The 80,873-nt window shown below is 42.6% G+C and carries 81 protein-coding genes and 3 riboswitches (1 of these 84 only partly in view); of the genes, 11 read left to right on the top strand and 70 right to left on the bottom strand.

The window, feature by feature from the left end; genetic code table 11:
- Positions 1 to 540: 540 nt before the first annotated feature.
- From JZO70_RS10675 to rpsB, 30 genes are all read right to left on the bottom strand, one after another.
- A complete protein-coding gene (locus JZO70_RS10675; protein ID WP_207673555.1) occupies positions 541 to 2,796 on the bottom strand; it encodes an ATP-binding cassette domain-containing protein in 2,256 nt (751 codons plus the stop codon).
- Positions 2,797 to 2,935: 139 nt separating this feature from the next.
- Entirely contained in the window at positions 2,936 to 3,760 is an 825-nt protein-coding gene (locus JZO70_RS10670; RefSeq protein ID WP_207673554.1) for a CPBP family intramembrane glutamic endopeptidase, read from the bottom strand.
- A 244-nt stretch (positions 3,761 to 4,004) separates the two neighbouring features.
- A complete protein-coding gene (gene grdD / locus JZO70_RS10665) occupies positions 4,005 to 5,171 on the bottom strand; it encodes a glycine/sarcosine/betaine reductase complex component C subunit alpha (protein ID WP_207673553.1) in 1,167 nt (388 codons plus the stop codon).
- A gap of 12 nt (positions 5,172 to 5,183) precedes the next feature.
- Positions 5,184 to 6,719, bottom strand: coding sequence for a glycine/sarcosine/betaine reductase complex component C subunit beta (gene grdC, locus JZO70_RS10660; RefSeq protein ID WP_207673552.1), 1,536 nt, complete (start codon positions 6,717 to 6,719; stop codon positions 5,184 to 5,186).
- A gap of 49 nt (positions 6,720 to 6,768) precedes the next feature.
- The gene (trxA, locus tag JZO70_RS10655) at positions 6,769 to 7,092 is read right to left on the bottom strand and encodes a thioredoxin TrxA (protein WP_207673551.1); all 324 of its coding nucleotides are present in this window, start codon (positions 7,090 to 7,092) and stop codon (positions 6,769 to 6,771) included.
- The gene (locus JZO70_RS10650) at positions 7,093 to 8,055 is read right to left on the bottom strand and encodes an NAD(P)/FAD-dependent oxidoreductase (RefSeq protein ID WP_207673550.1); all 963 of its coding nucleotides are present in this window, start codon (positions 8,053 to 8,055) and stop codon (positions 7,093 to 7,095) included. It abuts the gene before it with no gap.
- Positions 8,056 to 8,111: 56 nt separating this feature from the next.
- Positions 8,112 to 9,413 (bottom strand): glycine reductase complex selenoprotein B, encoded by a 1,302-nt coding sequence (gene grdB, locus JZO70_RS10640; protein ID WP_242703893.1) that lies wholly within the window; start codon positions 9,411 to 9,413, stop codon positions 8,112 to 8,114.
- A gap of 19 nt (positions 9,414 to 9,432) precedes the next feature.
- Positions 9,433 to 9,909 carry a glycine/sarcosine/betaine reductase complex selenoprotein A gene (gene grdA, locus JZO70_RS10635; protein WP_242703892.1) on the bottom strand — a complete coding sequence of 159 codons (477 nt, stop codon included), beginning with the start codon at positions 9,907 to 9,909 and terminating at the stop codon, positions 9,433 to 9,435.
- Positions 9,910 to 9,932: 23 nt separating this feature from the next.
- Positions 9,933 to 11,219, bottom strand: a complete 1,287-nt coding sequence (locus tag JZO70_RS10625; protein ID WP_207673545.1) for a glycine/sarcosine/betaine reductase component B subunit — start codon at positions 11,217 to 11,219, stop codon at positions 9,933 to 9,935.
- Positions 11,220 to 11,264: 45 nt separating this feature from the next.
- The gene (locus JZO70_RS10620) at positions 11,265 to 11,648 is read right to left on the bottom strand and encodes a GrdX family protein (RefSeq protein ID WP_207673544.1); all 384 of its coding nucleotides are present in this window, start codon (positions 11,646 to 11,648) and stop codon (positions 11,265 to 11,267) included.
- Positions 11,649 to 11,737: 89 nt separating this feature from the next.
- Positions 11,738 to 11,808: riboswitch (glycine riboswitch) on the bottom strand.
- A 3-nt stretch (positions 11,809 to 11,811) separates the two neighbouring features.
- Positions 11,812 to 11,924: riboswitch (glycine riboswitch) on the bottom strand.
- A 468-nt stretch (positions 11,925 to 12,392) separates the two neighbouring features.
- Positions 12,393 to 13,238: a DUF2922 domain-containing protein gene (locus JZO70_RS10615; RefSeq protein ID WP_207673543.1), complete on the bottom strand. Its 846-nt coding sequence runs from the start codon at positions 13,236 to 13,238 to the stop codon at positions 12,393 to 12,395.
- A gap of 76 nt (positions 13,239 to 13,314) precedes the next feature.
- Positions 13,315 to 13,698, bottom strand: a complete 384-nt coding sequence (locus tag JZO70_RS10610; protein ID WP_207673542.1) for a hypothetical protein — start codon at positions 13,696 to 13,698, stop codon at positions 13,315 to 13,317.
- A gap of 697 nt (positions 13,699 to 14,395) precedes the next feature.
- The gene (ribF, locus tag JZO70_RS10605; protein WP_207673541.1) at positions 14,396 to 15,331 is read right to left on the bottom strand and encodes a riboflavin biosynthesis protein RibF; all 936 of its coding nucleotides are present in this window, start codon (positions 15,329 to 15,331) and stop codon (positions 14,396 to 14,398) included.
- 42 nt (positions 15,332 to 15,373) lie between these two features.
- Entirely contained in the window at positions 15,374 to 16,294 is a 921-nt protein-coding gene (truB, locus tag JZO70_RS10600) for a tRNA pseudouridine(55) synthase TruB (protein WP_207673540.1), read from the bottom strand.
- Between the two features lie 185 nt (positions 16,295 to 16,479).
- A complete protein-coding gene (locus JZO70_RS10595) occupies positions 16,480 to 18,558 on the bottom strand; it encodes a cation:proton antiporter (protein WP_207673539.1) in 2,079 nt (692 codons plus the stop codon).
- On the bottom strand, positions 18,555 to 18,851 hold the full coding sequence (locus JZO70_RS10590) for a hypothetical protein (RefSeq protein WP_207673538.1): 297 nt from the start codon (positions 18,849 to 18,851) through the stop codon (positions 18,555 to 18,557). The genes JZO70_RS10595 and JZO70_RS10590 overlap by 4 nt, the downstream gene beginning before the upstream one ends.
- A gap of 110 nt (positions 18,852 to 18,961) precedes the next feature.
- Positions 18,962 to 19,309: a 30S ribosome-binding factor RbfA gene (rbfA, locus tag JZO70_RS10585; protein ID WP_207673537.1), complete on the bottom strand. Its 348-nt coding sequence runs from the start codon at positions 19,307 to 19,309 to the stop codon at positions 18,962 to 18,964.
- A gap of 18 nt (positions 19,310 to 19,327) precedes the next feature.
- Complete coding sequence (infB, locus tag JZO70_RS10580; protein ID WP_207673536.1) at positions 19,328 to 22,105, bottom strand: translation initiation factor IF-2; 2,778 nt, start codon at positions 22,103 to 22,105, stop codon at positions 19,328 to 19,330.
- 12 nt (positions 22,106 to 22,117) lie between these two features.
- Positions 22,118 to 22,420: a YlxQ-related RNA-binding protein gene (locus JZO70_RS10575; protein WP_207673535.1), complete on the bottom strand. Its 303-nt coding sequence runs from the start codon at positions 22,418 to 22,420 to the stop codon at positions 22,118 to 22,120.
- A complete protein-coding gene (rnpM, locus tag JZO70_RS10570) occupies positions 22,413 to 22,709 on the bottom strand; it encodes an RNase P modulator RnpM (protein ID WP_207673534.1) in 297 nt (98 codons plus the stop codon). The genes JZO70_RS10575 and rnpM overlap by 8 nt, the downstream gene beginning before the upstream one ends.
- Positions 22,710 to 22,727: 18 nt before the next feature.
- Positions 22,728 to 24,017, bottom strand: a complete 1,290-nt coding sequence (gene nusA, locus JZO70_RS10565) for a transcription termination factor NusA (protein ID WP_207673533.1) — start codon at positions 24,015 to 24,017, stop codon at positions 22,728 to 22,730.
- Positions 24,018 to 24,028: 11 nt separating this feature from the next.
- On the bottom strand, positions 24,029 to 24,502 hold the full coding sequence (gene rimP / locus JZO70_RS10560) for a ribosome maturation factor RimP (protein ID WP_207673532.1): 474 nt from the start codon (positions 24,500 to 24,502) through the stop codon (positions 24,029 to 24,031).
- 175 nt (positions 24,503 to 24,677) lie between these two features.
- On the bottom strand, positions 24,678 to 29,015 hold the full coding sequence (locus JZO70_RS10555; protein WP_207673531.1) for a PolC-type DNA polymerase III: 4,338 nt from the start codon (positions 29,013 to 29,015) through the stop codon (positions 24,678 to 24,680).
- 205 nt (positions 29,016 to 29,220) lie between these two features.
- Positions 29,221 to 30,492, bottom strand: a complete 1,272-nt coding sequence (gene rseP, locus JZO70_RS10550) for an RIP metalloprotease RseP (RefSeq protein WP_207673530.1) — start codon at positions 30,490 to 30,492, stop codon at positions 29,221 to 29,223.
- A gap of 78 nt (positions 30,493 to 30,570) precedes the next feature.
- Positions 30,571 to 31,365, bottom strand: coding sequence for a phosphatidate cytidylyltransferase (locus tag JZO70_RS10545; protein ID WP_207673529.1), 795 nt, complete (start codon positions 31,363 to 31,365; stop codon positions 30,571 to 30,573).
- On the bottom strand, positions 31,362 to 32,162 hold the full coding sequence (gene uppS / locus JZO70_RS10540) for an undecaprenyl pyrophosphate synthase (RefSeq protein WP_207673528.1): 801 nt from the start codon (positions 32,160 to 32,162) through the stop codon (positions 31,362 to 31,364). Before uppS ends, JZO70_RS10545 begins: the two co-directional genes overlap by 4 nt.
- Positions 32,163 to 33,029: 867 nt before the next feature.
- Entirely contained in the window at positions 33,030 to 33,587 is a 558-nt protein-coding gene (frr, locus tag JZO70_RS10535; protein ID WP_207673527.1) for a ribosome recycling factor, read from the bottom strand.
- Position 33,588: 1 nt separating this feature from the next.
- Positions 33,589 to 34,311 carry a UMP kinase gene (gene pyrH, locus JZO70_RS10530; protein ID WP_207673526.1) on the bottom strand — a complete coding sequence of 241 codons (723 nt, stop codon included), beginning with the start codon at positions 34,309 to 34,311 and terminating at the stop codon, positions 33,589 to 33,591.
- A 129-nt stretch (positions 34,312 to 34,440) separates the two neighbouring features.
- The gene (tsf, locus tag JZO70_RS10525) at positions 34,441 to 35,322 is read right to left on the bottom strand and encodes a translation elongation factor Ts (protein ID WP_207673525.1); all 882 of its coding nucleotides are present in this window, start codon (positions 35,320 to 35,322) and stop codon (positions 34,441 to 34,443) included.
- Between the two features lie 80 nt (positions 35,323 to 35,402).
- A complete protein-coding gene (gene rpsB, locus JZO70_RS10520; RefSeq protein ID WP_207673524.1) occupies positions 35,403 to 36,200 on the bottom strand; it encodes a 30S ribosomal protein S2 in 798 nt (265 codons plus the stop codon).
- Positions 36,201 to 36,481: 281 nt separating this feature from the next.
- On the opposite strand from rpsB, the gene JZO70_RS10515 reads away from it, so the two are divergent.
- The 6 genes from JZO70_RS10515 to phnX all read left to right on the top strand — a co-directional run bounded on the left by JZO70_RS10515 (position 36,482) and on the right by phnX (position 42,585).
- On the top strand, positions 36,482 to 36,958 hold the full coding sequence (locus JZO70_RS10515) for an arginine repressor (RefSeq protein ID WP_207673523.1): 477 nt from the start codon (positions 36,482 to 36,484) through the stop codon (positions 36,956 to 36,958).
- A gap of 369 nt (positions 36,959 to 37,327) precedes the next feature.
- Positions 37,328 to 38,092 (top strand): ABC transporter ATP-binding protein, encoded by a 765-nt coding sequence (locus tag JZO70_RS10510; RefSeq protein WP_207673522.1) that lies wholly within the window; start codon positions 37,328 to 37,330, stop codon positions 38,090 to 38,092.
- Positions 38,089 to 39,774 (top strand): ABC transporter permease subunit, encoded by a 1,686-nt coding sequence (locus JZO70_RS10505; RefSeq protein WP_207673521.1) that lies wholly within the window; start codon positions 38,089 to 38,091, stop codon positions 39,772 to 39,774. Before JZO70_RS10510 ends, JZO70_RS10505 begins: the two co-directional genes overlap by 4 nt.
- On the top strand, positions 39,701 to 40,672 hold the full coding sequence (locus JZO70_RS10500; RefSeq protein ID WP_207673520.1) for an extracellular solute-binding protein: 972 nt from the start codon (positions 39,701 to 39,703) through the stop codon (positions 40,670 to 40,672). Before JZO70_RS10505 ends, JZO70_RS10500 begins: the two co-directional genes overlap by 74 nt.
- 10 nt (positions 40,673 to 40,682) lie before the next feature.
- A complete protein-coding gene (gene phnW / locus JZO70_RS10495; protein ID WP_207673519.1) occupies positions 40,683 to 41,777 on the top strand; it encodes a 2-aminoethylphosphonate--pyruvate transaminase in 1,095 nt (364 codons plus the stop codon).
- A complete protein-coding gene (phnX, locus tag JZO70_RS10490) occupies positions 41,767 to 42,585 on the top strand; it encodes a phosphonoacetaldehyde hydrolase (RefSeq protein ID WP_207673518.1) in 819 nt (272 codons plus the stop codon). Before phnW ends, phnX begins: the two co-directional genes overlap by 11 nt.
- A 44-nt stretch (positions 42,586 to 42,629) precedes the next feature.
- On the opposite strand, the gene dagF is transcribed toward phnX, so the two are convergent.
- The 12 genes from dagF to argF form a co-directional block, all read right to left on the bottom strand.
- Positions 42,630 to 43,370 (bottom strand): 2-dehydro-3-deoxy-phosphogluconate aldolase, encoded by a 741-nt coding sequence (gene dagF / locus JZO70_RS10485; protein ID WP_207673517.1) that lies wholly within the window; start codon positions 43,368 to 43,370, stop codon positions 42,630 to 42,632.
- 3 nt (positions 43,371 to 43,373) lie between these two features.
- Positions 43,374 to 44,474 (bottom strand): DgaE family pyridoxal phosphate-dependent ammonia lyase, encoded by a 1,101-nt coding sequence (locus JZO70_RS10480; protein ID WP_207673516.1) that lies wholly within the window; start codon positions 44,472 to 44,474, stop codon positions 43,374 to 43,376.
- Positions 44,458 to 45,567 (bottom strand): amidohydrolase/deacetylase family metallohydrolase, encoded by a 1,110-nt coding sequence (locus JZO70_RS10475; RefSeq protein ID WP_207673515.1) that lies wholly within the window; start codon positions 45,565 to 45,567, stop codon positions 44,458 to 44,460. Before JZO70_RS10475 ends, JZO70_RS10480 begins: the two co-directional genes overlap by 17 nt.
- A 16-nt stretch (positions 45,568 to 45,583) precedes the next feature.
- On the bottom strand, positions 45,584 to 46,255 hold the full coding sequence (locus tag JZO70_RS10470; RefSeq protein WP_207673514.1) for a DUF4310 family protein: 672 nt from the start codon (positions 46,253 to 46,255) through the stop codon (positions 45,584 to 45,586).
- Between the two features lie 14 nt (positions 46,256 to 46,269).
- Positions 46,270 to 47,049 (bottom strand): DUF4311 domain-containing protein, encoded by a 780-nt coding sequence (locus JZO70_RS10465; protein ID WP_207673513.1) that lies wholly within the window; start codon positions 47,047 to 47,049, stop codon positions 46,270 to 46,272.
- A gap of 14 nt (positions 47,050 to 47,063) precedes the next feature.
- A complete protein-coding gene (locus JZO70_RS10460; protein WP_207673512.1) occupies positions 47,064 to 47,417 on the bottom strand; it encodes a DUF4312 family protein in 354 nt (117 codons plus the stop codon).
- 16 nt (positions 47,418 to 47,433) lie between these two features.
- Complete coding sequence (locus JZO70_RS10455) at positions 47,434 to 47,790, bottom strand: glycine-rich SFCGS family protein (RefSeq protein ID WP_207673511.1); 357 nt, start codon at positions 47,788 to 47,790, stop codon at positions 47,434 to 47,436.
- On the bottom strand, positions 47,787 to 48,134 hold the full coding sequence (locus JZO70_RS10450; RefSeq protein WP_207673510.1) for a PRD domain-containing protein: 348 nt from the start codon (positions 48,132 to 48,134) through the stop codon (positions 47,787 to 47,789). The genes JZO70_RS10455 and JZO70_RS10450 overlap by 4 nt, the downstream gene beginning before the upstream one ends.
- Positions 48,135 to 48,148: 14 nt before the next feature.
- Positions 48,149 to 49,993 carry a BglG family transcription antiterminator gene (locus JZO70_RS10445; protein WP_207673509.1) on the bottom strand — a complete coding sequence of 615 codons (1,845 nt, stop codon included), beginning with the start codon at positions 49,991 to 49,993 and terminating at the stop codon, positions 48,149 to 48,151.
- 319 nt (positions 49,994 to 50,312) lie between these two features.
- Positions 50,313 to 51,269, bottom strand: a complete 957-nt coding sequence (locus JZO70_RS10440) for a nucleoside hydrolase (protein WP_207673508.1) — start codon at positions 51,267 to 51,269, stop codon at positions 50,313 to 50,315.
- A gap of 62 nt (positions 51,270 to 51,331) precedes the next feature.
- A complete protein-coding gene (argS, locus tag JZO70_RS10435; protein WP_207673507.1) occupies positions 51,332 to 53,023 on the bottom strand; it encodes an arginine--tRNA ligase in 1,692 nt (563 codons plus the stop codon).
- A 272-nt stretch (positions 53,024 to 53,295) separates the two neighbouring features.
- Positions 53,296 to 54,309 (bottom strand): ornithine carbamoyltransferase, encoded by a 1,014-nt coding sequence (argF, locus tag JZO70_RS10430; RefSeq protein ID WP_207673506.1) that lies wholly within the window; start codon positions 54,307 to 54,309, stop codon positions 53,296 to 53,298.
- Positions 54,310 to 54,458: 149 nt separating this feature from the next.
- Positions 54,459 to 54,503: riboswitch (PreQ1 riboswitch) on the top strand.
- A 21-nt stretch (positions 54,504 to 54,524) separates the two neighbouring features.
- Between argF and JZO70_RS10425 the strand changes: the two genes are divergently transcribed.
- A complete protein-coding gene (locus JZO70_RS10425) occupies positions 54,525 to 55,499 on the top strand; it encodes a nucleoside hydrolase (protein WP_207673505.1) in 975 nt (324 codons plus the stop codon).
- Between the two features lie 5 nt (positions 55,500 to 55,504).
- Positions 55,505 to 56,047 carry an ECF transporter S component gene (locus tag JZO70_RS10420; protein ID WP_207673504.1) on the top strand — a complete coding sequence of 181 codons (543 nt, stop codon included), beginning with the start codon at positions 55,505 to 55,507 and terminating at the stop codon, positions 56,045 to 56,047.
- A gap of 73 nt (positions 56,048 to 56,120) precedes the next feature.
- On the opposite strand, the gene tsaD is transcribed toward JZO70_RS10420, so the two are convergent.
- From tsaD to JZO70_RS10380, 8 genes are all read right to left on the bottom strand, one after another.
- A complete protein-coding gene (tsaD, locus tag JZO70_RS10415; RefSeq protein WP_207673560.1) occupies positions 56,121 to 57,125 on the bottom strand; it encodes a tRNA (adenosine(37)-N6)-threonylcarbamoyltransferase complex transferase subunit TsaD in 1,005 nt (334 codons plus the stop codon).
- A 4-nt stretch (positions 57,126 to 57,129) separates the two neighbouring features.
- On the bottom strand, positions 57,130 to 57,588 hold the full coding sequence (gene rimI / locus JZO70_RS10410) for a ribosomal protein S18-alanine N-acetyltransferase (protein ID WP_207673503.1): 459 nt from the start codon (positions 57,586 to 57,588) through the stop codon (positions 57,130 to 57,132).
- A complete protein-coding gene (gene rimI, locus JZO70_RS10405; RefSeq protein ID WP_207673502.1) occupies positions 57,585 to 58,133 on the bottom strand; it encodes a ribosomal protein S18-alanine N-acetyltransferase in 549 nt (182 codons plus the stop codon). The genes rimI (JZO70_RS10410) and rimI (JZO70_RS10405) overlap by 4 nt, the downstream gene beginning before the upstream one ends.
- A complete protein-coding gene (gene tsaB / locus JZO70_RS10400) occupies positions 58,117 to 58,824 on the bottom strand; it encodes a tRNA (adenosine(37)-N6)-threonylcarbamoyltransferase complex dimerization subunit type 1 TsaB (RefSeq protein WP_207673501.1) in 708 nt (235 codons plus the stop codon). Before tsaB ends, rimI (JZO70_RS10405) begins: the two co-directional genes overlap by 17 nt.
- A 366-nt stretch (positions 58,825 to 59,190) precedes the next feature.
- On the bottom strand, positions 59,191 to 60,174 hold the full coding sequence (locus tag JZO70_RS10395; RefSeq protein ID WP_207673500.1) for a substrate-binding domain-containing protein: 984 nt from the start codon (positions 60,172 to 60,174) through the stop codon (positions 59,191 to 59,193).
- 17 nt (positions 60,175 to 60,191) lie between these two features.
- Positions 60,192 to 61,673, bottom strand: a complete 1,482-nt coding sequence (gene galT, locus JZO70_RS10390; RefSeq protein ID WP_207673499.1) for a UDP-glucose--hexose-1-phosphate uridylyltransferase — start codon at positions 61,671 to 61,673, stop codon at positions 60,192 to 60,194.
- 12 nt (positions 61,674 to 61,685) lie between these two features.
- Complete coding sequence (galE, locus tag JZO70_RS10385; protein WP_207673498.1) at positions 61,686 to 62,675, bottom strand: UDP-glucose 4-epimerase GalE; 990 nt, start codon at positions 62,673 to 62,675, stop codon at positions 61,686 to 61,688.
- 111 nt (positions 62,676 to 62,786) lie between these two features.
- A complete protein-coding gene (locus JZO70_RS10380; protein ID WP_207673497.1) occupies positions 62,787 to 63,164 on the bottom strand; it encodes a RidA family protein in 378 nt (125 codons plus the stop codon).
- Between the two features lie 161 nt (positions 63,165 to 63,325).
- Here JZO70_RS10380 and JZO70_RS10375 point away from each other — a divergent pair, with 161 nt between their 5' ends.
- Positions 63,326 to 63,493 carry a DUF3042 family protein gene (locus tag JZO70_RS10375; RefSeq protein WP_207673496.1) on the top strand — a complete coding sequence of 56 codons (168 nt, stop codon included), beginning with the start codon at positions 63,326 to 63,328 and terminating at the stop codon, positions 63,491 to 63,493.
- Positions 63,494 to 63,685: 192 nt separating this feature from the next.
- Here JZO70_RS10375 and JZO70_RS10370 read toward each other — a convergent pair whose 3' ends face one another.
- From JZO70_RS10370 to JZO70_RS10325, 10 genes are all read right to left on the bottom strand, one after another.
- Positions 63,686 to 65,485 (bottom strand): FAD/NAD(P)-binding protein, encoded by a 1,800-nt coding sequence (locus tag JZO70_RS10370; protein WP_207673495.1) that lies wholly within the window; start codon positions 65,483 to 65,485, stop codon positions 63,686 to 63,688.
- Positions 65,478 to 65,837, bottom strand: coding sequence for a DUF488 domain-containing protein (locus JZO70_RS10365; protein ID WP_207673494.1), 360 nt, complete (start codon positions 65,835 to 65,837; stop codon positions 65,478 to 65,480). Before JZO70_RS10365 ends, JZO70_RS10370 begins: the two co-directional genes overlap by 8 nt.
- Before the next feature lie 127 nt (positions 65,838 to 65,964).
- Complete coding sequence (locus JZO70_RS10360) at positions 65,965 to 66,366, bottom strand: rhodanese-like domain-containing protein (RefSeq protein ID WP_207673493.1); 402 nt, start codon at positions 66,364 to 66,366, stop codon at positions 65,965 to 65,967.
- Between the two features lie 26 nt (positions 66,367 to 66,392).
- Positions 66,393 to 67,346: an ROK family glucokinase gene (locus JZO70_RS10355; protein ID WP_207673559.1), complete on the bottom strand. Its 954-nt coding sequence runs from the start codon at positions 67,344 to 67,346 to the stop codon at positions 66,393 to 66,395.
- Positions 67,347 to 67,348: 2 nt separating this feature from the next.
- Positions 67,349 to 67,555, bottom strand: coding sequence for a YqgQ family protein (locus JZO70_RS10350; protein WP_207673492.1), 207 nt, complete (start codon positions 67,553 to 67,555; stop codon positions 67,349 to 67,351).
- Between the two features lie 185 nt (positions 67,556 to 67,740).
- Entirely contained in the window at positions 67,741 to 68,412 is a 672-nt protein-coding gene (locus tag JZO70_RS10345; protein WP_207673491.1) for a rhomboid family intramembrane serine protease, read from the bottom strand.
- Positions 68,412 to 68,960, bottom strand: a complete 549-nt coding sequence (locus JZO70_RS10340) for a 5-formyltetrahydrofolate cyclo-ligase (protein ID WP_207673490.1) — start codon at positions 68,958 to 68,960, stop codon at positions 68,412 to 68,414. The genes JZO70_RS10345 and JZO70_RS10340 overlap by 1 nt, the downstream gene beginning before the upstream one ends.
- A 166-nt stretch (positions 68,961 to 69,126) precedes the next feature.
- Complete coding sequence (locus JZO70_RS10335; RefSeq protein WP_207673489.1) at positions 69,127 to 70,110, bottom strand: FecCD family ABC transporter permease; 984 nt, start codon at positions 70,108 to 70,110, stop codon at positions 69,127 to 69,129.
- The gene (locus tag JZO70_RS10330) at positions 70,107 to 71,090 is read right to left on the bottom strand and encodes a FecCD family ABC transporter permease (RefSeq protein WP_207673488.1); all 984 of its coding nucleotides are present in this window, start codon (positions 71,088 to 71,090) and stop codon (positions 70,107 to 70,109) included. The genes JZO70_RS10335 and JZO70_RS10330 overlap by 4 nt, the downstream gene beginning before the upstream one ends.
- Positions 71,080 to 71,883, bottom strand: a complete 804-nt coding sequence (locus JZO70_RS10325; RefSeq protein WP_207673487.1) for an ABC transporter ATP-binding protein — start codon at positions 71,881 to 71,883, stop codon at positions 71,080 to 71,082. Before JZO70_RS10325 ends, JZO70_RS10330 begins: the two co-directional genes overlap by 11 nt.
- 157 nt (positions 71,884 to 72,040) lie before the next feature.
- Here JZO70_RS10325 and JZO70_RS10320 point away from each other — a divergent pair, with 157 nt between their 5' ends.
- On the top strand, positions 72,041 to 72,985 hold the full coding sequence (locus JZO70_RS10320) for an ABC transporter substrate-binding protein (protein WP_207673486.1): 945 nt from the start codon (positions 72,041 to 72,043) through the stop codon (positions 72,983 to 72,985).
- 93 nt (positions 72,986 to 73,078) lie between these two features.
- On the opposite strand, the gene JZO70_RS10315 is transcribed toward JZO70_RS10320, so the two are convergent.
- A complete protein-coding gene (locus JZO70_RS10315; RefSeq protein ID WP_207673485.1) occupies positions 73,079 to 73,822 on the bottom strand; it encodes a DUF6681 family protein in 744 nt (247 codons plus the stop codon).
- Complete coding sequence (locus JZO70_RS10310) at positions 73,819 to 74,232, bottom strand: hypothetical protein (RefSeq protein WP_207673484.1); 414 nt, start codon at positions 74,230 to 74,232, stop codon at positions 73,819 to 73,821. Before JZO70_RS10310 ends, JZO70_RS10315 begins: the two co-directional genes overlap by 4 nt.
- Before the next feature lie 415 nt (positions 74,233 to 74,647).
- On the opposite strand from JZO70_RS10310, the gene JZO70_RS10305 reads away from it, so the two are divergent.
- Positions 74,648 to 76,087, top strand: coding sequence for an amino acid permease (locus tag JZO70_RS10305; RefSeq protein ID WP_207673483.1), 1,440 nt, complete (start codon positions 74,648 to 74,650; stop codon positions 76,085 to 76,087).
- Between the two features lie 294 nt (positions 76,088 to 76,381).
- Here JZO70_RS10305 and JZO70_RS10300 read toward each other — a convergent pair whose 3' ends face one another.
- The 8 genes from JZO70_RS10300 to JZO70_RS10265 all read right to left on the bottom strand — a co-directional run.
- The gene (locus JZO70_RS10300) at positions 76,382 to 77,125 is read right to left on the bottom strand and encodes a hypothetical protein (protein ID WP_207673482.1); all 744 of its coding nucleotides are present in this window, start codon (positions 77,123 to 77,125) and stop codon (positions 76,382 to 76,384) included.
- A 144-nt stretch (positions 77,126 to 77,269) separates the two neighbouring features.
- A complete protein-coding gene (locus tag JZO70_RS10295; protein WP_207673481.1) occupies positions 77,270 to 77,632 on the bottom strand; it encodes a hypothetical protein in 363 nt (120 codons plus the stop codon).
- Between the two features lie 15 nt (positions 77,633 to 77,647).
- Complete coding sequence (locus JZO70_RS10290) at positions 77,648 to 78,535, bottom strand: hypothetical protein (RefSeq protein ID WP_207673480.1); 888 nt, start codon at positions 78,533 to 78,535, stop codon at positions 77,648 to 77,650.
- 54 nt (positions 78,536 to 78,589) lie between these two features.
- Entirely contained in the window at positions 78,590 to 78,826 is a 237-nt protein-coding gene (locus JZO70_RS10285; protein WP_207673479.1) for an Acb2/Tad1 domain-containing protein, read from the bottom strand.
- Between the two features lie 256 nt (positions 78,827 to 79,082).
- A complete protein-coding gene (locus JZO70_RS10280; protein ID WP_207673478.1) occupies positions 79,083 to 79,268 on the bottom strand; it encodes a 4-hydroxy-3-methylbut-2-enyl diphosphate reductase in 186 nt (61 codons plus the stop codon).
- A gap of 50 nt (positions 79,269 to 79,318) precedes the next feature.
- Positions 79,319 to 80,062, bottom strand: coding sequence for a hypothetical protein (locus JZO70_RS10275; RefSeq protein ID WP_207673477.1), 744 nt, complete (start codon positions 80,060 to 80,062; stop codon positions 79,319 to 79,321).
- Positions 80,063 to 80,315: 253 nt separating this feature from the next.
- Entirely contained in the window at positions 80,316 to 80,786 is a 471-nt protein-coding gene (locus tag JZO70_RS10270) for a hypothetical protein (RefSeq protein WP_207673476.1), read from the bottom strand.
- Between the two features lie 62 nt (positions 80,787 to 80,848).
- A protein-coding gene (locus JZO70_RS10265) for a hypothetical protein (protein ID WP_207673475.1) crosses the window boundary here: on the bottom strand, positions 80,849 to 80,873 show its 3' end. The gene runs 4,589 nt beyond the window's last position; 25 of the gene's 4,614 nt are visible here — the last part of the coding sequence; its start codon lies off the right edge, out of view — the gene reads right to left on this strand; it ends in the stop codon at positions 80,849 to 80,851.

Here is an 80,873-nt window from a genome sequence, read left to right as displayed (position 1 = left end):
AAGACCATCCCCACTACTTTTCCCATAAATGGTTACGTTCCACTGAGCTAGGGTATCCTCGTTTTCGGACTACTTGAACATTTGCTTATAGTGATTCGCACTATACAAACATTAAGTCCTTCATTATCTAGGCAAGATAACTACTATGACCTCAGCTGACTTCCTGCGATAAACCTTTTTCGACCGGCCTTAACGATTGCTGATTTTAAAGCTTCTCGTACTTATCCGTCCGCAGGATCTCCCAGGGTAAGACACTTATCTTTCTCTTTACAACCTCTTGATTTACTGTCTTGGTTTTACGTTTACCTTTTGGACTTCGGTTTGTCTAGCAACCTCATCCACCATTTAGCCTCATCAAGTTTCTGTTCGTAGGCTCAAAGATTCGCTACACCACTTCCTTCACCCCATCATTACTGATTTCGGCTTGTGGTTCACTACGCTTGGCGGTAACTACCCGCGACTGGACTTTCACCAGCTAGATAAGTGCCATGCCTGGCACACTAGGAAAAGTGCTCCTGCAGATTTTGCAGAAGCACTTTTTTATTTCCCATTAGCCAGACTTTTCTTCAAATACTCGCCAGTGGTTGTTCCACTCGCCAGCAAGTCCTCCGGCGTGCCGCTGAAAACCACTTCCCCGCCTTTGATGCCGCCATCGGGTCCGATATCAATGATCCAATCGGCTTGCTTGATGATTTCGCTATGGTGTTCAATGATGATCAAGGTATTCCCTTTGTTGACCATCCGCTGAAACAGTTCATTCAGGCTGCGAATGTCTGAAAGATGGAGGCCGGTGGTGGGCTCATCCAACACGAAAATCGCTTCCTTTTGATTGATGGCCTTCGCCAGCTTCAGACGCTGCCGCTCCCCTCCAGATAAAGTGGTAAGGGACCGTCCTATCGGTAAATAGGTCAAGCCGGTATCAATCAGCGACTGCAATTTTTCTCGCATCCGTTTACTGCCCCGTTTTTGGAAGAAGTCTTGAGCTTCCACCGGTGTCATTTCCAGTACGTCCAAAATTGTCTGGTCATGGTATGTGTAGCTGACCGCTTCCGCCGAAAATCGTTTGCCCTTGCACAGCTCGCATTCGTTCACCACTGGGTCCATGAAGACCAGCTCCACTGTGGTTTCTCCTTTTCCCTGGCAATTTGGGCAAGCCCCTTTGGAATTAAAGCTGAACATGCCCACATCTACCTGGTTTTCCCGAGCAAACAAGCGCCGGATTTCATCATAAATGCCCATGAAAGTGGCCGGTGTTGCCCGCGGCGTGGCGTTAATCGGTGACTGATTAATCAGTGACAGTTCTTCCGGGAATTGCTGCGGCAGGACTTTAGTGATTAAGGTAGATTTCCCTGATCCGGCGACTCCGGTTACCACTGTTAAAATGTGCTTAGGAATATCTACCGTCACATTTTTCAAATTGTGGAGGCTGGCATTCTTGATGGTTAATTTTTCCTGCCAGGGTCTAGGCTGTTGATTGATGGGCGGCGCTTGTAAAATCTCCTGACCAGTCAGGCTGTCAGAGGCTAACAGTCCTTGATAGCTGCCGCGAAAAACGACTTCCCCTCCCCCTTTGCCGGCCAAAGGTCCGATATCGATAATTTCGTCCGCCACGGCAATCACATCCGGATCATGCTCCACCACAAAAACCGTGTTCTCCTTATCCCGCAAGTCCAGCAGCAGCTGATTGATTCGGGAAACATCCCGGGCATGCATCCCGGTACTGGGCTCATCGAAAATATAAAACATTCCATTTAGCGAGCTGCCCATGTGCTTCACCAGCTTCACCCGCTGGGCCTCACCACCAGATAGCGTCGGTGTCTGGCGATCCAGATGCAGATAGTCTAGGCCGATATCAATCAAGCGCTGAACCTGACGCCGCAGCTCCTCAATCACATCAGAAATCTCTGGAAACTCCAGGCTCAGCAAATAGTCCAGCAACTGCCCCATATCCATCTGCACACAATCGGCAATCGAGCGCTCCGCCACCTTGACGGACAAAGATTCTGGATTCAACCGCTTCCCCTGACAGTCAGGGCACAGACCTTGAATCAGCAAATCCTGCTGCCGCTTTTCATAGTGTTTTCCGTAAGCTGACAAATCCCGCTTCATCAAGATTCGTTCGTAGTTGCGATAGATGCCTTCCAGCTTGGGGTTGACTGGCTCCGCCGCTTTCTCAGGATGACCATACATCAGCTGATTCCACTGAGCCTCCGTCAAATCCTTCAAAGGAATTCTGCTGTCAAAAAAGTCTGCTTGATTATATTGCTTCCAGTACCAGCTGCCGATGGCATACTTAGTATCCAGCATCGCCCCTTCCTGCCAGGACTTTTCCACGTCGACGATCTTGTCAAAATCCACCTGGTTCACGTAGCCTAGCCCCGAGCACTTCGGGCACATCCCCTGCGGATTATTAAAGGAAAAATGTCCCGCTGACGGCATCCGCGGCGTCCCTACCCGCGAGAACAACAGCCGCAGCAGGGAATAAATTTCGGTGATAGTGCCTACCGTTGAGCGCTGATTGCCCCCTAAAGGCGTCTGATCGATCACAATAGCCGGGTTCAAATTCTCGATGCGGGAAACTTTCGGCTTGCGGTATTTCGGCATCCGGTTGCGGACAAAAGCGGGATAGTTGGCATTCATTTGCCGCTGGGCTTCGGCGGCAATCGTATCAAAAACTAGGCTGGACTTGCCTGAGCCGGACACCCCGGTAAACACCACCAGCTGATTTTTGGTAATTTCCAGGCTGATATCTTTCAAATTATTGTGGGCGACTTCTTTTAAGATTAATGGTTTCATGTACAACCTTCCTTTCCCCTTTAGTCTAAAGTCTGACGTAAGGGGAGAGTCAAGGAGCAGATCCAAAAACAAAACGACCTAACCGAAGCTACGCCGTTTCACAACTAAACATTCTGATGTTTTATTAAATTACCTTCTGCTAAAAAGCTGCAGCCTCCTTTAAATGAAGAAGCAGCGTCTTTTGGGGATTTTCCTTTTTCACTTGATACAGAAGCACTAGCCAAATAATTAACAATACACCAATGTTCAGCACTTGAAATAAATAAGGGTTGCTGAAGGAGGTGTTGATTACTAAGTTGAAAAGAATTGGCGAAAATAGGCCCTCTAGACAATGCGCCAGGATCGAATAAAATAAGTTGCCGGTGAAGAAATAGATGGCTCCATACAACAGGCCGCAAGCAAGTCCTTTGATTAATTGAGAGAAACTGCTGAAATGGATCAGCGCAAAACCGATGGCCACCATCAAGTAGACCGAGTTTTTGGGGATTTTCCTGCTTAACAAATATTCAGTCAGCAGCTTTCTAAAAAGGATTTCTTCTGTGATCGGCGTCAGCAATCCGATGAATATAATAGTAGAAATCGGGATCGGATTCATCGTCAGTTCCCCTTGAATCCGTGAACAATCCACCAGAAACCACTGAACACCGGCAGCTTGGCTAAAGAGGTTCATCAAGATAATCGATAGTTTTCCCATCAGCAAGGCTGAAAATACCAGCAGAAAATTCGTGGAAGTCGTCCGGCTGCTTCGTTTAAGAGTCTGGGCATGAAAATCTCTAAACTCCAAGATATAGACGAGATAGGCAGCCAACGCCACCGATAATGCAACAACGCTATGGACCAGCACTTCACTCCCTCTGATTTCGCCGTATAGCAGCTGAGAAAGTTGCAAAGTGAGATACTCAAAAATGAAATAGAGACCGACAATCAGCACAGAGCTGCCAAGGAGCCTAACAGCCTTCTTCATTTCCCCCTCCTCCAATCTAATTGTTACTGCGAAAAAGCGAATGATGTTTTGACCTCCACAAATTAGCAAATGCTTTCTGACTGGACCTGTTACTTTAATCATAAAATGCCGTTAACCTCAGCACAAATCTAAGTATTACCGCTTCGTAAACAAATTGGATTAGTTTAGTGATTGTAAAATTGCTGAATTTTTAGCGAAAAAAAACTGCAGACAGAAACTAATTTTCCATCTGCAGCTGAAAGATTTATAAATAGTTGGCTTCCGTCAAGGCTTGCTTAGCTGATTGATCATTATCATCGTTGACTAGAATAACTGGTCCAGTACAGCCCATGCCGCTTTCGGCATAGATGTTTTTTTGCCACAATAGCTGAACCGCCTCTTCTAGCTCCATAATCTCAATCCCGGCAATTTCACTCGTTACGATTTCCTTTTCAGGGGGCGTCACCGGTGCCAAAGCGGCTGAGGCAGGAGCGCCTTGCTTAGTTAGCTCTTGGCAAATCTCCTGCAAACCTGCTGCTTCGGCTTTGCCATATTCCTCGCGGCTGATTTTGGCTAGTTGACCTTTGGCTAATTGATAAGCGTATTCCAGGGCATTGGCGATGACTGGTGCACCGCTGGCCCGGGAAATGATACAAATGTTCCGCTCATAATTTTTCCCGATTCCGGGACCATAACCTGAACCTGAAACCTCGTAATTCCCACCGCTGTTGTATGCGGAGAACAGCTTCATGAGAATATTTCCGGTTAAGCTGTCGCAAACCACGACATCCACACTGCCCATTAATAAATCGTTTCCTCTAAGCACTAAACCACCATCAGCCCGTTGACTTGCGCCAAAATTGACTTCATAGCCGCCTTTTTGCAGCGTAAGCACTGCCCGTTCAACGGCCTTGGCGCCTTCAATATTCAAAATACCCACTGATGGATTAGCAATTCCGCTGGCCTTGGCTGCCGCAATGCCGTGTACCGTGTTTAACACCATGGCTTCATTTCTGGCAGCACTAGCGGTTCCGGTCGTCGTCGCAATAAATAGTTCCCGACCCAAAGCCGGCGTAACCACTTTCCCGACGGTTGAAACCCCGATAGGAAAATTGTAATGCAGCGTCACACAGCCCGCCAGTTCGCCGCTATCCAACAACTCAGTCATCAGCTCATGAGCTTCCTTTTGACAATCCGTTGTGGAAATATGCTCAAAATCCTGCGTCCAATCCGTTTCGCTGCCGATCACGACTACATCAAACAAGTTTTTCCTTTTGATTTGATAGGCAGCTTCCTTCATGACTTCTGTTCCCAGTTCACTTCCGTCAATTGTCAGACCGATTTTCAGCCGTTTACCCATTTGACCGGTTTCCAGACTGTCAGCTAACTCTTCAAAGACCTTTTTTACCGTTTCCTTCACTTGATCAGACATGTCCATCCACCTCTAATCCGTCGAGAAGCTGGCGGCGAATTGGCGTAACGCCTGCGCAACTTCCTTTTTCACTAATTCTTCCAGATCAGCCTGCTGCTGATCCTCGATTTTTCCGCTGTTTCTTTCGATCATCATTGAAACACCATCAAACAAATTGGTCATCCGCCCCAGGAACAACGAACCTTTGCCCACAATCATAGCCCGCTTTTTAGCCCCCGTCGTCAAATCCTCAGTGGCGAACCCGAGATAAGGCACACCGCTTGGGATATGTCCTTGAGTTGGCGCCCAGCCGACCAAAGCCTTCTCGTTAACGAAATTCATCAGGTCCTTTTTCTCTATGTCTTTATGCAGCACGCCGATGGCTCCGATCATTTTCAGATTGGCCAGCGGAACATCGCCGGCCCCCGCCGGTTTGGTAATGTCTGGATTTTGCATTTCTACAGAATACACATCTACGTCCTTAATGGTGATACCCGCTTTTTCCAAGACGTTCCCCACTAAAGCGGTGGTGACTGCCTGCGGACTAGAGCCGCTACCGACTTCGTGCTTGCCGTTCAGGTCATGACGCAAAACCGGGTGCACGCCGTCATTTTCACTAATTAAGGCCGCAAAGCCCCCTAACACATCCTCTAAAATCGGCAAACCTTTGTTGACATGGGATTTACCGTTCATCCCCAGCTTGGCTGCCGCACCGCCAGCCACAATCACCACATTTTTGTGGGTGCCGGCTGCTACTAAAGAGGCTGCCGTGATCAAGGCATGAGTAGGTCCCGCACAAAAGCTGCGAATGTCGCTGCCGGTGGCGTGTTCACAGCCGCACAGCTCAGCGATGGATTTGGCAAAATTGCCGCCGCCCCGCTGATTCATATCGCCGCAGGCTTCTTCGCTGCATTCGATCACATAATCAATCGTCTTCGGATCCAGCTGATGCTTGGCAATCAAATGGCGCAGGGCTAACACACCGCTGGCCTTCACCACCAAGTTTTCCAGCATCACATGCGCGTTCAAATTCACATCAATTTGGTGAGCCGGACTAACACAGCCGACTAATTTTTGATTATAATACAGGCCTTCTGCCGCATTTTCTGCCAATTCATTTTCAATCCAAGCCAGGTCCTTTTCACCCTTCAGCTTCTCCAAATCCGCAGCAAACAAGGGATGTTTTTCCAAGGCAGCCCGGACTTCTTTGGCAAAGTTTTCTTCAAGATGCACCAGCTCAAAGACATCGGCGATTTGCAGCAGGCCGTAAAATTCCAGCTCCGGCATAATTTCTCCGAAGCGGCCGTCCCGCTGCCCCTCCACCGCCTGGTTGGTCCACGGTTGGGGAATTTCTTTTAACTGCTCATACCCCATATTGCCAATAAAAGTTTGGTTGGGGGCATAATTTACCACCTCTTCAAACGAGCGCATATGCTCATAAAGATGCTTCAAGTAGTCGCTGTCAGGGGTGGTGATTTTTTCAGTGGTTTGCGTAGTGCCGTTATGCTCAATCATATCCGGTGTGTGCACCAGAACATAACTAGCTCCCCGTAATGTCGAATAATTCATAGACTCTCTCCTTATTATTCGTCGTAGTTGCGATTGTCCGTCAAAAGCCTTAAATATATTTCTTAATCAGCGCTTCAACGTTTTCCTTGGTGCAGTCTTCTTGGCTGACTTCATCCACCTTTTCGCCATCTTTGTAAATCGCGACAACTGGCAGCCCCATAATCCGATGCTTGATGCAGAAACGGCGTACCTTTTTTTGAGAGGTATTAAATTTGGTAAAACGAATTTTATCCCCGTATGCCTCATGCAGTTCTTCAATCGCCGGCATCAAGGCCAGGCAGTTTTCACAGGTTTCTCCCCACCAATCCACTAGAACCGGCTGGGCTTGCTCCGTTACTTCCGTATCAAAATTATCTACCGTTAATTCAATCATTTAAGTCGCCTCCCGTTTCATTCTTTCCACATATTTTTGGGCCGAAAAGGCCGCAATCGCGCCATCACCAGTCGCCGTTACCACTTGCCGCAGCACTTTCGGCCGAATATCTCCCGCCGCAAAGACACCTGGCACTTCCGTACACATGGCTTCATCTGTCAGCAAATAACCATACTCGTTTAACGGCAGTACGCCTTCGTACAGATTGGTATTTGGCACAGTACCGATAAAGACAAAAATCCCAAATAGACCGTCCTCTTCGTCGGCTTCAAAGCGCGTGGTTTCACCGGTTTCGGTATTTTTTATGGTCATGGCTTCCACCATGCCGTCGCCTTCAATACTTTCCACCACTGAATTGAAAATATAATCAATCTTATCGTTGGACCTGGCTTGTTCAACGGCAATCGCATCCGCCGTCAAATCGCTCAAGTTTTGAATAATTGTGACTTTGCGGGCGAAGCTGGTGATAAACATCGCTTCCTCCACCGCCGAATTGCCGCCGCCAATTACAAAGACCTCTAAATCTTCAAAAAAGGCGCCGTCACAGGTGGCACAATAGGAAACCCCTTTGCCTCGCAGCTCTCTTTCACCGGCACAGCCGATTTCCCGCGGATAGGCGCCGTTAGCACATATCAACGCATGGGTTTCATAAGTCGTTCCATCCTTGCAGGTAATCTTTTTAACTTTTCCCGCCAAATCCAGCTGGGTTACTTCCTTGCCGATTTCAATCTCTGCCCCAAATTCACGAACCTGATCCGCCATCCGGACGATCAGCTCCGGTCCTGAGGTTTCCTTGTCAGTTCCTTTAATCGAACCAGGAAAGTTGGCAATTTCGTGGGTGGAAACAATTTGTCCCCCCAATTTGGTTTTCTCTAAAACTAAGACCTTCAGTCGGGCCCGGGCGTTATATAAAGCAGCGGTTAACCCAGCCGGGCCACCGCCAATAATAACAACATCGTACATTGCCATGCTCCTCTCAATGAACTGCCCGAGTGATCCAATCACTCAGGCAGACAAGCTTATTCAAAAACAGTTTGTTCATCAACTGGCGTAGTGAGTGCTTCCAGCGCTTTTTCAACGATTCCGCGGCGAAGCTTTTTCTCCTCCTGTTGACTTAAGCTTGGATTCCCCAATGGATGAGGAATCGCTACTGCCGGAACAATTCGATTTGCCCCGACTGTTTGTGAGATGGGAACCACTGTACAAATGTGAACCACCGGGAGACCGGTTTTTTCAATTTCTTTTACCATCGTTGCACCGCAACGCGTACAGGTTCCTCAGGTGGAGGTTAAAATAACAGCCTCGACACCATCTGCTAATAATGCTTGCGCAATCTCTGCGGCATATTTTTTAGCGTTGGCAACCGCCGTTCCATTTCCTACGGTTGTGTAGAAATAATTATGCAGGCTGCCGATCACGCCTTCATTTTCCATATCTCTTAATATATCTAATGGCACTACTCGGTTAGGATCTTGGTTTGCATACACAGGGTCATACCCGCCGTGAGCCGTTTCGTAGTTCGCTTCACTCAGCGTCTCCACGTTTTCAATCGAATAGCTGCCAAATTTTGATGCACTGCTGGATTCAATGCGGTCTGGATTGCCCTTAGGAACAATCCCGCCGGAAGTGACAATCCCTATTCTGGCTTTCGTTATGTCAGTAATAGCTGCTGCCGGAGCAACATTGTCAAATTCAGGCATAGGATATTCAGTGGTAAATTCTTCGTCCTTTAATTTACGCACCAGCATTTCCACCGCACGTTGCGATCCCCGCTTTTCATCTTGGAAATTCTTACGATAACGAACAAAATAATTGTCAGCCTCTGGAGAGACAGCTTCCTGCTTCACTAATTTCAAAGCCAAGGCTGCCATCACCGGCACCACCTTGCGCATTCCAGCCGCACTTTTTTTGGCAGGCACGATATAGGCGCCTTTTTTGTACATCTCCACCCCAGGATTTTCTTCATACATCCCGGTGACTGCTGGAATTTTCAGCTCCTCCATCACTGCTTGGGCAACTTCTCCGCAGGCAATGCCGTATCTGCCGGCATTAAAAGCAGGCCCGGCAACAACCATGTCCGGCTCAAATTGTTTGATCATCTCAAGAACATCTTTTTTGGCACTATCCAAATGCTCATTAAAGAAACTGTCCCCGCACACAACGGTGCCGACGATTTCTGCTTCGTCACCAAATGAATTCATGAAAGCCAAGCCCGGTCCGACTACTTCACCTTTAGAGAATGGTTGGATATCCGCCTTTTCTTCACCGCCAATACCAGCGTAAAACTGGTTAATGTAGTGAACAACTTTATACTTAGTCATAAGACGCTCCTTTCAGTCCTTATTTGTACTTGGAGTATTGATTCCTCATGGTTGAGACCTCATCCACGATGTCATCAACATCTAACACCATTTCCATCATACCGATTTGCTCTTCAAAAACATCTGGGTCAACAATTTCTTTGAATTCAGGCTCGACAGCGTGATATACAGCTAAACCTAGCTGTTTATTGGTTAATGGACCAGCATACGTAGGGTCGCCGTTGGTTACCGTTTCAGCAGCTAAACCAGCTGCTTCTCCTTCTGCGGCACCAATCAAAATGACAACATTTTCCGCGCCGAAGTTTTCAGCGGCTTCATTTACTCTACGTTGATTCTCTAAGTCCATTGCACCAGCGGCCGTTCAGACGAAGCATTCAGTTGAAGAGAATACTACTTCGGCTCCGGTACCTGCGATACAAGCTTCAATTGCTTGTCCCGGGATACCGTCACGGTCGCCAATCACTAAGACTTTTTTATTTTTCAGTTCTAAAGTCATTAGTTATTCCTCCCTATTTTGTATTAAACGCCTTTTGCAGACATTTTATTAAAACCTAGTTCGTTTGTTGCACCGGTAATTGCCTGGATTTCAACTTCAATTGTGCCATCTTCTTTCAAGCTGCCGTCAAAGCCGCCTGCGATGACATCTACATAACCTGATTCTCCGATCAATCGATCCATTTTTGGCAACTGGATCACTTCATTGGCATTTCCGCCGGTCACGACTGCCGTGGCTAATTTATCTGCATCTGCCAACGACTGGCTCGCCCCGTCTCTGCCCGCGTACTCATCGGTTACAATCACCGTTTTGATGCCTTTTTCTTCGACTTTTTTACAATTCATAATTAAATCTGTATCAGGATTACCAAAGCCTTCTTGGGAAATAATTACCCCATCCAGCCCTAAATATTCGGTTAGCTTTGCCACAAAATCGCTAGAGCGATGCTTGTCTTTCAAGTAAACGGTTTCATTTGTAACGATTACTCCGACAAAATTGACTTCCTTGCCATGCTTTTGGTACAAATCCTCAATCACGGGATTGTTCAAATGATGGTAAGTGGTGTTCTTGTCACAGGCCGACACACAGTTTCCACTGATAATTGCCCCGTCCATCACTTCTGTCGGGTATAAAATCGTCGGCACAATATGCTTCGCATCAGTTCCATACACATAAGTATCATGCAAGAGCCCTTGAGTCTGAAGCATGTACACATAGCCCACCTTTGGCAAATCAGGAAATTCTTGAATTTGTTCCAGTAACGGTTTCGTTTCATAGGTAGTTACTTCGTCCGGTTCAACTTCCTCACCCAGACGTCCAATGTAGTCCGCCGCCTTCAAGCCAGCAAACCGGGCCGCTTCTTCATAAAGATGCGGGTCAAGCTCTTCTTGCGGTTTCAGCACCAAACAAATTTCCACTAGTTGAGAAAAAGGCGTCAATTCTGCTCCAGGACCTTGCATATCCACGATCCCTTCCTGGAAGCCGACAATTTTCCCTACCGTCATCACTGCACAGCCTTTTAACACATGGGTCCGGCCGCTTCCGACAACATCCACCTTGTTAATTACCCCTGGAAAAATCCCCCGCTCTGAATCAACCTTGCATCTCGGTTCAATGACATCCTTCACCGGTGTAATGCGGGTGCTCTCACCAGGACTGGCAATTTCCAATTCACAGGACAACAGCCGATCATCTGACAACACTAAATCAATAATCTTTTGCGGATTCAGATACAGCGTGTGGTTGTCGATTTTTTCCTGATCACCTAATACCACCTGCTGGATATCAATCCTTCCAACTTCTAACTTCATACGTTCACCTCAATTCTATTTTTTTGCTTCTTAGTCACTGATAGATCATTGGCATACCCCCATTCGCATTAACGTGCTTTTCACCAGATGGAAATCAACAAAAGCAAAGTCCTGCAAAACTTTGGCGGTCCAGTTAGGCGTCGCCTTCATTTTGATGAACTTTTCGTAGACCTCCAGCGCTGCTTCTATATATTCCAAGCTCTCCATGTCAATATACTGAGCCTTAGAATCGGAAACAAAAATACTCTTATAATAGGTTTCATTAGGCTTCAGACTGCCGCTTAAAGGATGAGTCAAAAGCTTCATGTGCTCCTCTATAATCAGCTGCTTTACCCTAGCCAACACTTCCCCATAAGAACCCTCCACAAAATCTAGTTCAGCCGGCAGAGCCATTTCCTGAACCATCGGGTTATTGGTTACAATTATCATAAAACCACCTGCCTTTTTGTGTTTTCGTTCACATACAAGGGTGTCTTTACACGTAAAAAAGAGGACAACAACACCCATGTGCAGTCGTCCTCTGTTAAAAGCCTGAGAGATTCACCTCTTGCGAGGGTTGCTCCTTCGGCGCATCCTATGCTCTCCAGAGTTTCATCAAATTACGGTCCGGTTACCTGAGATTTTCGCCGCGGCTATCTGCATAGCCTGCAGCTTATACCTTCGGTGGCAGTCGAAAAAAACGCTGCGCTCTCCCGCAATTGTCATTTAAATGTAAACGCTTTACCTAATTAGATGGTATCAATCTAAAGTTAAAAAAGCAACCTTTTTTATGTTGTTTGTGAACACTCTAACTAAACCCTTCATTACAACTCATACTAGGCGCCTATGGCTAAGCTGTGTAAGGAATTTTGTTTCTTTTCCTCGTTAGATAGTTCAAACTCAAATTGCTTATTATCCTCCACAAAACAAAAGAGCTGTTTCATTCTTGGCGCAACTAAGATGATTTTTCTGCTACCTGAAGGCACAGTGAAATAAAGGGTTGAGACCCATTTTCCAAAACTAGCAAGATCATTTGATGACAGAACCAGTGCTGTTGCTGCTAATTCTCGCTAAGGTCAAAGGAATCGATCGTATTTCCTTTGCTGCGATTAGCATAGACGTTATTCACTTAGCTGATAGCTGAAATTATCTTAATCCGGTAAAGCGGTTGAATTTCTACGTTACATCAATCTGCTATTTCGTTTTATTCTTTTCCCGTTTCCAACGATTGATGGCTTTTTTGTTTCGCCGTTTATCTGCGGAAAAACCGGCTAGCGGATTGGTGCCTTTTTTGCGTTTTGGGAACCAGCCTGAGCGTTTTTCTTCTACTGGTTCTTCCTCGGCTTCTTCAATCATTTCGACGGATTGCCCTATCGGTGCGTCGGTCGTTTGTTCTGTGAGGGGTGCGGGCGGCGTGGCCACTTCGCCTGGCTCCTCCAACGTCATGACTATATCATCCAGACTAAAGTCCTCTAATTTCGCCCCTTCTGGCAAACCGGTACTCAGCAGTGCTATCAGCTCGTCGTCTGACATCTGGTTCGGTTGATAATCCTGCGGGACAGTGATTCTTATGCATTGGGTTCCACCTTGGGATCTAGGCTTGTCCATTGCTGGTTCCACTGGTGCTGCCTGCATTAGTGCTGCTGCTGATTGTGATGCAATCAATCCGGGCTGAGGGATGTTGAATGATACAGGAGCTTCCTGCATTTGGGCAGACTCCGGCTGTACTTCGATTGTTGATGCTGCTTGTACTTCAATTGCTTGAACGGGTTCTGGTTGAACGTCCGCTACTGGCGTAGCAGGTTCAACCTCTTCCTCATTGCGAGTATCAAAAATCGGTGTTTCGAATGTTTCGACAAATTTAGCGCTGATGACTTTCGTGAACATGCTGATGCCGTCTTTTTCAAACAGATTCAGGTTGGCTAATTTTTCCAGACTGGCACGAATTTCTTCGGCAGGTTTATTGCGATCAGGGTCTTTTATATTAAAGCTGTGACGACGGCCAATGCCGTTTTCAAAGGTTGCATTTAAGCTTAACATTTATCCAATCATTCCTTTCGTTTTAGGGTATCTATGTCAATTTAGTCAGTTTGTTTCCGGTTTCACTTTTATCTCTTCAAGGTACAGCAAAAGCTTCGGGACGGACTTCTTCAATTAGGTCCATCAATTTGGTGATTTTTTCTGTGACAAAGCGTTTGACAGTAAACAGACGGGAAGTTAAGTGCTTCCATTCCTTGGCGGTAAAATAATCTAAAAATAAATAATAATAGCGGCGCAGGGCGCGGGTTGTCTTGGTTTTTAAGAAAATATGACGGACCAGCTCGCTTAAGACGAAGCTGAAATCCTCCGTGCTTAATTCATCGCGAATTTGCAGAGCGACTAAATATTTGATGGTAGTCTTTGCATCGCTCGTCTCGTCGTAATAGTCACCAATACGTTTTTCTAAAGTATTTCGCTGAAGCTGGAACAATTTCGCGGTGGGTAAAGTATTTCTTTGCAATTTGCAAACCTCCTTCTTTTTTTACATTTTTTATGAGTGTCGACGACTATAGGCTAAATCATAATATGAGAATTGTCAATAGTGATTTTAATTATTTTTTCACGTTCTTTTTCAAAAGACCATGAATACGGCATTTTTATTAGCATTTTTTTCGAAGCTAGTCCTGTCGATAGAACTCTAGATACTATCGAAGAATATAAAAATCCGACAGACAGCAAAAACTCCGTTATAACAACATTTACTAGCGGGAAGTAAAGTAATACGTAACTATCCAAATTATTATCGACTATGTTTTAAGATACCAACAACAAGCAAAAAATAACTATTTCATCAATGTTTTACATTCACCCAAGAAACAAAGTGACTACATTCGTTATCTCTTGTTAGTCACTTTGTTCTTAAAAGCGCTTTTTCCATTCTAATCCAACTCATTTACGCTATTTTTGTAACCGTTTCATATTATCACCGCTTATAGAATATGCAAAATAATCGACAATGTCAAATGCTCCAAAATAAGGATTTTTAACATAAAAAACACTACTTTTCCGCGTCATTAAAGGACCTCGATTTTAAAATTTCCATTTTATGCACCGAAAACGGTTAAAAAATGGAAATTTTTTTTTGCAAGTTACTGCACAACGAAAAAAAGAGAAGACCACCACACCCTTGGGCATAATGATCTTCTCTTCTGTGCAATTTAAGCAAAATAGTCTCTCGTCTCTTTTTCGTCGGCATCCAGCTGGGCAATTAGCTCTTCGGCTGAATTGAACTTCACTTGTCCGCGAATGAAATGCAGCCAGCGAACTCGAACCTCTTCACCGTAAATATCTTGATCGAAATCTATGATGTTCAACTCCACGGTTTTTCTGCGATGAGGGCCAAAGGTGTCGTTGTGTCCAATCGAACCCATCGCTGGATACCAGTGTCCGCCTACCAGAATTTCGTTAACGTAAACGCCCACTTTAGGCAGCACCATCTGATCATCCGATTGAATGTTGGCCGTTGGATAGCCTAATTCGCGACCCCGAGCATCACCATGGATCACGGTTCCGCTAGTTTCATAAGCATACCCTAACAAGCGATTCGCTTCTTCTAAATTGCCATCTGTCAACAGCTGACGAATTCGGGAAGAGCTGATTTTTTCATCCTGATCCACTTGTTTAGGCACCGTCACCACTTCAAAGCGTCCTTTGGCATACTCAGGCAAATGAGAAACCGCCGCTTTGGCGCCCTTGCCAAAAGTATAATCAAAGCCAGACACCGCAACTTTCGCGTGCAGACCAACAATATACTGATCCACAAATTCTTGAGGCGGCTGCGCGGCAAAGGCCGAGGTAAAGGCCACTTCATACAAGAAATCTACTCCCAAGCGAGCCATCAATTCTTCCTTTTGGGTCAAATTCGACAAATATTTCACCGGATTACGATCCACTTTTTGGAAAACCACCGCCGGATGCTGGTTGAAGGTCATTACCGCCAGCTTCAAATTCTTCTCGTCCGCAATTTTCCGTCCTGTTTCAATCACTTCCTGGTGGCCGCGATGAACGCCATCAAAAAAGCCTAAAACCAGCACCACATCAGCAGCCGGAATTTCCGCCGTCTGATAGGGGTGGCGTAATTTAATTATTTCCATCATATCCCCCTCATATTCATTATGCTAATTGACTAAAATATCTTATTCATTCCGAATGACTTTGCTGGGCTTCAGCCAGCCATTTCGCTGCGGGTGCTCAGCATATAAACTTACTAGTTTATCTTGATAAAATAACGCAACCAACTCGTCTGGCATAGCCGCCAAGCCCAATTCCTTCGTTGGCATCAGTTGACCATTTTTCACCTTTAGCCACAACGCATCCGACAAATCAATTCGCGGAAAGTCCTTCACCGCCGTCTCAATCGGCTGCAAAATCTCCGCCATCCGATCCTCTTCCATCAGCTGCTGCACCTGAGCCAAGGTCGTTGCTTGCCCGGCCGAAAAGCCGCCGCTGGCTAAGCGAGTCAAATCCGACATATGAGCCGGATAGCCTAAAGCCGCGCCTAAATCCACCGCTAATGTCCGCACATAGGTCCCCTTGCCGCAGGATACTTGAAAGCGCCAAGTCTGGGTACCCGCTTCTTGGTTAAAAGTCGGCTCACTCACACGCTGGAAAGAATAAATCTCCGCCTGACGTTTCGGCCGTTCAACTTCCTCACCAGCCCGCGCGTATTCATACAATCTTTTCCCATTCACCTTCACCGCTGAATACATCGGCGGAATTTGCGTAATCGTTCCAACAAATGCTGCCATCGCTTCATCGATCTGAGCTTCAGTCAAAGGTTCCGTCACAGTTTTCTGCTCAACCGTATCCCCGCTGGCATCTTCCGTCGTGGTAGAATAACCCAACGTAATCTCGCCCTCGTAGATCTTCCCGCTGTCCTGCAGGTATTCAATCACCTTGGTGCCTTTACCGACACAAATCGGCAGGACGCCATCTACATCCGGATCGAGGGTACCGCCATGACCAATTTTTTTCATTTTTAAAATCTTGCGCAGCTTAAACACGCAATCGTGACTAGTCATGCCACGTTCCTTCCATAAAGGTAAGATCCCGTCCATTTTATCGCTCCATTTTCTAAAAATTTCAACGTTGCCATTATACCATAGCTAAATGGATAAAAGACAAGAAAGGCCGCACAAACTCCCCGGCCTCAATAAATCCATCTAAACTTTACCTAAACTTTTGAAAAATGTCTCTAAAAAAGAAAATCCCCGCCCAGCATCAAGTGCTGGACAGGGACCGTTTATTCTTCTTTCGGTTTTTCTGGTTTTTTCTTCCGCATAATAAAACGAAACGGCGGATCAGCCGGCTGACGCATCGCGTAGGATTCCAGCATATTGACCCGATGCCGATAATCATTGGCTTCAAAGGTGGAAATTTCATCCCGACTCTCATGCTCGTCAATAATTTTCCGTTCCAAATAATAGCCCCGCAGCAATTCCTTGGTGTACATGGGATCCTGCTGAATCAAAATGGTGCCGAACAAGCCCCGCTTGTCCACCTGCTCCATTAAGTTTCTGCGCTCCTCCACGAAGAAATCAATCAAGTCTTCGTCATACACATCCCGCAAATTTTCCAAACTAGCCAAAATCGTCTGACTGTTTTTCAAGAAAACTTCTCGTACCGCCGAAACATCCTGACGGTCAATCACCCGGCGTAGACCTCGTGCCTGCCGCCGCTGCCAAAACAGCCTCGGATGCAAAATCACGCGAATAATTCGTTGAACCACAATGATCCAAAAGCTGAGAAAGGATAAAATTTGATGAGGAATCGAATTTTGAAAACGGGAAATAAACAGCGAATACAAACGATAAGAATCCATATTGATTTTCCGCTTGCGATAGCTCTCATCCAAACCATCCCGCTCAATCGACAGCATCAAAGCCTGTACCTCTTGAAACTCCTGCTGACTGCTGTCAGACATAGTATCGGTGAAGAGCTCTTGAATATGGTCCTGATAATTGGTAATCACCGCCTGAATCGCAAAATTTTCTTTTTCCGACAGCTCCCGCGTTTCCAGATCCTCTTCCAGACAAGCAATCACTTCCCGATAAATCTCCATTTGCCGTGGATTAGCCACCGGCGTGACTTCGCCATCGGAGAGAATCGGCAGTAAAATCATTCCCATAATCAAACTCAAAAACGTCACACAAGCCGTAATAAACAGCAGCAGCGAACGCTCAGGGAAATCTACCCCGCCAATCACCGCTGGTAAAATGAAAATCGTCGCAATACTGACGGTTCCTTTTACCCCGCCAACGGTCAACAACAAACGCTCATGCAAATGCCGATGGGTTTGCTTCAACCCTTTGGTAATTGTGTAAAACAAGGTAATAAATAAAAAGCGAATCAAGAAAAGCAGCGCCGTCAAAAGTACCACAATGAAAAACAAATGCAGGTTAGAATAGGTTTCGCTGTTCCAAATCGGTGAAAACACCTGGGATAATTCAATCCCTAAAAACAAAAACACCAGCGCATTCAAGGTAAAGCTGATGGTTTGCCAGCTAGTTTCCGTCACATTGGACAGCTCGGCATCAAACAGGCTGATTTTACGAAAGCCCCGCGACTCCAAAACACCACAAACCACTGCCGCAATAATCCCGGAAGAGTGGAAAATTTCCGCCACTAAATAGGCCAAAAAGGGCAAAGTCAGCTCAATCAATAAATAGCCGGTAATGTCGCGAGCGGAAATCCGTTCGATCAATTGAATCGATTGACGCTTCAGATAAACGACGACGACTCCGGCCAAAACGCCCCCTAAGGTAGAAAGCAGCAAAGTCAACGACGCCTCCGTTGCTGAAAAATGCCCAGTCATTAAGGCCGCCACGGCAAACTGAAAGGCCGTAACGCCAGATGCATCATTCAAAAGGCCTTCACCTTCCAAGATGTGCATCACCGAATCCGGCATCTTCAAACGTTTCGCCAGCGAATTCACCGCCACCGCATCAGTTGGACCTAACGCTGCCCCAAAAGCCAAACAAGCAGCTAGCGGAATCGTCGGCAGCAGGCCATGCAATGCAAAGCCGAGACTCACCAACGTCAGAATCACTCCGCCAAAGGCCAGAAACAAAATCGTCCCGCTATGCTTTAAAATAGCGGGAATGTCCGCCGTTTCTCCCTCGCGGAAAAGCAGCGGCGCAATAATCATTACTAAAAATACTTCTGGTTCAAAATTAATGGAACGACCAATTTCTGTCAGCCCCAACAAAATCCCCAGGACAATCTGAATCATAAACATCGGAATGGATGGGAATACCTTCGCTAAAACATTGGATAGCGTGATGGTAATGGCAAGAAAAATAATAATCTCAATTAAGATCATCGCTTAGCTAAAAACTGCTTCTCTCTAACCTTCGCTAAAATCTTCAAAAATTCCGTTTTCTTGTCAACAATCCGTTTTTCCAATTCCGTTAATTCCTTCGACTCGCCGTCTAAAGAAAGCTGCGCCCGCTTGGCTTCCATCCGCAAGAGGTCATGCTTCATACGCTCTGTTTTACGATACAAAAGTAAATTATTCTTCTTCATATATTGTTTGATGAATTTTCTTTCTTCAGGAGAACAATCTAGGTATTGAGCATGCAGACTGCGCATGCGTTCATCAAATTCTGTTGTCATTTTCTCCAACTTCCTCCTTAAGCTACCGCTTAAAACTTCCTACACTTTAACAGGAAATACTAAATTTTGCAAAAAAAACCTGAGTGAAACGTGCTCACTCAGGTCCTTCTTTACTCTTTATTTAGATCGCGAATCATCTGATCAATTTTTGAACCGTACTCGACGGATTCATCCAATTGAAAGATCAATTCAGGCGTCTTATAAATTGAAAGGGCCTGACCTAATTCTCGGCGAATTAAGCCTGTTGCCTTATCCAATCCAGCTTGCGCTTTTTGTTTGTCAGAAGCTTTGTCTGACAGCAGGCTGTAAAAAATGGTGGCCTGCTGCAAATCTCCTGTCACACGCACGTCAGTGATATTCACGTCTTGAACTCGTGGATCACGTACCCGTTTGCGCAGGATGTCATTGACTTCCTTCAAAATTTCTTGAGCGACGCGACGATCTCGATAGTTAGGCATAAAAACTGCCTCCTTTTTTTAGGCTTTCTTGATTTCTTGCATGATGAAGGCTTCGATCACATCATCAACCTTAAGGTCATTGAAGTTTTCAACCATGGCACCACATTCGTAGCCCATTTTGACTTCCTTCACATCATCCTTGAAGCGTTTCAAGCTAGCTAGCTTGCCTTCAAAAATAACGATGCTGTCGCGAATAACCCGCACTCCGCTGTCGCGAGAGATGCTGCCTTCATTAACATAACAGCCGGCAATTGTACCGATTTTAGAAACTTTGTAGGTTTCACGAACGGTCATTTGACCAGTAATTTTTTCTTCGTACTCAGGATCAAGCATACCATTCATCGCTGTTTCAATTTCATCGATGGCTTGGTAAATAATCCGGTGTAAACGAATATCTACTTCTTCACCGTCAGCTTGTTGTTTCGCTTGAGGTGTAGGTCGTACGTTAAAGCCGATAATGATCGCATTACTTGCCGCAGCAAGGGTTACGTCACTTTCATTGATGGCACCAACCGCTGAATGGACGATGTTTACTCGTACACCTTCAACGTCGATTTTTTTCAATGAGGCAGCCAATGCTTCCGCCGAACCTTGAACGTCCGCTTTAATAATCACGTTAACGTCCTTCAATTCGCCTTCTTTAAGTGATTCGAACAAGTTGTCCAAAGTTACCCGAGCATTTGAAGTACGGTGCTCTTGCAATGAACGTTTCGCCCGTTCTTCTCCGGCAGCCCGTGCAGTTTTTTCATCTGCAAAGACAGCAAAGCGGTCTCCGGCTTGAGGAACATCATTTAGACCAGTAATTTCCACTGGTGTTGCTGGTCCAGCGGTTTTATCACGACGACCAATATCATTGGTCATAACCCGAACCCGGCCGTAAGAATCACCAACCACGATTGGATCTCCTACTTTTAAGGTACCTTGTTGAACAAGCAATGTCGCAACTGGTCCTTTACCTTTGTCTAGGCGTGCTTCGATGACTGTACCGATCGCTGGTTGGGTAGGATCTGCTTTCAAATCTTCCACTTCAGCCACTAACAGAATCATTTCCAGCAATTCTTCAATGTTTTGATTGAATTTCGCGGAAATTTGTACAAAGATAGTGTCGCCGCCCCATGCTTCAGAAACTAATTGATGTTCACTTAGTTCTTGCATTACACGGTCAGGATTGGCACCTGGTTTGTCGATTTTGTTTACCGCTACGATAATCGGCACTTTCGCCGCTTTCGCATGGTTGATAGCTTCCACTGTTTGCGGCATAACACCGTCATCAGCAGCTACCACTAAAATCGTAATATCGGTGATACTTGCTCCCCGAGCACGCATGCTGGTGAAGGCCGCGTGTCCTGGTGTATCCAAGAAAGTGATTGGTTTGCCGTTAATATCGATTTGGTAAGCCCCGATATGCTGAGTGATTCCGCCGGCTTCACCGCTTGTAACGCGAGAATGACGTAAAGTATCCAGCAAGGTTGTTTTACCATGATCGACGTGTCCCATAATTGTAACAACTGGAGGACGCGGTACCAAGTTTTCTTCATTCACATCTTCTGCTTCAAAGAACCGGTCGATATCAGCAATATCAATCTGAACCTTTTCTTGCGCTTCGATGCCGTAGTCTGTTGCTAATAATTCAATCGTATCTTTATCCAACGGTTGGTTTTGGTTAACTGCAACCCCCATCAAGAATAATTTCTTAATGATTTCCGCTGGTTCACGATAAATTTTCTTAGCAATGTCTGCCACGTTCATGCCCACAGTATATTCTAGTACTTCAGGCAATTCACGGAATTTACGTGCTGGTACTGGCGGTTTTTGGCTTGGTTGATACTTGCCTTTTTTACCTTTTTTATTGAATTTGTTCTTATTGCGGTTGCCGCCAAAATTATTGTTGCGGTTTTGGTTGCCGTAGTTATTGTTACGGTTGCGGTTTTGGCTTGTTCCACCTTGTCCGCCGCCACCTTGAGCTGCTGGTCTTTGGCCTTGTCCGCCTTGAGCCGCTGGTCTTTGACCTTGGCTTTGTGCTGGGCGTTGGCCCTGTGTATTTGCTGGACGCTGTCCTTGGTTTTGGTTTGGACGATTTTGTCCGCCTTGACCTTGAGCTGGACGTTGGCCTTGGCTTTGATTTGGTCTTTGGCCTTGATTATTGGCCGGACGCTGTCCTTGGTTTTGGTTCGGGCGATTTTGTCCGCCTTGGCCTTGGTTTGGACGTTGACCTTGATTTTGGTTAGGGCGTTGTCCCTGGTTGTTAGCTGGACGCTGTTGTCCGCCTTGACCTTGTGGACGTTGTTGTCCCTGACCTTGAGCTGGACGCTGACCTTGTTGTTGATTTGGGCGTTGTCCTTGGTTGTTAGCTGGACGCTGCTGTCCGCCTTGACCTTGAGGGCGTTGTTGCTGACCCTGGCCTTGAGCTGGACGATTTTGTCCTTGGTTTGCCGGACGTTGACCTTGTTGGCCTTGTCCTTGGCGGTTGCCCTGATTCGGGCGATTTTGTGGTTTATCGTTTGAATTTCTCACGCTGTCTTGATTTCCTTTTCTATTTTGGAAATTTGGGTTATTTTTTGAGCTCTTAAATTTTGGTTTTTCGTGCTGGTTAGCTGCTGGTTTTGCTTGAGTATTTGCTGGTTTTGGTTGTTGTTCATTTCCAGTAAAAGCCTTCTTCAATTTTGACTCATCCTCATTCGATAACGCGCCCATGTGATTCGTCACATCGATTCCCATTGTGTTGGCCTTTTCTACAACATCCTTACTTGATTGATTAACTTCTTTGGCAAATTCGTATACTCGTTTTTTTCCCATGCAATCACCTTCCTAACCTTGTATTAACGACACCATCTTCTTAGCAAAGCCTTGGTCCATCACCCCGATTACTTTTCGCGGTTTGCCTATGGCATGTGCTAACTCACTCTCTGTGAATTCAACTAGACAGGTCGTTTGATAAAAATTGCTTTTATCTGTTACTTTTTTTCTTGTGTTTTCACTGGCGTCAGAAGCAACTAGCACCAACGAAACCTTTTGTTTACGGATTTCGTTAATCGTCAGTTCTTCCCCAGTAATCAGTTTGCCTGCACGCATTGCCAGGCCCAATAAGTTTAAGGCCTTTTGTCTATTCATTACTAAAGAGCTCTCTTCTTGCTTTTTGATGGGTCACATAGTCTAAAAGCTCTTGGTAAAAGTCATCCGTCAGTTCGGTTTCTAACACCCGATCCAAGATTTTTTTCTTCCAAGCTTTTTCTACTTCTTCCGGTTCAATGGCCACATAGGCTCCCCGACCTGGCTTTTTACCAGTGGGATCAATGGACACTTCCCCTTCTTTCGACTTTGCGATCCGAATCAATTCTTTTTTCGGTTTCATTTCGCCGGATACGACGGATTTACGTAAAGGGACTTTTCTCTTTTTCATAAAATGCCTCCTACGCGCCTATTCTTCTTCTTGATCGAACGCAACATTTTCAATATCGTCGTCTGTCATATCAGGAGTAATGGTCAATTCTTCTTCCGAAGCTTCATCTTCTGCAACAACTTCTTCTGCAGCTTCCGCTTCTTCGGCTGGCACTTCTTCAACAACTTCATCAGCGTCTACCGTAAATTCTGCTGGAACTTCCCCAAACAGATTGTCTTGCAGACCTTCTGGTGATTCGTCATAGTCGCCATCATCATACATCGCATAAAACTCTTCCATGTCAGACTCAGCTTTGATATCAATCTTGTGGCTGGTCAATTTCGCTGCTAAACGCGCGTTTTGACCACGTTTGCCGATCGCCAAAGATAATTGGTAATCAGGTACAACTACGGTACAAACTTTAGGATTTTCCGTGTCGAAAATAACATCTTCCACTTGGGCTGGATTTAAAGAGTTGGCGATAAAGACTGCCGGATCTTCATTCCATTCCACGATATCCATGTTTTCGCCTTTTAGTTCATTCACGATTGCTTGAACCCGTTGGCCTTTCGGTCCTACACAAGTTCCGACTGGGTCAATGTTGGGATCATTGGAACGAACAGCAACTTTCGCACGATCGCCGGCTTCTCTGGCAATGCTGACAATTTCAACGATTCCATCATAAACTTCAGGAACTTCTTGTTCAAACAGTCGGCGCAACAAATCCGGATGACTGCGGCTAACAAATACTTGTGGTCCTTTTGAGGTGTTTTCTACCCGGGAAACATAGACTTTGATGCGGTCATGAGGCTGATAAAACTCATTTGGCATTTGGTCTTGCTTAGAAAGAACAGCTTCAATTTTACCTAAGTTTACATAAATATAGCGATTGTCTTGACGTTCCACCACACCTTGCATGATGTCTTTTTCATAAGCACTATATTCATTATAAATGATATTGCGTTCCGCTTCACGAACCCGCTGCAAAATAACTTGCTTAGCTGTTTGAGCAGCAATCCGTCCGAAATCCTTCGGTGTAACTTCAAAGCGAATCGTATCGCCGATTTCGTAAGCGGGATTAATCGTCATTGCTTCTTTTAAAGAAACCTCTAACTGAGAATCCATTACCTCTTCAGTGACTTCTTTAACTGCGTAAACATGGATGTTGCCTTTTTTCTCGTCAAATTCAACTTCCACATTTTGTGCTTGGCCGTAATGACGTTTGTACGCAGAAACCAAAGCCGCTTCTAAGGCATCAATGACGATTTCTTTAGAAATGCCCTTCTCTGCTTCTAAAGTATTCAATGCATTCAGCATTTCTTTACTCATTATTCTTCCTCCTAAAACTCGATTGCAAGACGTGCTTTTGCAATATTGCTTCTGTCAAAAGTGATGTTTTTGGTGCGCGTCTTGATTTTGACTGTTAGTGTCAACTGTTCTTTGTCTAATTCTTTCAAGTGACCTTCATATTGTTTCTGCCCATCCACGTTTTGGTAAAGCGAGACATGCACATATTGCCCTAAAGCATTTTGATAGTCCTGCTCTTTTTTCAATGGACGTTCCGCTCCCGGTGAGGATACTTCAAGAAAGTATGCTTGAGGAATCGGATCCGGATCGATTTGATCCAGCTTTTCACTCAATTTTTCACTGACAAAGGCACATTCTTCAATATCAATGCCACCCTCTTTATCAATGAACACTCTCAAAAACCAATTTTTTCCTTCTTTTACAAATTCCACCTCTACCAATTCAAAGTGTTGCTCATCTAAGATCGGCATTACTAACTCAGTGATGGTTTCGACTACGCTGCTCAAGCTGTCAGCCTCCTTCTAGCTTTCAATCCATTAAAAAGAGTGAGCGAAAATTCCGCTCACTCACCTTCAGTGTCTGATTACTTTGTAATAATACCACAAATGCAATGAAAATTCAACCGGCCCATTTTCATATAGGCCGGCTGTAGACAACGTTTCACAGTCCTTATAAAAATCTTTACATGTCGAACAATGAAAGCTGATTTTCATCTGGTAAATCCTTCAAGACCCCTTGTGCATCCATGTACTCAATCAAGGTTTTCGATACTTTTCCGCGACTAGCTAAATCTTCTTTAGATAAGAAAATTCCGTTCTTACGAGCTTCACAAATTTGATTCGCCACGTTCATTCCTAGTCCCGGTACAGCTCTAAATGGTGCGATCAACGTATCGCCATCAATCACAAAATCCGTAGCATCCGATTTGTACAAATCAATCATGCCAAAGTTGTAGCCACGTTCCAGCATTTCATTACATAATTCCAATACGGTCAGCTGGTTCTTCTCTTTAGTAGAAGCATCCATTCCCTTGTCAGTGATGGCCTTCATTGATGCCTTCACAGCATCCTTGCCTTTAGCCATCGCCACCAAATCAAAATCATCCGCACGCACAGAGAAGTACGCACAGTAGTAAAGAACTGGGTAGTACACTTTAAAGTAAGCCACCCGCAGCGCCATCAATACGTAAGCTGCCGCATGGGCTTTCGGGAACATGTATTTAATCTTAGAACAAGAATCAATGTACCATTCCGGCACGTTGTTTTCCCGCATCGCTGCCAAGTAAGTTTCCCGCAGCTCCTCAGGAATCTTGTTCCATAATCCTTTACGCACGGTTTCCATAATCTTAAAGGCCATCCCGCTGTCTAAACCGGCATGCATTAAGTAAACCATGATATCATCCCGACAGCCGATAACGTTAGCCAGCGTAGCGTCACCGCGGCGAATCAACTCTTCCGCATTCCCCAGCCATACATCGGTACCGTGGGAAAGTCCGGAAATTTGCAGCAATTCCGCAAAGGTTGACGGATGGGTTTCTTCCAGCATCCCCCGTACAAAACGAGTCCCAAATTCGGGAATCCCCAGTGTTCCAGTTTTAGAATTAATTTGATCCGGCTCCACACCTAATACTTGCGGTCCAGCAAAAATCTTCATTACTTCTGGATCATCTGTCGGAATAGTTTTCGGATCAATCCCTGACAAATCCTGCAGCATCCGAATCACCGTCGGATCATCGTGTCCCAGAATATCCAGCTTCAACACGTTATCATGAATCGAGTGGAAATCAAAGTGAGTCGTTTTCCATTCAGAATTCTGATCGTCCGCCGGATATTGAATCGGCGTAAAGTCGTAAACATCCATGTAATCGGGGATAACAATAATCCCCCCCGGATGCTGACCAGTCGTCCGCTTCACTCCGGTTGAGCCCTTGGCCAAGCGATCAATTTCCGCCCCGCGAAAATGCAGGTTGTGATCCCGCTCGTAGCCCTTCACATACCCATAGGCAGTTTTATCCGCTACCGTACCGATTGTCCCCGCCCGGAAAACATAATCCTCACCGAACAACTGCTTCGTATAGTCATGAGCCTTGGCTTGATAATCCCCCGAGAAGTTCAAATCGATATCGGGTACTTTATCCCCGTGGAAGCCTAGGAAGGTTTCAAAGGGAATATCGTGTCCATCTTTATGCAAACGCGCGCCGCATTTCGGACAAGCCTTCTCTGGCATATCAAAGCCGGAACCGTAAGAACCGTCTTCGAAGAACTCCGAGTATTGACACTCTGGACAATAATAATGAGGCGGCAAAGGATTTACCTCGGTAATCCCCGTCATAGTCGCCACGAAACTCGATCCAACCGAACCCCGGGAACCAACTAAATAACCATCCGCATTACTCTTGTGTACCAATTTTTGCGAAATCAAGTAAATAACCGAGAAGCCGTTCCCGATAATTGAATCCAATTCCTTCTTCAAGCGCTTCTCAATGACTTCTGGTAATGGATCACCATACAATTCCTTGGCGCGACTGTAACTTAGCTGTTTAATCTCTTCTTCTGAACCAGGAATCTTCGGTGTATACAAATCATCCTTCACCGGTACAATTTCTTCACAGGTATCAGCAATCAAATTGGTATTATCCACTACGATTTCCTTAGCGACATCTTCCCCTAGGAAAGAAAAAGCCTGCAGCATTTCATCGGTGGCTCTAAAGTGCACATCCGGCAAGCTGTGACGGTTCAGCGGATTGGCGCCTCCCATTGAACTCACCAAAATCTTGCGGTAAATCGCATCTTCTTTATTCAAGTAATGAACATCACCGGTTGCAACCACTGGTTTGTTCAGCTCTTTGCCGATTTGAACCAGGTTGCGAATGATGTCTTCTAAATCAGACTCATTTTTTACCAGCTCTTGTTCCAGCAACGGCGCATAAACTGCTTTAGGCATGACTTCGATATAGTCATAAAAGGCCGCCCGATTTTTAGCTTCCTCTACCCCTTTTTGCATCATGGCTTCAAACATTTCACCCTGGGCACAGGCAGAGCCGACTAAAATATTTTCCCGCAGCTTTTTCAGCTGAGAACGCGGAATCCGTGGTACCCGTTCATAATAGTCCACGTTAGACATGGAAATTAATTTGAACAAGTCCTTCAAGCCATCCTGGTTTTTCGCCAGCAGCGTAGCATGAAACGGCCGCGCCCGCTTGTAGGAGTCTCCTTCACCCACATGATCGTTCAACTGATCATGGTAGAACATCTCATGTTTTTCCATCGCTTCTTTGACAAAAATCCATGCCAAATGCCCGGTAGCTTCCGCATCATAAACCGCCCGGTGATGCTGTTCCAAGCCAACGCCGAATTTCTTCGTTAGTACCCCTAAACCAAAACGTTTAAAGTCGGGATACAAGTAACGAGCCAACTCCAGCGTATCAATGACCGGATTTTTTGTTTCCGCAATCCCGTGACGGACATAACTGGTATTCAAGAAGCCAATATCGAAGGCCGCATTGTGAGCTACTAGAATCGTTCCTTCACTGAAAGCCTCGAACAATTCCAAAACTTCTTTTTCCGACTTCGAGCCTCGCACCATTTCGTCGGTAATCCCGGTCAAATTAATTGTGGTTTCCGACAACGGATGCCCCGGATTAATAAATTGTTCAAAGGTATCAATCACGTTTCCTTTATGCATCTTCACCGCTGCCAGCTCGATAATCGTATCGTAAACAGCTGACAATCCGGTGGTTTCCACGTCAAATACCACATAAGTCGCATCGGTTAACTCGATGTGCTGATCATTGTAGGCAACTAAGACGCCATCATCGACCACGTTGGCTTCCACGCCATAAAGAATCTTCACGCCCGCTTTTTTTCCTGCCGCATGGGCATCCGGAAAAGCCTGCGCCCCAGCATGATCGGTAATCGCGATGGCTTTATGCCCCCATTTACCAGCCTGAGCAACTAAATCACCGATATGATTGGTAGCATCCATGGTACTCATGTTGGAATGCAGATGCAGTTCCACCCGTTTTTCCTTGCCGTAATCCTTGCGATCAGGATGCTTCACTTCTTGAATATCCTGCGCGTTCATTACTAAGTCCCGCATGAAGGTATCTTCTTGAATACTTCCCCGCACACGAATCCAGCTTTTTTCGGCAATCGCATCAAAAATCTGTTCATCCTTCTCACCGTTAGAGAATTTCTTCACCACGAAAGAGGAAGTGTAGTCGGTCATCTTTAAAATCAAGATTTTCCGTTTTGAACGCAATTCGCGAACTTCTTTGGCAAAAATAAACCCTTCAATCGTTACGCGACGTTCTTCTTCCAGAATATTACCCATCGGCATGATTACTTCATCTGCGGGAATGTTGCGGCCCATTTGAATTGGACCATCAAAGCCAGCTTCCGCTTTTTCTTTTTTCTTCGCTTCATGCTGGGCCATCGTTTCAGCTGCTTTTTCTTGGAAAGCCGCATCCTGTTCCAGCTTCCGTTCTTCAAACAGCTTCAAAACCCGTTCCTGCTGCTCTTCGTCCACTTCTGGATCGATTCGCAAGCTAGGGAACCCGTAAGAAACTAATTTTTCTTCAATCAATGGCAAGTATTGCTGCTTCAGAAACGGAATCACCGTTTGATTATCAATTAACAACACAATCCGTTTGTCCTGCAAAACAGGCAACGGCTTGCTTAGCACCTGCTTCACTAAAGGCGTATCGCAATCTTGCTCAGTAAGCGCCAAACGCCAATAATGCTGCAGCAATTCTTCGTCAAACTGTCCATCCACTGCTTCAATATGTAATTTGATTTGCGCAATCGATTGGAAGGCCAGCACCAGCTTTTGGTGGAAGGCATAATAGAGTTTAGCCGGCAAAATTTGCGGTGTTTGGATAAAGAATTCCCAAACCCGTGATTTTTCATGAACCACCACTTGCTTGATTTCAGCTCCCTGAATCAATGAATGCTGCTGGTCCTCATCACTCAGCTCAATTTGACGCAATAAATTTTCGAATAATTCCCGATTTTGAGACAAAAGAACATCTCCTTCACTTTTTTTCAAGTATTATCTAGTATAACTGTTTTTTTTGCCGATTGCATTAAAATAATCCCATTATGCCACGAGCCGATTTCAAAGCAACCGCCTCTTGAAACGACCTTTTTTGCTTTTTCAGTAAAAAATTTGCCTGAAGTCGAAAATCCGGCAAATAAAAAACCCGCCGAAGCGAGTTTACTGTTTGTTAAAAGAAGAATCGTGAGATATCGTTCCACGTCACTAGAATCATCAATACCATAATGAACACAAAGCCGGCCATCGTAATCATGCCTTCTTTTTCTGGGTCCATTGGTTTGCCCCGTAACGCTTCAATAATGTTCAATAGAATCTTCCCACCATCGAAAGCCGGAATCGGCAACAGATTGACAATTCCTAGGTTGACTGACAGAAAGGCCATCAAATAAATGACGGTACGAATCCCTTGACTAGCCGCCTGAGAAGACATTTCATACATCATTACCGGTCCGCCTAATTTGTTTAAGCTGAAACCAGTGAATAACGAACCTAAAGCCTTAAAGATTTCTATTACCAAATCCCAAGCCTGAGTAAAGCCACCAACAACTTTATCCATAAAGCTAGTCTTCGTCATATACTGGCTGATACCGATCATTCCAATCTTTTGGCCGCCGTTCTCAGAAGTCTCTGGTGTTAGTTTGACTGTCTTTTCTTTGCCATCTTCAGCAATCCGCATGGTTACTTCTTTACCAGGATTGGCTTGGATTTCCGCTGTCAGATCATTCCAATCAGAAATCTCTTTGTCGTCAATTGCTAAAATACGAGCATTGTCCTTAATCCCTGCTTCTGCAGCTGGACCGCCTGGCTGCACCGTACCAATTTGATTGGTATCGAGAACTGGAACCCCGCCTTGCATGAAAGCCAAAACAATAAACAAAACAACTGTTAAAATAAAGTTATTCAATGGACCGGCAAAGTTAGTTAACATCCGGGCACCAATCTTCGCTGACTGGAATTGAACATCCCGCGGCGCAATTCGTACTTCTGTACCGTTGTCTTCAATTACTGTCGCATCATGGTTCACTGTATAAACGACTTCGCGACTTTCATCGCCGTTTTCATATCCCTTGATTGTCAGATCATCCACTAAATCAGCGGCGATCAGCTCTAAAGGAATACTATTAGGCAACTGAACCTTTTTACTAACGTTAATCCGCTGAACCTGCCCCTGCCCATCTAATTCCAATGACATCGGCATTCCCGGACTTAATTCAGTTTCTTCATCTTCCAACCCAGCCATCCGCACGTACCCGCCAATCGGCAGCAAGCGCAAGGTATAGGTGGTCCCGTCTTTTCCCATATGGGCGTAGACCTTGGGCCCCATCCCAATGGCAAATTCTCTAACTAAAATACCGGACCGTTTGGCAAAGAAAAAATGGCCAAATTCGTGAACGATAACTAATACCCCAAAAACAATTAAAAATGTAATGATTGTGCGCATGAGCTTACCTGCCTTTAGCTTTTTCTTAGAATTAGTGTAGCATAATTATTACGAAAAAAAGCTCTGGAAGCGAGCTTTTTAAAAAACACCTAATAAATGCATCATTGGAAAGACAAAAAGCATACTGTCAAAGCGATCCAAAATCCCGCCGTGACCAGGTAAAATAGTACCTGAGTCCTTCACATCGAAATGACGTTTGATGGCAGATTCCACCAAATCGCCAAATTGTCCCACCACCGAAAAGATAATGGTAAACAACAGCATCACTACTATATTATGTTGCGTCAAATTAGGCTGAACAATCAAGAATACCAACGCCACGACTAAAGCACTGGCAATTCCCCCTAAAGCACCTTCAATCGTCTTGTTAGGAGAAATTTCTGGCCACAGTTTGCGTTTCCCAAACTTGCGACCTACCATGTAAGCCCCAATATCAGTGGACCAGACAATAAAGAAAGCAAAAATAATCATAGCCATTCCTTCAGAACGAGCAACCACTAAATTTTGGAAGCCCACACCAGCATACAAACTGGCAATTACTGGAAAGCCTGCTTCATCAATCGTGTAAGTATTCTTAGATACCACCGAAAAGCCTAAAATGATCATCACTGTCAAATAAAACAATAAAAAATTGCCTGAAGCTTCATTTAAAAAAGGGAACCAGCGTTCAGCCGGCAGCACCAGGAAGACTGCTCCTAAAATAGAAAGAACTCCTTCAAAGCTTAAAATTGCTAGACCTTTCATACGGAACAGCTCATACACTCCAACACCGGCTAAAGCTGCCGCCGCTAGTTCAATCGCGATCCCGCCTACATATAAAATCGGCAAGAAGATGGCTAAAGCCACCGCTGCCGTAATTACTCGTTGTCTCATTTTTTGTCCTCCTTGTTCAATCCGCCAAATCGGCGATTACGACTTTGGAAAGAGGCAATGGCTGTTTCTAAATGGGCGCCATCGAAATCAGGCCATAAGGCTTTAGTAAAGAATAACTCGCTGTAGGCTAATTGCCACAATAGGAAATTACTAATCCGCTCTTCTCCACTGGTCCGAATCACCAATTCAGGATCTCGCAGCTCCTTAGGCAAAAAGCCGGTCATCAAATGGCTGGAAATCATTTCTTCATTAATATCCTCAGGCTCCAGCTCTTGATCCTTCACTTCTTTAGCAATGTCTTGAACCGCACTGACGATTTCCGCCCGACTGCCGTAGTTCAACGCAAAGTTCAACACCAAGCCATCGTTAGCTGCAGTTTGCTCAATCGCCCGCTTCACCGCATCTTGGGTATGAGCCGGCAGATATTGCTCATAGCCCATCACCTTCACTTGAACATTCTCTTCAATCAATTCAGGAACAAAAGTATCAAAAAAATCCACCGGCAGCTGCATCAGGAATTTCACTTCATCTTCCGGCCGTTTCCAATTCTCAGTCGAAAAAGCATACAAGGTCAATACTTTGATACCAAGTTTATTAGCATACTTAGTGATTTTTTTTACCGTTTCCATACCTTCTTTATGTCCAGCCACGCGCGGAAGCCGTCTGTTTTGCGCCCAGCGTCCGTTGCCGTCCATAATAATTGCCACATGTTTAGGAATAGCACCCTCTGTATCAAAAGTCAGCTGACTTTCTTCCGGTGTATATTTCTCTTTTTGTGGAAAAAAACGTAATACCATTAATTTTCCTCCTCAATTAATCAGGTTCCTATTTTATCAAAACGAATTTTTGCCAGATTCCCTGCCGCTAACTAGATTAATTAACATCAAATAGCAAGCCAGACTGGCAACTCAAATGCCATTATAGCAATAATCCTAGTAATTGCCTATGGATAACTGTAGGTATTTAGCTTTTTTCAAACATTTCAGTTGATACAATTTGCAAATTTTAAACAAATTGCCTATGATCTTTTTACTTATTTTAGCTGATGAAAAGTATAAGGAATTGATTTTCGTATGATACCGTTGCGCAAAACTGAGGTGTCTTTTATGTAGAGATAAAATCATCAATTACTGAGAAGTACGTCTGACAGCTAGCCCTTTTCAATGAATTCATTTTTCCAAGACCGGGAAAAATTAGTCTGATCGTCATACGCTTACCATTCCACTAGACAGCACGAATCATAGTTAACTGATTATTTGTTAAAACTTTCCTCACTATATACACTGCGAAAAGTGGAACTGGCAGCTAACTCGTCTTAATGAATTGATTTTTCCAAGACCGGGAAAAATCAGTTTTATTTTCGCGCGCATACCATCATGCTAAACTTCTCGTGTCTACTTGTAGAGGATTAAATATTATCTTTTCTTCTATCTTTATAAACTGCGAAAAGCATGAATGGCAGCTAACTCGTCTTAATGGATTGATTTTTCAAAGAACACGAAAAATCAGTCTGACCGTCGTACGCATATCATCCTACTAGACATTTCTTACTATTTTGTAGTCGGAATAATGGGGATTGTCTTCTGTCTTTATAAACTGCGAAAAGTAGGAGTGACAAAAAGACAGCTGCCGTAAAAAAATACGACAGCTGTCTTGTCTTCAGTTTAAACGTCTAATAGTTCTTTTTCTTTTTCGCTGACAATTTTGTCGATTTCTTTGACGCTGTTGTCAGTTAATTGTTGGATTTCTTTTTCCATGTTGCGTAGATCATCTTCAGTGATGTCGCCATTTTTTTGTTGTTTTTTGTAGTCGTCCATTGCATCACGACGTACATTACGTACAACAACTTTAGCGCCTTCAGCTTCTTTTTTCACTTCTTTAGCTAATTCCTTACGACGTTCTTCTGTCAATTGCGGAATTACCAAGCGAATCACATTGCCGTCATTGGCTGGGTTCAAGCCGATATCACTAGCTAAGATCGCTTTTTCTACATCTTCAATCGTGCTTTTATCAAAAGGTGTGATCATTAATACCCGTGCTTCTGGTACTGTGATAGAAGCTAATTGGTTAACTGGAGTTGGCGCACCATAATAATTTACGGTGATACGATCCAACAAGCTGGCATTCGCCCGTCCAGCACGAATTTGGCCAAGTTGACGCTGTAAAGCATCTTCAGCTTTTTTCATTTTTTGTTTTGCTTCGTTCATTACTGTATCTGCCATGTTATTTCCCCCTCACGGTTGTTCCAATGTTTTCACCTAAAACAACGCGTTTAATATTTCCTTGTTCGTTTAAATTGAAGACAACTAGCGGAATATCATTGTCCATACTTAGTGAACTTGCGGTTGAATCCATTACTTGTAATCCTTTAGAGATTACATCCAAATGCGTCAATTCGTCGAACTTAATTGCATTTTGATCCAATTTAGGATCGGCAGAGTACACGCCATCAACATTGTTTTTCGCCATCAAAATAACATCGGCATTAATTTCAGCTGCCCGTAATGCTGCTGTAGTGTCAGTTGAGAAGTATGGATTCCCTGTGCCACCGGCAAAAATTACGATACGGCCTTTTTCCAAATGACGCTCTGCTTTGCGGCGAATATAAGGCTCCGCAATTTGGCGCATTTCGATGGATGTTTGTACACGAGTCGGTACCTCGATGTTTTCTAAAGCATCTTGCAATGCCAAAGCATTCATCACAGTAGCCAGCATGCCCATGTAGTCAGCTTGCGCCCGCTCCATGCCCATTTGTGCACCGATTTGTCCGCGCCAGATGTTGCCGCCGCCGACGATGATTGCCATTTCGATCCCTAATTCATGTACTTCTTTGATTTCTTCAACAATGTCTTGAATAACTGGCGGGTTAATGCCAAACTTCTCTTCTCCGGCTAATGCTTCCCCGCTCAATTTAAGTACTACTCGTTTGTATTTTGGTTCTTTCATTTCGATTCCCCCACTGTCACTATATAGCTATTTTAGCATATTCTGCTTAGTATGAAGCTATTTTTATCTGGATTTGCTTAAAAAAAGGGAGCGCATCTGACATGCGTTCCCGACTGTTAAAAAACAGAATTATTTTTTCACTTGGTTCATAACTTCTTCAACAAAGTTATCTTCACGTTTTTCGATACCTTCGCCGACTTCGAAACGTACGAATCCTTCAACAGTAGCGCCTTTTGAAGAAACGTATTTTTCAACGGTCATATCAGGATCTTTAACGAATGGTTGGTCAACTAAAGCAATTTCTGCTTTGAATTTATTTAGGCGGCCTTCAACCATTTTAGCAACGATTTTTTCAGGTTTGCCTTCGTTTAAAGCTTGTTCAGTTAGAACAGTTCTTTCATGTTCTAATTCTTCTTGAGGAATTTGAGACTCATTTACATAACGAGGGTTGATAGCAGCAACGTGCATTGCAACGTCTTTAGCTACTTCTTCTTCAGTTGTGCCTTCTAAAAGAGTCAATACAGCGATACGTCCGCCCATATGCAAGTATCCGCCAAATGCAGCATTGTCGCCTTTTTCCAATACTTTGAAACGACGGAAGCTGATTTTTTCACCGATAACTTGTGTTGCTTCAACCAATTCTTCAGCAATTGTGCCTTTTGAAGTTTTGATTTCCATAGCTGCATCCATGTCAGCAGGTTTGTGTTCAGCAACTAAAGTAGCGATTTCTTTTACTAGGTTTTGGAACATTTCGTTTTTAGAAACAAAGTCAGTTTCTGAGTTTACTTCAACGATTGCTGCAGTGTTTCCGCTGATTGCAACTGAAGCTAAACCTTCAGCAGCGATACGGTCGTTTTTCTTAGCAGCCTTAGCCATACCTTTTTCACGTAAAAGATCAACAGCTTTTTCAATGTCGCCTTCTACTTCTACTAATGCTCTTTTCGCATCCATCATACCTACGCCAGTCATGTCGCGCAGTTCTTTTACTAATTTAGCTGTTACCTGTGCCATTCTTTATGGGCCTCCTCAAATTTTTTAAAAAAGCTGCTTCAAAGGCATATATTCTCTTTGAAGCAGCTTAAGCTACGAAATTATTCTGCTGATTCAGTAGAAGCGTTGCCGCCTTCTACAACATCAACGATTTCTTCGATTGAAGTTGCTTGTCCGCCATCTTCAGTTACGAAGTCGTCTTCAGCTACTTGGTCTTCACCTTGGTTTCCTTCGATGAATGCGTCAGCCATTTTAGCAGTGATTAATTTCACGGCACGGATAGCATCGTCATTTGAAGGGATTACTACGTCGATTTCATCAGGATCGCAGTTTGTATCAACCATAGCTACGATTGGAATGTTTAATTTATGTGCTTCTTGAACAGCAATACGTTCTTTACGAGGGTCCACGATGTACATTACATCTGGAATTCTAGGCATATCAGCGATACCGCCTAAGAATTTTTCTAAACGTTCACGTTCTTTGTTCAAACCAACAACTTCTTTTTTAGGAAGGACTTCGAAAGTTCCGTCAGCTTCCATAGCGTTGATGCTTTTCAGACGTGCAATACGTTTTTGGATTGTATCCCAGTTAGTCAAAGTTCCGCCTAACCAACGGTGGTTAACGTAAAATTGACCAGCGCGAGTTGCTTCTTCTTTAATTGCATCTTGTGCTTGTTTTTTAGTACCTACGAACAATGCAACGCCGCCGTCTTCAGCAACATTTTTCATGTAATCGTAAGCAACGTCTACTAATTTCACTGTTTTTTGCAAATCAATGATGTAGATACCGTTTCTTTCTGTGAAGATGTATTTCTTCATTTTTGGGTTCCAGCGACGAGTTTGGTGACCGAAATGTACGCCGGCTTCTAGTAATTGTTTCATAGACAATACTGACATGTTTGTTTCCTCCAATTTGGTTTTTTTGTTCCCTCTCCTAACCCTTTAAACTCAGCAGCAGACTTCCAATGAAGCACCCCGCAACTAATGGGATTAGAATGTGGATTTGTCTGTGGTCGCCCACACACAATTAGTAATTATACAGGAGGACCTAAAAGAAAGCAATGATTTTTCTCCACTTTACCTAGGAAAAGAATCTGATTAATATTTATTGAATCAACCTGCTAAATCCCCCTATATCTGTTATAATTATTGCATAAAAATCGATTAGGAGAATTTTTATGCGCAAAAAAGATCGGCACGAATTAATCAAACAAATCATAGCCAACCATTCAATTCGCAACCAAAGCGAGTTAATGACTTATTTAGAAGAACAAGGCGTTACTGCCACTCAAGCAACGATTTCTCGCGATATTCGAGATTTAAAAATTGTCAAAACCATCGATGAAGATGGCAGCCCCCGCTTTGAGTTGTTCCACGAGCCTAACCAGCCTTCCGATGATGAAGATGCAAAACGTTTGGTTCGCATGATCGAAGAAGTCATTGTCAAGGTAGAACGGGTTCAGTTTATGACCGTCATCCAAACCCTGCCAGACAATGCGAATCTCTTTGCTGCTGTATTGGATGACTTATCCTTCCAATCAATTGTGGCAACTATGGCCAGCTTCGATACCATTATCATCATCTCAAGAACGGATGAAGATGCTCAGCTAGTCGAAGCCTACTTGAAAGACCCTCATTCAAACACGATTATCTAAATAGTAAGCTGTGAACTTCGATGGAAGTTTCACAGCTTTTTTTCGTTACTAAATTCATGGCTTGTTTTTCTGATGAAACTAGCCTTGCTTTAACAGACATTTGCTTTACTTACTTTTTTATCCCCTCTATCCGAACGTTTATTCCTATACTAAATAGATAATTTTGCCGCATTTTTTAGCTCCTCACTTATTTTTGCTCTGCTAATCCTTTTCAGCCTTCCACTTATACTAAAATAATCCTTAACATTATTTACACAACCATAACAAACTTTATTTTATCTTTTCACAACCTTGGTCATACCTTTACAAAGCTTCGCTATACTTCAATCAACAGGAAAATAATTATTACAGTAAAAGGAGCGAATCAGCATGCTAAAGCTAGAAAATATCTCAAAGAATTTCAATCAAACAACTGTTTTAGAAGATGTTAGTTTGGAAATCCAAACCGGCGAGATTGTTTCCATCTTAGGACAGTCGGGATCAGGAAAAACGACTTTGCTAAATATTATCTTAGGCCTAGAAGAAGCCAGTGAAGGAACCATTTATTTCAGGGAAAAAGACATCACCCGCACTCCTATGGAAAAACGACCCTTCAATATTGTGTTTCAAGATTACGCACTGTTCCCTAATTTGACCGCGTATCAAAACTTAACCTATGGCCTGAAGAACAATAAAAACTGTTCTACTGATGAAGAAGTCCAGGAGCTGATTCATCTGCTAAATCTGGAAGCCCATTTGGACAGACCAATCCATCAATTATCCGGCGGACAAAAACAGCGGGTAGCTTTAGGTCGTACGCTGGTAATGAAGCCGGAGCTGCTGCTGTTAGATGAACCATTAAGTGCCTTGGACGGAGTAATTAAAGAATCGATTAAAGCGAAAATCCAAGAAATTGCTCAAAAGCTGTCATTAACGATTATCATCGTGACTCATGATCCGGAAGAGGCCCTAACCATGTCAGACAAAATTGTCGTTTTGGATAATGGAAAAATTGCTCAGTGCAGTTCACCGGTTGAGATCATGACCCAAGCTTCTTGCCATTTTGTTCAAGAGTTTATCATTAACCAATTGGCGATTAAGCAGCAAAACATCCAGCAAATTTTCCAACAAGCCCTGAGGCAAGTGGAAATATGAGAGACGTACTAACGCTAAAGCGGGTAACCAGTTGGACGATCCTACTCTTTTTCGCCTTATTCCTGGCGCTGCCTATCGGCAAAGTACTGCTTACTGCTTTAACGGTGGAAAATGGCGGATTTGCCAGCAACGTATTGCAGGTGCTGGATCAAAAATGGCAAATCTCATTTCTCAACAGTTTAAAATTTTCGCTGATTGCCGCCAGCTGTTCAACTTTATTGGGTTTTTTCCTAGCTTACGGCAATAATTTTACCAATCTTGGCCCACGGTTTTTAAAAGTGAATACCGGCATCTTACAATTCCCGATGCTTTTGCCTACCATTACGTACGGTTTCGTACTAATTTACGCTTTCGGTAAACAAGGGCTTTGGACGCGGATGCTGCAACAGGAATGGTTCAACATTTACGGCAAGATTGGCATTCTGTTAGGCTTCATCATTTATACCTTGCCGCCAATTTTTATTTTGATCAATAATTCTATGAACTATTTGGATAATCGCTTGTTTGTTGTTTCCCGTTTAATGGGAGATTCCTGGTGGCAGTCTTTGTATCGAACGATTATCAGCCCCCTTTATCGGGTATTGGCGGTAGCTTTTTTACAAGGTTTCTTCATGTCCTTCACTGATTTTGGGATTCCCAGCGCAGTGGGTGGACAGACGCCTTTTATTACGACACTGCTCTACGATGGATTCATGGGAACTATTCCTGATTTCCAATACGGTTCAGTAGTTGCTTTGACGATGCTGCTGCCTTCCATCATTAGCATTTTAGTCTTAAATTATTTGCAGAAAAAAGTGGTTCGTTACGAAAAACCACAAAACCTACTATTAAAGAATAACTCGGTTCGCGACTGGGCCTTTCGCTGCTTATTCATTTTGACTTCTGGTTTTATCCTTGGGGTCTTTCTAGTCCTATTGGTTATTCCTTTCTTAACCAACTGGCCCTTTAATTTGCAACCCACTCTGCAAAACTTTACCACCTTCCTGCAGGATGACAGTTTGCTGATGACCTTGAAGAATTCGCTGTTAATGGCTTTGTTGACTGCCCTAGTGGGAACGATTTTTGCTTACTTTGCCGCTATTATGACTTCCCGGGAGCGTAAGGTGTATAAAGTGAATCAACTGATCGATAGTGTTTCTACCATTACTAATTCAATCCCGGGAATGGTTTTAGGCGTGGCTTACCTGTTGATATTTACTAGCACTGGGTTGCATAATACCTTGATGATTTTAGTGATTGTAACTGTGGTTCACTATTTTGCCACACCATACCAAATGGCGAAAGAAGCCCTGCAGAAAATGAATTTGAATTGGGAGAACACCGCCAAATTAATGGGTGATCGCTGGATTGCGACCGTTTGGCGCATCCTGATCCCCAATTCCAAAGTGACCATTGTCGATATGTTTTCTTACTATTTTTTCAACTCAATGGTTACCATCAGCGCCGTAGTTTTCCTAACCAGCGCCAATACCATGGTTATTACCGCCAAATTAAAAGAGCTTCAGCATTTTGGCCGGTTTAACGATATATTCATGCTTTCCCTATTTTTACTATTGATCAACTTGGTCATGCAGCTGATTACCCACTTAATTAAAAGGAGACTAACAAATGAAAAAGAAAATACTCGCTTTACTGGGATGCACAGCCTTAACCCTATTATTCGGCGCCTGCAGCAGCGGTAGTGCCGCGGACGAAAAAGTCATCATCTACACCAATGCTGACGAGGAGCCGATGGAAGTTATCCAAAATGTTTTAGATGAAAACGGCTATGAAGGCAAATATACCCTGCAATCTTTTGGAACCTCCGAGCTGGGTGGGAAATTACTAGCTGAAGGCACAAACATCGAAGCCGATTTGGTGACCATGAGTACCTTCTACCTATCTAGCGCCCAACAAAAAGAGCCGATGTTTAAAGACTTGGAATTGACAGTTGACCCATTATCCAAAATCCCGGCTTATGCTGCGCCATTTACAGTCCAAGAGGGAACGATTTTCTACAATACTGACATGATGAAAGAACTAGATTTACCGGTTCCTGAAAGCTTGAAGGATTTAGCTGATCCCCAATATGAAGGTGTCTTGTCCATTTCTGATATTAAGCAGTCCTCGACTGCCTGGTTACTGTTCCAAGCCTTAATCGACAACTACGGTGAGGATAAAGCTAAAACAATTTTGGCCGATATTTACAAAAATACCGGTGACCACCTGGAAAGCTCAGGATCAGGTCCAATTAAAAAAGTCCGTTTAGGCGAAGTAGCTCTTGGCTTTGGTTTACGGCATCAGGCAGTCAAAGACAAAAACGAAGACCTGCCAATTGAGTTCATCGAACCAGCGGAAGGTACTTATACCTTAACTGAATCATTGGCAGTCATTGATAAAGGCGAAGATACCAATCCTGAAGCAGAAAAAATGCTGAACACGATCATGGAAAATGGCCGGAAAGATCTTTTAGCCATCTACCCTAGCCCTATTTACGACGGCGAAGAAGCGGACAGTGTGCAAGTAGCCCAAAATCAAAAGATCTTCCCAGAAGAATTAACCGCAGAATTATTAGAACAACACCAAAAATTGGTAGACTGAGAGGCGTAACATGAGATACAAACTATTAACCCCAGGTCCCTTGACCACTACGACAACGGTAAAAAAAGCGATGATGACCGATCAATGTACCTGGGATCAAGATTATAAAGAAATCACGCAAGAAATCCGCCAACGCTTGCTTTCCTTGGCGGAGGTATCAGAAGAAGACTATACAACCGTACTCATGCAAGGAAGCGGCTCTTTCGGGGTGGAATCTGTCTTAAGCTCCATGATTACACCAGAGGATCACTTACTAGTCTGTGCAAACGGCGCTTACGGCAAGCGAATGGTGGAGATGTGCCAACGTCATGGCCTGACCCATACTGTTTATGAAGTGCCGGAAAATGAAATTCCTAAAGCAGCCAAGGTTCAGCAGCTGCTAAATGATCAGCCAACAATTTCGGCCATTGCCATGGTTCACAGCGAAACAACCTCCGGCATTCTGAATGATCTGACTGAAATCTCAGCTCTGGCGAAAGCCAATGAACTGCTCTTTATCGTTGATGCCATGTCCAGCTTTGGCGGCATTCCCATGAATGTAGCAGAGTTGAATATCGACTTCTTAGTATCCAGCTCCAACAAATGTATCCAAGGGGTTCCCGGCTTTTCCTTTATCATTGCTAAACGAGATGAGCTGGAGAAGCGTAAAGGCCATGCCCGAACTTTGTCATTAGATTTGTATGATCAATACCAAGTGATGGAAAAAGACGGCAAATGGCGCTTCACCTCGCCGACTCATACTGTTTTAGCCTTCTTGCAGGCCTTGAAGGAATTGGAATTAGAAGGCGGGATCGAGCAGCGCTATTTGCGCTACTTAACTAATAACCATCTTTTACGGCAAAAAATGGAGGAATTAGGCTACGAAACTTTCATCGAAAAAAATCAGGGCCCATTCATTACTTCTTTCTTGTACCTGAAGGATCGGCCCTTCAGCTTCAACAATTTTTATTATCATTTAAAACACAATGGGTTTGTCATTTATCCCGGAAAAATCAGCGCCCGCGATTGCTTCCGGATCGGCAACATTGGTGAAATCTATCCAGAAGATATTCACCGCTTAGCAGAAATCATTGAAAAATATTCGGAGGTAGCATATGTCAATTAAAACAATTATTTTTGACTGGGCCGGAACAACCGTTGATTACGGTTGTATGGCACCAGTGATGGCTTTTAAAAATGCTTTTGCAGAGAAAGGCATCGAGCTAACCTTTGATGAAATTCGTGAACCAATGGGCCGACTAAAACGCGACCACATCGCGATTTTATTAGAACTTCCTTCTGTTCAAGAACAATGGTTGGCAGCATTTGGCCAACCCTCACAAGCAAGCGACATCGATGCACTTTATGAACGCTTCGAAGCTTTATTATTCGAAAAACTGGCGGAAAATTCAACACTGAAACCTGATACTGCCGAGGTAGTTAGTCAGCTTCAAGCAAAAGGATTCAAAATCGGCTCAACAACTGGCTATACTAGTGAAATGATGGAAGTCGTTACCAGTGTGGCTAAAGAAGCCGGCTATGTACCAGATTATTTTGTTACACCAGATACTGTTGGTAACTTAGGACGACCTTACCCTTACATGATTTATCAAAACATGAAACACTTCAAAAACACGTCTGTTTCCGAGGTTGTTAAGGTAGGTGACACGGTATCAGATATTTTAGAGGGAAAGAACGCCGGAGTCTTCACGATCGGCGTAGTAGAAGGAAGTTCAGAAGTAGGCTTGTCTTTAGCAGAATACAACGCTTTGTCCACAATCAACAAAGAGCAGCTGATCGAAAAAGTGACCCGCCGCTTTTACGAAGCCGGAGCAGACTTATGCATTTTAAACTTAACAGAGCTGCTGGATTACTTTATTCACGGCAAAGAGTTAACCAAACATACCAGTAATTTTCCACAAATCAACGCATAAGAAAAGACCCGCACTTCTCTTTAAAAGAAGCGCGGGTCTTAGTTTTATTTCAAGGTCTTTTTCATCATGTCCAGCAACGTCTTCACGTCTTCTGGTTTCGTATCGCCAGTTTCTTTGTCGATAATTGAGCTGTAGACATGAGGAATGATTTTTTTCACGCCGGCATCCACCGCAATTTGAACAATTTCTTCAAAGTTGCTTAAATCAATACCGCCAGTTGGTTCCAAGTAGAAGTCATTTTCGGCGCAAGCTTTCGCAACCGCTTGATATTCTTCTTTATGAGCCAAGCCTTTCATTGGGAAGTATTTAATTGAGCTGCCTCCCATATCCTTTAACAATTGAATCGCTGTTTCGATCGGTACTTCACCGCTTGGTGCTTGCGAACTTAAAGGACCGGTAGCAACATTCACGTAGCCCACCTTGCCAGTCGGTGAAACTAAACCGTTAATGACGGTATCACTTTGACCTAGAAGCGCCCGAGAAGTTCCTACGCCAGTGAATACTTGGTTCACGTGCTGCGGCTGCAATTTTGCCGAAATCCGGGAAACCATTTGACTCTGGTTTGGATCACCAGCACCTAAACCGACAGATAAAGCATTGTTAGTTGCTGCTTGATATTTTTTCATATCTTCAATTGCTGCTTCATCGCTATCGTAATTCTTAGACAGCACACCTAGTACCACGTGTCCTTCGGCAGCTTCATAACAAGCTTCAGCATTTTCAACAGAATTTGCCAATACATTTAAGCAAATACGATCTTCTAAATAATTTGGAGTTAATGACATTTTTTATTCCTCTTCCATAATTTGTTTTAGTCGGTCTGCGATGATTTCCATCTCTTCTTGATTAACAGACCGTACATCAAATTCGATAATCCCGTTATTCGCCTGATACTCGCGAGTATAAACCGCTGGATCAGCGGATTTTAAGGCTTCGATTACTTGTTTGGCAGTTTTGTCTCCTGAGACTTTGATGCTGGCACGGTAGATATCGCGGCCGGCTCCGTCTTGAACAACGGTCGCTTTCAAGTCAGAAATCTGGTTGACTGCTTCAATAAACGGAACCATCCGTTTTTGCATCGATTCGCCCGATTCACTACCATTGGTCAAATAGTCTTCCACCGCTTGTGTAAAGCCCAAGATGTTGTCTTTGCCGATTTTCATGGCCCGGCCAATTCCTTTGCTTTGCAGTCTAACCCACTCGACATATTCCTTTTTGCCAATCACTAAACCAGCACTTGGGCCTTCAATCGCCTTGGCACCAGAATAAATGACTAAATCAGCTCCCGCTTCGGTGTAACGGAACAAATCTTCTTCCGCTGCAGCATCAACGATCAAAGGTAATTGATGACGTCCAGCAACCTCCGCAGCCTCTTCCACTGTCAGCATACTTTTTTGAACGGTATGGTGACTCTTAATGTAAAGAATTGCCGCAGTGTTTTCCGTGATCGTCATTTCCAGATGTTCCGGCGAGCACATGTTGGCATACCCTGCTTCTACTAATTGACCGCCACCTAAAGCGATCATAGTTTCCACTGGCGTACCATAGTCAACATTGTGTCCCTTAGGCAAAACAATCTCTCTTTTTTCCCCACGATCAGTATACGGATGATACACATGATACATATCTCCGCGACCGATCATACCTGCTACGGATTGAGCAATCCCAGCCGAAGCAGAAGATACGACTTGCGCATCCTCCACCTTCAACAAGTCCGCCAAATATTTGCCAGTTTGAACCGCCAGCTCACTCATTTCAAAAAAATGTTCGCCGCCGAAGCGCTGTGCTGCCATCACTGATTCTGAAACCTTTGAAACACCTAAAATGGTCATGCGCCCAGAAGCATTGATCACTTTCTTCAGATCAAACTTCTCATAGCTGATTGTCATACATTACGCCTCCAATAATTGTCTGGACTGGAATAATTTGCTGCTTCGCTTGACGGGTATTGCCATTTGAATCCACCAATTCTTTTTCTTCATCAGTAATCTTGAAAATCGTAAAGTCTGCATCTTTGCCGACTTCGATCTGTCCTTTTTGGGACAAATGATATTGATCAGCTGCCGCTTTCGTGATCTTTTCTACGATCGCAGGCCATTCATAGCCGACTGTGTGCAATTTTTCCAAAGTAGTGGCTAAGTCATAAACCGGACCATTTGTGCGATTGCGAATATAAATATCGGTACTGATGGTATTTGCTAACATGTTCGCCTTAAATGCCGTCTCCGCAACATCAAAGTTGAAGCTGTCAGTTCCATGACCAATATCGAATAAAATTCCATCACGATACGCCTGCCAAACGAATTCTTTAATTTTTCCAGTTGATTGGTCTATTATACCGTTAGGCTTGCCATTAAAACAATGTGTTAAGATATCTCCAGGCCCCATCACAGTTAAGATTTCTTCCAATTCAGGCGGCGCAGAACCAATATGCACCATCAAAGGTAGGTTTTTGTTTTCTGCTTGAATCTCTTTTGCCAGATTTAAAGGTGTAATGCCATTGCTGCCAATCACCGTTTTACTCATGCGGGCTTTGATCCCAATCACGAATTCCGGCAGCTCTGCTAAAGCTTGTTTCACCAAATCCGCCTGCACCTTCGTCAAATCAGCTAACTCATCTTGCTCAACGATGCCGAATTTAGAAATGTTCAACAAGGCGTAGACATTTGTTTTGGCTTCTTTAGCTAATTCATAAAAGCGACCAATATTTTCAGCACCAGTTGTGCCGGCATCGATAACGGTAGTTACCCCTTTATCCACACCAATTTGGTCTGGATAATCATAGTACAAATTCATTTCTTGGTAACAATGCACGTGGCTGTCGATCCAGCCAGCTGAAAAGTAATTGCCTGCCAAATCAACAACTTGGCGATCGCCGGCTTCAATTACCTTAGCAACTTCTGTGATTTTGCCATCCGCAAAAACGACTTCACAAGCTTCACCTGTAATCAAACGACCGTTTTTCAATACTACTTCAGACATTCTTTTTCCCCTTTTCTTATTGTTCCAAGGTTACAGGGAACAATGCGCCTAAAATCATCGCACCTAAGATGGCACCACCGGCGATTGGTTTTTTCCATTTGTAGAAAATGATTGCGCCAATCGTTGAACCGATCCCGATTGGAATAGAAGCAGAAGCAGCGCTCAAAATAATTAGTGGGCCTAAGAAGCGACCAGACTGGTTCCCAGCCCCCATCATAATGTCCGCACCAAACGTAGAGTTAGACTGATTAATGGTGAATTTACGAATCAAAATAATGATTCCACCCACCAAAAGACCTAAAACTGCACCCGTAAGTAAGGCTAACGGGAAGCTCTTAAGAGGCGCGTCGATGCCCATTGATAAGAAAATCGCCGGAATACCAATCCCAAGCCCAGTTAGAATTGAACCACCTAAGTCCAAGATCCCAACTAATGAACCTTCTAAGATTCGGGCAAATAGGAAGCTGGCACCAAATGCTGCCGCCGCTCCGTATGAACCACCATCTAATCCAGCTTTCAACATCGCAACAATTGATACTTCGTTAAAGGCTCCCACACCATATTGAATATACATATGTGTCCCGGTAAAAACAGCCGAAGACATTAAACCAACTAAAATCGGAAAGGCCCAATCACCAAACCAAAAGCTTTTCTTTTTTTGTTCTTCTGTTAATCCTGAAAGTTCCATTTTTTAAAAGCCCCCTATTCTACTGTAAAGACATCGTGTAAATTATTTAACCAGTTTGGTGCATCTAGTCTAAAGCTTTCCAATAATTGCAAGTCGAATCCACGGAAGAATCCACTGAAGACGAACAACAAGATCGCTGCAGTTAAGATAATTTTAGTAATCTTAGTCCAGCCTTGTTCATCGACCCCTTTACCAACTAAAATCCCTAGAACCACACCTGGTACGGCATTGCCCATGATCATTTGTGCTAAGGCACCGAATAGAGTTCCCCAGAAACCAGAACGTTTACCGGCATCAATTGCTGCTAACCAGAACAACACTGGCATAACAATATTGATCAAAGTTGTAGCAGCTGGTACTAATACGGCTACCGCTGTAACTTGTAAAGCTTCCGGAATCGCTGCGGCGGTAGTGTTTAAGAACGCCACTAGAACCATACCCACAACTGCTCCAGCAATCCCCATTTTTTTAGGGTTATGCATTGTTTCTTCTACATTTTTATTTTTGACTAATAAAGCAGCCGTTGCCCAGTTAGGAATAACCCGGTGGGTAACATCCTGCGTAAACGCACCCGCACCTACTGCTGAAGCCCAGGCATTAAAGAAGAAGCCTAGTCCAAAAGAGAAATGGGAAGCCGGATCCCCTTCACAAGCATTCATTTCCCCTAAAGTCCGGAACGCTCCTAGCCCCTGCGTACTTGGCGCATGGAACATTCGAGCAGCCCCTGCACCTGCAGCGAAGCCCAGCAAGCCGCCGATAATCAACGATTTCAATAAAATAATAACAAATTCCACTTCGTCTCACCCTCTTACATTTTTTTAGATAAAAATGGTACGCTCACTGCATCTGGCGCCGCCTGATTAACTTGTTCAAATGGTATATCCCCCATGTTAATCATTAGCAGCTCCACTTCGATCTCCAATTTCACCTCGTAATCCACTCGTTCTCTTGGAAAGAAGAAAAACAGAAAGCGTTCAGTATAGCGTTGTTCCTCAGCAGCAAGTACAGCGACCGACTTTGGCTCAATCCGCAGAATCACATCAGAGGTCTCTTTTAATACCTTTTTTTGCACTTGGCTCAATCCGTCAGAAAAAGCTGCTGCTTTTGTTTCACCTTTTCCGCTAACGATAATTTTTTGTAGTTTTTTCTCTGTCGTGTTCACTGTACCTGCTCCTTTTTTATTCCCCGTATTTTTTGATATAAGCTTCCGTTAATCGTTTGCCTAATTCTTCTTGATCCATAAATCCAAATCCTAAAACGGTATTGCCATCTTGAATCGCCGTTACGCCTTCTTCTACAGAGCGCATACCGTGACGTTCAGAATAACCATATTTCGTTGCCGCTGTTAACGCACCCGCGCCACCGCTTCCGCAAAATGAAATGCCCATATCCGCATTTTCTTGCTGCATGACATCACCTAAACGCATGTCTGCACCCATACCTGGAACAACTACGGCTCTGCCGCCTGCTGCCTCTACCCCTTTTGCTACGTTTTGTCCTTTACCTAAGCGATCTGCAATAACTACTGTAATCATTTTGTTTCCTCCTCGTTTTGTTTTGCACTTTCAAAGTGAATCGATAATACAAATGTTTCATCCTTCGGTAACTTGCCTACTTTATCAACTACCAGCTGAGCAATCTCAATAGCTTCTTCAGAGATCTCCGCAAACATTTCCGGATCAACCGCAGGAATACTGCGTTCCTCACGTTCTCTCATCAGCATTTCGCTCAAGTGGTTAATTAAAATCGTCCATTGAATATCAGTTGGTGCAATTTGCCGGTCTTGTAATAGTTGGTTTGTATAGTCAACAACTTCCTGCAATTCCTCAGTATAAGGATTACTTTGTAAAATTTTTTGACTTTCTTCTGTTAATTGCATCATGTGCCTCCTTTCTATCGGTTGTCGACGTAATTGAATAATGCGGTCAGTTCTGCTTCGTTGACAGCTAAATCATTTTCGGAAAACAGCTGCTCCGCTTGTTTAAATAAAACTTGATTCAATAAAAGAATATCTGGATTCACATTGCCTTCCAGTTGATATTGCCGTTTAAACTGAATGCGGTGGACCATTAAGAAAACATGCAGCAGGAAAGCCTCTTCCGTTTCTTTTTTCAAACGAGAGCCGAAGATTTTTTTCAGCCCATCATATAAAATGTACCCCTTCAAAATAACTTCCCGGGTCGTCTCCTCAGAATTGAGCTCTGGAAGGCGCGGATTATGGGCGGTCATGGAACGATGGTCTCCCCACGTTTGCTGCATAAAACGTTTAATTGTTTGAATATCTTCCTTTGAAGGAATTGCACTTACCTTAATCGTCGGACAATTCAGATCTTCCATCGGGAAAATACTGATCACCAAATCCGGTTTATGAGTTTTGATGACACTAGCCGCATTTAGTACCGACGCGAAGCAGACAATCTCAACGTTCGGAATCTCTTCCTCCATTTTTTGCTGAATTAGATTAGTTACTCCAAGGCCTGTAGAACAAACATAAACCACTCGAACAATTCCCTGCTCTGACTTTTCCTTTTCCAAATAAACTAAGAAGTGCAAGGCAATATAAGCAATAAAAGAATCGTTGATCAATTGTTTGGTTGCACAAGACATTTCTTGTTCGCAGGCCTTTTCAATTGCCACAAACAATTGAGGATGCATCGATTGAATATCCTCCACAAAGGGATTGTACTCATTAGGATAAAGATGTTTTTTCCCTAACCGCAAAGACAAATGAGCGAAAAGATTGGTTACTAATTGAGCATCTTCACCGAAATCTACCTTCAGATCTTCAGAAATACGCTGGACTAGTCGAACAGTCAGCTGCAAAATATCTTGATGGTCACTATCCTGTACACGATCGCTGCATATGTAGTCATATTCGTCCTTAAACAGCGGTAAATCATAAACACCAAAGACAGCCTGCATCAACAGCATTGGGATATCTTGTTTCTTTATCAATTCCTGCACATCGCTCATCATGGTAAAGGAGCCGATAGAACGATTCATTTGCAGGCGGCAAACTGCAATTGCAACGCGAAAGGTAATCGCTAACAATTCAGCATAGTCGAACTCATTTGTGTTAATCGGATCCAGCAATTCAGCAGTCTGCTGTACCACTTCTTGGTAAACATCGTAAAAAGGTAGGCCTTTTCCAATGTGAATTGGCTGCTTAGGCTGATCATGATTGGTTAGTCGGTTCATAATTTGATAGATATCGTATTCTGTAAGGTTGTGATGCAACAAATAATCTATCAGCGAACGACCATTCTCTTCCGTTCCCTCAAGCCACATTCCCTGACCACTTTGTCGTTTCAGCTGAAGCTGGTAAGAAGTAAGGAACAGCTCCACCTTTTCTAAGTCAGTGACAATCGTGTTTTTGGAAACTCCCAGCCAATCAGCTAATTGATTTGCCGTGATCGCTGCGTCAGTGAACAGCAGCTTCAACACAATTTGTTCAACCCGTAATTTTTGATCTGGAAAAATTTCAAAACGTTCTTCTTCCAATAATTCATTTTTCAGCGTCAAGCGCTGCGTCTTAGTTAGCTCAAACCAAAGTCCCTTACTGCGTTGGGCATGAAGTTCAATCTCACGATCATTTAGCCAAAGTCGAATATTGTCCAAGTCATATTTAATTGTGCGCACGCTTACTTGGAAATGCTCCGCCAGCTCTTTAGTCGTTAAACTTTCTTCGCTGTCCAGCAGCTTCAGTAAAACCTTGATTTCTCTTTTCGATAATTGCATCCCGCATTAGCTCCTTACATTTGTAACTATAAGTTCATTCGTAATAACTCGCAATACAAACCTGTTGCACTTTGATAAGTGCAATCACATGCCCTTTTTGTTTGTGAATTGCCGTTTCAAAAATTTTCTTTTTAAAATAAACGTCGAAAAACCTTGCTATATCAGCACAGCACTAATGAAATTATTCACTAAGTTGCCCTTACTTAATTTACTACTTGCACTAAGTCAAAGGGAAGTTCATTTTATTTAGTATTAGCAAAATAAAAGAAAAAAACAGCCGGAAAGAAGCTTCCCGGCTGTCCTAATAGCTTATCATATTCTATATTGATTTTACGTTCATTAAAAAATTATTAGTAATAGTGAAAAAATCCTCCAAAAAGGCGGTACTGTCCACAGCTAAACCAACCGCTGCACTTTTTATTGGATTATTCAATCCAGTTAAGTCACCAATCGTTCTGCCAATCGAAGGCCCAGTTGTTTCAACAGTTAAATTAATCGGAAGCACCTGAGTTAAAATCGCAGGATCAATAGCCGCAGCAACGGCTAACGGATCGTGCAGCGCGCCGCCAAATTCTTCACCACTGTATTCATTTGTATAATAGTAGGTGGTCATTTCCGTAATTGCTTTGGCGGCATTTGTAGGAATTGTCTGCCACTGCTTGATATCCTTCTGGTCAATCATCGTCTGCAACGTGACATCTAACCCTATCATGGTAAATGAAATGCCGCTTTCTAAAACAAACTTAGCAGCCAGCGGATCATTTAGGACATTCGCTTCTGCAAATGGGCTTAAATTCCCCGGAATTGTCAAAGCACCCGCCATCATAACAATTCTGCCAACTTTGCTCATAGCAGTCGAATTCTTTTTGATCGCCTCAGCTAAATTGGTCAATGGTCCAGCAGTAACGATGGTTAAGTCCTCACCAAAATTTTCAGCAGACTCTATCAAAAAATCTACTGCGCTTTGTGACTGAACTGCTTTAGAACTTTCCAGCAACACTACATTCCCGATCCCATTCAGTCCATGAACTCGATGCAAATCATCTGTCGTTTGATAACTGTTTGAGCCCCATGGAAAAACAGAGCCTCGGAATACAGGTACATCTTCCCGGTTCAATAAAGCTAGTAAGTCCAGGGTATTCTTTACTGCTTTATCAATGGTTACATTGCCGAAGGTTGTAGTAACTCCTATTAATTCAGCTTCTGGCTGACCCAATGCATAGGTTAAAGCAAGAGCATCATCGATCCCTGTATCTAAATCCAAAATCAACTTCATCTTTTTCCCAACCTTTCTTTCAAAAAAGACCATCTCATTTATTTTAGAGATGGTCAAGTATCTTACATTTTATTTGGTGCGTGAACGCCTAGTAATCGTAAATCTTCTTTCAAGATAGTCGTTACCGCATAAACCAATGCTAGACGAGCATCTTTTTGTTCGTCGTCTACCAAGATTTTTGTATGCGCGTAGTACTTGTTAAAAGCTTGAGCTAATCTTAGTGAATGCTTCGCAATCACCGAAGGTTCATATTGTTCAGCGGCTTGTGCCACCACTTCAGGGAAAGCCTGCAATAGCTTGATGATTTCCCAGCTGTCCGCATCGTTTAGTGCATAAGCAGTATCAGCATTTGGCGTAAAACCAGCTTTGTCTAAAATAGTCATCGCCCGCGCATGAGTGTATTGAACATAAGGGCCGGTTTCCCCTTCAAAACGAACCACTTCTTCAATTTCAAAATCAAAGTTGTTCAAACGATCATTTTTCAAATCATGGAAAACAACCGCACCAACACCGACTTGGTGAGCGACTTCTTCTTTATTTGGCAAATCAGGATTTTTCTCAACAATTTGAGCCAAAGCAGATTCAGTCGCTTCATTTAAGACTTCCTCTAACAGAATAATCTTTCCTTTACGGGTAGACAGTTTTTTCCCACCTTGAGTAATCAAGCCAAACGGGATGTGTTTCATGTCTTCAAACCAGTCAAAGCCCATTTCCTTCAACACAGCTTTTAACTGTCTGAAGTGAATGCTTTGTTCGTTTCCTACTACGTATAGTGATTTAACGAAGTTGTAAGTCCGTTTGCGATAAACAGCTGCTGCTAAGTCACGAGTAATGTACAGAGTAGCCCCATCAGATTTTTTAATTAAGGCTGGATTTAAATCATAGGCTGACAAATCAACAATCTCTGCCCCTTGGTTTTCTTTTAATAGATGTTTTTCTTCCAGCATAGTCACAACTTCATCCATTTTATCGTTGTAGAAGGCTTCCCCGTTGTATGAATCAAAGCTGATTTCCAGCATTTCGTAGATTTTGTTGAACTCTTTCAAGGATTCACTGCGGAACCAGGTCCATAATTCAACCGCTTCTGGATCATCTTGTTCCAATTTCTTAAACCAAGCCCGAGCTTCATCTTCCAATGAAGCATCTGTTTCAGCTTCTTCGTGGAATTGGACATATAAGCGCAATAATTCGCTGATTGGTTCAGCCTTAACTTTTTCTTCAGAGCCCCATTTTTTATAAGCAACAATTAGTTTACCAAATTGGGTTCCCCAGTCACCTAAGTGATTGATCTTAATTGGCTGATAGCCCACTTTACTTAAAATCAAGCTGATGGAATTACCGATCACAGTTGAACGCAAATGACCCATCGAAATAGGTTTTGCAATATTAGGTGAAGACATATCAATCGTTACATTACCATTGTTGCCGATGTTGCTGGCGCCGAATTCACTGCCGGCTTTGGTAATTTCCTTCAATACATTGCTGGAAACGACTTCTTTGTTCATAAAGAAATTCAAGTAAGGTCCCACCACTTCGACTTTTTCAAAAAGTTCTGGGTTGATCTTTTCAGCCAAATCCGCCGCAATTTGCTGTGGCGCTTTACGATAAATTTTTGCTAATGAAAATGCTGGAAAAGCGACATCACCATGATCTGCTGATTTAGGGTTTTCTAGTAAACGTGCGACATCTTCTAACGTTAAATCTTCTTTGACTACTTCATACACTGCCTGTGCTACGATCTCTTTGTTGTTCATCCTTTTTTCCTCCTTAAGCAATAAAAAAAGCCTCTGATGAATATTCTTCATCAGAGACGAGATTTTCCCGCGGTACCACTCTTTTTGTCTATACGACCAGCTCTACTATAACGGTAGCTGCCGTTTCATCTCCAAAGTGCGCCCTCTATCTTGATTTATCTGGCTCACACCCTCCCAGACTCGCTAAAAAACAGCCAATAGACTTCTCTTTTTCCTCGATGAAAATAATTTATCTGGCTTTCATAGTACCAGATACTAGCGAGAAGTCAAGACTAAACTGTAGGGATGAAAAGATTTCCTAAAGTCGCAGCCATTACAGCTTTGATAGTATGCATGCGATTTTCCGCCTGTTCAAACTGATGAGCATAAGGCGCACGGAAGACTTCATCGGTAACTTCCATTTCCGAAAGACCATAGGTATCCTTGATTTCTTGCGCTACTTCCGTCTGTACATCGTGAAAGGCTGGCAAGCAATGCAAGAAAATTGTATCGGCTTTACCAGTTTTGTCTACCATCGCTTGATTCACTTGGTAAGGCAATAGCAGATCAATCCGTTTTTTGAATTCCGCTTCTTCACCCATCGATACCCAAACATCGGTATAAAGAACATCGGCTCCTTTTACCCCTTCATCGATATCAGCAGTAATTAGAATTTTTGCTCCTGATTTTTCAGCGTATTCATTTGCTAAATCAACTAATTTTGCATCTGGGAACAATTCTTTTGGCGTCACAATATGGGTGTTCACCCCTAAAATGGCTCCGGTAATCAATAAAGAGTTAGCTACATTGTTTCGGCCGTCACCAGCATAAGCCAAGGTCAGACCTTCAATTTTGCCGAACTGTTCCTTCACAGTTAGAAAATCCGCCAGCATTTGGGTTGGATGCCATTGATCCGTCAGACCATTCCAAACCGGTACGCCAGAGTATTCTGCCAATGCTTCTACTGCTTCTTGCGAAAAACCGCGGTACTCAATGCCGTCAAACATGCTTCCCAACACTTTTGCCGTATCCTCGACTGATTCTTTTTTTCCTAATTGGATATCGCCTTTGCCTAAATATTCAGGATGAGCTCCTAAATCAATCGCCGCTGTTGTGAAAGCCGCACGAGTTCTAGTTGAAGCTTTTTCAAACAACAGGGCAATATTTTTTCCCTCTAAATAACGATGACTGATGTTTTGCTTTTTCATGTCCTTTAAATGAGCAGCAAAATCAATCAGATAAATCAATTCTTCCTTAGTAAAATCTTTTTCTGCTAGCAGGCTTTTCCCTTGAAACACTGAATTCATGTTGTTCCTCCTCTGTATATTTAAACGTATTTTTATCAAATATACTCATTTTTATACATAATACCGGATAATTACTAAAATAGCAATCCCTCTTTTCATTCTTCTCATTTTCCTCTATTATAATAAGGTGCATTTAAAATCGAGCATTGCTCGGACTGGTTCGGAAACTTCCCAGAATAAAAAACTAAGAATCTCAACAAAGGAGGTAGGAAAAAATGCAACAAGTGATTATTGACTGCGATCCAGGGATTGATGACGCCCTGGCTTTGGAATTCGCAATCAAATCGAAGGAATTAGAAGTCTTAGCCATTACCGTGGTTGCAGGAAATGCCCCGGTCGATATTGGCGTGGAAAATACTTTTAAGGTGTTAGAGCGCTGCGATCGTTTGGATATTCCAGTATATCGCGGAGCTGAAATACCCCTAGAAAGGCCCAATGTATCGGCCCAAGATACTCACGGCATGGACGGCTTTGGCGAAAGCGGGATTGTTCGACAATCCAAGGTGCAACCCCAAAAGGAAACCGCTGAGGAATTCCTGACAAACTTTTTCTCTGAAAAGCGTGATGTAGGGATTTTAGCATTAGGCCCACTGACCAATATTGCTCTTGCTATACAGCTCAACCCAAAATTAGGTCAAAATATCCAACGCTTTGTTACCATGGGAGGAACCTACAAAAGTCACGGCAACTGTTCACCGGTAGCCGAGTACAATTATTGGTGCGATCCCGATGCAGCGAAAATGGTTTATGAGTCACTGGGCAGCACGATTGAAATGGTCGGCTTAGATGTTACGCGGGAAATTGTTTTCAGCCCGGCAATCTTGGAATATTGCCGCCGTATTAATCCTGAGGCCTATGAGTATTTGCGAAAGCTGACTCGCTTTTATTTTGATTTTCACTGGCAATATGAGCATCTGCTAGGTTGTGTCATCAACGACCCATTGGCTGTAGCTTGTTACATTTCGTCAGAAATTTGCAACGGTTTTGACAGTTATGTTGAGGTAGAAACCCAAGGCATCAGTATCGGCCAGACCTTGGTGGACCGTTATGACTTTTGGCAAAAAGAGCCCAATGCCAGAATACTGGAAACCGTTGATACAAAAGAATTTTTCACTCAGTTTTTAACCGTCCTTTTAGATGCACCAGAAGCAACCATTGCTTCTGATCTAAACCTATTAAAGTTAGGATGAGACGAATGAAAAAACAAACATCACGATTAACGATTATTGCTTTAGCGGTCGCACTAAACATTGTTCTAGGAAATTTGGCCCTGTTTCTGCGACTGCCGATTTATTTAGATACTGTTGGAACCATTTTAGCAGCGACTCTGTTAGGTCCAGTTGCTGGTATCATCACGGGTTTATGCAGCGCCATTTTTACCGGAGTGACCTCTGATTTATTTTCACTGTATTTTGCTCCAGTTCAATTATGTGTGGGTTTGATGGCAGGAATTTTACTCCATAATAAGCGGACTGCCTGGTCATTACCGTTAAAGGCACTGCTGGTTACTTTACCAGGAACCTTAGTCGCTTCATTGATTACTGTGCTGCTGTTTGGCGGGATTACTTCTTCCGGCTCCAGCATGCTGGTTCAAGTACTTCACGGCCTAGGCTTAAATCAGACCTTAAGTGTTTTTCTAGTCCAAATCGGTACCGACTATTTAGACAAATTTTTGGCTATCAGTATAGTGATCAGCGCAATTAAGGCTTTACCTCGTTACCGTCAAATTGTTTCATAGATTGAATTTTGCTTAAAAAAAGACCAGATATCTTTATCGTAGCTGATAGAAGATATCTGGTCTATTTGTACTATTAAATGTGTTGAAAAGCCAAGCTTGGAATTGCATTTAAATCCATTGCAGCTACGTGCTGCTTTGCTAATTCTACGTGAGCGGCTGCTCCAATCATTGCGGCATTGTCCCCGCAAAGCTTCAATGGTGGAATAACTAGCTTAACGTCTGGCAATTCAGCAGCTAATGCTTGTTCCATCCCTTTGCGCAAGCCTTGGTTGGCTGCTACCCCACCAGCAATTACTAATTGTTTCACTGGATAAGCCTGACAAGCCCGTATTGTTTTAGTTACTAGAACTTCCACCACACTGGCTTGGAAGCTGGCAGCTAAATCAGCAGTATCCAACTCTTCCCCGCGTTGTTCCGCATTATGGACTAAATTGATAAAGGCACTTTTCAAACCGCTAAAGCTGAAGTCTAGGTTGTCTTCTTTCAGCATTGCCCTTGGAAAATCGTAGACGTCTTTTCCTTGATGAGCCAATTGGTCCAATTCTTTACCGCTTGGGTAAGGTAATCCTAAAACGCGGCCAACTTTATCGTAAGCTTCACCTGCTGCGTCATCTCTCGTTTCACCAATGATTTCATACGAACCATCTTCAGCCATATAAACCAATTCAGTATGACCACCGCTGACCAGTAAGGCCATTAAAGGAAATTCCAGCGGTTGGACTAAACGCGCCGCGTAAATATGCCCGGCCATGTGATTAACTGGAATTAATGGCAATCCATGAGCCCAAGCAAAAGCCTTCGCAGCACTTAAGCCGATCAACAAGGCACCAACTAAACCCGGTCCATAAGTTACGGCCACTGCTTGCAGTTGATCAGGAGTAACTTCGGCTTCGGCTAAAGCTTCTTCTAAACAGAGTGTAATCTGCTCCACATGATGACGACTAGCCACCTCTGGAACCACTCCGCCAAACCGTTGATGACTTTTAATTTGCGAAGCCACGATATTAGACAGCACCGTTTCGCCATTTAGAATCACGGCCACACTGGTTTCATCACAGCTGCTTTCAATTGCTAAAATATATTCATTCGTTTCCGTGGCTGTTCCCTACTTTCAAATTCATAATAATCGCATCTTCTACCGGTGTTTGGTAATAATTTTTTCTTTTGCCGATCTCTTGAAAATGCATTTTCTCGTAAAGATGACGCGCTGCCGTATTGGAAGCACGTACCTCTAAAAATATTTGGTTTACTTCCTGCTTATGAGCATGCTCCAGCAATCGCTGGAACAGCTTTTCAGCCAGTCCTTGACGTTTATACTCTGGAAAGGTAGCCACGTTGGTAATCTCAATTTCATCCAATACTTGATGAAATCCGATAAAGGCTAGCGGCTCTCTTACATCTGACAATAAATAGTGACTATGCTTCTGCTGCAAATCATCATAAAATTCTTTTTCTGACCAGGGAGACAATGTACCATAAGCCGCATGATTAATCTGCCACAATTGATGTGCTAGTTGTTTTAATTCAACATCCTCACTCATTTGGGTCCCTCTAAATGTTTAATCATCTCTAAAGCATCCTCATTATTCTCGGTATAATAATTCCTGCGAACCTTCCGACCTTCAAAGCCAATTCGACGGTACAAACGCTGCGCATTTATATTACCCATCCGCACCTCTAACGACAACGTGATACAGCTCTTCATTATAGCGAATCTTTCTACCTCGTCAATCAAAAAGGATCCCAATCCACTGCCTTGAAAAGCCCGCTTAACAGCAACATTGGTAATATGAGCATCATTGCCCATAATACGACTGCCGATAAAAGCTACCAGCTCTTCGCGATGCGTCATACAGATATACAGATGGGGAACGGGAGAATGGATTTCCGCCAAAAAGGCACTTCTTGTCCAAGGTACTTCTCCTTGATATACATCCTTTTCCAGCGCAATCAATTCCTTGATATCGTCGTCGGTTATTCCCCGCAGCAGATATTCCTGTTCTTTTATCAGAACACTCCGGGCTTCAAAGGGTTCTTGCTTACCGCCGAAAAATGTACGAAGCAGTCCGCTAAATTTTTTCAACATAATTTTCGTCCCCTGGCTGATGCGTTTGCAGCCATTTCTCCTCCGCCTCTACCCGCTTCAAATAGGCTGGAACAAAACTTTGGATATCTGCCACAGGTGTTTCCAGATACCCCAGCTGCCCTAAAGTTACCCCATTAGGCAAATTGATGCGATCGTCTGTTTCAATCTTGGCATTCGGCAGCTTTTCACGGATCATTTCAGCAAACTTAGCCGTTTCTCCCACAAATACAGCGTCCTCTTGCAGCTGTTCCAACAATTCGGCCAAAGGAATGTGCTGATCAGGAATAACCGTCTTCAACTGCTGATCTTCCCATTGATAGACCCCGGCATACACGTTGTTGCGGCGAGCGTCCATAATCGGAACGATCAATCTTTGGTCGCTAACGTTAGCAGCTAATGCCTTTAAGCTGGAAATTCCTGCTAACTCTATTTTCAATGTATCAGCTAACGTCTTTGCAGTGGTTACTGCAATTCGAATCCCAGTATACGATCCGGGACCTTGGGCGACAACAATGCGATCCAAGTCCTTTGGTGTTAAGCTGCTGATTTTCATGATATGTTCAATCGCTGGCATCAAGGTCAGACTATGATTCATTTTTTGATTTAATTGAAAAGAGGCAATTGTCTGATCGTCCTCTAAAATAGCTGCTGCCAATGTTTGATTCGATGTATCGAAGGCTAAAATTTTCATCCTTGCTCTATTCCTCGCTTTCAGATAGCCACATTTTACCATAAAAACTTTTTTCAATATAGTTAGACTGGACTAATTTAAAGAATCACTTGCTTTGTTTTTCTTCAAAGCAACGATCCCACCTTGCAAACAACTAATTTTTAATTAGTTTTATTAAATATTTTGAATAACATATTTGACGAATTAGCTTGTATCCTTATTAAATAAATTTTACTATAGAATTGAGGCAAGCAAAAAATATTTCATTCTTTTCTCTCTGATAGAGTAAGTAGAAAATTACATCCTGCATCTTCTTCTTAGACTTGCCTCGTCAACAAAAACAAACCTGAGCATCTGCTTATAATGCGGATACTCAGGTTTTTTGTCTTATTTAGTTGAGTCCCGCAGAACCAGCTTCGTTCCCAGCATGATTTTTCTAGGAACCGGCGCACGCTCTTTTGCTAATTCTAAAATAGTTGTGACAGCTAATTCTCCCATCCATTCCGTTTCAACCTTTACAGTCGATAGAGTGGGCGAAACATATTTAGCTACACTCACATCATTAAAACCAATGATTGCAATATCTTCCGGGATTTTCAAACCATAATCCTGAATTGCCTGCATTGCACCAATAGCCAATGCATCACTGGAAGCGAATAAAGCAGTCGGCAGTTCGGTTTGCTGCTGTAAAAAAGTGGTTGTAGCCGTCTTCCCTGCTTCCACACTAAACTCAGCTTGTATGACAAACGCATGATTATACAACTTCAAGCGCCGCATTTTTTGTTCAAAAGCAGTCAAACGCGGATCATCGATCGGCTGGTGCGTTTGCTTAGTGAATTCCAGCCCAGATAAAATCGCAATCTTATCGTGACCAGCTCCTACAAAGTGATCAATCACAGAATCAACACTTTGATTAAAATCAACCACTAACGAATCAAAACCGTTGGATGTGGCGTCATAATCGACAAAGAGCAGATTCTCATCTACTTCGCTGATTTTCTTGATCTGTTCGGTGTCGAACTTACCTAATGCGATAGTACCAGCCGTTTTCAGGGTGGTCAAATCCGCCAACGATTCTCGTTTAATTTGGATATTTAATTCTTCGGCCTTTTTTTCAATGCCTAAACGAATCGCCAAATAATAAAGATCGGCCAATTCTTCTTCGGCATCGTACCACTGAACGAGGCGCAGTACTGTCGTTTCGGTCTTATTATTCTTTTTATGCTTCGTGTAATTCAGCTCTTCAGCAGCTTGAAATATTTTATGCTTCGTTGCTAGACTGACGGATATTTGCGGATCATAGTTCAACACCCTTGAAACCGTCGCCGGAGAAACGCCAGCTAACTCCGCTATGTCGCGAATAGTTGCCATTTTAAATTCCTCCCGCCCTACAACGTTGCGATGAAGCGGTCAAAAGCTGCTTGTCCGGCTTCGTCACGCTTGAATACACCAGCATCTTCTAACACCCGAGCAAAAACTTTGCCCACTTCCTGCTGCAAAATTGTTTGGACATTCTCAGCAGTAATGGTCTGAGCTGACTTAATTTCCTCAGCCCACGCTTGATGATAGTTCTTCATTTGATGAGAATTCCCCAACAGAAATTGTTCAACTTCTTGCATTTCTTCTTTCAAACGTGGTGGCAAAACGGCCAGTCCCATTACTTCAATTAAGCCAATATTCTCTTTTTTGATGTGTTGGACATCTGGATGCGGATGAAAAATCCCTTCAGGAAATTCTTCAGAGACATTGTTATCTCGCAAAACTAAATCCAATTCAAACAGCTCACCATTGCGTCGAGCAATTGGCGTAATAGTGTGATGGGGTGTGCCATCAGCAGAGAAAGCCACAACATTAACCGTTTCATCACTATACTGTTTCCAAGATTCGAAAATATATTCCGCCGCCGCAACTAAATCCTTCAGCTGCTGACCTTGTAAACGAATCACTGACATCGGCCATTTAACAATCCCCGCAGTCACAGTCGGAAACAGCTTCAAGTCAATCGGACGTTCGATTTCAGCCACTGCCATCGGAAATGTATGCCGACCACCCTGATAATGATCATGTGAAAGAATCGACCCGCCAACAATTGGCAAGTCTGCATTAGAGCCTACAAAATAATGCGGTAAAACTTCCGTAATCTTCAGTAAACGCTGGAAGGTATCACGGTTGATCTTCATGGGACGGTGTTCTTCAGAAAGCACAATACAGTGCTCATTGTAATAAGCGTATGGTGAATACTGCAACCCCCAGCTTTCGCCCTCCAAGTTCATGCGAATAATCCGATGATTGGTACGGGCCGGGTAGTTTAGACGACCCTTATAGCCTTCGTTTTCCATACACAAAAGACATTTAGGATAATCCACCTGCACCGCTTCTCGTTCTGCTGCGATTTGTTTCGGATCTTTTTCCGGCTTGGACAAATTGATCGTAATTTCCAGCGTTCCATAGTCCGTTTCAGCTGGAAACACAATATTTTTAGCAATATCCTTGGTCTTAATATAATTGTTGGTTTGACTCAAGTGAAAGAAATAGTCGGTGGCCTCTTTCGGGCTTTTAGCATAATATTGCGCAAAATAAGCATTTACTACTGAAGGCGGCGGCGTCAATAAATCCATCAGTTGAGACTCCAAAATATCTTTTTCTGCTGGAAGTTCACTAATCACCTGATTTTTAACCCCTTGCTCGACTAGCAGCTGAGCCAATTCAGCAGCATCGGCTTCGACTGGACGAACCTCAGCTGACGCTAAACCATCTTCACCGATAAGTCCGATCACTTGGTTTTCTAAATAAATCCGATCCATATCCATCCAGCCCCCTGAATGAATGGCTGCACTGACAAAATCTCTAACAACTTGACTGATCAACATTGAGTACTCCTCCTAGTCTTCATATCCATTAGGGTGGCTAACGTGCCAATTCCAGGCCGTTTCAATAATTGCTAGGATATCGGTATACTCTGGCTGCCAGCCTAAAATAGTTTTCGCTTTTTCGCTGGATGCTACTAAGGTGCTAGGATCTCCTGCACGACGAGGTCCAATCTCAGCTGGGATTTCTTTTTGGGTTACTTCGCGAGCAGCATCTAGCATTTCTTTAACGGAATAGCCATTGTTTGAACCCAGGTTAAAGACATTGCTTTCATTTCCAGCTTTCAAGTATTCCAAAGCCAAGATGTGGGCCATCGCTAAATCTTCTACTTGCACATAATCCCGAATACAAGTGCCGTCAGGTGTATTGTAATCATCGCCAAAAATAGTTAGGTGATCCCGCTGTCCTAAGACAACTTGTAAAATCAATGGAACTAAATGCGTTTCCGGCGTGTGGTCTTCTCCAATAGAAGCATCAGACTTAGCACCAGCAACATTAAAGTAGCGCAATGCAACATAGCGCATACCATAGGCGTTGTCACACCAATGCATCATTTTTTCCATCATCAGCTTGCTTTCACCATAAGGATTTTTAGGATTGGTTGGTGTATCTTCCGTAATCGGCGACACTTCCGGTTCGCCGTAGGTCGCTGCGGTGGAAGAAAAGACAATATGTTTTACCTCAAACTCTTCCATTACCTCCAGCAGCATTTCCATGCCGACAACATTGTTATTGAAGTATTTTAAAGGTTTTTCCACAGACTCTCCCACTAAAGAGCTAGCCGCAAAATGAACCACACCTTCAATCGTTTCTTTTTGAAAAACTTCTCGCATGAACGTTTGGTCACGACAGTCTCCTTCATAAAAGGTTGCTTCTGAATGAACGGCCTGGCGGTGTCCCGTTAACAAATTATCTACAACCACCACTGAGTATCCTTGATTAATTAAACGATCAACTGTATGTGAACCAATATACCCTGCTCCACCTAGAACTAAAATTGACATATCTCCACTCCTCGAAAAATATTTACTAAACAAATTATAAAACATTTACTAAACGAGAGCAAGCAAAAAAAGATAAAACCGGTCCGGCTTTATCTTTTCTTGTTTTATACTTTACGCTTTTTCTGCGATTACTTCAATTTCAACTAGCGCATCTGCTGGAAGTTTAGCTACTTGAACACAGCTTCTTGCAGGATAAGGCTCTTGGAAATAGCTGGCATAAATATCGTTGACTACCGAAAAATTATCCAGGTCCTTTAAGAAAACCGTTACTTTTAAGGCGTTCTCTAAAGTCAAACCGATTGTTCCTAAGATGTTTTGGATATTTTCTAACGATTGTTTCGCTTGTGCTTCCACCCCTTCTTGCAGCTGGTTGGTGGCAGGATCAATACCTAATTGTCCCGATAAGAAAACGATGTTTCCGCCGGTCATCATCCCTTGAGAATAAGGTCCTAAGGCTTTTGGTGCTTGTTCAGAATTTAATCGTTGCATGTATGTCTCTCCTTTGTCATTCTTTTTGCTAGCTTCATTATACCTAATTCCCCCGAAACATCCAAGAATTGTTGAAAATTTCGTCAGGAACAATCTTTTAGCTTTCTATTTTTGCCGTTTTCCTCCATAATAAAAGTAACAAGAAAAGGGAGGCCAATCATATGCGTAAATTTACATCAGGATTTTTTACCGGAACTTTAGCAACAGCAGCCGTTGTTGCAGGACTTTTAATGGGTGTAAAGAAAAAAGTAATTGAACCCTTAGAAGAAAAAGAGTCAAAAATCGACGAAAATCGTAAAAAAGCCCGTAGAAAACGGATTGCACGTTAAAAAAGAAAGCGAGTTTTCGCTTTCTTTTTTTTTTGCCATTCATGCTTTTCGCAGTTAACTTGGCGCAAGAGAAGTTCTACAAATGGCGTCTATACAGAGAATTATCATGTTTAGCATGATGGTATGCGTATGAAAATCAGACTCATTTTTCCTGGGCTTGGAAAAATGATAATCCACTCCTGAGTTAGCTGCTTATTGTTGATAAATCGTTTGAACAATTTGATTTGCCACTTGGAAAATCCGATCCGCATTCTTCGGCCTTGGTGATGAAGCATTCAACCAGTCGAATCCAGCCAATGGCGCACCGTAACAATACAAGTTATCCAGTGTTTGATTTTGCTGATCAATGATGCGGTGGGTACTGCGCTCCACCCGCAACGCGCCGCTTTCATGTTTTTCTCCATCAAACTCAACTATATCCGGGGCTAAATACCCTCGGTCTTTTAATGCGCGAATCAATGGATTCAGCGTTCGACGGTAACTGGTTGTCGGTAATCGAGCTTCGATTAAATGCTTCGCTTTATATGTTACCTGATTGTTTTGTTTGCTGAAGGCAACAAAGCAGTCCTCCACACCTTCAACTTCCATATTAGGAGCTAAAAAGATAGCGATACCTGCTTTCGTTAAAGCTGCCAGCTGCTTCATGCGAAGAACCGGCGGCCCCACAGTTAAAAAGCCATAAGTTGGATCGTAATCTCCCCACAATTCCTCCCAATATTCTTTCGCCGTAAAGGCACGCTGGTCAATCATTTTGTGTACCGGCATTTGCAGCTCCTTCATCGCGTCTAAAGCTGCGGCAACTGCCCCCGATAAATTCCCTTTTTCTGCTTCCTTAATATCATTGTCCATATAGCTTGGAACAAAAGCCGGAAAATCCTGCGCTTCTACTTCTTTTCCTGGATTTACAAGTGCATCCCAATTCCAACGTAATTCTTCGGGAACTTGAAAACGATCCAGAACGTCATTTCGATCTTCCTTGCGATAGGCTGTTAAAAATTCAGCAATATCGATGGAAGTATCTGCTAGCTTTTTCTCATAGTAAACAAGCTCTGCTTCTTTTTTCAGTAAATCGAAAAATTCGGCTGCTTCTCCCGGTTGGAATTGTTGGATTCGTTCATCTGTCAAAATTTGCGGCTGGGCATCTTCACCAGCTAATTTCTCATTCACCGGACGGGCATGATAAGGTAGCCCCCGACCCGATCCTAAAATCATCTTTCCTTCTTTGCCAGAAGGCTGATAAAGAAGCTCGCCAGCTTCTTCAATAAATGTTCCACCCCAATGCTTCGTCAATAGCGCCACATAATCAAAAAAACTTAAGCCTAATCCCCGCAAAATGACGTCCTCTTGCGGCAAAATATTCTCCAAAGAAACCTTAGCCGGATTTTTAGGCGGTTGATAAGTCAGCTGCTGCTCTTTGGCAAAAGTCTGTAACTGCTGTTCCGTTTCGGTTAATTCGTTGTCGGCATGCCCTGTAGCCAAAATCACTCGATCTACTAGATGATTTTCTTTGGCAATTATGGTAATTTGTTCCTCAACAATTAAGTCCTCTACCTCTTCCTGATAAAAAGTCAGCGAAATATTTTCTGGTAAGTTCGATTTAAGATTCAAGATAAACCATTGTTGGTACAGTCCATAAAAACGACGTTGGCAGCAATCGTTTCGTTTAAGCGAAGCTGCCTGTGTTAAGAACTCCTCTTGATTTTCTTCAACATATTGTTTGATAAAATCAGGTGCCTGCTGCTTACTCCATTCATATAAACTAGGTCTTTCACTACTCTTAATTAGAGGATGTTCTGCAAACAATGTGACATGTTCCATCACACTGTTCATTAAAACAGCTCCATCTTGCTTTGTGCTCCAAACCTGTCCACCTGGTCCAGCGGGATCAAAAGCTAAGATCTCCAACTCTTCTGCATTTGTGTACTTTTGAACTAAATGATCCAACATAATTAACCCATAAGGTCCTGTACCCACTACCGCTATTTTACCCATTTTCCCGCTCCAATCTTTCCTTTAATACAACTGCTTGGTTATGCTCAGTATCCTTTGCACTATAAACCAAAGTGAGCTGCTTATTATCCTTAACTAAATTTTCTAAACGTTGGAAGGCTGCTAAGTGAGCTTCATCCGTTAATTCCTGCAAATAAAACTTAACAAACTCAGGATATTTTGCCGGCTCATGACCAAACCACTTTCTAAGTTCAGTACTGGGAGCCACCTCTTTTAGCCACTCATCGATTGCTGCTTTTTCCTTTGACACACCCCTAGGCCAAATTCGATCCACCAGCACTCGATAACCATCCTCTGTTTGCGCAGCATCATATACTCGTTTGATTTCCAGCATAGCCTTCACCTCAATTCCAGAGTAAAGAAAAAAAGCGGAAAGTGCAACTTAAAACAATCTATTGGGAATAATAATTGAAGAAAAAGTCAAAAAAAGCACGCTGCAACAATGCAACATGCTTCATTAACTAATCTATATTTTTCTTTTTGATCTTACCTTGCCATTCTTCAATACCGCCTTTTAGAATGAACAGATCAGTATATCCATTTTTACGCAATAAATTAGCAGCTCGAGCACTCACTGATTTATTGTAGTCATAAATGTAAATTGGTTGATCCTTACGTAACGAACTCATCGTTTCTTTCAACATAGGATAAGGGAAGCTGCGGGCACCTAAAATGTGCTTCGCGTTGAATTCATCCCGCTCTCTTACGTCAATGACTTGCGCCTTGCGCATCCCTGCCTGAAACTCCTCTTGAGTCAGCATTTTTGCTGAACGCTTCACCATAATTCGAACGTATCCTTCGTACCCAACGAATAGGAGAATAACCCCTAATAAAATAATATTTAATGTCCACCAAAATGACATACGAAACTTCCCTTCTTAATTCAAGATTATTGTGCTAAAGATGCTGCACCAATCACTCCAGCTTCATTTCCTAATTCAGCTAATTTAATTTTTGTACTATTTCTAACTTGTGGGAACGTAAACTGCTGGAAGTACTTCTCTACACGACTACGTAAAAATTCACCCGCTGCGGATACTCCGCCGCCGATAATAATCGCTGAAGGATTCAAAGTGTTTCCAATATTTCCACACGCTAATCCCAAATAGAAAGTAACTTTGTCAACCACTCGTAAAGCAAGATCGTCGTTAGCAGCTGCTAATTCAAATACGTCTTTACTTGTGATGTCTTCCCCATTGTCTAAGCGCGCCTTCAATTCTGACCCACCAGCGTATTCTTCTGCCAATTGACGAGCCACTCGTACAACACCTGTTGCACTAGCAACAGTTTCTAAACAGCCGCGTTTGCCGCAGGTACATTCAAAGCCTTCAGGATCGACTGTGATATGTCCGATTTCTCCGGCACAGCCAGCTGCTCCGTGAAGCAATTGACCATTCATAACAATTCCACCGCCAACGCCTGTGCCCAATGTGACGAAGACCACATCTGGATCGTTTTCTCCGGCACCTTTCCAACGTTCGCCTAACGCCGCAACATTTGCATCGTTATCGATGAAGAATGGAATACCCGTGCCTTTTTCAATCATTTCTTTGACTGGCTGCAAAGTTTTCCAGTTCAAATTGTAGGCACCAATAACGGTTCCTTCAACAATATTGACACTTCCGGGAGTTCCCATACCAATGCCAATAAATTGTTCTGGCTTCATATTATATAAAGCTAAATGATGATTAATTGATTCGATGATATCCGGTACGATATGCTGTCCTTCATCCAAAATATTGGTATCGATACTCCATTTTTGTTGAATGTCGCCCTCTTGCGTTAAAATAGCAAATTTGACAGTTGTACCACCTAAATCAATTCCTAGTAATTTTTTATCCATCATTATTCACCTTCCCGACTTTCTTCAATGTGATGCTCTCTTTTTAAGATGCGCCAGCCGTTCAAATAGGTATCGCGATCGATCAAGCGTCCGTCATACAAATTTTTTAATTCAATTTGCATTAATTCAATGTCATAAATCCGCTTTCCTACATATACATAGATACCAAATTGCTTAAGCAGCTGCTGTACATCATATAGACTTTCCACATAAACCACATCCTCAAACATTATACAGGTAAATGTACTATTTTTACAGAGTAAATTGGCACGTTTTCGAAAAGCTGCAACTTTAATTATCCTCATGTAGAAAATTAAGCCATTCAACCAACTAAATTCTTATGTACGTTCATTTTTCTAAATAACCAGTAAAAAATCGGGAAATATCCCGATTTTTATATAATTGGCATACCGACTCCGCGAAAAGCCAGTAATACTGCGATAACAACAAAGAAGACAAAGAATAAACCGCCTGTTATCCGTCCCCGAACAGAAAAACGATCTTCTCCGTGAGGAACCCCCAAAATCAATCCTGAAAGTGCCCCACCTAAGAGACCACCTATATGACCCCACATATCAATCGAGGAATCAAACAAACCAAAAGCTAAATTCATCAAAATAAATAGTCCAAACTGCCGGGTCAATCCTTGAATGGCTGGATTATCTTTGTAGTGATAGCCCACCACTAAAAAGGCGCCAAATAAACCAAAAATTGCCGTACTGGCTCCCCCAGACAAAACACCTAAGCCATTAAAGGCAAAACTGCCCATATTACCCATGAGTCCACTCAACAAATAAACCAGCGTAAAACGCCAATGTCCAAATATAGCTTCACATTGCTGTCCCATGAAATACAAAACAATCGAGTTCAACGCAAAGTGCATCAAACCAAAATGAATCACCATTGGTGTCAAAAAGCGCCAATATTCATGGCCCAAAATAACTGAAGGAACAAACATCCCCAGTCTTTCATTAACCCGCAAGCTGGGAATTAAATATTCCAGCAAGAAGAATACGGTATTAATGCCTAAAAAAGTATATGTTGCATATGGTTGATTTCTCTTCATTATTCCTCCATTTTTCCGATAAATAACTGTTGTACCGGCAGATCAAACGGTTCAGGCTGCCAGGATTCCATCAGCTGTTCACTAAAAACAAAACTTGCCGTTTTTCCAGAATAGCTGCTTAAGAAGCGGTCATAAAACCCTCCGCCAAAACCAATGCGGTACCCATTGTTTTTAAAGATCAAGCCTGGAACAATTATTAAATCCAATTCTGTTGGGTCAGCGACGGCTTCACTGACGGGTTCTTCTACTCCAAATTTCGAGGCAACAAAGGTAGTACTTTCGTTAATCCAATAAAATACCAGCTGCCGTTTTGGCAAGGATTTAGGCACTGCCACCTTTTTCCCTTCAGCTAATGCTTGCTGGATTAAAGGGGCCGTTGGAAATTCGAAATCCGTAGCTATCGTCACACCAACACTTTTTGCTGCCTGCCAAAGATCACTTTGAAAAAATTCACGATAAATTGACTCAACTTGCGGTTGACGTCTTTTATCCACAGCGATTTTCTCTAACCTTTGAATCATCAGTTGGCGCATTTTTTGTTTTTCCATTTATCCGCCTCCTATTCAACGATACTACCAAAAAAGAAGATAAATAAAAAGGGGGTTTGTTCCCCTTTAACAATTCTAAATCAATATTTCTAAAATTCCCACGTTGTAATACTATCGCAGAAGCTAAAATTTTTAATACAGCACAAAGATTTGATTCACCTTTTCTCTATTGTTTGTTTCTAAGCAGTTGAAAAACAAAATAAGGCGCACCAATGACGGATACAATAATCCCAGCAGCTATTTCACCATTCTCTAAAATCAAACGTCCAGCGATGTCACTATATAATAGTAATAAACTGCCGATTACCGCCGTCATTACTATGCTGTAATTGTTCTTTTTCCCGACTAAATTGCTGGCAATATGGGGAGCAATCAAGCCAATGAAGCTGATACTTCCGGCAACAGAAACACTTACTGCGGCCAAACATAATGCAATCATTAAAAACATCAGCTGAGAAGCTTTCAAACGAACGCCTAGTCCAATTGCGATCTCATCACCTAATCCCAAAACCTTTAAGGTTCTCCCTTGCAGCAAAATGAACGGCAACAGTAGGATTAGCCAAGGAAGCAGCAAGAATACATGATTCCAGGTTGTTCCCCAAATCGTTCCTGCCAACCAGCTGGTAACAAAAGTATAGCTCTCTTCTGATGCACGAATCGTACCGACTAGCGTTAGTGCAGAGATCCCGGCATTGACTGCTACACCGGAAAGCAATAATCGATTAGGAACAATTTTTTCAGCTTGCCGCCCGCAGAAGTAAACCAACAGCGCAGCCATGAAACTTCCAACACAGGCAACTAACGGAAGCAGCCAGCTTGCCCGATTATTGGCAAAAAAACCGAGGTAGACCAAAACAGTCAGTCCAGCTCCAGCATTGATTCCTAGAATTCCCGGGTCGGCCAAGTCATTATGTGTAATGGTCTGAAACAGATAGCCGGATAATGCCAGTCCCATTCCGGCAAGAATTGAAACCAGCAAACGCGGCATCCGGAAATCAAACACGATTAATTGCTGTGCAGCTGTTGACTCTCCCGTTAAAACCTTGAATAAATCACCTAAACTCAAAGGCAGTGTTCCCAGCGTTAAGCTTAACAAGCAACCGATGACTAATAAACCAGCTAAAATAACCCAACTAAGTCTTTTCCTCATGACACGCTCCCCCTTCGTATTTGCAGAAGCAGCATAGGCACACCGATGATGGTAACTAATACTCCCACCGGTGTTTCTAGTGGTGGTGCGATCAAGCGGGAAGCGATATCAGCCACTACAAAAAATAAAGCACCTAACAAGGCTGAGGCCGGCAACACCATACGATAGTCTTGACCAACAAAATAGCGGACTACGTGAGGAACAATTAAGCCAATAAAGCTAACCGCTCCAACTAAAGAAACCGAAGTTCCAGCCAACAACAAGACAAAAGCCATGCTCCACTTTCTAATGGTGGCAGGTTTTTTCCCTAGTGTAATGGCGGTTTCGTCCCCCATGCTAAGTAACGTAATTTGCGGTGCTAAAAAGACGGCTCCGATTAACCCTAAAAGAATCAGCGGAAACCCCAATTGAAGCTGCTGCCATGAGATATTGGCCGTCCCACCAACATACCAAAAAGTCATATCTTGATTCAGCTGGAAAACTAAGCTGATACTCTGGCTGATTGCTGCAAAAAAAGCACTCAAAGCAGAGCCCAGCAAAACAATCCGGATGGGATTCATGCCTAGAGAAATTTTCGCTGAAGCCATATAAATGATTGCCAAAGCAACAAAAGCTCCTAGAAAAGAAGCAGCTATTGCCAAAACTGGATTAGGGCTGGCAGTTATAGCAAAAACTAAAGCCAAACCGAGACCTGCTCCCGCATTGATTCCTAACAAGCCGGAATCAGCAATTGGATTATTGGTAATCCCTTGCATCAATCCGCCAGCTGTCGCCAGACCTGCCCCGACTGCCACTGATCCCAGCATACGAGGTACGCGCAAAATACGAACCAGCTGCTGTCCTTGTTCATTGGCATCGAAGGCCGTTAACGCCTTCACTATCTCCTGCCAAGTAATTGCAACAGCGCCATATTTCAAGGAAGCAATCATGGCTAAGACGAGCAAAAAAGCGCCGACAATAAAAAAGCTTTTACGTTTCATCACTTGTCCTCCGCTTCAATAACTCATAGGACATAATCATCGGCTTTTGCTGACTAACAGAAGAATAGAAAACCGCCTGTATGTCGAACAGCTCCGCCATATTCTCCGTCGTAAACACTTCTTGAGGCGAGCCTTGAAAAATCAGCTGGCCTTCTTTCATGCCTAAAATATAATCAGAAAATCGCGAAGCATGATTCAAATCGTGGATCGTCATTAAAATCGTTTTCCCTTGGCGGTTAATATCCTGCAGTAATTCCAAAATCTCTAATTGATGCGCCGGGTCCAAAAAAGTTATCGGTTCATCTAGAATAAGGATGTCGGTATTTTGAGCTAATGCCATTGCTATCCAGACCCTTTGCTGCTGACCGCCTGAAAGTGACGTTAACGGGCGATCCTTCAAATCCATTAAGTCGGTTGCCTCCAGCGCCCATTTAATCCACTCGTGATCACTTTTTTTCAGACCAGAAAATCCGCTCTGGTAAGGAAAGCGCCCATATGCCACGATCTCTTCTACACTTAATCCGCTAATTTGGTCACTGCTTTGAGACAGCGAGGCAATTTTCTGGGCGACTGCTTTTGTCTCCAGTTGATGAATATTTTTCCCATCAATCAGTACTTCACCCTTTTTAGGCAAAAGTATGCGGGCCAAAGCCTTTAATAAAGTAGATTTCCCACTACCGTTCGGTCCAATCAAACTAGTTATTTTCCCGTCCGGAATATCGATACTTACATCGTTTAAAATTATTTTTTTATCATAGCCGACAGAAAGCTCTGTCGTTGTCAATCGGGTCATAACTTTTCTCCATTTCTTTGATAACCGTTCTCAATTATCGCCTTATTTTTCCAACACGTCAACTGTTCCTAAAGAAATTCGTTGTTGACAGTGCTTTAAATTTCAGTAATAATGGCTATTGAGAAGGATTCTCAATTAAATATAAAGGGGTTTATCCATGTTTAAAAATAGAAAAAGTATTTTAGCTGCAGCTGCATTGGTTGCTTTGTTAGGGTTGGCAGCCTGCGGTAATCCTGGCAATACCACCGATTCTAGTTCTTCTAGTGCAGCAGAAACAAGATCACTCACTGATGCTCAAGATCACACCGTCGAGATTCCCAATAAACCAAATCGGGTGATTGCTTCTTATTTGGAAGATTATTTGGTGGCTTTAGATGAAAAACCCGTCGCTCAATGGACGGTTGGTCAAGGCAGTATTCAAGACTACTTACAGGATGAACTTGAAGATGTTCCAACAATCAGCTACGATTTGCCTTACGAAGAAGTGTTGAAATATGAACCGGATCTGTTGTTAATCGGTTCCAGCGCCACAGTTGAAGGCGGAAAATACGACGAATACGCGAAAATTGCGCCCACCTATGTGGTAAAAAATGGCGATGGGGTCACCTGGGAAGATCAGCTGAACGAAATTGGAAAAGTCTTCAACAAAGAAGACCAAGCGAAGCAAGTTGAAGAAGATTATAAAACTTTGATTACGCAAACAAAAGAAGACTTAGGCGACAAAATCAAAGGAAAATCGGCTGCTGTTCTTTGGGTAACCAACAATTCCGCCTTTATGGTAGCGGAAGATCGTTCCAGCGGACGACTATTGTATGGCGACCTAGGCTTTGAAGTTCCAGAGTTGACCAAAGAAGTCAGCGAACAAGCCACTTCTGACTGGTCGGCTGTTTCCTTAGAAAGTCTGTCACAGTTAGATGCTGATTATCTTTTCTTAGTAAACAGCGATCAAGGAGCTGCTATGTTTGAAGATCCATTATGGCAAAATATTCCCGCTGTTAAAAATGAGCAGCTGCATGAATTTGGACCGGAAACCAGCTGGTTGTACAACGGACCGATTGCTTACACTAAAATGGTAGAAAACATCAACGAAGTCTTGAAATAAGCAATAAACTAACCAGACTAAAAAAATCCGAACGATAGTCAGCAGCTACTCATTAAGAGTACTGCTGCGACTGTTCGGATTTTTTGCTATTGTCTATTTTTTGCGACGGCTGCGACTTCGCGTTTCAACATTCAGCGGAGCTTCAGGACGGGCTAATAGCTTCAAACGATAAGGTTCATGGTAACGAATACCGCCTCTAACAAAATCGCCCCCTACAATAAACAGGCCTAATGGATGCAATTCGCTTGTTTGGTGAATCTGTCCAATTTTTTCAAGGTTATGATAACTGGTACCGATTTGTAATGAATAAGTTCCCACATGCTCCTGCTTCAAATAATAATACGGATATAAGGTATTTTCACTAATCAAAAAACCTTCCTCTTTTTCAACATTTCGAACCGATAATTCTCGACTGTCGATCATGGCTTGAATGTTTTCGGCTAACTTCAATTGATAATCTTCCATAAAATTGACTTTGATTTCTTTGGCGTCAGCTGTTGGAATAGCTTTTGACTGCTTCATATCTCCTTGAATATTGAAGGCATCATCCGGTAAATACTTGACGAACAACTGAGTTACATCTAATTTCGTATTTTTGTCTAAGAAATAGTAGAAGACATTCAGTACTAAAAAGTAGACTAAAACAATAAACACGACACTATATAAGAAAAATTGAACATAGTTTTGGTTTAACCATAAGCCGTAAATGATTCGCAAAATATAGACGGTGGGAAAAATGCTCAAAATTGTATAGCCGCGATTCAAATACTTGGGGCTGATATCCAAATAGCCTAAGAATTTATTCAGCCCATTAATAATATCTAATAAAAAGGTCATGGTGCATCCCTCGTTTCTGGTGCATTTGCCGGTTGCTGCTGTTGCACAGGTGCATTTTGTTCTTGTGTAGTCTCAGTTTCTGTAGACTCGCTGGACGAAGGCACTGTCTGGTTTTCGTAATTGCTTGGTGCAGAACTATCAGGTACACTTTGTTGCTGGTCGTCCTCGCTAGAGCTAGGCACACTTGTTTGAGGAACCATTTCAGACGAACTCGTATCTGGAACCACAACACTCTCGCTGGAAGTTGTAGAGGTTGTCGGCGTCTCGCTAATTGTTGTTTCAGAAGTAGTTGAACTGTCCGATCTCGGCTGACGATAACTTGCTCCATTCGCCACCCCTGTAGCTGTAGCTACTAAAATTGATATCGTCATCAGAGCGATCGGCTTTAAAATTGGTGGTACTTTCCGCAAAAAAATCACTCCTTTTCTTAAATGAACTTTCGATCAAGTAACCAAATCACTTTTTGGGTTATCTCTTGTTTTACCATTTGAAGTTTAGGTTTTCCTTATGAAACTATGAATATTTTTCAACTATTTCTTTCATTTGTAAAGAATAAAGTTCGCAATCCAATTCCAGGGGCTCGCTCCAAAAGCTTAAATGAGCTAAGCGTGAGAGTTATTAGTAAAATGTTATTTACTATTACCGTCATTAAGCGATTTTTCTTCCTACGAAAAATTCTTTCGAGATATAAATGAAAAAGTTTTAACCTTTTCATTTGACTAATAGAAAACGTTTTATACTTATTATGAAAGGGTAATCTTGTTGAATACGTTGGTTTAGTTCGACGGGGTGACATTTTTCAAATAAAAAGATTGGAGAAAAATGATGGACGAGAAAAAGATCCGCTGGTTCACGGTATCAATGATAGCCTTTAGTATGGTCTGGGGGTTTGGTAATGTAGTTAACAACTATGCTCAACAGGGACTATCCGTAGTTACCTCATGGATTCTTATTATGGCTTTATATTTTATTCCTTATGCACTAATTGTTGGTCAGTTGGGCTCTACCTTTAAAAGCAACTCTGGCGGTGTAAGTTCGTGGATTCAAGAAACTACCAACAGCCGTCGTCTGGCTTATTACGCTGCTTGGACTTATTGGGTGGTGCACATCACTTACTTAGCGCAAAAACCGCAATCGGTACTGATTGCCTTAGGTTGGGTATTTAAGCGTAATGGCGATGTTGCAACTAGTATGAGTGTACAAACCGTCGCAATTATTTCGCTGCTCATCTTTCTGGTATTCCTGTTCTTATCAACGAAAGGGTTAACTACCTTAAAAGTAATCGGGAGTGTCGCAGGTTCCGGGATGCTGGTCATGTCTATTCTATTTATTATCTTGGCAGTAGCCATTCCTTTTATGGATTCTTCCTTTACAGCAGCTACGCCGCAAATGGATCAGCTTAGCACTTATGTTCCAGATTTTAATTTAAGCTATTTTGCAACGATTTCGATGCTGGTTTTTGCCGTTGGTGGAGCAGAAAAAATCTCTCCTTATGTAAATTCAATTGACCGTCCTACCAAGAATTTCCCTAAAGCGATGATTTTCATGGCGGTAATGGTTGGTTTGAGCGCTGTTTTAGGTTCAGTCGCTATGGGGTTATTATTCAACAGTAACCGTATCCCAGAGGATTTGATGGCAAATGGTGCCTATAGTGCTTTTCAAATTTTAGGTAATCATTTCGGTGTGGGTGACTTCTTTATGGTAGTTTATGGCTTTGCTCAAGCAGCAGTTCAAGCTTCCGCCTTGGCCTTTTCAATTGATGCACCATTGAAAATCTTACTTTCCGAAGCGGATCCAGAATTTGTTCCCAGCTGGCTGCGAAAACGGACTTCTAAAGGAACCTTGATCAATGGTTACTTGTTAACTGGGGTTTTAGTCAGCCTGATTATTATCCTGCCGATTTTCGGGATTAAGAATATGAGCGAACTGGTTAAATGGCTAACCAACCTAAATTCAGTTGTTATGCCGATGCGTTACGTTTGGGTATTCTTCGCTTACATGATGTTGAATCGTCAATACAAAAAGTTCCATTCGGAATACAAATTCATTAAAAATCCCAAGCTCGGTTTCATTGTAGGCTTGTGGTGCTTTGCCTTTACAGCTTTTGCCTGTATCTTAGGGATGATTCCGAAAGCCGATTATGCAGCTGATCCTTCTTCTTGGATCTTCCAACTGGTTTCTAATATCTTGACGCCATTTGTACTGATTCTATTAGGGATGATTTTGCCAATGTGGGCACGAAGAGAACGAAGAAAGCTATCTTAATTAGACTAAAACCTGGAATCTCGGTTAAACGGGATTCCAGGTTTTTTTGCGAAAAAAAAGACCAAAATCCTTCTTTCAAAAGATTTCGGCCATTTTACTATTATTTTACTTCACGGTGTTGGCTGACGTATAAGCAACCAACATAAACTACTACAAAATTGACTGATAAACTGCTTAGTTGTGCATCAGCTACCTAACTGAAAACAGCTTAATACAATCAGTTTTGTAATCAAAAGTTGTAATCAATTTTCAATTGATCTGGGGCAAGCTGCCGCTCTAATTTTGAGCGGCTTTTTATTCACCTTTTTTTACTTTCTCCCACTCTTTTTTATAGTAATCACGCAGAATAACAGTAAGTTGATCCGCTTTTTTTGAATTCTCCCTCCAAATTCTATCTGTTATTCTCAGATGCTCAATAAGTTGATTTTCGCTTGCGAACTGATCCCATCCAGAATTTAGTGAATAATTTCTCAACTCTTCACTTATCTCAAACGCTAGATTAACAATTCTATTGTTTTCCTCATTATCACTAAAGTTCAGTTTAATTAACATAAAGTTGTTTGTTACACTCTTCAATAGTTCATTGATGTTTTCAGCTCTTTTTTCCATATCTTGATTAAATACTTTTGAACCCTTTTCCATCCAATAAGTGTACTCGCTCCTAGCAAAGTCTCTCTCTTCTCGAGATAATTTAGCGTTTTTACTTCTTTCAAGGTTTACTCCTGCATCTATTTTTATCCCGTTCAATTGAACAATCTTCTGAACGAACATTTTATAGTTCGAAGCTAAGGTCACTGAATCTGTAAGGAATGTAGTTGTTAATATTTTAGTATTGTCAATCCAATGCATTCTAGACTTTGAAATGATGTCAGCATCAATTTTCTTTTGGTCCATTTCCTTCTGAACCTCCATAGTCTTTTTAGAGTTAAAATAACTCAGTAAGGAAAATATAAAAGATACCATCGCACCAAACCCTGCTACGATTGCTGCTATACTAGCCCATTGGAACACTCCATAAGAGTCATAGAAAATATTCATGTTAAACCTTCCTTCATTTCTACTTGAGCATAACAAAAATTCGCAGTTATTTGACTAAAAAGATAAAGTTCTCCATCTTAATTGATCCAATGAAAAAGAAAGCACTCCTGGTCTATACAAAGCTGTCCAAATTGAGGAAAATTTTTACAACTTAATTTTTGTATTGTCAAATGCTTTCACCAAGTCACTTCTTTGTATACGTATCGTATTCTCACCCCAGACCATTGGAGTTGCTCCATTGGCTATTAAATAGTCTAATGTTGCATCACCTATTCTAAGAGTCTTTTTGATCTGGCTCTTACTTGGACAAGGAGGCAGATCGATAAATTTAGTCCAAACTTCCATTTCGTCTTTTAACTTTTCAACGACTAACGGAACGACCATCTCAGCTATCTGCTCCAATATTTCGTCTGGGATCGCAACCTTTGTTGTTACTTCTACTTCACTTATATCGTTCACACCTTTCATTACTGTTGAATAATTACATTCAGATAGTTTTAAACCCATATACGATTTTACTACTTAGCTTTTTTCGTCTTTAAAACCTTTGGCTGTTAATTTGTTGTTGGTTGAATTTTTTTGATAAGGCACTAGAACAGTTTTGTTAGTTATAGGGTCAATATATATATTATCAGTGTTCTCATAACCTAAAATCTTCCTTCCTAAAACTGTAGGTTGTGGATTATCGGGTGGCCACATGACACCTATCACTCTTGCATTCATATGTTGGTATATCTTTATAATTTGAGGAGCACCACCAATAGTCGAATCTAGCCCACTATCCTCTATCAACATTTGCACTATAACTTCAAGAGGTTCCATATCAAAATGCTTTTCATTTTTGAAAAAGTCCAATCCCTCGCGTAATCTTCCTAATTCGTAATACTTTTTAATTGCATCACGCTTTCTGTCCCCTGCGAATATTATGTTACCAGTTGGTTTGGTATTGTACATTGATTCGGCAGAAAATCTGTTAATAGGTTTATTGTAACGAATTCTCCATACTTGGAATTTTTTCTGCTTCCAACTATATCCGCCAAAGAGAAATTCAATATTTTTAAAAGTATCAATTTTTATTTCGTTCCTTATTTTTTCAGGAAATCCATCAAAATTTATTGATCGTATTAGCGAGTTTACCACATGCAATAGATGACCTTTCAAATCCGCAATATCCATAAATCTATTTTTTGAACTGTTGTGTGCCATGATAGTTGTTTCTAATTGACTAATCAACGGGAATGCTACATCAGTATTTCCGGCAAAGGAAATGAACGCATCGTCTCTTGGTAAAATACTTAGTTTCCTACATTCATCCCAAACAGTCCCATTTCCTGAGAGCCTACTATCTGAAACAACATATAACTCCTCACTTTCACAAAATTCGCGTATCCAAGCACAAGTAATTGTCATATTAATCCCCTTTACTAAAATAATAGCAAAGAATAAGGACAGTTACGAGTGTTATTAAGCTTTATTCATTCCTTCAACTCCACGAATTTCACGATCGGCAGCCCGCTTATCCTGCCACATTATAGCTTCATCAAGCTTTGTTAAAGTGATGGAGTTTTCTCGGCGTGGGAACTCAGCGTCCAATGCTGCTAAACGATCACGACAAACCTGTAAAACATCTACGATCTGAACACTATTTACACCAGCTTCTTTCACTGGACCTTCTTGCCACTTGATATCAATGTTTCCCATTCTTTTTTCCTCTTTTCTTATTAATCTTAAACGCTGGCCCCTCGACATCAACGGTGATGGTCACCTTATCGTTGAACTTATCGGGGACCTTAATTTCTTTCAGTGCCTGAATGATTGCTTGTTCTGTAGTCGCAGCAGTGACAAAGGTGAAATCGTGCCACCTTCCTCACACAAGCTTCATTGTCACCTTGAATACATACCTCCACCTCGTTTTTGAGCATAAAAACAGTACTCAATCACTTCATGCAATTGAGTACTATTTTTCAATAATTTCAATAGTTTTATAATCAGATTCAGCATAGATGCAAGTGCCTATCACAATTTCTTCCTCTCCAGAAATAGATGTATAGTCGTCCGTCCAATCGAGGATCTCTCCTTCAATTATTTCACCATTATTAAAAGTCAATCTAGCATGCTTACCAACTAATTCCCATAATTTCATAATGAGCTCCCCTCCTTTGGATACATTGGAACAATATGTGTTCGATTTTATTACTTTCCTTCTTTAGCTTTATCCCATTCCTTTTTTAAATAGTCTCTAAAAATCTTTCTAATACTCTTTGCGAAACCAGTCATATCTTTTTCTGTTTTTTCAACGTATTTGTAACCCAGTTTATCTCTAGCAGTACGATAAACATCAATTACCAGATCGACTGATGAAGTAATAGTATTTTCAATCTCCTCATGCTCTTTCTGCACACTAAACTGCATCAAAATTCTTTCGGATAAACTTATTATCTCATTTTTTAAGCTATGCATTTCCTCTAGCTCTAGCTTCCTATTCGAAACTGCCTCCGGCAACTTGTCACTTGTTTGCCATAATGGTGAAGTCTCATAAATATGAATCGCATTATCCAGGTTATATATTTTTTCCATCGAATCATTAAAACAGAAAAGACAAGCTATATAGTTTGAGGATAAATCCCTAACATTTGTAATCCATTCAATCCTTGCTTTCGCTTTTAGGTTAGCATCGATATCTACCTGCTTCATTTCGCGGGTTAAGGCCCTGGTTTTCTGTTGTATAGAAAGTGTTAAGGCATCATTTTGTTTCTGAAGTTCTTTTTTAAAATTATTATCCCGCTCATTCTGTTTATTGAGAAAAGCTTCATTTTTTTCTCCCTGTATCTCTTCAAAGCTATGGTTGTTTTTTTGTAGTTGAAGACCCAAAATTGCACTAACCACGCCTCCAACAGCAGCGCCGGCAAATGAGGTTAATAAAATCAAAAAATTCACTAAAACCACCCCTTTTTTTATTTTCATTATACCAGAGTAGAATAGATTCATTTGCGGTTTATCAACAATAAATCTACCAAAATCAAAGCCATTAAATCACTAACCGAGTTCAACTCTATTTTCTCTGGCCTGCAGACCGGCAAGTTATTTTCATATTATGGAATTGTTTCTTGAAGTAAAAGTAGTCTTTCTCCTACAAGAAAAGACAGCCTTTTATGACTGTCTTCCATCTTCTTTAATCTCTAGAATATTTTTACGAAAAGTACGTTTCTTGCACCTCATTAGAAAAAGCAATTCGAAAGTCTTTTGATTTCTCTTGAATCTCTTCAGCGGTTAAAGCCTGTAGCGGATTAGCTTCATCTGTTGAAGGTATTAATCCATTATCTACTAGTATACTTACCAATAATTCATTCTGTAATTTTAACTTGAACAGCTCAGTAGACAGTGCTGCATTGACGCATTCTTGAAAAGTTTCGTCCTGTTTTACGGGCTCCATATAAGCAAACAAATATTTATGTTTGCCTTGATGTTGCTCAATGCATCTCAAAACTCTTAGATGATAAACCTTGTTTCCTGCAACAACTTCGACAATCTTTTGATCAAAGAAAGATTGTTCAATTTGTTCACGATCTAAGCTGCATCTAATTTTTTTCTTGATTAGATATTTGTCATTAATCTGAGACAATTGAGCTTCAAGAGTTACTCCGTTTATTTGTATAGTCAACTCTATTCCTCCAGTTAATCAAGAGGTCCCCGAACTAAATATGGACCTCTTGATATTTTATATTAGTAAATCAATTCAATTCTTCCA

The sequence above is a fragment of the Candidatus Enterococcus moelleringii genome (assembly GCF_017377575.1).
Classification (GTDB): domain Bacteria; phylum Bacillota; class Bacilli; order Lactobacillales; family Enterococcaceae; genus Enterococcus_A; species Enterococcus_A moelleringii.
The sequence above is the reverse complement of the archived record's forward strand: the minus strand, read 5'-3'. Positions and strand labels throughout refer to the sequence as shown.

What these genes read in the sequence shown, in the direction of transcription:
- JZO70_RS10615 (WP_207673543.1), bottom strand. Translation starts at nt 13,238, where the DNA reads ATGTTAAGCTTAAATGCAACCTTTGAAAACGGCATTGGCCGTCGTCAC.
- galT (WP_207673499.1), bottom strand. Translation starts at nt 61,673, where the DNA reads ATGTTGATCAGTCAAGTTGTTAGAGATTTTGTCAGTGCAGCCATTCAT.
- rpsB (WP_207673524.1), bottom strand. Translation starts at nt 36,200, where the DNA reads ATGTCAGTATTGTCTATGAAACAATTACTAGAAGCCGGCGTACATTTC.
- JZO70_RS10515 (WP_207673523.1), top strand. Translation starts at nt 36,482, where the DNA reads ATGCGCAAAAAAGATCGGCACGAATTAATCAAACAAATCATAGCCAAC.
- JZO70_RS10340 (WP_207673490.1), bottom strand. Translation starts at nt 68,960, where the DNA reads ATGGAAAAACAAAAAATGCGCCAACTGATGATTCAAAGGTTAGAGAAA.
- frr (WP_207673527.1), bottom strand. Translation starts at nt 33,587, where the DNA reads ATGGCAGATACAGTAATGAACGAAGCAAAACAAAAAATGAAAAAAGCT.
- JZO70_RS10670 (WP_207673554.1), bottom strand. Translation starts at nt 3,760, where the DNA reads ATGAAGAAGGCTGTTAGGCTCCTTGGCAGCTCTGTGCTGATTGTCGGT.
- nusA (WP_207673533.1), bottom strand. Translation starts at nt 24,017, where the DNA reads ATGAGTAAAGAAATGCTGAATGCATTGAATACTTTAGAAGCAGAGAAG.
- JZO70_RS10470 (WP_207673514.1), bottom strand. Translation starts at nt 46,255, where the DNA reads ATGGAACTTTCAGGATTAACAGAAGAACAAAAAAAGAAAAGCTTTTGG.
- trxA (WP_207673551.1), bottom strand. Translation starts at nt 7,092, where the DNA reads ATGATTGAATTAACGGTAGATAATTTTGATACGGAAGTAACGGAGCAA.
- JZO70_RS10345 (WP_207673491.1), bottom strand. Translation starts at nt 68,412, where the DNA reads ATGAAGAGAAATCAACCATATGCAACATATACTTTTTTAGGCATTAAT.
- JZO70_RS10590 (WP_207673538.1), bottom strand. Translation starts at nt 18,851, where the DNA reads ATGACAACAGAATTTGATGAACGCATGCGCAGTCTGCATGCTCAATAC.
- uppS (WP_207673528.1), bottom strand. Translation starts at nt 32,162, where the DNA reads ATGGTATTACGTTTTTTTCCACAAAAAGAGAAATATACACCGGAAGAA.
- pyrH (WP_207673526.1), bottom strand. Translation starts at nt 34,311, where the DNA reads ATGAAAGAACCAAAATACAAACGAGTAGTACTTAAATTGAGCGGGGAA.
- JZO70_RS10425 (WP_207673505.1), top strand. Translation starts at nt 54,525, where the DNA reads ATGCAACAAGTGATTATTGACTGCGATCCAGGGATTGATGACGCCCTG.
- JZO70_RS10450 (WP_207673510.1), bottom strand. Translation starts at nt 48,134, where the DNA reads ATGCAATTAACAGAAGAAAGTCAAAAAATTTTACAAAGTAATCCTTAT.
- rseP (WP_207673530.1), bottom strand. Translation starts at nt 30,492, where the DNA reads ATGCGCACAATCATTACATTTTTAATTGTTTTTGGGGTATTAGTTATC.
- JZO70_RS10455 (WP_207673511.1), bottom strand. Translation starts at nt 47,790, where the DNA reads ATGATTACAGTAGTTATTGCAGATCGCTTAGGTAAAGGACAAAACGTA.
- JZO70_RS10475 (WP_207673515.1), bottom strand. Translation starts at nt 45,567, where the DNA reads ATGTCTGAAGTAGTATTGAAAAACGGTCGTTTGATTACAGGTGAAGCT.
- rbfA (WP_207673537.1), bottom strand. Translation starts at nt 19,309, where the DNA reads ATGCCTAACTATCGAGATCGTCGCGTCGCTCAAGAAATTTTGAAGGAA.
- ribF (WP_207673541.1), bottom strand. Translation starts at nt 15,331, where the DNA reads ATGGAAATAATTAAATTACGCCACCCCTATCAGACGGCGGAAATTCCG.
- JZO70_RS10505 (WP_207673521.1), top strand. Translation starts at nt 38,089, where the DNA reads ATGAGAGACGTACTAACGCTAAAGCGGGTAACCAGTTGGACGATCCTA.
- JZO70_RS10445 (WP_207673509.1), bottom strand. Translation starts at nt 49,993, where the DNA reads ATGCAATTATCGAAAAGAGAAATCAAGGTTTTACTGAAGCTGCTGGAC.
- JZO70_RS10295 (WP_207673481.1), bottom strand. Translation starts at nt 77,632, where the DNA reads ATGGGTTTAAAACTATCTGAATGTAATTATTCAACAGTAATGAAAGGT.
- JZO70_RS10360 (WP_207673493.1), bottom strand. Translation starts at nt 66,366, where the DNA reads ATGTCATTTTGGTGGACATTAAATATTATTTTATTAGGGGTTATTCTC.
- JZO70_RS10440 (WP_207673508.1), bottom strand. Translation starts at nt 51,269, where the DNA reads ATGAAGTTGATTTTGGATTTAGATACAGGGATCGATGATGCTCTTGCT.
- JZO70_RS10545 (WP_207673529.1), bottom strand. Translation starts at nt 31,365, where the DNA reads ATGAGACAACGAGTAATTACGGCAGCGGTGGCTTTAGCCATCTTCTTG.
- rimI (WP_207673502.1), bottom strand. Translation starts at nt 58,133, where the DNA reads ATGTTGAAAAAATTTAGCGGACTGCTTCGTACATTTTTCGGCGGTAAG.
- JZO70_RS10280 (WP_207673478.1), bottom strand. Translation starts at nt 79,268, where the DNA reads ATGAAATTATGGGAATTAGTTGGTAAGCATGCTAGATTGACTTTTAAT.
- JZO70_RS10575 (WP_207673535.1), bottom strand. Translation starts at nt 22,420, where the DNA reads ATGAATAGACAAAAGGCCTTAAACTTATTGGGCCTGGCAATGCGTGCA.
- JZO70_RS10285 (WP_207673479.1), bottom strand. Translation starts at nt 78,826, where the DNA reads ATGGGAAACATTGATATCAAGTGGCAAGAAGGTCCAGTGAAAGAAGCT.
- grdC (WP_207673552.1), bottom strand. Translation starts at nt 6,719, where the DNA reads ATGAATTATTCGACATTACGGGGAGCTAGTTATGTTCTGGTGCACACA.
- JZO70_RS10510 (WP_207673522.1), top strand. Translation starts at nt 37,328, where the DNA reads ATGCTAAAGCTAGAAAATATCTCAAAGAATTTCAATCAAACAACTGTT.
- JZO70_RS10325 (WP_207673487.1), bottom strand. Translation starts at nt 71,883, where the DNA reads ATGACCCGATTGACAACGACAGAGCTTTCTGTCGGCTATGATAAAAAA.
- JZO70_RS10305 (WP_207673483.1), top strand. Translation starts at nt 74,648, where the DNA reads ATGGACGAGAAAAAGATCCGCTGGTTCACGGTATCAATGATAGCCTTT.
- JZO70_RS10380 (WP_207673497.1), bottom strand. Translation starts at nt 63,164, where the DNA reads ATGCAACGATTAAATTCTGAACAAGCACCAAAAGCCTTAGGACCTTAT.
- JZO70_RS10290 (WP_207673480.1), bottom strand. Translation starts at nt 78,535, where the DNA reads ATGACAATTACTTGTGCTTGGATACGCGAATTTTGTGAAAGTGAGGAG.
- JZO70_RS10330 (WP_207673488.1), bottom strand. Translation starts at nt 71,090, where the DNA reads ATGAAACGTAAAAGCTTTTTTATTGTCGGCGCTTTTTTGCTCGTCTTA.
- JZO70_RS10320 (WP_207673486.1), top strand. Translation starts at nt 72,041, where the DNA reads ATGTTTAAAAATAGAAAAAGTATTTTAGCTGCAGCTGCATTGGTTGCT.
- rnpM (WP_207673534.1), bottom strand. Translation starts at nt 22,709, where the DNA reads ATGAAAAAGAGAAAAGTCCCTTTACGTAAATCCGTCGTATCCGGCGAA.
- JZO70_RS10620 (WP_207673544.1), bottom strand. Translation starts at nt 11,648, where the DNA reads ATGATAATTGTAACCAATAACCCGATGGTTCAGGAAATGGCTCTGCCG.
- JZO70_RS10650 (WP_207673550.1), bottom strand. Translation starts at nt 8,055, where the DNA reads ATGTACGATGTTGTTATTATTGGCGGTGGCCCGGCTGGGTTAACCGCT.
- infB (WP_207673536.1), bottom strand. Translation starts at nt 22,105, where the DNA reads ATGGGAAAAAAACGAGTATACGAATTTGCCAAAGAAGTTAATCAATCA.
- tsaB (WP_207673501.1), bottom strand. Translation starts at nt 58,824, where the DNA reads ATGAAAATTTTAGCCTTCGATACATCGAATCAAACATTGGCAGCAGCT.
- phnW (WP_207673519.1), top strand. Translation starts at nt 40,683, where the DNA reads ATGAGATACAAACTATTAACCCCAGGTCCCTTGACCACTACGACAACG.
- JZO70_RS10370 (WP_207673495.1), bottom strand. Translation starts at nt 65,485, where the DNA reads ATGGGTAAAATAGCGGTAGTGGGTACAGGACCTTATGGGTTAATTATG.
- JZO70_RS10355 (WP_207673559.1), bottom strand. Translation starts at nt 67,346, where the DNA reads ATGGATAAAAAATTACTAGGAATTGATTTAGGTGGTACAACTGTCAAA.
- dagF (WP_207673517.1), bottom strand. Translation starts at nt 43,370, where the DNA reads ATGTCATTAACTCCAAATTATTTAGAAGATCGTATTTGCTTAAATGTA.
- JZO70_RS10315 (WP_207673485.1), bottom strand. Translation starts at nt 73,822, where the DNA reads ATGACCTTTTTATTAGATATTATTAATGGGCTGAATAAATTCTTAGGC.
- JZO70_RS10375 (WP_207673496.1), top strand. Translation starts at nt 63,326, where the DNA reads ATGCGTAAATTTACATCAGGATTTTTTACCGGAACTTTAGCAACAGCA.
- argS (WP_207673507.1), bottom strand. Translation starts at nt 53,023, where the DNA reads ATGAACAACAAAGAGATCGTAGCACAGGCAGTGTATGAAGTAGTCAAA.
- JZO70_RS10365 (WP_207673494.1), bottom strand. Translation starts at nt 65,837, where the DNA reads ATGCTGGAAATCAAACGAGTATATGATGCTGCGCAAACAGAGGATGGT.
- truB (WP_207673540.1), bottom strand. Translation starts at nt 16,294, where the DNA reads ATGGACGGGATCTTACCTTTATGGAAGGAACGTGGCATGACTAGTCAC.
- JZO70_RS10300 (WP_207673482.1), bottom strand. Translation starts at nt 77,125, where the DNA reads ATGAATATTTTCTATGACTCTTATGGAGTGTTCCAATGGGCTAGTATA.
- JZO70_RS10420 (WP_207673504.1), top strand. Translation starts at nt 55,505, where the DNA reads ATGAAAAAACAAACATCACGATTAACGATTATTGCTTTAGCGGTCGCA.
- JZO70_RS10595 (WP_207673539.1), bottom strand. Translation starts at nt 18,558, where the DNA reads ATGATCTTAATTGAGATTATTATTTTTCTTGCCATTACCATCACGCTA.
- JZO70_RS10395 (WP_207673500.1), bottom strand. Translation starts at nt 60,174, where the DNA reads ATGGCAACTATTCGCGACATAGCGGAGTTAGCTGGCGTTTCTCCGGCG.
- tsf (WP_207673525.1), bottom strand. Translation starts at nt 35,322, where the DNA reads ATGGCACAGGTAACAGCTAAATTAGTAAAAGAACTGCGCGACATGACT.
- phnX (WP_207673518.1), top strand. Translation starts at nt 41,767, where the DNA reads ATGTCAATTAAAACAATTATTTTTGACTGGGCCGGAACAACCGTTGAT.
- rimI (WP_207673503.1), bottom strand. Translation starts at nt 57,588, where the DNA reads ATGAGTGAGGATGTTGAATTAAAACAACTAGCACATCAATTGTGGCAG.
- JZO70_RS10675 (WP_207673555.1), bottom strand. Translation starts at nt 2,796, where the DNA reads ATGAAACCATTAATCTTAAAAGAAGTCGCCCACAATAATTTGAAAGAT.
- JZO70_RS10500 (WP_207673520.1), top strand. Translation starts at nt 39,701, where the DNA reads ATGAAAAAGAAAATACTCGCTTTACTGGGATGCACAGCCTTAACCCTA.
- JZO70_RS10480 (WP_207673516.1), bottom strand. Translation starts at nt 44,474, where the DNA reads ATGACAATCAGCTATGAGAAGTTTGATCTGAAGAAAGTGATCAATGCT.
- grdD (WP_207673553.1), bottom strand. Translation starts at nt 5,171, where the DNA reads ATGTCTGATCAAGTGAAGGAAACGGTAAAAAAGGTCTTTGAAGAGTTA.
- JZO70_RS10625 (WP_207673545.1), bottom strand. Translation starts at nt 11,219, where the DNA reads ATGAAGTTAGAAGTTGGAAGGATTGATATCCAGCAGGTGGTATTAGGT.
- galE (WP_207673498.1), bottom strand. Translation starts at nt 62,675, where the DNA reads ATGTCAATTTTAGTTCTAGGTGGAGCAGGGTATATTGGTTCACATACA.
- argF (WP_207673506.1), bottom strand. Translation starts at nt 54,309, where the DNA reads ATGAATTCAGTGTTTCAAGGGAAAAGCCTGCTAGCAGAAAAAGATTTT.
- JZO70_RS10335 (WP_207673489.1), bottom strand. Translation starts at nt 70,110, where the DNA reads ATGAGGAAAAGACTTAGTTGGGTTATTTTAGCTGGTTTATTAGTCATC.